The 111939-nt window shown below is 60.7% G+C and carries 106 protein-coding genes and 3 pseudogenes (1 of these 109 only partly in view); 56 read left to right on the top strand and 53 right to left on the bottom strand.

The window, feature by feature from the left end:
- The 5 genes from kdpB to RCCGE510_RS04425 all read left to right on the top strand — a co-directional run.
- A protein-coding gene (gene kdpB / locus RCCGE510_RS04445; RefSeq protein WP_007627537.1) for a potassium-transporting ATPase subunit KdpB crosses the window boundary here: on the top strand, window positions 1-1527 show its 3' portion. It extends 534 nt beyond the left edge of the window; only the last 1527 of its 2061 coding nucleotides appear in the window; the start codon falls outside the window, past its left edge; the stop codon is at window positions 1525-1527.
- Window positions 1528-1549: 22 nt separating this feature from the next.
- Window positions 1550-2119, top strand: coding sequence for a potassium-transporting ATPase subunit KdpC (kdpC, locus tag RCCGE510_RS04440; protein WP_007627534.1), 570 nt, complete (start codon window positions 1550-1552; stop codon window positions 2117-2119).
- Between the two features lie 237 nt (window positions 2120-2356).
- Window positions 2357-5062, top strand: a complete 2706-nt coding sequence (locus tag RCCGE510_RS04435; RefSeq protein ID WP_007627531.1) for a sensor histidine kinase KdpD — start codon at window positions 2357-2359, stop codon at window positions 5060-5062.
- Entirely contained in the window at window positions 5062-5754 is a 693-nt protein-coding gene (locus tag RCCGE510_RS04430) for a response regulator transcription factor (RefSeq protein ID WP_007627529.1), read from the top strand. Before RCCGE510_RS04435 ends, RCCGE510_RS04430 begins: the two co-directional genes overlap by 1 nt.
- Window positions 5755-5821: 67 nt before the next feature.
- Window positions 5822-6277, top strand: a complete 456-nt coding sequence (locus RCCGE510_RS04425; RefSeq protein WP_007627526.1) for a PTS sugar transporter subunit IIA — start codon at window positions 5822-5824, stop codon at window positions 6275-6277.
- Between the two features lie 49 nt (window positions 6278-6326).
- On the opposite strand, the gene RCCGE510_RS04420 is transcribed toward RCCGE510_RS04425, so the two are convergent.
- On the bottom strand, window positions 6327-7343 hold the full coding sequence (locus tag RCCGE510_RS04420; protein ID WP_007627525.1) for a porin: 1017 nt from the start codon (window positions 7341-7343) through the stop codon (window positions 6327-6329).
- Between the two features lie 359 nt (window positions 7344-7702).
- Between RCCGE510_RS04420 and RCCGE510_RS04415 the strand changes: the two genes are divergently transcribed.
- The 5 genes from RCCGE510_RS04415 to RCCGE510_RS04395 all read left to right on the top strand — a co-directional run bounded on the left by RCCGE510_RS04415 (window position 7703) and on the right by RCCGE510_RS04395 (window position 12532).
- Window positions 7703-8728, top strand: a complete 1026-nt coding sequence (locus RCCGE510_RS04415; protein WP_007627524.1) for a sulfate ABC transporter substrate-binding protein — start codon at window positions 7703-7705, stop codon at window positions 8726-8728.
- 8 nt (window positions 8729-8736) lie between these two features.
- A complete protein-coding gene (gene cysT / locus RCCGE510_RS04410) occupies window positions 8737-9594 on the top strand; it encodes a sulfate ABC transporter permease subunit CysT (RefSeq protein ID WP_007627523.1) in 858 nt (285 codons plus the stop codon).
- Window positions 9584-10456 (top strand): sulfate ABC transporter permease subunit CysW, encoded by an 873-nt coding sequence (gene cysW / locus RCCGE510_RS04405; protein ID WP_007627522.1) that lies wholly within the window; start codon window positions 9584-9586, stop codon window positions 10454-10456. Before cysT ends, cysW begins: the two co-directional genes overlap by 11 nt.
- Window positions 10457-10466: 10 nt before the next feature.
- Entirely contained in the window at window positions 10467-11507 is a 1041-nt protein-coding gene (locus tag RCCGE510_RS04400; RefSeq protein WP_007627521.1) for a sulfate/molybdate ABC transporter ATP-binding protein, read from the top strand.
- Between the two features lie 158 nt (window positions 11508-11665).
- Complete coding sequence (locus tag RCCGE510_RS04395; protein ID WP_007627520.1) at window positions 11666-12532, top strand: cell wall hydrolase; 867 nt, start codon at window positions 11666-11668, stop codon at window positions 12530-12532.
- 35 nt (window positions 12533-12567) lie between these two features.
- Here the strand turns inward: RCCGE510_RS04395 and pepT are convergent, their stop codons facing one another.
- The 7 genes from pepT to RCCGE510_RS04360 form a co-directional block, all read right to left on the bottom strand.
- On the bottom strand, window positions 12568-13800 hold the full coding sequence (pepT, locus tag RCCGE510_RS04390) for a peptidase T (protein ID WP_007627519.1): 1233 nt from the start codon (window positions 13798-13800) through the stop codon (window positions 12568-12570).
- A 91-nt stretch (window positions 13801-13891) separates the two neighbouring features.
- Entirely contained in the window at window positions 13892-14950 is a 1059-nt protein-coding gene (ugpC, locus tag RCCGE510_RS04385) for a sn-glycerol-3-phosphate ABC transporter ATP-binding protein UgpC (RefSeq protein ID WP_007627517.1), read from the bottom strand.
- Between the two features lie 4 nt (window positions 14951-14954).
- The gene (locus RCCGE510_RS04380) at window positions 14955-15785 is read right to left on the bottom strand and encodes a carbohydrate ABC transporter permease (protein WP_007627515.1); all 831 of its coding nucleotides are present in this window, start codon (window positions 15783-15785) and stop codon (window positions 14955-14957) included.
- Between the two features lie 4 nt (window positions 15786-15789).
- Window positions 15790-16725, bottom strand: a complete 936-nt coding sequence (locus tag RCCGE510_RS04375) for a sugar ABC transporter permease (protein ID WP_007627514.1) — start codon at window positions 16723-16725, stop codon at window positions 15790-15792.
- Between the two features lie 209 nt (window positions 16726-16934).
- Window positions 16935-18194, bottom strand: a complete 1260-nt coding sequence (locus tag RCCGE510_RS04370) for a sugar ABC transporter substrate-binding protein (protein WP_007627513.1) — start codon at window positions 18192-18194, stop codon at window positions 16935-16937.
- Window positions 18195-18224: 30 nt separating this feature from the next.
- The gene (locus tag RCCGE510_RS04365; RefSeq protein ID WP_007627512.1) at window positions 18225-19397 is read right to left on the bottom strand and encodes a PLP-dependent transferase; all 1173 of its coding nucleotides are present in this window, start codon (window positions 19395-19397) and stop codon (window positions 18225-18227) included.
- Window positions 19394-20116, bottom strand: coding sequence for a FadR/GntR family transcriptional regulator (locus tag RCCGE510_RS04360; RefSeq protein ID WP_007627511.1), 723 nt, complete (start codon window positions 20114-20116; stop codon window positions 19394-19396). Before RCCGE510_RS04360 ends, RCCGE510_RS04365 begins: the two co-directional genes overlap by 4 nt.
- A 225-nt stretch (window positions 20117-20341) precedes the next feature.
- Here RCCGE510_RS04360 and RCCGE510_RS04355 point away from each other — a divergent pair, with 225 nt between their 5' ends.
- Window positions 20342-20620 (top strand): hypothetical protein, encoded by a 279-nt coding sequence (locus tag RCCGE510_RS04355; protein WP_007627510.1) that lies wholly within the window; start codon window positions 20342-20344, stop codon window positions 20618-20620.
- Between the two features lie 167 nt (window positions 20621-20787).
- Here the strand turns inward: RCCGE510_RS04355 and RCCGE510_RS04350 are convergent, their stop codons facing one another.
- Window positions 20788-21603, bottom strand: a complete 816-nt coding sequence (locus RCCGE510_RS04350) for an endonuclease/exonuclease/phosphatase family protein (RefSeq protein ID WP_007627509.1) — start codon at window positions 21601-21603, stop codon at window positions 20788-20790.
- 188 nt (window positions 21604-21791) lie between these two features.
- Window positions 21792-23255 carry a phosphatidylserine/phosphatidylglycerophosphate/cardiolipin synthase family protein gene (locus RCCGE510_RS04345; RefSeq protein WP_007627508.1) on the bottom strand — a complete coding sequence of 488 codons (1464 nt, stop codon included), beginning with the start codon at window positions 23253-23255 and terminating at the stop codon, window positions 21792-21794.
- Window positions 23256-23468: 213 nt separating this feature from the next.
- Between RCCGE510_RS04345 and RCCGE510_RS04340 the strand changes: the two genes are divergently transcribed.
- The 4 genes from RCCGE510_RS04340 (at window position 23469) to RCCGE510_RS35090 (ending at window position 25004) form a co-directional block, all read left to right on the top strand.
- Window positions 23469-24110 (top strand): UdgX family uracil-DNA binding protein, encoded by a 642-nt coding sequence (locus RCCGE510_RS04340; protein WP_007627507.1) that lies wholly within the window; start codon window positions 23469-23471, stop codon window positions 24108-24110.
- Between the two features lie 142 nt (window positions 24111-24252).
- Entirely contained in the window at window positions 24253-24507 is a 255-nt protein-coding gene (locus RCCGE510_RS04335) for a DUF2934 domain-containing protein (RefSeq protein WP_007627506.1), read from the top strand.
- A gap of 138 nt (window positions 24508-24645) precedes the next feature.
- Complete coding sequence (locus RCCGE510_RS35475; protein WP_037077741.1) at window positions 24646-24828, top strand: hypothetical protein; 183 nt, start codon at window positions 24646-24648, stop codon at window positions 24826-24828.
- A gap of 2 nt (window positions 24829-24830) precedes the next feature.
- Entirely contained in the window at window positions 24831-25004 is a 174-nt protein-coding gene (locus RCCGE510_RS35090) for a hypothetical protein (RefSeq protein ID WP_007627505.1), read from the top strand.
- A gap of 14 nt (window positions 25005-25018) precedes the next feature.
- Here the strand turns inward: RCCGE510_RS35090 and RCCGE510_RS04325 are convergent, their stop codons facing one another.
- Window positions 25019-25372, bottom strand: coding sequence for a hypothetical protein (locus RCCGE510_RS04325; RefSeq protein WP_007627504.1), 354 nt, complete (start codon window positions 25370-25372; stop codon window positions 25019-25021).
- A 142-nt stretch (window positions 25373-25514) separates the two neighbouring features.
- Here RCCGE510_RS04325 and RCCGE510_RS04320 point away from each other — a divergent pair, with 142 nt between their 5' ends.
- From RCCGE510_RS04320 to RCCGE510_RS04310, 3 genes are read left to right on the top strand one after another with little or no spacing between them, the layout of a single operon-like run.
- The gene (locus RCCGE510_RS04320) at window positions 25515-25829 is read left to right on the top strand and encodes a hypothetical protein (protein WP_007627503.1); all 315 of its coding nucleotides are present in this window, start codon (window positions 25515-25517) and stop codon (window positions 25827-25829) included.
- A gap of 59 nt (window positions 25830-25888) precedes the next feature.
- A complete protein-coding gene (locus tag RCCGE510_RS04315) occupies window positions 25889-26179 on the top strand; it encodes a DUF3175 domain-containing protein (protein WP_007627502.1) in 291 nt (96 codons plus the stop codon).
- A gap of 6 nt (window positions 26180-26185) precedes the next feature.
- Window positions 26186-26911 (top strand): glutathione S-transferase, encoded by a 726-nt coding sequence (locus RCCGE510_RS04310; RefSeq protein WP_007627500.1) that lies wholly within the window; start codon window positions 26186-26188, stop codon window positions 26909-26911.
- Window position 26912: 1 nt separating this feature from the next.
- Here the strand turns inward: RCCGE510_RS04310 and ligD are convergent, their stop codons facing one another.
- From ligD to RCCGE510_RS04290, 4 genes are all read right to left on the bottom strand, one after another.
- Entirely contained in the window at window positions 26913-27809 is an 897-nt protein-coding gene (gene ligD / locus RCCGE510_RS04305) for a non-homologous end-joining DNA ligase (RefSeq protein WP_037077737.1), read from the bottom strand.
- Window positions 27806-28813, bottom strand: coding sequence for a DNA topoisomerase IB (locus RCCGE510_RS04300; protein ID WP_007627498.1), 1008 nt, complete (start codon window positions 28811-28813; stop codon window positions 27806-27808). The genes ligD and RCCGE510_RS04300 overlap by 4 nt, the downstream gene beginning before the upstream one ends.
- A gap of 15 nt (window positions 28814-28828) precedes the next feature.
- The gene (glgX, locus tag RCCGE510_RS04295) at window positions 28829-30985 is read right to left on the bottom strand and encodes a glycogen debranching protein GlgX (protein WP_007627497.1); all 2157 of its coding nucleotides are present in this window, start codon (window positions 30983-30985) and stop codon (window positions 28829-28831) included.
- A 103-nt stretch (window positions 30986-31088) separates the two neighbouring features.
- Complete coding sequence (locus tag RCCGE510_RS04290; protein ID WP_007627496.1) at window positions 31089-31883, bottom strand: SDR family NAD(P)-dependent oxidoreductase; 795 nt, start codon at window positions 31881-31883, stop codon at window positions 31089-31091.
- A gap of 399 nt (window positions 31884-32282) precedes the next feature.
- On the opposite strand from RCCGE510_RS04290, the gene RCCGE510_RS32870 reads away from it, so the two are divergent.
- Both RCCGE510_RS32870 and RCCGE510_RS35470 read left to right on the top strand, forming a co-directional pair.
- Window positions 32283-33140, top strand: coding sequence for an IS4 family transposase (locus RCCGE510_RS32870; RefSeq protein WP_240539627.1), 858 nt, complete (start codon window positions 32283-32285; stop codon window positions 33138-33140).
- Between the two features lie 9 nt (window positions 33141-33149).
- Entirely contained in the window at window positions 33150-33551 is a 402-nt protein-coding gene (locus RCCGE510_RS35470; protein WP_240539626.1) for a hypothetical protein, read from the top strand.
- A 140-nt stretch (window positions 33552-33691) separates the two neighbouring features.
- On the opposite strand, the gene RCCGE510_RS04280 is transcribed toward RCCGE510_RS35470, so the two are convergent.
- The 5 genes from RCCGE510_RS04280 to RCCGE510_RS04260 form a co-directional block, all read right to left on the bottom strand.
- Window positions 33692-34906: an MFS transporter gene (locus RCCGE510_RS04280; protein ID WP_007627495.1), complete on the bottom strand. Its 1215-nt coding sequence runs from the start codon at window positions 34904-34906 to the stop codon at window positions 33692-33694.
- A gap of 173 nt (window positions 34907-35079) precedes the next feature.
- The gene (locus RCCGE510_RS04275; RefSeq protein WP_007627494.1) at window positions 35080-36573 is read right to left on the bottom strand and encodes a sulfatase; all 1494 of its coding nucleotides are present in this window, start codon (window positions 36571-36573) and stop codon (window positions 35080-35082) included.
- Between the two features lie 38 nt (window positions 36574-36611).
- Window positions 36612-37457, bottom strand: a complete 846-nt coding sequence (locus RCCGE510_RS04270) for a carbohydrate ABC transporter permease (RefSeq protein ID WP_240539625.1) — start codon at window positions 37455-37457, stop codon at window positions 36612-36614.
- 8 nt (window positions 37458-37465) lie between these two features.
- Window positions 37466-38428 (bottom strand): sugar ABC transporter permease, encoded by a 963-nt coding sequence (locus RCCGE510_RS04265; protein ID WP_007627488.1) that lies wholly within the window; start codon window positions 38426-38428, stop codon window positions 37466-37468.
- 2 nt (window positions 38429-38430) lie between these two features.
- On the bottom strand, window positions 38431-39723 hold the full coding sequence (locus RCCGE510_RS04260; protein ID WP_007627486.1) for a sugar ABC transporter substrate-binding protein: 1293 nt from the start codon (window positions 39721-39723) through the stop codon (window positions 38431-38433).
- Window positions 39724-39966: 243 nt separating this feature from the next.
- Between RCCGE510_RS04260 and RCCGE510_RS04255 the strand changes: the two genes are divergently transcribed.
- Window positions 39967-40875: a LysR family transcriptional regulator gene (locus RCCGE510_RS04255; protein ID WP_007627484.1), complete on the top strand. Its 909-nt coding sequence runs from the start codon at window positions 39967-39969 to the stop codon at window positions 40873-40875.
- On the opposite strand, the gene RCCGE510_RS04250 is transcribed toward RCCGE510_RS04255, so the two are convergent.
- From RCCGE510_RS04250 to RCCGE510_RS04235, 4 genes are read right to left on the bottom strand one after another with little or no spacing between them, the layout of a single operon-like run.
- Entirely contained in the window at window positions 40876-41358 is a 483-nt protein-coding gene (locus tag RCCGE510_RS04250; protein WP_007627482.1) for a GNAT family N-acetyltransferase, read from the bottom strand.
- Window positions 41359-41407: 49 nt separating this feature from the next.
- Window positions 41408-42613: a 3-oxoadipyl-CoA thiolase gene (pcaF, locus tag RCCGE510_RS04245; RefSeq protein WP_007627480.1), complete on the bottom strand. Its 1206-nt coding sequence runs from the start codon at window positions 42611-42613 to the stop codon at window positions 41408-41410.
- 9 nt (window positions 42614-42622) lie between these two features.
- The gene (locus tag RCCGE510_RS04240) at window positions 42623-43312 is read right to left on the bottom strand and encodes a 3-oxoacid CoA-transferase subunit B (protein WP_007627478.1); all 690 of its coding nucleotides are present in this window, start codon (window positions 43310-43312) and stop codon (window positions 42623-42625) included.
- A complete protein-coding gene (locus tag RCCGE510_RS04235) occupies window positions 43309-44016 on the bottom strand; it encodes a 3-oxoacid CoA-transferase subunit A (RefSeq protein WP_007627476.1) in 708 nt (235 codons plus the stop codon). The genes RCCGE510_RS04240 and RCCGE510_RS04235 overlap by 4 nt, the downstream gene beginning before the upstream one ends.
- Before the next feature lie 268 nt (window positions 44017-44284).
- Between RCCGE510_RS04235 and RCCGE510_RS04230 the strand changes: the two genes are divergently transcribed.
- The 3 genes from RCCGE510_RS04230 (at window position 44285) to RCCGE510_RS04215 (ending at window position 47548) form a co-directional block, all read left to right on the top strand.
- Window positions 44285-44707: a DoxX family protein gene (locus tag RCCGE510_RS04230; protein WP_037077767.1), complete on the top strand. Its 423-nt coding sequence runs from the start codon at window positions 44285-44287 to the stop codon at window positions 44705-44707.
- Window positions 44708-45485: 778 nt separating this feature from the next.
- Complete coding sequence (locus tag RCCGE510_RS04220) at window positions 45486-46442, top strand: AraC family transcriptional regulator (protein WP_007627471.1); 957 nt, start codon at window positions 45486-45488, stop codon at window positions 46440-46442.
- 158 nt (window positions 46443-46600) lie between these two features.
- A complete protein-coding gene (locus tag RCCGE510_RS04215; protein WP_007627470.1) occupies window positions 46601-47548 on the top strand; it encodes a LysR family transcriptional regulator in 948 nt (315 codons plus the stop codon).
- 38 nt (window positions 47549-47586) lie between these two features.
- On the opposite strand, the gene RCCGE510_RS04210 is transcribed toward RCCGE510_RS04215, so the two are convergent.
- Window positions 47587-48087 (bottom strand): VOC family protein, encoded by a 501-nt coding sequence (locus RCCGE510_RS04210; RefSeq protein ID WP_007627469.1) that lies wholly within the window; start codon window positions 48085-48087, stop codon window positions 47587-47589.
- Between the two features lie 229 nt (window positions 48088-48316).
- Between RCCGE510_RS04210 and RCCGE510_RS04205 the strand changes: the two genes are divergently transcribed.
- The 8 genes from RCCGE510_RS04205 to RCCGE510_RS04170 all read left to right on the top strand — a co-directional run bounded on the left by RCCGE510_RS04205 (window position 48317) and on the right by RCCGE510_RS04170 (window position 57749).
- A complete protein-coding gene (locus RCCGE510_RS04205) occupies window positions 48317-49075 on the top strand; it encodes an IclR family transcriptional regulator C-terminal domain-containing protein (RefSeq protein WP_007627459.1) in 759 nt (252 codons plus the stop codon).
- A gap of 138 nt (window positions 49076-49213) precedes the next feature.
- Complete coding sequence (locus RCCGE510_RS04200) at window positions 49214-50137, top strand: ArsR family transcriptional regulator (protein ID WP_007627456.1); 924 nt, start codon at window positions 49214-49216, stop codon at window positions 50135-50137.
- Between the two features lie 208 nt (window positions 50138-50345).
- Window positions 50346-51854, top strand: coding sequence for an alpha-N-arabinofuranosidase (locus RCCGE510_RS04195; protein WP_007627455.1), 1509 nt, complete (start codon window positions 50346-50348; stop codon window positions 51852-51854).
- 201 nt (window positions 51855-52055) lie between these two features.
- Window positions 52056-53960, top strand: coding sequence for an ABC transporter substrate-binding protein (locus RCCGE510_RS04190; protein WP_007627454.1), 1905 nt, complete (start codon window positions 52056-52058; stop codon window positions 53958-53960).
- A 123-nt stretch (window positions 53961-54083) separates the two neighbouring features.
- Window positions 54084-55088 carry an ABC transporter permease gene (locus tag RCCGE510_RS04185; RefSeq protein ID WP_007627453.1) on the top strand — a complete coding sequence of 335 codons (1005 nt, stop codon included), beginning with the start codon at window positions 54084-54086 and terminating at the stop codon, window positions 55086-55088.
- A 3-nt stretch (window positions 55089-55091) separates the two neighbouring features.
- A complete protein-coding gene (locus RCCGE510_RS04180; protein WP_007627452.1) occupies window positions 55092-55949 on the top strand; it encodes an ABC transporter permease in 858 nt (285 codons plus the stop codon).
- Window position 55950: 1 nt separating this feature from the next.
- A complete protein-coding gene (locus tag RCCGE510_RS04175; protein ID WP_007627451.1) occupies window positions 55951-56940 on the top strand; it encodes an ABC transporter ATP-binding protein in 990 nt (329 codons plus the stop codon).
- Window positions 56937-57749: an ABC transporter ATP-binding protein gene (locus tag RCCGE510_RS04170; protein ID WP_007627450.1), complete on the top strand. Its 813-nt coding sequence runs from the start codon at window positions 56937-56939 to the stop codon at window positions 57747-57749. The genes RCCGE510_RS04175 and RCCGE510_RS04170 overlap by 4 nt, the downstream gene beginning before the upstream one ends.
- Window positions 57750-57902: 153 nt before the next feature.
- Here RCCGE510_RS04170 and RCCGE510_RS04165 read toward each other — a convergent pair whose 3' ends face one another.
- A complete protein-coding gene (locus RCCGE510_RS04165; protein WP_007627447.1) occupies window positions 57903-58268 on the bottom strand; it encodes a helix-turn-helix domain-containing protein in 366 nt (121 codons plus the stop codon).
- Between the two features lie 107 nt (window positions 58269-58375).
- Between RCCGE510_RS04165 and RCCGE510_RS04160 the strand changes: the two genes are divergently transcribed.
- Window positions 58376-59380 (top strand): NAD(P)-dependent alcohol dehydrogenase, encoded by a 1005-nt coding sequence (locus tag RCCGE510_RS04160; protein ID WP_007627445.1) that lies wholly within the window; start codon window positions 58376-58378, stop codon window positions 59378-59380.
- Window positions 59381-59645: 265 nt separating this feature from the next.
- Here RCCGE510_RS04160 and RCCGE510_RS04155 read toward each other — a convergent pair whose 3' ends face one another.
- Complete coding sequence (locus RCCGE510_RS04155; RefSeq protein WP_007627443.1) at window positions 59646-61742, bottom strand: carboxy terminal-processing peptidase; 2097 nt, start codon at window positions 61740-61742, stop codon at window positions 59646-59648.
- Window positions 61743-61920: 178 nt separating this feature from the next.
- Here RCCGE510_RS04155 and RCCGE510_RS35465 point away from each other — a divergent pair.
- From RCCGE510_RS35465 to RCCGE510_RS32865, 5 genes and pseudogenes are all read left to right on the top strand, one after another.
- A pseudogene (locus RCCGE510_RS35465) lies at window positions 61921-62274 on the top strand (ABC transporter ATP-binding protein); the annotation flags it as partial.
- A gap of 328 nt (window positions 62275-62602) precedes the next feature.
- Window positions 62603-64156 carry an HTH domain-containing protein gene (locus RCCGE510_RS04145; RefSeq protein ID WP_157179869.1) on the top strand — a complete coding sequence of 518 codons (1554 nt, stop codon included), beginning with the start codon at window positions 62603-62605 and terminating at the stop codon, window positions 64154-64156.
- Window positions 64146-64763: a class I SAM-dependent methyltransferase gene (locus tag RCCGE510_RS33080; protein ID WP_007627436.1), complete on the top strand. Its 618-nt coding sequence runs from the start codon at window positions 64146-64148 to the stop codon at window positions 64761-64763. The genes RCCGE510_RS04145 and RCCGE510_RS33080 overlap by 11 nt, the downstream gene beginning before the upstream one ends.
- Window positions 64760-65602 carry an SIR2 family protein gene (locus tag RCCGE510_RS04135; RefSeq protein WP_007627435.1) on the top strand — a complete coding sequence of 281 codons (843 nt, stop codon included), beginning with the start codon at window positions 64760-64762 and terminating at the stop codon, window positions 65600-65602. The genes RCCGE510_RS33080 and RCCGE510_RS04135 overlap by 4 nt, the downstream gene beginning before the upstream one ends.
- A complete protein-coding gene (locus RCCGE510_RS32865; protein WP_007627434.1) occupies window positions 65599-66243 on the top strand; it encodes a non-canonical purine NTP pyrophosphatase in 645 nt (214 codons plus the stop codon). Before RCCGE510_RS04135 ends, RCCGE510_RS32865 begins: the two co-directional genes overlap by 4 nt.
- A gap of 92 nt (window positions 66244-66335) precedes the next feature.
- Here the strand turns inward: RCCGE510_RS32865 and RCCGE510_RS04125 are convergent, their stop codons facing one another.
- From RCCGE510_RS04125 to RCCGE510_RS04085, 9 genes are all read right to left on the bottom strand, one after another.
- Window positions 66336-66941, bottom strand: a complete 606-nt coding sequence (locus RCCGE510_RS04125) for an AAA family ATPase (protein WP_007627433.1) — start codon at window positions 66939-66941, stop codon at window positions 66336-66338.
- A 2-nt stretch (window positions 66942-66943) separates the two neighbouring features.
- Window positions 66944-67894, bottom strand: a complete 951-nt coding sequence (locus RCCGE510_RS04120) for a beta-ribofuranosylaminobenzene 5'-phosphate synthase family protein (RefSeq protein ID WP_157179868.1) — start codon at window positions 67892-67894, stop codon at window positions 66944-66946.
- An 11-nt stretch (window positions 67895-67905) separates the two neighbouring features.
- On the bottom strand, window positions 67906-69312 hold the full coding sequence (locus RCCGE510_RS04115) for an SIR2 family protein (RefSeq protein ID WP_157179867.1): 1407 nt from the start codon (window positions 69310-69312) through the stop codon (window positions 67906-67908).
- Window positions 69313-70218: 906 nt separating this feature from the next.
- Window positions 70219-71589, bottom strand: coding sequence for an alpha-glucosidase/alpha-galactosidase (locus RCCGE510_RS04110; RefSeq protein ID WP_007627426.1), 1371 nt, complete (start codon window positions 71587-71589; stop codon window positions 70219-70221).
- Window positions 71590-71611: 22 nt separating this feature from the next.
- Window positions 71612-73279 carry an ABC transporter ATP-binding protein gene (locus RCCGE510_RS04105; protein ID WP_007627424.1) on the bottom strand — a complete coding sequence of 556 codons (1668 nt, stop codon included), beginning with the start codon at window positions 73277-73279 and terminating at the stop codon, window positions 71612-71614.
- A gap of 10 nt (window positions 73280-73289) precedes the next feature.
- The gene (locus RCCGE510_RS04100; protein WP_007627421.1) at window positions 73290-74429 is read right to left on the bottom strand and encodes an ABC transporter permease; all 1140 of its coding nucleotides are present in this window, start codon (window positions 74427-74429) and stop codon (window positions 73290-73292) included.
- Between the two features lies 1 nt (window position 74430).
- Window positions 74431-75438 (bottom strand): ABC transporter permease, encoded by a 1008-nt coding sequence (locus RCCGE510_RS04095; protein ID WP_007627419.1) that lies wholly within the window; start codon window positions 75436-75438, stop codon window positions 74431-74433.
- A 114-nt stretch (window positions 75439-75552) separates the two neighbouring features.
- A complete protein-coding gene (locus tag RCCGE510_RS04090) occupies window positions 75553-77640 on the bottom strand; it encodes an ABC transporter substrate-binding protein (protein WP_007627418.1) in 2088 nt (695 codons plus the stop codon).
- A 127-nt stretch (window positions 77641-77767) separates the two neighbouring features.
- Window positions 77768-79234, bottom strand: a complete 1467-nt coding sequence (locus RCCGE510_RS04085) for an alpha-glucosidase/alpha-galactosidase (protein ID WP_007627415.1) — start codon at window positions 79232-79234, stop codon at window positions 77768-77770.
- 245 nt (window positions 79235-79479) lie between these two features.
- Here RCCGE510_RS04085 and RCCGE510_RS04080 point away from each other — a divergent pair, with 245 nt between their 5' ends.
- Complete coding sequence (locus RCCGE510_RS04080) at window positions 79480-80322, top strand: AraC family transcriptional regulator (protein WP_037077752.1); 843 nt, start codon at window positions 79480-79482, stop codon at window positions 80320-80322.
- Window positions 80323-80346: 24 nt separating this feature from the next.
- Here the strand turns inward: RCCGE510_RS04080 and RCCGE510_RS04075 are convergent, their stop codons facing one another.
- Window positions 80347-81408 (bottom strand): class I SAM-dependent methyltransferase, encoded by a 1062-nt coding sequence (locus RCCGE510_RS04075; protein WP_037077721.1) that lies wholly within the window; start codon window positions 81406-81408, stop codon window positions 80347-80349.
- Between the two features lie 271 nt (window positions 81409-81679).
- On the opposite strand from RCCGE510_RS04075, the gene RCCGE510_RS04070 reads away from it, so the two are divergent.
- The 5 genes from RCCGE510_RS04070 to RCCGE510_RS04050 all read left to right on the top strand — a co-directional run bounded on the left by RCCGE510_RS04070 (window position 81680) and on the right by RCCGE510_RS04050 (window position 86934).
- Entirely contained in the window at window positions 81680-81997 is a 318-nt protein-coding gene (locus tag RCCGE510_RS04070) for a helix-turn-helix transcriptional regulator (RefSeq protein WP_037077719.1), read from the top strand.
- A 3-nt stretch (window positions 81998-82000) separates the two neighbouring features.
- Window positions 82001-82261, top strand: coding sequence for a hypothetical protein (locus tag RCCGE510_RS04065; RefSeq protein WP_007627406.1), 261 nt, complete (start codon window positions 82001-82003; stop codon window positions 82259-82261).
- A 9-nt stretch (window positions 82262-82270) separates the two neighbouring features.
- A complete protein-coding gene (locus RCCGE510_RS04060) occupies window positions 82271-82510 on the top strand; it encodes a hypothetical protein (protein WP_007627403.1) in 240 nt (79 codons plus the stop codon).
- 48 nt (window positions 82511-82558) lie between these two features.
- Window positions 82559-84079: a mechanosensitive ion channel family protein gene (locus RCCGE510_RS04055; RefSeq protein WP_007627402.1), complete on the top strand. Its 1521-nt coding sequence runs from the start codon at window positions 82559-82561 to the stop codon at window positions 84077-84079.
- Between the two features lie 293 nt (window positions 84080-84372).
- On the top strand, window positions 84373-86934 hold the full coding sequence (locus RCCGE510_RS04050; protein WP_007627400.1) for an FAD-dependent oxidoreductase: 2562 nt from the start codon (window positions 84373-84375) through the stop codon (window positions 86932-86934).
- Window positions 86935-87035: 101 nt separating this feature from the next.
- Here RCCGE510_RS04050 and RCCGE510_RS04045 read toward each other — a convergent pair whose 3' ends face one another.
- On the bottom strand, window positions 87036-87773 hold the full coding sequence (locus RCCGE510_RS04045) for a phosphatase PAP2 family protein (protein ID WP_037077717.1): 738 nt from the start codon (window positions 87771-87773) through the stop codon (window positions 87036-87038).
- Window positions 87774-87955: 182 nt separating this feature from the next.
- On the opposite strand from RCCGE510_RS04045, the gene RCCGE510_RS04040 reads away from it, so the two are divergent.
- Entirely contained in the window at window positions 87956-88498 is a 543-nt protein-coding gene (locus RCCGE510_RS04040; protein ID WP_007627397.1) for a hypothetical protein, read from the top strand.
- A gap of 13 nt (window positions 88499-88511) precedes the next feature.
- Here the strand turns inward: RCCGE510_RS04040 and hutH (RCCGE510_RS04035) are convergent, their stop codons facing one another.
- The 5 genes from hutH (RCCGE510_RS04035) to RCCGE510_RS04015 form a co-directional block, all read right to left on the bottom strand.
- Window positions 88512-90005: a histidine ammonia-lyase gene (hutH, locus tag RCCGE510_RS04035; protein ID WP_007627396.1), complete on the bottom strand. Its 1494-nt coding sequence runs from the start codon at window positions 90003-90005 to the stop codon at window positions 88512-88514.
- Window positions 90002-90778 (bottom strand): ATP-binding cassette domain-containing protein, encoded by a 777-nt coding sequence (locus RCCGE510_RS04030; RefSeq protein ID WP_007627395.1) that lies wholly within the window; start codon window positions 90776-90778, stop codon window positions 90002-90004. Before RCCGE510_RS04030 ends, hutH (RCCGE510_RS04035) begins: the two co-directional genes overlap by 4 nt.
- Before the next feature lie 27 nt (window positions 90779-90805).
- Complete coding sequence (locus RCCGE510_RS04025) at window positions 90806-91510, bottom strand: ABC transporter permease subunit (protein WP_007627394.1); 705 nt, start codon at window positions 91508-91510, stop codon at window positions 90806-90808.
- Window positions 91511-91519: 9 nt separating this feature from the next.
- Complete coding sequence (locus RCCGE510_RS04020; protein ID WP_007627387.1) at window positions 91520-92245, bottom strand: ABC transporter permease subunit; 726 nt, start codon at window positions 92243-92245, stop codon at window positions 91520-91522.
- A gap of 105 nt (window positions 92246-92350) precedes the next feature.
- On the bottom strand, window positions 92351-93193 hold the full coding sequence (locus RCCGE510_RS04015; RefSeq protein WP_007627386.1) for a transporter substrate-binding domain-containing protein: 843 nt from the start codon (window positions 93191-93193) through the stop codon (window positions 92351-92353).
- Window positions 93194-93387: 194 nt separating this feature from the next.
- Here RCCGE510_RS04015 and hutC (RCCGE510_RS04010) point away from each other — a divergent pair, with 194 nt between their 5' ends.
- The gene (gene hutC, locus RCCGE510_RS04010) at window positions 93388-94143 is read left to right on the top strand and encodes a histidine utilization repressor (protein ID WP_007627385.1); all 756 of its coding nucleotides are present in this window, start codon (window positions 93388-93390) and stop codon (window positions 94141-94143) included.
- Between the two features lie 33 nt (window positions 94144-94176).
- Here hutC (RCCGE510_RS04010) and hutC (RCCGE510_RS04005) read toward each other — a convergent pair whose 3' ends face one another.
- Together hutC (RCCGE510_RS04005) and RCCGE510_RS04000 are read right to left on the bottom strand one after the other, a co-directional pair.
- A complete protein-coding gene (hutC, locus tag RCCGE510_RS04005; RefSeq protein ID WP_007627384.1) occupies window positions 94177-94899 on the bottom strand; it encodes a histidine utilization repressor in 723 nt (240 codons plus the stop codon).
- A gap of 60 nt (window positions 94900-94959) precedes the next feature.
- Window positions 94960-96306: a formimidoylglutamate deiminase gene (locus RCCGE510_RS04000; RefSeq protein WP_007627383.1), complete on the bottom strand. Its 1347-nt coding sequence runs from the start codon at window positions 96304-96306 to the stop codon at window positions 94960-94962.
- 122 nt (window positions 96307-96428) lie between these two features.
- Here RCCGE510_RS04000 and hutI point away from each other — a divergent pair, with 122 nt between their 5' ends.
- The 6 genes from hutI (at window position 96429) to RCCGE510_RS03970 (ending at window position 103313) form a co-directional block, all read left to right on the top strand.
- Complete coding sequence (gene hutI / locus RCCGE510_RS03995; protein WP_037077714.1) at window positions 96429-97688, top strand: imidazolonepropionase; 1260 nt, start codon at window positions 96429-96431, stop codon at window positions 97686-97688.
- Window positions 97685-99220 (top strand): histidine ammonia-lyase, encoded by a 1536-nt coding sequence (gene hutH, locus RCCGE510_RS03990; RefSeq protein WP_007627381.1) that lies wholly within the window; start codon window positions 97685-97687, stop codon window positions 99218-99220. Before hutI ends, hutH (RCCGE510_RS03990) begins: the two co-directional genes overlap by 4 nt.
- A gap of 202 nt (window positions 99221-99422) precedes the next feature.
- Window positions 99423-100229 carry an N-formylglutamate deformylase gene (gene hutG / locus RCCGE510_RS03985; RefSeq protein ID WP_007627378.1) on the top strand — a complete coding sequence of 269 codons (807 nt, stop codon included), beginning with the start codon at window positions 99423-99425 and terminating at the stop codon, window positions 100227-100229.
- Between the two features lie 24 nt (window positions 100230-100253).
- The gene (hutU, locus tag RCCGE510_RS03980; protein ID WP_007627377.1) at window positions 100254-101927 is read left to right on the top strand and encodes a urocanate hydratase; all 1674 of its coding nucleotides are present in this window, start codon (window positions 100254-100256) and stop codon (window positions 101925-101927) included.
- Between the two features lie 5 nt (window positions 101928-101932).
- On the top strand, window positions 101933-102508 hold the full coding sequence (locus RCCGE510_RS03975) for a HutD family protein (RefSeq protein ID WP_007627371.1): 576 nt from the start codon (window positions 101933-101935) through the stop codon (window positions 102506-102508).
- A gap of 175 nt (window positions 102509-102683) precedes the next feature.
- Complete coding sequence (locus RCCGE510_RS03970; protein ID WP_007627370.1) at window positions 102684-103313, top strand: DnaJ domain-containing protein; 630 nt, start codon at window positions 102684-102686, stop codon at window positions 103311-103313.
- A gap of 30 nt (window positions 103314-103343) precedes the next feature.
- On the opposite strand, the gene RCCGE510_RS03965 is transcribed toward RCCGE510_RS03970, so the two are convergent.
- Window positions 103344-104114: a helix-turn-helix transcriptional regulator gene (locus RCCGE510_RS03965; protein ID WP_037077749.1), complete on the bottom strand. Its 771-nt coding sequence runs from the start codon at window positions 104112-104114 to the stop codon at window positions 103344-103346.
- A gap of 118 nt (window positions 104115-104232) precedes the next feature.
- Between RCCGE510_RS03965 and RCCGE510_RS03955 the strand changes: the two genes are divergently transcribed.
- A complete protein-coding gene (locus tag RCCGE510_RS03955) occupies window positions 104233-105435 on the top strand; it encodes an MFS transporter (protein ID WP_037077712.1) in 1203 nt (400 codons plus the stop codon).
- Window positions 105432-105992 (top strand): methylated-DNA--[protein]-cysteine S-methyltransferase, encoded by a 561-nt coding sequence (locus tag RCCGE510_RS03950; protein WP_007627366.1) that lies wholly within the window; start codon window positions 105432-105434, stop codon window positions 105990-105992. The genes RCCGE510_RS03955 and RCCGE510_RS03950 overlap by 4 nt, the downstream gene beginning before the upstream one ends.
- A 177-nt stretch (window positions 105993-106169) precedes the next feature.
- Here RCCGE510_RS03950 and RCCGE510_RS34645 read toward each other — a convergent pair.
- Window positions 106170-106259: pseudogene (locus RCCGE510_RS34645) on the bottom strand (DUF899 domain-containing protein); the annotation flags it as partial.
- Between RCCGE510_RS34645 and RCCGE510_RS03945 the strand changes: the two are divergent.
- A pseudogene (locus RCCGE510_RS03945) lies at window positions 106256-106720 on the top strand (J domain-containing protein); the annotation flags it as partial. The pseudogenes RCCGE510_RS34645 and RCCGE510_RS03945 sit on opposite strands and share 4 nt — an antisense overlap.
- Window positions 106721-106756: 36 nt before the next feature.
- On the opposite strand, the gene RCCGE510_RS03940 reads toward RCCGE510_RS03945, so the two are convergent.
- The 3 genes from RCCGE510_RS03940 to RCCGE510_RS03930 all read right to left on the bottom strand — a co-directional run bounded on the left by RCCGE510_RS03940 (window position 106757) and on the right by RCCGE510_RS03930 (window position 108717).
- Window positions 106757-107194 carry a VOC family protein gene (locus RCCGE510_RS03940; RefSeq protein WP_007627354.1) on the bottom strand — a complete coding sequence of 146 codons (438 nt, stop codon included), beginning with the start codon at window positions 107192-107194 and terminating at the stop codon, window positions 106757-106759.
- A 126-nt stretch (window positions 107195-107320) separates the two neighbouring features.
- Window positions 107321-108022, bottom strand: coding sequence for a DUF899 family protein (locus RCCGE510_RS03935; protein ID WP_007627352.1), 702 nt, complete (start codon window positions 108020-108022; stop codon window positions 107321-107323).
- 512 nt (window positions 108023-108534) lie between these two features.
- A complete protein-coding gene (locus RCCGE510_RS03930; RefSeq protein ID WP_007627349.1) occupies window positions 108535-108717 on the bottom strand; it encodes a hypothetical protein in 183 nt (60 codons plus the stop codon).
- 69 nt (window positions 108718-108786) lie between these two features.
- On the opposite strand from RCCGE510_RS03930, the gene RCCGE510_RS03925 reads away from it, so the two are divergent.
- Window positions 108787-109425 carry an alpha/beta fold hydrolase gene (locus RCCGE510_RS03925; protein ID WP_007627347.1) on the top strand — a complete coding sequence of 213 codons (639 nt, stop codon included), beginning with the start codon at window positions 108787-108789 and terminating at the stop codon, window positions 109423-109425.
- On the opposite strand, the gene RCCGE510_RS03920 is transcribed toward RCCGE510_RS03925, so the two are convergent.
- From RCCGE510_RS03920 to pcaQ, 3 genes are read right to left on the bottom strand one after another with little or no spacing between them, the layout of a single operon-like run.
- On the bottom strand, window positions 109422-110093 hold the full coding sequence (locus RCCGE510_RS03920; RefSeq protein ID WP_007627345.1) for an RES family NAD+ phosphorylase: 672 nt from the start codon (window positions 110091-110093) through the stop codon (window positions 109422-109424). The genes RCCGE510_RS03925 and RCCGE510_RS03920 overlap by 4 nt on opposite strands.
- Window positions 110090-110611 (bottom strand): MbcA/ParS/Xre antitoxin family protein, encoded by a 522-nt coding sequence (locus RCCGE510_RS03915; RefSeq protein ID WP_037077710.1) that lies wholly within the window; start codon window positions 110609-110611, stop codon window positions 110090-110092. The genes RCCGE510_RS03920 and RCCGE510_RS03915 overlap by 4 nt, the downstream gene beginning before the upstream one ends.
- A gap of 57 nt (window positions 110612-110668) precedes the next feature.
- Window positions 110669-111577 carry a pca operon transcription factor PcaQ gene (pcaQ, locus tag RCCGE510_RS03910; protein WP_007627341.1) on the bottom strand — a complete coding sequence of 303 codons (909 nt, stop codon included), beginning with the start codon at window positions 111575-111577 and terminating at the stop codon, window positions 110669-110671.
- Window positions 111578-111939: the final 362 nt, after the last annotated feature.

Here is a 111939-nt window from a genome sequence, read left to right as displayed (position 1 = left end):
ACTCAGGTGCTGTCCGACTGGATCCGCGTGCGCATTACCGCGGCGGCCGGCTCGACCTTCATCGACCGGATGATTGCGCTGGTCGAAGGCGCTGAACGCCAGAAGACCCCGAACGAGATCGCGCTCAACATCCTGCTCGCCGGCATGACGCTGATCTTCGTGCTCGCCACCGCGACGATCCCGAGTTTTGCCATCTATGCCGGCGGCTCGATCCCGATCATCGTGCTCGTCGCCCTCTTCGTCACCCTGATCCCGACGACCATAGGCGCGCTTCTGTCGGCGATCGGCATTGCCGGCATGGACCGCCTCGTCCGCTTCAACGTGCTCGCCATGTCCGGCCGCGCCGTCGAGGCGGCTGGCGACGTCGATACGCTGCTGCTCGACAAGACGGGCACGATCACCCTCGGCAACCGCCAGGCGACGAGTTTCCGCCCGGTTCGCGGCATTTCCGAACAGGATCTCGCCGATGCCGCCCAACTCGCCTCGCTGGCCGACGAAACGCCTGAGGGACGCTCCATCGTCGTGCTCGCCAAGGAGAAATATGCGATCCGCGGTCGCGACATGGCAAGCCTCAAGGCGACCTTCGTGCCCTTTACCGCCCAGACCCGCATGAGCGGCGTCGATCTCGAAGGCGCCTCGATCCGCAAGGGTGCGGTCGATGCCGTGCTGGCCTATGTCAATGGCGACGCACCGTCAAAGAACGGCAGCGAGGTCGTGCGCGAACTGCAGTCGATCGCCGACGAGGTCGCCAAATCGGGCGGCACGCCGCTGGCCGTTGCCCGCGACGGCAGGCTGCTCGGCGTCATCCAGCTGAAAGACATCGTCAAGGGCGGCATTCGCGAGCGCTTCACCGAGCTCCGCCGCATGGGCATCCGCACCGTGATGATCACCGGCGACAACCCGTTGACCGCAGCCGCCATCGCCGCCGAAGCCGGCGTCGACGATTTCCTCGCTCAGGCAACGCCGGAGATGAAGCTGGCGCTGATGCGCGAGGAACAGGCCAAGGGCAAGCTCGTCGCCATGTGCGGCGATGGCACCAACGACGCGCCGGCGCTTGCCCAGGCCGATGTCGGCGTCGCCATGAATACCGGCACGGTCGCCGCCCGCGAGGCCGGCAATATGGTCGATCTGGACAGCGACCCGACGAAGCTCATCGAGATCGTCGAAATCGGCAAGCAGCTGCTGATGACGCGCGGCGCACTGACGACGTTTTCGATCGCCAACGACATCGCCAAGTACTTCGCCATCATCCCGGCGATGTTCCTGACCTTCTACCCGCAACTCGGCGTCCTCAACGTCATGGGGCTTTCGACGCCGCAAAGCGCCATCCTCTCGGCGATCATCTTCAACGCACTGATCATCGTCGCGCTGATCCCGCTGTCGCTGAAAGGTGTGCGCTACCGTCCGATCGGCGCCGGCGCGCTGTTGTCGCGCAACCTGCTGATCTACGGCCTCGGCGGCATCATCGTCCCCTTCATCGGCATCAAGGCGATCGACATGGCCGTCGCAGCCCTCGGCCTCGCCTGAAACACTCCAAGGAGTAACAACAATGTTGAAAGAACTGCGTCCAGCCGTCGTCATGATCGTCGCCACCACCGCCATCACCGGCCTACTCTACCCCCTCGCCATGACGGGTGCCGCCCAGGCCCTCTTCCCCACCCAGGCGAATGGCAGCTTGATCGAGAAGAACGGTGAGGTGATCGGTTCGACGCTGATCGGCCAAGCCTTCACCTCAGACAAGTATTTCCACGGCCGTCCGTCGGCTGCCGGCGACGGCTATAATGCGGCGGCCTCCAGCGGCTCGAACCTTGGCCCGACCAGCAAGAAACTGATCGACCGCGTCAAAGGCGATTACGATTCCGCCAAGGCGACGAACCCAAATGCCGACGTTCCCGCCGACCTCGTCACCGCCTCCGGCAGCGGCCTTGATCCCGATATCTCGCCGGAGGCCGCCTACTTCCAGGTGGCCCGTGTCGCCAAGGCGCGAAGCCTTGAGGAGGCCAAGGTCAAGGCGCTGGTCGACGCCGCCGTGCAGGCCCGAGAACTCGGCATTCTCGGCGAACCCACCGTCAATGTTCTGGCGTTGAACCGGAGCCTTGATGCTTCTATGACTGAGTGAGTTTTGGCAGGCGGGGTGCCGCCGTGAGCCAGGGCGAGTTTGGCGAGAAGGCCAACCCGGCTCTCCGTCATCCTCGGGCTTGACCCGAGGATCTATGCCCGCTGCTGCTGGTGGATGCGGTGTGGATGCTCGGGTCAAGCCCGAGCATGACGGAGGGTGGGGCGGCTGAACTGACTTGATGAAAGTTACGGGAGACGCAATGCGTCCCCGGCAGTCATTTGCGGAAAGACCACACGCATGCCAGACGACAATCGCGACCAGGCCGGCAGGCCGTCGCCCGATGCGCTTCTCGAAAAGGCCCGGGCGGAAACGCGCGGCCGTCTGAAGATCTTTCTCGGCGCCGCCCCCGGCGTCGGCAAGACCTATGAGATGCTGCTCTCCGGCCGGGCCAAGATCGCCGACGGTCTCGATGTGGTCATCGGGGTCGTCGAGACTCACGGCCGCAAGGAGACCGAAGCGCTCGTCGCCGGTTTCGAGATCATCCCGCGCGTCGAAATCGACTATAAGGGCCGGGCGCTTGAGGAAATGGACCTCGACGGCATCCTCTCCCGCCGGCCCGACCTCGTGCTGGTCGACGAACTCGCCCATAGCAATGCCGAGGGCAGCCGCCATCCGAAACGTTATCTCGACGTCAAGGAATTGCTCGATCGCGGCATCGACGTCTATACGACGCTGAACATCCAGCATGTCGAAAGCCTGAACGACGTCGTCTCGCAGATCACCCGCATCCGCGTGCGCGAGACGGTGCCGGACTCGATCATCGATATTGCCGACGACGTCGAGATCATCGACCTGACCCCGGATGATCTGATCAAGCGCCTGCATGACGGCAAGGTCTACATGCCGCGCACCGCCGAGCGGGCGCTGACCCACTATTTTACCCCCGGCAACCTGACGGCGCTTAGGGAGCTGGCGCTGCGCAAGACCGCCCAGCGCGTCGACGACCAGCTTCTGACCCACATGCAGGCCCACGCCATTTCAGGCCCCTGGGCGGCGGGCGAACGTGTCCTCGTCTCGGTCGACCACCACCCGCGCTCCGCCTCGCTGGTGCGCTACGCCGCCCGCATGGCCTCGCGGCTGCGCGCCCCCTGGGCCGCCGTCTATATCGAGACCAACCGCTCGATCAATCTCTCCGAAGCCGAGCGCGATACCGTCGCCGCCACCCTACGCCTTGCCGAACAGCTCGGCGGCGAGGCGATCACCCTTCCCGGCCGCGAGGTGGCCGAAGAACTCGTCCGCCACGCCAGCGCCAACAACGTCACCCACATCGTCATCGGCGCCCCGAAGAAGCCGACCTGGCGCGACTGGTGGAACCGTTCGGTCACCGACGAACTGATCCGCAAGACCGGCGAGATCAGCGTCCACGTCATCTCGGGCACCGAGAAGGACGGCACCACCGCGCGTGGGGTCAAGGCGGCCGCGACCGCACCGCCACTGGATTTCAGAGCCTACCTGCTGGCAACCGTCTATGTCGCCATCGCGCTCGGCGTCGGCGTCGTGCTCGACCAGGTGCTGGACGTGCGCAACCTCGCCCTGGTCTTCCTGATGGCGGTGCTGACCTCCGCCGTCCTCCACGGCCTGCGGCCGGCACTTTACAGCTGCTTCCTCGGTGCGCTGTCGTTCAACTTCTTCTTCCTGCCGCCGCGCTACACGCTGACGATCAGCGATCCGGAAAGCGTGCTGGCCCTGTTCTTCTTCCTCGGCGTCGCCATCATCGCCAGCAATCTGACCGCGACCGTGCAGCGCCAGGCCGCTGCCGCGAGGCAGCGGGCGCGAACGACCGAAGATCTCTATCTCTTTTCGAAAAAGCTCGCCGGCACCGGCACGCTCGACGACGTGCTCTGGGCGACCGCCTTCCAGCTCGCTTCGATGCTGAAGGTCCGCGTCGTGCTGTTGATGCCGGAAGAGGGCAGCATCGCCGTCAAGGCCGGTTATCCGCCCGACGACACGCTCGACGATGCCGATATCGCCGCCGCCCGCTGGGCCTGGGAGCACAATCACGCGGCCGGCCGCGGCGCCGATACCCTGCCCGGCGCCAAACGGCTCTATGTGCCGCTCAGGACCGGGCGCACCGCCGTCGGCGTCATCGGCCTCGACAGCGACCGCCGCGACGGGCCGCTGCTGACACCCGAACAGCAGCGGCTGCTCGATGCATTGGCCGACCAGGCGGCCCTTGCCATCGAGCGTGTCCAGCTCGTCGCCGATGTCGACCGGGCAAGGCTCGCGGCCGAAGCCGACCGGCTGCGTTCGGCGTTGCTCACCTCGATCTCGCACGATTTGAAGACGCCGCTTGCCGCCATCCTCGGCGCCGCCGGCACGCTGCGCGACTATTTCGTCTCGATGGCGGAGGAGGATCGCAGCGACCTGCTTGCCACCGTCGTCGACGAATCCGAGCGCCTCAACCGCTTCATCGCCAACCTGCTCGACATGACCAAGATCGAATCCGGCGCGATGGAGCCGAACCATGCGCTGCATTATGCCGGCGATATCGCCGGCACCGCGCTGCGCCGCGCCGCAAAGATCCTAGAGCACCATAGAACCGAGATGCATATTCCCGCCGACCTGCCGATGGTGCGTGTCGATCCTGTGCTGTTCGAGCAGGTGATCTTCAACCTGCTCGACAATGCCGCGAAATACGCGCCCGAGGGCTCGGTGATCGACATTGGGGGCTGGGTCGACGCAGATTCCGTCGTTCTACAGGTCGTAGACGAAGGCCCGGGCATCCCGCCGGCCGATCTCAACCGTGTCTTCGACATCTTCTATCGCGTGCGCAAGGGCGATCAGGTGCGCGCCGGCACCGGGCTTGGCCTTTCCATCTGCCGCGGCTTCATCGAGGCGATGGGCGGCACGATCACCGCCGGCAACCGGACGGGCCGCCCGGGCGCCGTCTTCACCATCCGCCTGCCGAAACCCACCGACATTCCGAAACTGGATGAACTCTGATGACCGGTTCAACCGTCAAAATCCTCGTCGTCGACGATGAGCCGCCGATCCGCAAGCTGCTCCGCGTCGGCCTGACCGCGCAGGGCTACGAAGTGCAGGAAGCGGCCAACGCCGCCAGCGCCCGTCAGTCGGTTGCCGACGCCATGCCCGACCTCATCGTGCTCGACCTCGGCCTGCCCGATACATCGGGCCATGACCTACTGCAGGAGTGGCGCGAGGGAGGGCATTCCATGCCCATCGTCATCCTCTCCAGCCGCACCGACGAGGCCGGCATCGTCACGGCGCTGGAAAGCGGGGCCGACGATTACGTCACCAAACCCTTCGGCGTCAACGAACTCGGCGCCCGCATCCGCGTGGCGCTGCGTCATCGCCTGCAGGAACAGGGCGAAAAGGCGATTTTTCAGACCGGCGGGCTGTCGATCGATCTGGTCAAGCGCATCGTCAAGGTCGACGGCCAGGACATAAAACTATCGCCGAAAGAATACGACATCTTGCGGGTGCTCGCCCAGCATGCCGGCAAGGTGCTGACACACCAGTTTCTTCTGAAGCAGGTATGGGGACCGGCGGCCGATGTGCAGTATCTGCGCGTCTACATCAGGCAGCTGCGGCAAAAAGTCGAGCAGATTCCCGACCAGCCGCACTATATCACCACCGAGACCGGCGTCGGCTATCGGCTCAGGGAGCCGGACTGATCCCTTCCCTCTCCCGCTGCCCGAACGAACCAGAACAGCATCGAGCCCAGACAGCATTGAGAATGACATGAACCTTCCCAACATCATCCGGCCGGAACACACCTTCATCGGCGTGTCGGCGCCGACGAAATGGCGCGCGCTGCAGGGTATTGCGGATAAGGCGGCCAAGGCCTTCTCCGTCGACGGCCAGACCATCCTGAAGGCGCTTGAAGCGCGCGAGAAGCTCGGCTCCACGGGCATCGGCGGCGGTATCGCCATTCCGCATGCGGCGATCGACGGCATGAGCAGTCCGCGCGGCCTTCTCCTCCGCTTCGCCCAGCCGCTGGATTTCGAGGCGATCGACGATATCCCGACCGACATCGCCTTCGTGCTGCTCTTCGGGGAAAACAATCGCGGCGAATATCTCAACGTGTTGTCCGCCATCGCCCGACGGCTGCAATCGGACGGCGCGCTTGCCGCCATGCGCAAGGCAAGGACCGTCGACGAATTCTATTCCGATTTCATCGCCGACTCGCGGGTATGAAAAAGGCGCGGCCCGAAAGCCGCGCCTCCGCGTCTGCAATCAGGCTATCTTAGAAATCGCGCTGGAAGCGCAGGAAGCCGAACACTTCGTCGTCGCCTTCGTCCTCATCGTGATATTGCACGCTGAGCTTCGTCCTCAGGTCGTCGACGATACGGTAGTCGATCGTGACGCCGGTGGTGTAGGCGCTGCCGCCGCTGAAGCCGTTGCCGTCAGCGTCGAGAGCGATGTTTTCGAAGTACTGGAAGCCGGGGGTGACCGACCACTTGTCGTTGATCTTCAAAGCGTATTCTGCAGCGATCGTCCATTCGGACTCTTCGTAGTAGTAGTTTGCGCCGCTTGCCCATACGCCGGCAATGCCGAGCGTGCCCGGGCCGATGTCGGCATAAACGATGCCGCGGACCGCGACTTCGCTGGTATCGGTGTCATAACCGGCAAGCAGGTAAGCGCTGATGGCGCCGGCCTTGTAGGAGACCTGGCCTGCGACACCGAAGTTGTTCGGGCCATCGCCCGGCTTGGTGGCGTAGTCTTCTTCCAGTTCGTCGACCGAGAGGCCGGCCGTGAACGCGCCGGACTCGTACTGATAGCGGATCGAGTTGTGGGTCGTCTCGTTGCTGGCGAGCGTATCGGTCTCGCCGCTCATGTCGTCATCCCACCAGCTGTACAGCTTACCGGCGCGGAAGCCGGCAATGTCGATATAGCCTTCATCCAGCAGAGCTTCCTGATCGGAGGCGTTGTCGGCATTGTAACGCAGCGTGATGACGCCGGTGAGCGTGCCGTACTCGGTGTCGTTCTTGGCCTGGAAGGTAACCTGACCGCGAGTCCAGAAGTTTACGTCGGAATCGCCGGAGATTTGCTCACCGAAACGCACTTCGGTACGGATGTAGCCGCCGACCGAAAGGCATGTTTCCGTTCCCGGAATATAAAAATAGCCGGTCCCGTAGGCGTCGCAAACGCGAACATATTCCACGGGCTCGGGTTCCGCCGCCACGATGGCGTCGGCTGCGCGGGCTCCGGAAGCCGCGGCAAGGGCGGCAACGGAGGCAAAAAGGATAGTTCTGATATTCATTTTGAATGGCCCTAACAGGTTTGGAATGCGAGGCACATTTCAAGGATGCCCCCGCGTAGCGGTCGGAGAAGACGACCGCACGGGGGCCATATAGGAATCCGCAAGTGCCATCGCGGCAAAATCTGGGCAAAAATCAGCAGCACCATGGCGCTTTCGTGGAGGAACTGTGGCCGAAAAAACACGGTCCCGCGGCACGCGACCCTGGCGACGAATTGGCCGCGGCCAACTTCGGCACGTCTATTTCAAAATCGCCCCTCAAATGGAATGGCATTCTAACGGCAGGACCGGATCCGGAAGAACCTTTGTTTCATTATACGACTGACTTGATAGAGTTAGGACAGAAAACAGGAGGGTTCCCTATGCAGACACAACGGCTCACCCGGCTCCTCGCGGCCGCGGTCATGGCAGGCAGCTTCGCGATCGGGAGCATTGCTCCTGCTTTCGCGGATCAGACGCTGCTTAACGTTTCTTATGATCCGACGCGCGAATTGTATAAGGATTTCAATGCTGCCTTTGCCGCCAAGTGGCAAAAGGACAGCGGTGAAACCGTAACGATCCAAGCCTCGCATGGCGGTTCCGGCGCCCAGGCCCGCTCCGTCATCGACGGTCTCGACGCCGACGTGGTCACCCTGGCGCTCGAAGGCGACATCGATGCCATCGCCAAGGCCACCGGCAAGATCCCGGCTGACTGGAAGACCAAATTCCCCAATAATTCGACGCCTTATACGTCGACGATCGTCTTCCTGGTCCGCAAGGGCAACCCGAAGGGCATCAAGGATTGGGGCGACCTGGTCAAGGATGACGTGCAGGTCATCACGCCGAACCCGAAGACATCGGGCGGCGCCCGCTGGAACTTCCTCGCTGCCTGGGCATGGGCCAAGCAGGCGAATGGTGGCGACGAAGCCAAGGCGCAGGATTATGTCGGCAAACTGCTGCAGCACGTTCCGGTTCTCGATACCGGTGCGCGCGGCGCCACGACCACCTTCGTCCAGCGCGGCCTCGGTGACGTGCTGCTTGCCTGGGAAAACGAAGCCTATCTCTCGCTCGAAGAGCTCGGTCCCGACCAGTTCGAGATCGTCACGCCGAGCTTCTCGATCCGCGCCGACCCGCCGGTCGCCATCGTCGACGGCAATGTCGACAAGAAGGGCACGCGCAAGGTTGCCGAAGCCTATCTCAACTACCTCTATTCGGACGAAGGCCAGAAGATCGCCGCCAAGCACTACTATCGGCCGATCAAGCCGGAAGCCGCCGATCCGGCCGACATCGCCCGCTTCCCGAAGCTGACGCTCGCGACCATCGACGACTTCGGCGGCTGGAAGAGCGCACAGCCGAAATTCTTTGGCGACGGCGGGGTATTTGACCAAATCTACAAGCCGGCCCAATAATAGACTTCATGAAAGCATATAGCCCCACACGGTGGCGGTTCAAACGGCCGAGCGTCATTCCGGGTTTCGGAATGGCGCTCGGCCTTACCTTGACCTGGCTCACCCTTCTGATCCTCATCCCGCTCTCGGGCCTTGCCGCCCGGTCGAGTGCGCTCGGCTGGGAGAAATTCTGGTCGATCGCGTTCGATCAGCGCACGCTGAACGCGCTGCGCATCAGTTTCGGCACCGCCTTCATCGCCGCGATCGTCAATGCCGTCTTCGGCATTATCCTTGCCTGGGTGCTGGTGCGCTATCGCTTCCCCGGCAAGCGCATCATCGACGCTATGGTCGACCTGCCCTTCGCGCTGCCGACCGCCGTTGCCGGCATCGCGCTGGCAACGCTTTATGCGCCGAATGGCTGGATCGGCCAGTTCCTGACACCGCTCGGCATCAAGATCGCTTTCACGCCGGCCGGCATCGTCGTGGCGCTGATCTTCGTCGGCCTGCCCTTCGTGGTGCGCACTGTGCAGCCGATCATGGAGGAAATCGACAAGGAAGTGGAGGAGGCCGCCGCAACGCTCGGCGCCAACCGCCTCCAGACGATTTTCCGCGTGCTGCTGCCGGGGCTGGCGCCCGCCGTGCTCACCGGTTTTGCGCTCGCCTTTGCCCGCGGCGTCGGCGAATATGGCTCGGTCATCTTCATCGCCGGCAACCTGCCGTTCAAATCGGAGATCGCGCCGCTGCTGATCGTTATCAAACTCGAAGAGTATAATTACGCGGCGGCGACCGCCATTGCGGCGATCATGCTGATCCTCTCGTTCACCATGCTGCTCGTCATCAACCTCATCCAGAGCTGGAGCAGGCGGAGGTACGGGTATGGCGCTTGATACGACCGTTCAACCGGTGAAGCTGCGTTCGGTGATCACCGAACACAGGATCGCGCGCTACAGCCTGATCACCCTCTCGCTGGTGTTCCTGCTGCTCATCCTGCTGCTGCCGCTTGCCGCCGTCTTCGTCGAAGCCTTCCGTAAGGGGCCCGCCCCGTTCATCGCGGCGCTCGGGGATTTGGAAACCTTCTCGGCGATCCGCCTGACGCTGATCGTTGCCGGCGTCAGCGTGCCGCTCAACCTCGTCTTCGGGGTCGCCGCCGCCTGGGCGATCGCCAAGTTCGAGTTCAAGGGCAAAGCCTTCCTGACGACGCTGATCGACCTTCCCTTCTCGGTCTCCCCCGTCATATCGGGCCTGGTCTTCGTGCTGTTGTTCGGCGCCAATACCTGGCTCGGCCAGTGGCTCAGCGCCCACGACATCAAGATCCTGTTCGCGGTGCCGGGCTTGATCCTCGCCACCATGTTCGTCACCTTCCCTTTCGTCGCCCGCGAGTTGATCCCGCTGATGCAGGAACAGGGAACGGCCGACGAAGAGGCAGCCCTTTCGCTCGGCGCCAGCGGCTTGCAGACTTTCTGGTATGTGACTCTGCCGAACATAAAATGGGGCTTGCTCTACGGCGTGCTGCTCTGCAACGCCCGCGCCATGGGCGAATTCGGTGCCGTCTCGGTGGTGTCGGGCCACATCCGCGGCCAGACGAACACCATGCCGCTGCAGGTGGAGATTCTCTATAACGAGTATAATTTCACCGGCGCTTTTGCCGTCGCCACGCTGTTGGCCTTGCTCGCGCTCGTCACTCTTGTTTTGAAGACGCTGCTGGAAATGCGCTATAGCGCTGAAATCGCTGCCAGCCGGCGGCACTGAAGGATTTGGAATGGAAGTACGCGTTCAAAACATCCGCAAGGAATTCGATCGTTTCCCGGCGCTGCACGATGTCTCGCTCGACATCCGCTCCGGCGAACTGATCGCACTGCTCGGTCCTTCGGGCTCAGGCAAGACGACATTGCTGCGCCTGATCGCCGGCCTGGAAAGCCCGACCGAAGGACAGATCTTCTTCGGCGACGAGGATGCCTCGAAGAAAACCGTGCAGCAGCGCAATATCGGCTTCGTCTTCCAACATTATGCTCTGTTCCGCTACATGACGGTGCTCGACAACGTCTCCTTCGGCCTGAGGGTCAGAAACAGCGCGCGGCGGCCCGCCAAGGCCGATATCCGCAAGCGGGCGCTGGAACTGCTCGACCTCGTCCAGCTCTCCGGCCTTGAAAAACGATACCCGACCCAGCTTTCCGGCGGCCAGCGCCAGCGTGTGGCGCTCGCCCGCGCCATGGCCGTCGAGCCGAACGTGCTGTTGCTCGATGAACCCTTCGGGGCGCTCGACGCCCAGGTGCGCAAGGATCTGCGCAAATGGCTGCGCGAAATCCACGACCGCACCGGCCACACCACCGTCTTCGTCACCCACGACCAGGACGAGGCGCTCGAGCTTGCCGACCGCGTCGTCGTCATGAGCCAGGGCGCAATCGAACAGGTCGGCACGCCTGATGAAGTCTACGACAATCCGAATTCGCCCTTCGTCTTCGGCTTCATCGGCCAGTCGAACTGCCTGCAGGTCGAAATCTCAGATGGCGACATCCGCTTCGAAGGCCGCTCGCTCGGCCTCAATGCCGAAGGTGAACCGGACGGTATTGCTCAGCTCTATTTCCGCCCGCATGACGTTAGGCTCTGCGAATCGGCTGAAAACTGTATCGCCGGCCAGCCGGTCTCCAGCCGCCGCGTAGCCGGCACCCGCCATATCGAACTGGATATCGGCAATGGCCGCCCGCATATCGAGATCGAGCTGCCGCCGAGCGAGGCCGACAGGCTCGACCGCAACCGCGTGGCCTTCAAGCCGACGCGCTGGAAGCTGTTCCGCAGCTGATGGAGGTTGTCGCTGTGACCCGACTCCTTGCAGGACTCTCATGTGGCGAGAGTCCCTTTGGCTTTTTGTGACCCATGGTTGTTTGTATTTTTGTCACATGACGAGTAAAAGATTTTCACGATAAAAAGTACGACTAATCCCACAGGAGGCACCTGGCGTTGAGGGCGGAGATTTCCTTTGGAAAATCCCTGATCGGGATTTTGTTCGTAGGGCTGGCGGCCACAGGCTGCACAACGACATCGAAACCGGCATCGGCGAAGACGAAGCAGGTTCAAGCGGCGAAAGTCACCTTCAATTATACCACCAAGGATCGCGATTGCCTGCAGCGCGCGATGTATTTCGAATCGCAGCATTCGGATGAGGACGGCTATATGGCTGTCGGAACCGTCGTCATGAACCGGCTCACCTCCGGCGCCTATCCTCCCTCGATCTGCGGCGTCGTCGCCCAGGAAAAACAGTTTGCGCCCGGCGTGATGACGCGCGAAGTCAAGCCGCAGGCCGAAACCGAGCTTGCGACCGCCGCCGATGCGATCCTGATCAAGGGCGCACGCCATCCGGCGGTGAAGGATGCGATGTTCTTCCACACCGACGGGCTGAAATTCCCCTACAACAACATGCATTATGTGGCGGTCGCCGGCGGCAACGCCTTCTACGAGAAGCGCGGCTCCGATGGCATGCTCCAAACGCCGCCGCCGCTGCCCGCCTATGAGGTGGCGATGAATTATGTGCCGGGTGAAAGCATGCTGCCGCCGCAGTTCGAGGCGCTGATCCCCTCGGCCGTTCCTGTTCCTCTGCCGGCTCCCGACTCGATGGCGACAGCAAGCACGATGTCCGCGACAAATACATCGCCCACGGCACGTATGGCGCCTATCGCAAATCCGATGCCGATGCAGATCACGGCACCGGTGACCTTGCCGGAAACCTCGATCGAACCCGACCCGGGAATGCCGATCGCGATCCCCATCCCGCGCCCCGCTTATGACAGCGTCATGCTGCGCGGCGGCATTGCGGCGAACGGCGGCTAAACCAGTTTCGGTTTTGCATGAAATAAAAGCGCGCCTTAAACGCGCTCTTCCCAGACTTTAGCGAGTTCCACGATCGTTTGGACGGCCTTTTCCATATCCTGGCGGCTGACCCATTCGAGCGGCGAGTGGAAGGCATGGCCACCTGCGAAGATGTTCGGGCACGGCAAGCCCATGAAGGAGAGGCGTGAGCCATCGGTGCCGCCGCGGATGCTGCCGCGCACCGGCGTCATGCCGGCCCGGCGCACGGCTTCGATGGCGTTGTCGACGATCTCGGGGTGACGGTCGAGCACCACCTTCATGTTGCGATACTGCTCCTTGACCTGGAAATGATAGGTCGAGCCGGGATAGCCAACCATCACCTCCTTGACGATGGCTTCGAGCAGGACCTCCTTTTCCGTGAGCCCCTGATCGGTGAAGTCGCGGATGATGAGGCTGAGCGAGGCCTTCTCCATCGAGCCGGTCACCCCTGTCGGATGGATGAAGCCCTGCTTTCCCTCGGTGGTTTCGGGCGCCATATCCTTCGGCAGCCGGTCGACAATGGCGCCGGCGATCCTGATGGCGTTTTCCATCCGATCCTTCGCGAAACCCGGATGGATCGCCACGCCTGCGATGCTGATCTCCACACCATCGGCCGAAAAGGTCTCGTCCTCGATATGCCCGGCCGTCTCGCCGTCCATCGTATAGGCGAAGTCGGCGCCGAGCTTCCTCAGGTCGACCCTGTTGACGCCGCGCCCGACTTCTTCGTCGGGGGTGAACAGGATCTTGATCGTCCCGTGCCGGATCGTGGGATTGTCGACCAGGATTTGGGCCGCGGTCATGATTTCCGCCAATCCCGCCTTGTCGTCGGCGCCAAGCAGGGTCGTGCCATCAGTGGTGACGATATCGTTGCCGATCTGGTTGTTCAGCTCCGGATGCTCGGAAACGCGGATGACCCGGCTTGGATCGCCGGTGAGCCTGATGTCGCCGCCGGCATAGTTCCGGACGAGCTGCGGCCTGACGCCCGTGCCGCTGAAATCGGGCGCCGTATCCATATGCGAGCAGAAACAGATGACCGGCACCGTCTTGTCGCTATTTCCAGGAATGGTCGCATAGACATAGCCGTGTTCATCGAGATGCGCGTCGGCAAGGCCGATCTGCAGCATTTCCTCGACCAGCACCCGTCCGAGATCCTTTTGTTTTTCGGTGGTCGGCTGCGTCGACGAAGATGGATCGGATTGCGTGTCGATAACGACATAACGGAGAAAGCGGTCGAGAACGGTATCGGTCATGGCATCCAATCCAGAAAGAGCACCCGAGAGATATAATCCTCGTGGGTGATGCGGCAAATATTTTCCGCGCGCGACGCGGGAGAATTGCCGTTCAGTCGAGGCGCTTTCCCTCACCGTCGAACACGTGCAGATACTGGGCCGGAAAAGCCACGTTGACCTTCGGGCCTGCCTTCAGCGCTTCGCGATCGAGCGTGAAGATTTTGAACGGCAGGCCGTGCAGGGCAAGGTGCAGGATGATGCCGAAGCCGGTGGGTTCGACGAGTTCGACATCGGTGGCAAGTCCCGCCCCCCCATTTGTCATCAGCACATGTTCCGGCCGGATGCCGAGTGTCACCTTGGCGCCGTCTGCAAGCGGCAGCGGCTTTGCCAGCGGCACGATCGTACCGTCCTGCAGCTTGACGCCCCCTGCGACAGAGCTCGCCTCGAGGAAATTCATTCCCGGCGAGCCGATGAAGCCGGCAACAAACAGATTGGCGGGGTGGTCGTAAAGTTCCAGGGGACTGCCGACCTGCTGGACCACGCCGCCATGCATGGCGACGATCCGGTCCGCCAGTGTCATCGCCTCGATCTGGTCGTGGGTGACGTAGATCGAGGTCGCCTTCAGATCGCCATGCAGTTTCTTGATTTCGGCGCGCATCTGTTCGCGCAGCCGCGCGTCGAGATTGGAAAGCGGTTCGTCGAACAAAAAGGCCCTCGGCTGGCGCACGATGGCGCGGCCCATGGCGACGCGCTGGCGCTGGCCGCCGGACAGCGCCTTCGGCCGCCGTTCGAGCAGCGGATCGAGGCCCAGCTTGGCCGCGGCCGCAGCGACCGCGGTTGCGATCTTCTCCTTCGCCGTCTTCCGCAGCTTCAGGCTGTAACTCATATTGCCGGCGACGTTCATATGCGGATAGAGCGCATAGGACTGGAACACCATGGCGATGTCGCGGTCCTTGGGATGCAGCTCGTTCACCCTGCTGCCGGCAATGCGGATCTCGCCTGACGTGACCTCCTCCAATCCGGCGATCATGCGCAGCAGCGTGGACTTGCCGCAGCCCGACGGACCGACGAGCACGACGAACTCGCCGTCCTTGATTTCGAGGTCGACGCCGTGCAGCACTTGCACATGGCCATAGGCTTTGCGGATATTCTGGATATCGATCGATGCCATTTGTTTAACCCTTGACCGCGCCGGCCGTCAGGCCCTGGACGAGATAACGCTGGATGAGCAGGAAGAAGAGGCCGGCCGGAATGAGCGCCATGACGCCCGCCGCCATCATCTGCCCGAAATCCACCGAGAATTTCGAAACGAAGGTGAGAAGCCCGACCGGGAAAGTCGCCGCGTCGTTGCCGTTGATCAGCATCAGCGCAAACAACAACTCGCTCCAGGCGGCGGTGAAGACGAAGCCGAGTGTGGCGGCGATGCCGGGCAGCGTCAGCGGCAGGATGATCTGCCGGAAGGCGGTGAACTGCGTCGCCCCATCGATCATCGCCGCCTCTTCGAGATCCCTTGGGATGCCGTCGAAGAAGGACTGCATCAGGAAGGTGGCGAACGGCACGTTGAAGGCGGTGTAGACGATGACCAGCCCGGTCAGGCTGTTGGTCAGATGCAGCGGCGACAGGATCTTGAAGATCGGCGCCACCAGCATGACCAGCGGAAACATCTGGGTCAGCAGCATCAGGGCGACGATCCAGTATTTCGCCCGGAAATTGAACCGCGACAGCGCGTAGCCGGAGAGCGAGGCGCAGATCGTCACGGTCACCGCCGTCGAGGTCGAGACGATCAGGCTGTTCTTGAAGAAGGTCGGAAAGGCACTGTGCTGTAGCACGAAGGCATAGTGGTCCCATGTCGTGCGCGACGGCCACATGCGCACGCCTTCGCTATAGAGCAGGTCGTTCGGCGTCACCGAGACCTTCAGCAGCCAGAACAGCGGAAAGAGTGCGAAAGCGATATAGCAGAGGATCGCCAGGCGGTGTGCGATCACGGGAATGACGGATCGTCTCATCGGCTCAATCCTTGTTCAGCAGCGTCTGCCGCAGCAGGATGATCAGCATCGAATAGGCCAGCAGCAGTCCGAGCAGCACCAGCGCGATCGCCGAGGCGTAACCGAAATCGAGCCGCTTGAACGCCGTGGTGAAGATGTAGCTCGCAACGATCTGCGTGCGGTCCGCCGGCCCGCCATTGGTCATGACGACGATGAGATCGGCGAAATTGGAAATCCAGACGGTGCGCAGCAGCACGGTGATGGCGATCGTCGGCGCCAGAAACGGCAGGGTGATCGAGCCGAAGCGCTGGAACCAGCCGGCGCCGTCGATCGACGCCGCCTCGTAGAGATCGCGCGGGATTGCCTGCAAAGCGGCCAGCAGCGTGATCGCGAAGAAGGGAATGCCCCACCAGACATTGGCGACGATCGGCCCCCACATCGCGTAATTCGGATCGGAAAGGATATTGCCCGGCTCATGCATCAGCCCGAGGGCGAAGAGCCAGTGCGGGATCGGCCCGATGACCGGATTGAACAGCCAGGCCCAGTTGAGGCCGGCGAGAAAGGACGGCACCGCCCAGGGCAGGAAGACCAGCGCCTGGGCGATTGCCCGGCCCGGGAATGGTTTATCGAGCAGCAGCGCCAGGATGAGGCCGAAGGTAAACTGCAGCACGACCGAGGCGCCGGTCCACCACAGCGTGTTCCGCAGCGCGCCGTAAAAGGCGGCATCGCCAGCAAGCTCGCGGAAATGATCGAGCCCGATGAAGCCGCCGGAAAACGGATTGAGCAGCTGAATATCGCGAAAGGCGTAGGAAATGCCGACCGTCAGCGGCACCAGCATCACCGCGATGATCAGGATCAGCGACGGCGCGCTGTAAAGATAGGGCTCCGAAGCATCGGCAAGACGACGCAGCCATGGCCTGCGGTCGCGGCGCATGTCGAGCGTATCGGCGGAAATGGTCATCAGTGCGTAATTTCCGTTCTCTACCCGGTTTGGATTGTCGCGCGGGTAATGCTTCTGAAAACTGGGCGACCGCGGCCCCTCATCCGCCTACCGGCACCTTCTCCCCGCTGGGGAGAAGGGGGAATGAGGCGCCGCCACGAGTCCCTTCTCCCCTGGGGGAGAAGGTGCCGGCAGGCGGATGAGGGGGCTGCAGTCGCCCCCGTCAATCCTTATTTCTTCGTCAGGAACTTCTGCTGCGCCTTCGTGAGATATTCCGCCCACTGGTTGGCCAGATCCTTCGCCGAGATATCGCCGAGCATCGCCTGCTGCGAGGTTTTGATCGCCAGCGAATCCTTGAAGAAAGCAAATTCCTCGAGGTAGGTCGGCATCACCGTCGGCACCGTGTTCGGGTCCGCCAGTTCCTCGAACCAGCCCTTGAACTGGTCACCGGCATAGAAGGGATCCTTCTCGGCCGCCGTATAGGCCGGCAGGGCGCCGATGCGTTTGTTCCACTCGATATTGCCTTCCGGCCCTTCGAGGGTGGCGATCAGCTTCCAGGAGAGATCCTTGTTGCCGCTGGTCGAAAACATCGACCAGCCGCCATAACCGATGGTCGGGAAGGACTTGCCGTCCGGGCCCTTCGGCAGCGGCATGACGCCGAAATCTTCCTTTTTCATGCGCTCGGCAATGGCGATCAGCGCATCCGGATCCTGGTCGAGGAAGGCGCAAGTGCCGGAATAGAAGCCGGCGACGACTTCGTTGAAACCCCAGTTGACGCTGTCCTTCGGCGCATAACCCTTCTTGTAGAGATCGACCATCCATTCGATGCCCTTGGCCCAGCCGGGGCTGTTCATCGTCGAAGTGCCGTCGTCGTTGAAGTATTTATTCGACCCGGCCATCGAGGCGGCAAAGATCATCCAGCCGTTGAGGCCGCCGGCACCACCGCGCATGCAGTAGCCGTATTTGCCGGACAGCTTGGAGATCTTTTCCGACGCGGCGGTGAATTCCTCCAGCGTCTTCGGGGGTGCGGCGACACCGGCTTCCGACAGCAGCTTCTTGTTGTAGAACATCGCCCGGAGATAGAAGCCGTAGGGCAGCATATAGGCGGTGTTCTTGACGTCGCGGCCGAGTTCGAGCGCGCGCGGCGTCAGTTCCTTGGTGTGCTCCCACTTTGCGAGGTAGGGCTCGAGGCTTTCGAGCATGCCGTTATTGGCATAGAGCGACAGCCAGGTATCGGGCATTTCCATCACGTCAGGCACATCGCCGGCCGACACCATGGTCGCGAACTTCTGGAAGGCTTCGTTCCAGGGCAGCGAAATGATGTCGACCTTGGTGCCGGGATTGGCGGCTTCGAACTTGCCGACGATCGATTTCAGCGTTTCGGTGCGCTCCGGGCTAGTGATGACTTCGACGAGCTTGAGCGTCGTGTCGGCAAAGGCCGTGCCCGCCATCATCGAAGCAAAGAGCGTTGAGATTATTAGTTTTTTCATGCTCGGTTCCCCCTTTAAGGTTCTTAGGTTTCAGGATTGCGAGGCGGCGGCGAGCGCTTCCTCGATGTCTCTCCACAGGGCCTCGGTTCCTTCGAGGCCGACATGGAGGCGTACGGATCGCGCATGGATGCCGAAGGCATGTGCGGAATTCGGCTGTGCTTTCTGCTGAAGCACCACCTCGCCCGGTACGATCAGGCTTTCATGTCCACCCCAGCTTACACCCAATTTGAACAGCTTGAGGTGATCGGCAAAGGCGCGGATATCGACGCCTTCGCGGAAGATGAACGAAAACAGGCCCGACGTGCCGTTGAGCCCGGCGGGCAGACGGTTGGCGAGGCCGGGATGGCAGACCGTCTCGACGACCTCGAGCTTCTGCAAGCGTCTGGCGATTTCAAGCGCCGATGCCTCATGGGCCCGCATGCGCAGCGGCAGCGTGCGCAGGCCGCGGATCAGCAGCCAGGCATCGAACGGCGAAAGCTTGCCGCCGAGATAGGGATAGGCTTCGGCCTTGATACGGGCAATCATCGCCTTCGAGCCGGCGACGATCCCCGCCACCACATCGCTATGGCCGCCGAGATATTTCGAGGCCGAATGGATGACGAGGTCGACGCCGAGCATCAGCGGCTGCTGGAAGAAAGGGCTTGCCCAGCTGTTGTCGATCATCGAGACGAGGCCATGTTGCCTGGCGAGGGCGGCAAGCGCCCCGACGTCATGCGCCTCCATCACCCAGCTCGTCGGGCTTTCCAGATAGAGGAGCTTGGCGCCGGGCAGCGCCCTGGCGACCGCTTCCTCGTCGCGCCCGTCGACATAGGTCACCTCGATCTTCATCCGCTTCAGGATGGTGCCGAACAGGCGGAAGGCATCGGGATAGACATGCTTGACGGCGACGATGCGGTCGCCCGGCTCGACGAAGCTCAGCACTGCAGACGAGATCGCCGCCATGCCACTTGAAAAACCCAGCGCATCCTCCGCACCTTCGAGCTTTGCCAGCATCTCCTCGAAGGCGCGCACCGTCGGGTTCAGACCGCGCGTATACGTCGGCCGCACCTTCTCGCCGCGATAGACGGTGAGCATCTCGTCATAATCGGAAAAGGTGAAAAGCGAGGTCTGGAAGATCGGCGGCACGACGGCGTCGGCGAAATTGCCGTCGTCGTGGGCGGTGATGAGGGAAGCAAGATCGAACGGGTCTGCGCCGTTGCTCATTTGGACATTTCCTTGATGTCTTCCTCGACGATGTCGAGAATTTTCAATGTTTCCGCGCGCGCCGCCTCGGCATCGCCGGCGGCAATCGCGTTGAAAAGCGTGCGGTGAAATGGAAAGGACCGGCGGGCGAAATCCTGGCGGTCGAAAGGGTGTTCCCAGAAGCGCTCGAAGGTTTCGCGCATCTGCTCCAACAGCTGGCGAAACAGCGGATTGTGGGTGGCGTCATAGACGGCAAGATGGAAGGCCAGATCCTCCGGTCCTGAGGTGCCCTTCTCCAGATGCACACGCTCCATCGCGTTCAGTTTTTCCTCGATGACGACGAGATCGGTCGCCGTGCGCCGTCTAGCTGCGACCATGCCCGCCTCGCATTCGATGCCGCGGCGAACTTCCAGCGTCTGCAGCAGCGCGTCGCGCAGATGCACCGCATCGAACGACAGCGGCATATGGATTGTCGCCCTGGACACCGGCTTCAACAGATAGGTGCCGCTGCCCTTGCGCGTCTCGATCACCCCGAGCGCCTGAAAGTGACGGATCGCCTCGCGAATGGTCGAACGGCCGACGGCAAGTGCCGCCATCAGCTCACGCTCGGCCGGCAGCCGGTCCCCCGCCTGCAAGCGCGCTTCCTCGACATAATCCGCCAGCGCATCGGTCACCTGACGCGCGCGGTCCATGGCCGGAAGCGGCCGGATCACCGGCCTGTCGCTAAGCTTTGCCTTCATGGTTCCCCATCTTCTTATCAGGCAGTCAGCTCATCAAATTGGTCTGACATCTTAGCATTTCTCAAAGAGCAGAAGCCGTCAAGGGGTGTTTGATCGCAGGTTGGCCCACCGCTCCACGATTCCCTTTGCATCTCCTGAGGCGGCACCCGGTCGCGCTTACCGAATACACGCACTGGAACCGGCTCTCTCTTCAGGTGTTTCTTTCGATCAGCAGGGAGCTTTCAAATGACCTACGTCGCATCGCCGAGCTACGACCGTAACGACGCCAGCCGCGCTTCGAACCTCCGTCAGTGTCTCGAGACCGCCAGACGCCACCTCGATGAGACTGCCCACAGTTCGGAAACCGAGAAAATCGAGACTCTCGTCGCTTCCGCTATCGAGGCGGGTTGGGAAGAGGATGAAGTACGCGAGGCACTCCGCGCCGGCGACGAGCGAGGAAACAAGATGCCGGAGCAGGAACGACCCGTCCCAACTATCGGCGTAGTCCCTTCGTCATCTTTCTGACAAGCGCCGGAAGCTTGCCAGGGCGATCTGGTCCCTTCCCCCAACGTGTCGAGGGTAGACCGGCGAAGCTCGTGCTCCCCTCGACCCACATCATCGGGCGCTGGACGACTTCCATGTTTGTCGTCCGGATCAAAAACGATAGGCGCCCTCGCAACGTCCGTATGAAATCAGTCCCCTACAGTTGTCAGATCAATCAACGCCTTGATCGGCAGATGATCGGAAGCGATACGCGCCAGCGGTGTGTCATGCGCCTCGACCGTCGAGATGATGCCCTTGCGATTGGCGATGATGCGGTCGAGCGCCAGCAGCGGCAGGCCGGCGGGGAAGCTGGGCACGGCCGGCGGCAGTTCTCCGAAGGCGGATTGGAAAGTGTTGAGCGACGAGCGGTCGCCAAGCCGCCATTCGTTGAGGTCGCCGAGCAGGATGGTCGGCATTTCGTGCCTGTCGTTGATGAGCTCGACCAGCATGCGGGCCTGCTGGGCTCTGTTATGGCGCAGCAGCCCGAAATGCGCGGCGATGATGCGCAGCACGCCGCCCTCTTCGAGCTCGATCTCGGCAACCAGCGCGCCGCGCGGCTCCAGCCCCGGCAGCTTGATCTGATGCACATCATGCACCAGCCCTTTCTTGAAGAGCACGACATTGCCGTGCCAGCCATGCGCCTTGGCCATGCCGGCAATCGGCACCGGGATCAGCCCGGTTTCCCGCTCTAGCCGGCCAAGATCGAGAATGCCGGTGCGCTCGCCGAAGCGCGTGTCGGCCTCCTGCAGCGCGATGACGTCGGCGCCGATTTCATGGATCACCCGGCTGGTGCGCTCGGGATCGAAGCGGCGGTCGGTGCCGACGCATTTGTGCACGTTGTAAGAGGCGATCAGCGTTCCGGCGCTGCGCGGCCTGGTCTCCGTATAGGCCGGGTCGAGCCGCTTTTTCCGGCTCCTGATCGAAGCGAGAATGCTGGCGGGAAGATTGACTTTTCTAGCGTGCATCGGAAGGCGTAGCTGTTCCGTTGATCAAAATGGCTTCCTTCGGCAGTATAGGAGGGCAAACCGAACTTGCCATGTCCGATCGCAAAATAAAGGGCGCGTCGCATCGACTTGATACAGGCAACGCGCCAGATTTTTGTTTTATGCATGTCGTCCTCCCAAAACCGCTGCACAGGTTTGAGCGACATGCATTAGAGATAGGGCGAACCCAGCCACAACACCTTCTCGAGCAATCGCACCGGGAAGGGCCGCGCCCGTAAGCCGTCCAGCGTTACCGGCGTTGCCGATTTCAGCGTTTCCTCGATATGTTCGTCGATTTCGCCGGCAAAGCCTTCGTTCAGCACTTCAAGATCGACCTCGAAATTCAGCCGCAGCGACCGCGGGTCGAGATTGGAAGAGCCGACATAGGCCCAGGTGCCGTCGATCGTCAGCAGCTTCGAATGGCTGAAGCTGCCGGTCGAGCGCCAGATGCGGCAATAACCCTTGAGGATCTGGTCGAATTGCGCCGTCATCGCCCGGTCGACCAGTACGAGGTTATTGACCGCGGGAACGACGATATCGACTTCGACGCCGCGCCGCGCCGCTGTCACCAGCGCGCTGATCAATTCGCGGTCCGGCAGGAAATAGGGCGACATGATGCGGATCGATTGGCGCGCCACGGAAAAGGCGCCCATCAGCATCTTGTGGTTGGTCTCGACGCTGCGGTCCGGCCCGGAGGCGACGACGCGCATCAGGATCGGATCGCCGGGGCTGCGCTGCGGCGGCTCGATGCGCCAGGCCTCGCCGTTCAACAGTTCCTGCGTGGAGAAGCGCCAGTCTTCGGCGGCAAGATCGAAGAGGTCGGCGACGACAGGACCGGTGACGCTGAAATGCGTGTCGTGCGCAAAGCTCTCGCCCGTCGCCTCCTCACTGAAACCGGCCCGGATGTTCATGCCGCCGGTCAGCGCGATCTTGCCGTCGACGATCAGGATCTTGCGGTGGGTGCGCAGATTGGCATAGGGCAGCCGCAAGCCCATGATAACGTTGCCGTTGAAGACGGCGACGGTGACGCCTCCGTCTCTCAGATGGCCGAGAATGCTCGGCACCGAATAACGCGCCCCGACCGCATCAATCAGCACCCGGACCTCCACACCGCGCTTCACCGCCGCTATCAGCGCATCGGCGATGCGAAGGCCGATCACATCCCGGTCGAAAATATAGGTTTCGAGCAGGATGCTGCGCGCCGCCTCGTCGATGATCGTCTTCATCGTCGCATAGGCCTCGTCGCCGGTCTCCAGCACATCGATCGTGTTGCCCGAGGTCAACGGATTGCGCGTCACCCGGTCACCCAGCGTCTGCAGCGCCGCAAAGCGGCGGCCGAACTGGCTGATCACCGTCTCGGCCTCGGCATCGAAGGTCTCCAACTCGTCGAATTCGGCCGCCAGCAGCAGCGCGTCGCGTCGGATGCTCAGCGATTTGCGGCGGATGCGGTTGATGCCGGCAATCGCATAGAGCACCGCACCGATGATCGGCGACAGGATAATGACGCCGACCCAGCCGATCGCCGCACGCACCTCCTCCTTGGTCATGGCGGCATGGATTGCCGCCGCGGCCCCCATGGCGATCGAAACGACAAAGAGGATATGCGGCCAGTAGGTCGACAGGAGATAGAACATCGCTGGCAAATATAGCCGGGAAATGGCGGCGTTCAATCGCGCCGGCTCTCTCTCATGACGCGAAATTCTTCGCTGTGATCATTTTGCCGGCCTGCGGGGCCGATCGCGAAAGGTTGGGAATGGCCCACACATTTCGAAAGCGCGCTGCCCATTCCCGAACGGGAACAATCCCGGCACAGATCGATTGATCGTGACGAGATGAGGATCCCCATCATGAACGCAGCCGCAACCGTCGGTCCCGCCTTGGCGCTCGAAGTCGCGAGTGCGGAAAGCATCGCCGAACTGCGGCATCAGGCCGAAGGCTGTACCCGCTGTGATCTCTACAGGAATGCCACGCAGATCGTCTTCGGCGAAGGCTCAGGGAAAGCCGAGATCGTTCTTGTGGGTGAGCAGCCGGGTGACCGGGAGGACCTGACCGGCAGGCCTTTTGTGGGTCCGGCCGGCCAGTTGCTCGATCGCTGTCTGGAAGAGGCCGGTCTCGACCGCCAGCGCTGTTATGTCACCAATGCCGTCAAGCACTTCAAGTTTACGCCGCGGGGCAAACGGCGGCTGCATGCAAAACCCAATGCCGGCGAGATCCGGCGTTGCGCCTGGTGGCTGGGCGCCGAGCTCAAAATCGTCGAGCCGAAACTGGTTGTGGCGCTCGGCGCAAGCGCTGTTTATGCGCTGCTCGGGCCGAAAGTGAAGCTGACACCGACGCGCGGCCATATTCTGCAGCCGGCAAACCATCCGCCTGTTCTGGTCACCATCCACCCCTCCTATCTCCTGCGCATTCGCCACGAGGCAGAGCGGCACCGGCTGCGCCTGGAGTTCGTGTCAGATCTGCACAAGGCGGCAGAGTTTGCGGCGCGCTGAACGCCTCTTCTCAACCCTAATATGCTGCAACGCGAAATATTTGCGGTTGCAGCACGATTTCTCTTGAAACAGCCCCTCTCCTCTGGAACCATCAAACCAGTATCGCGTTCGAACGACGGCATCATATGACTGGAGATCAGCGATGGCAGAAACTCGAGACGAGTGGATCAAAAAACGTGCATACGCCCTCTGGGAAGAAGAGGGCTATCCGACCGGGCGAGAATCCATCCATTGGGAACAGGCACGACACGAGCGCGAGGCGCTCGAAGGCTCTGCTGCCTCTTCCGACGGTAAGGAAGTCAAGCCCAAAGCAAAGCGCAGCATCGCCGGCAGCAAGACCAACGGCGTGGTGACACCGGCGCCGAAACGGACGGCGAGCCGCAAAACGGCTCTTTGAGTTCCGAAGCCGAGCAACCGAATTTAAAAAGGGCGTCGTCGCGGCGCCCTTTGATGGTTTTTGTCATACGCTTGAATTAGTTGTGCATTATCGCATTTGCAGAGGACGGGCTTCCATGCGGGGGTGAACAGAGGCCGGATGACGCTGCACGCTTTGAGGCTTCCTGGAAAAATTGAGCCCTTGCCCGATCGTCGGGAACTAGACCGTACACTGGCTGTTTATGGCGAAACCGGGGAAGTTGCCATGAACGACGGCCATGCTGATATTCTCTCCGTCCCGCTCGTCGCAGCCAGCGCCTTCGGCCGCGATCTAGGGGGATAGAGATGTCGCTCCTCGTCATCGCCGCACTGCTCTACCTCGGTCTCGCGCTCGGCTTCATCCTTGTCGTCGACAATCTCGTCGGGCTGGTTTTCCACGATCCCCGCGCGCCAGTGCAGCCGCCGAAATTCGACATCGGCCGCGCCTTGGCTGCATCGCAAAAGCTCTATCGAAAATGACAGGTCGCCTTCGCCTAGCTCGCTTGTGCAATAGCGGCGCCATCGAATTCGGGATATTTGCGCGTCAGATCCACCTCACTGGTGCAGCTGTCGTCACGCGCCGTCAGTTCGATCGAGATCGTGTCGGCGGGGTCGAGGCGGCCGCTGTCGTGATAGACAGGAATACGCGCGCCGCTCTGGCTGACCAGAACGGCACCCCGCTCGAAACCCTTTTGCAGCAGCCAGTCCCGCGGCGCCATTAGGCGGATCTCGACCTCGTACGAGTGTCCATTCCCTTGCTTGACACTGACGGTATAGGTGATCGGTGACACCTGGCCGTTGACGTCGATTGCGCCATTTCCATCGGCTTTGGCGATGTGGTTTTCCATGTTCTCGGCTCCTTTTGTCGGGTTTCCCATCGAAAAGGGAGCGAAAGCGGCTTTTGTTCCGAAATCCGGGTGAGGTATCCTACGGCCGGAACTTTCGCCCTCAGCACCAGTTTGGTCCCTTGGCACACCAGAGGAGGCAACGATGCCGAGAGGTGACAAATCCGAATACACCGACAAGCAGAAGCGCAAGGCCGAGCACATCGAGGAGGGCTACGAAGATCGCGGCGTTTCCGAAAAAGAGGCTGAGCGGCGTGCTTGGGCAACGGTCAATAAGGAGAGCGGCGGCGGCAATAAATCCGGTTCCGGCCGCGGCAAGAAGGACACGCATGTCTCCTCCGAAAAGGGCGGCCGCATCGGCGGCGCTGCATCAGCCGCACGCTCGAAGGAGGAACGCTCCGCCTCCGCAAAGAAAGCGGCCGCGACGCGCAAGCGCCATGAACACCACAGCCACCATTAACCAGAGATGCGACTGGCGGTGATCTGCCGCCGGCCGTATCCGACAGAGGATTTTCAGAGATGGCCAAATCGAAGAAGAAATGGTCGCGAGATGTCACCGAACACAGCGATGCGATGGACCTGAAGCAAGGCGTATTCAAATCGGACGACCCGAAGAAGATCGCCCGCTCCGTCAAGCACTCGGCCGAGGAGAGCCACCGCCGCAAGTCCAACCCTTTCCGCGCGGCCATGTCGATGCTGACCTTCTACATCAACCGCGCCGGCGACCAGCTGACGAAAAAGCGGCGCGGCACGCTTGAAAAGGCCAAGGACGAATTGCGAAAAGATTTCGGTCGGCAACCGAAGGGATAAGCGCAGATGGCATACGAGCTTTATTATTGGGACGGCCTGCAAGGGCGCGGGGAATTCGTGCGGCTGGCGCTTGAGGAAGCCGGCGCCGACTATATCGACATCACCCGTGAGCCCAGTCGCGGGACGGAGGCCATGTTCGGTATCATGAAGAGCGACAGCGAACCCCATATTCCCTTCGCCCCGCCCTTCCTGAAGGACGGCGCCCTGATTATCCCGCATGTCGCCAACATTTTGTTTTATCTCGGCCCGAGGCTCGGCCTTGCGCCTGAAGACGAAGGCCTTCGCTATGTCGCAAATGGCCTGCAACTCACCATCACCGATTTCGTCGCCGAGGTGCATGACACGCATCACCCGATCGATACATCGCTCTATTACGAGGACCAGAAGCCGGAAGCGAAAGCCCGTTCTGCCGCCTTCATCCGCGATCGCATTCCGAAATTCCTTGGTTACTTCGAGCGTGTGCTGCGGCAGAACCCTGGCGATCCTGGCTATATGATCGACAATGCGCTCACCTATGTCGACCTGTCGCTCTTCCAGGTGATCGAGGGCCTGACCTATGCCTTTCCGAACGCCATGGCGAAGCGCAAGGCGGACTACCCCGCCCTGCTGGCCCTGCATGATCGCGTTGAAAAGCGTACGAACATCGCCCGCTATCTCGCCTCGTCTCGCCGGCTCGACTTCAACGAGGATGGGATTTTCCGGCATTATCCCGAGCTCGACAGCGAGGAGTGAGCTAACCGTTCAGCGGCACGGCCGCGTCGAAAAAGCCGGCCCATGGGTCACGCGACCGTCTCTCCAATTGCTGCGGCACATTGGCAAGCGTGAAGGCGGCCGGGCCACTGACCTCATTCAATTCGGACCAATCGAGCGGCATCGAAACCGGCGCACCCGGTCGCGCCCTGGTCGAATAGGCAGCGACCGCCGTACTGCCGCGGCCGTTGTGGAGATAATCGATGTAGATATGCCCGCCGCGCTTCGCCTTCGTCGCGGTCGCCAGATACTTTGCCGGGGCCTTAGTCGACATGATCTCGGCAAGGGAATGGGCAAAATCCTTCACCTCGGCCCAGCCGGCCTTCGGCGCGAGCGGCGACACCACATGCAGTCCCTTGCCGCCTGATGTCTTGACGAAGGCAGCCAACCCACGGGCCTCCAGCCGCGCCTTGACGTCAAGCGCTGCCGAAATCACCGCGCTCCACGCTACGTCCTCGCCGGGATCGAGGTCCATGGTGATCATATCCGGCCTCTCCCAATGATCGGTCGTTGCGCCCCAGGGATGAATTTCGAGCGCGGCCGATTGCACCAGCGCCGTGAGACCGTTGAAATCGACGATACGCAGCAACTTTTCGCCGTCGCTATCCTGCGGATCGGCGATCTCCTCGATATGAGGATTCATGCCCTTCCAGGCATGTTTCTGGAAAAACCGCTGGTGGCTCTTTACCCCGTCCGGCAGGCGCAGCAGCGCCAAGGGACGGTTGACGATAAAGGGCGCCATGAACGGCCAGACCGCCGCATAATAGTCCGCGAGCGCCTGCTTGCTCACGCCCTCGTCCGGCCAATAGAGCCGGTCGGGATGGGTCAATACGACGTCTGATGCGGGCGGACGACCTGCCGATGGATGTGTGGGGCTCATTCCTCGATCTCGCGCGCGAGGAAATCAAGTAACCTGTTTTCCTCGGCCCGCAAGCCCCGCAGCGGTTCGCTGCCGCTTTCGATCAGCGGATGATCGTTGCCGGCGAGCGCGATGATCGCCGGATGGATGTAGCTCGAGCGGGAAATTGCTGGTGTGTTGTGCAGGGCCTCTGCCGAGGCTTCCGACATCTGCTTCACCGTCGGCCGGCCGCCGCCGGCAATCGTCTCGCGCGCCGCTCCGAAGGCTGCAAGCGACCCTGCCCAGGTGCGGAAGGTCTTTGCTGAAATGGGAATGCCCGATATCTCGGCCAGATAGGCGTTCAGCCGGCCGGAATCGATCGGCTTCAGCGCTCCGCTTTCATCCTTCCAGACGAACAGCTGGCGGCCGGGCAGATCGGCGATCTCTTCCAGGATCTTCTGCAGCCGCGGATGTTTGAGACTGCGCTGTACCCGCTTGCCGCCCTTGGCGCGGAATTTCAGCTCGATCTGTCCTTCGACGATCTTCAGGTGCCGCTTGAGCAGCGTCGTTGCGCCATAAGTGCCGTTTTCCCGAACATAGGCCTGGTTGCCGACGCGCAAGTGCGCCTCGTCGAGCAGCGTCGTCAGGGCCGCCAGCACGCCGTTGACATCCTCCGTGCCGGTATCGAGATGGCGCAGCACGGTGCGGCGTATCTTCGGCAGCGCCCGGCCGAACTCGATCAGCTGATGGAATTTTCCGGCACTGCGGAAAGACTGCCATTCCTTGTGATAGCGATACTGCTTGCGCCCACGCGCATCGATGCCCGTCGCCTGCAGATGGCCATTGTCGTAGAGACAGATCCAGACATTCTCATAGGCTGGCGGCAGGCCGAGCGCGCTGATGCGCGCCCGCTGCAATTCATCGGCAAGCGTCTTGCCGTCGGGCATGACATAGCTGAAGCCCTTGCCCTTCCTTCGTCTGCGGATGCCTGGTTCGGTGTCGCTGACATAGACGAGACCAAGTTCGGTGATGGCTTCGGCATTCATCTTTTCCGCGACCCGCTACTTGCTCCGACGCCCGAACTGGAACCAGCGGCGGCGTTCGGCTTTTGTCGCGTCCTTCGGCGGCTCGGTCTGGCCCGTCGGCGCAAAGACCGCTACGCTCTGGGCATAGACCATGACCGGATTGTCCTCATGGTGCACCTCGAAGGCATCCGTCTCCTTCCCGGTGTCGAAAACCCGCGACCACTCTTCCAGCCCATTCACATCGGGCAGGTGGATCTGGCAATCGCCGCCAGCGTTGAAGACGAGGAAAAGGTCGTCCATCGTCTCGGTATCAGGTGCAAGCGCGCTCCTTGAGACATAGACGCCGACTACCTGCAATCCATCGTCGTTCCAGGCGCCGTCGTCCATGAAGCTGCCGTCCGGCTTGTACCAGGCGATCTCGATGCGCCCGTCCTCGCTGGTCTCGCCGGTCAGGAACCGCTCCTGCCGCAGCACCGGATGCGACTTGCGGAAGGCGACCGCCTGCCGGCAGAAATCGAGGAACGGATCGTCGAGCCCATCCCAGCCCGTCCAGCCGATTTCATTGTCCTGGCAATAGGCGTTGTTGTTGCCGCCCTGGCTGTTGCCAAGCTCGTCGCCCGCCAAGATCATCGGCACACCCTGGGAGAGCATCAGCGTCGCAATCATGTTGCGCCGGCGCCGGGCGCGGGCGGCATTGATGTCTGGATTATCGGTTGCGCCCTCGGCGCCCATATTGTCGGAATGATTGTCGGAATGGCCGTCGCGGCCATCCTCGCCATTCGCCTCATTGTGCTTGTCGTTGAAGGACACCGTATCCGTCAGCGTGAAGCCGTCATGGGCCGACAGGAGATTGACCGAGGAGGTGGCCGCCCGGTCGGAATGGTTGAACTGCGGCGCCGAGCCGGTGACGCGGGCCGCCACCTCCGACACCATGCCGCCATCGCCCTTCCAGAATCGGCGCACGTCGTCGCGGAACTTGTCGTTCCACTCGCGGAAGGGATGCGGGAAGCCCCCCACCTGATAGCCGCCCTCGCCGATATCCCAGGGTTCGGCGATCAGCTTGACGCCTGAGAGAATCGGATCCTGGCGAATGGCGCCGAAGAAGCCGCCTTGGCGGTCGAACTCCAAATCCTGCCTCCCGAGCGTGCTGGCAAGATCGAAGCGGAAGCCGTCGATATGCATGACGCCGACCCAGTAGCGCAGGCTGTCGAGCACCATGCGCATCACCATCGGATGGGCGACATTCAGCGTATTGCCGGTCCCGGTCGTATCGAAAGTGTGGCGCGGATCATCGGGCGATAGGATGTAATAGCTGGCATTGTCGAGCCCGCGGAAGGACAGGGTCGGGCCTTTCTCGCTGCCCTCGGCGGTGTGGTTGTAGACCACATCCATGATGACCTCGATGCCGGCGGCATGGAACTTCCGCACCATGGTCTTGATCTCGGTGATCTTGTCGCCGGACATGTAGCGCGATTGCGGCGCGAAGAAACCGAGCGTCTGGTAGCCCCAGTAATTCCTCAGGTTCTGATCCAGGAGATAACGATCGTCGAGAAAATATTGGATCGGCAGCAACTCGATCGCCGAGATGCCGAGCTTGACGAGATGATCGATGATCGGATCGCTGCACATGCCGAGAAAGGTGCCGCGCAGCCGGTCGGGCACCTTAGGATGGATCATCGTCAGGCCGCGCACATGTGCCTCGTAGATGATCGTGTCGGGCCAGGGCCGGCGGATCGCCTCTTCACCCGCCCAGTCGAAATCCGGATCCTGGACCACGCCCTTGACCATGAACGGCGCGCTGTCGCGCTCGTCGAAGGAAAGGTCGTCTTCGCCGATCTGATAACCGAACAGCGCGTCGTCCCATTGTAATTCGCCGGTCACCTGCTTGGCGTAGGGATCGAGCAGAAGTTTGTTGGCATTGAAGCGATGGCCGGCGCCAGGATCGTAAGGACCGTGGGCGCGATAGCCATAGACGGTGCCCGGCCCGACGCCGGCGACATAACCCGACCAGATGTCGCCCTCGCGCTTCGGCAGCGGCATCCGGGCAATCTCATCCTTTCCGTCCGGGGAGAAGAGGCAGAGCTCTATCTGTTCCGCATGTGCCGAGAAGACGGCGAAATGGGTACCGGAACCCGTATACTCCGCCCCCAGCTCCGGCTTGAGGAAGTCGAGTTCCGAAAATGAAAAGCTCATGATGCCCCGCTCAATGAAAAGACCAAGCGGGAAACGTCAGGGTGGTTCTAAAGTTCCCTCATGAATGGGAAAAGGCAACGATGTGGCCGGGCGGAGTAAGCGTTTACGGCATCAGCTGGCCGCCATTGACCTCGATGATCTGGCCGGTGATGTAGCCGGACAGCGTCGGCGAGGCGAGGAAGAGATAGGCGCCAACGCAATCCTCCGATGTGCCGACGAACCCCATCGGGATCGACTTGCGCTGCAGCTCCATCTGCTCGTCATTGGTATAGCGCTCGTGGAAGGGCGTGGCGATGACGCCAGGCGCCACCGCATTGACGCGGATCCTGTCGGCGACGAATTCCTTGGCGTGACCGCGGGTGATCGTCGAGACGAAGCCCTTCGATGCCGCATAGAGGATCGCCCCGTTGCCGCCGCCATTGCGGGCGGCGATCGAGGTGGTGTTGATGATGAAGCCACCCTGCTTTTTCAGCCACGGATGAGCCGCCCGCGTTGCCGCCAGCACCGAGCGGGCGTTGAGATCCATCACCGCGGCATAATGCGCGTCGGTATATTCCGAGGTTGGCTTGCGCCCGAGCATGCCGCCAGCATTGTTGATGAGCCCGTCGAGATGACCGAAGGTTTTCGCCGTCTCCTCGACGACACGCTCGGTCTCGCCCTCTCGCGATACGTCGCCCTGGATCAGATGCACGGTGCCGCCGGCAGCGCGGATCTCCTCCGCGAGCATCTCCGCCGGTTCGCGGCTGGCGTTGTAATGCACGCCGACCTTGGCGCCTTGAGCCGCAAAAGCGCGGGCGAGCGCCGCCCCGATCCCGGTCGAGGCGCCGGTGATCAGCACGGCCTTGCCGGAGAGATCCGGCAGTTTGATCGATGCCAGCGATTGCGCAAGTTCTACCATGGCTAAGACAGCCTCCCGAAAAACCAAAGACATAGGTGATGAAACAGATTGGGGAAGTCTATCAGTCGAAATCGGCGAAGGGCAATGCACGAAAGCGGGAGAATTGCGTCGTGGGGATGCCATGGCCGGTCTGTTCGGGCTAAAATTAGCCCCTCACCCTAACCCTCTCCCCGTAAAAACGCTAGGGCATATACACATCTCGGTGCGACGGATTGACTCGGTCAGTGGGGGTCGGATTCCTTTGGCTTCGTGTCTATGGTTCTTTTGGCGACGTTGTGATTTGGGAGCGTCGCGGATGGACTTGCGCCAGGATTTTTCGTTGGGTTGGTTTGGAGATCGTCGTCTCGAAAAAGGGGGGCGGCGCTGCTCCAAGCCATCGTGCTGCGCCAAACGGTCTGCTTGCGCCAGCTTGCGGAGGGCAAGCATTCGGAGGAGATCCGGTTCGGGCGCTTTCTCAACAATGGTGCGGTGAGGGTGGAAGAGATCATCGACGGCTGGAGCGATCAAACGCAGTCTGCCGTCGCCGGTCGACATGTGCTGGCGCTGCAGGACACCAGCGAGATCAAGTTTGCGACGACGCCGGACAACCGGCGTGATCTGGGCAAGATCAAGAAAGGCAATTGCTTCGGTCTGCTTCTGCATCCGATGCTGGCGCTCGATGCCGACACCGGCAGCTGCCTTGGCCTGGTGGGCGGCAAGGTGTGGACGCGCGGCACCGACGAGCTTACGCCGCATGCCGAGCGACCCTTGAACGAAAAGGAATCGCGGCGCTGGGTGGAGACGGCGGAGGCGGCCAAACCGCTGCTTTTGCGTGCGGCCCGGGTCACTGCCATCGCCGACCGCGAGGGCGACTTCTTTATCATGTGGGCGCGCCTGCCCGACCAACGCTTTGATCTTTTGTCGCGGGTCATGCATGACCACGCACTCATCGGCGGCTCTAAACTGCGTGATACCGTAGAGACGGTTCGGTTCTGCGACACCCAAACGATCGAACTGCGCGAGCGCGCCGACCATCCCGCGCGGCAGGCAACTTTGTGCCTGCGCTTCGGCCAGGCGACGATCAGGCGGCCGCAAAACCTGCGCGAAGAAGGTCTGCCCGACGGGGTTACGCTCAGTTGGGTCGAGGTCGTCGAACCGGACGCACCCGAAGGTGTCGAGCCCTTGCATTGGCTGCTCTTGACCACGCATGCGCTCTCCAGTGCGACTGACGCCTGGCAGATCATCGCCTGGTACAAGCAGCGCTGGATGATCGAGTAGTTCTTCCGGGTGATGAAGACGCAGGGCTTCAAGATCGAGGACAGCCAATTGCAGTTGGCGGCGCGGCTGGAAAAGCTCGTCGCCATCGCCGCCAAGGCCGCGGCAATCGTCCTCCAACTCGTGCAGGCCCGCAACGGCGGCGATCCTCAGCCGGCAAGCATGGCCTTCAGTCCCCACGAGATCAACACGCTCGCCGCCCTCGAAAGCCGCTTCAAGGGCAAGACCAAGCTGCAATCCAATCCCCATCCCGAAGCTTCGCTCGCCTGGGCTGCCTGGATCATCGCCAAACTCGGCGGCTGGAACGGCTATGCCTCCTCCAAGCCGCCTGGACCCATCACCTTCTTCAACGGGCTCAAATACTTCCGAGCCTGTGCAGACGGTTGGGCCTTGCGAGATGTGTATATGCCCTAGCGTAAAAACGGGGAGAGGGGACGTGCCCCTACGAGACGTCGGCGAGGAACGGAAAGGCTGCGGCTTGCCCCCCTTCGCCCCGCAAGCGGGGAGAAGGTGCCGGCGGCGGATGAGGGGCTAACCTCGCCGATCTCACCTCATCACGAAGCCACCCCGAAGACCGGCTCCGGCTTCTGGCGCGCAAGCGGCGGGAAAGCCAGCGCTATCGCCGCAGCCCCGAGCCCGACCATCGCCGAGCCGATGAACAGCCAGGAATAATTGGCGAACGTGTCGAAGATCCAGCCGCCGATCAGCGGGCCGAAGGCCATGCCGAGGCTGGACAGCATCGTCGCCGCGCCGAAGACGGTGCCGAGGATGCGCGGCCCGAAATATTCCCGCGCCAGCACCGCATAGAGCGGCATCACACCGCCATAGGCGCTGCCGAAGACGATGGCGAGCGCGTAGAATTCGGTGAGCTGGCTGACGAAAAGATAGGTCGCAAGCGCGCCTGCCTGCACCAGCAGCCCGGCGACCAGAACCGGCTTCACGCCGATCCGGTCGGCAAGACTGCCATAAAGCAGCCGACCGCCGAGGCCCGCCAGGCCCTCGACGCTGTAGATGCTGACGGCCGCCATCGGGGCGACGCCGCAGATCGTCGCGTAGTTCACCATGTGGAAGATCGGCCCGGAATGCGCCGCACAGCAGGCAAAGAAGGTCAGGCCGAGCACGATGAATTGCGGCGACCGGAAGACTTTCGACAGCTGTGGCTGGGCGTCGTCGACCACAAATTCGGCGCCGGTATCGGCGGCCTGGGCCGGTGGGCGCCTGACCAAGAGGGCGGCCGGCACGAGCAGCACCCAGGCTGCGACACCGATGATCAACATCGCCGGCCGCCATTCATAGGCCGAGATCAGCCAGCGCGCGAAAGGCGAAATGGTCATCGGCGCAACGCCCATGCCGGCGGAAACGAGCGACACCGCCAGGCCACGATTCTCATCGAACCAGCCGATGGTCGCCGCAATCATCGGCGCGAAGAAGGTGCTGGCGGCCAATCCGACGAGGATGCCGTAGGTCAGCTGGAACTGCAGCAGCGTCTCGGCGCGGCTGGCCAGCACAAGCGCCAGGCCGAGCAGCACCGAGCCGATCATCACGACGATGCGCGGGCCGAAGCGGTCGCTGGCTGCACCCCAGAGAAACCCGCCGAAACCCATGACGATGAAGTTCAGCGTCATCGCGCTGGCGATGCCGACATGCGACCAGCCAGTCGCGGTTGCGATCGGCTCCTGGAAAATTGCCAGCGAGAACATCGCGCCGATGGCCACGCACGACATCAAGGCGCCCAAGGCGACGATGACCCAACGATAGGAAACACTCATGGCTCATAACCTCCATGCCGACAGAGTGATCGCGACGCTTGCGGCCAGCCTACCGCACTTCGCGTCTGCGATCTCAAGACGTTTGAACCGCTGTGATTTCGACAGCGCGCTAACATCTTTTTTAAATGTCGAATCGGCAATGACCCTATCGGCAACCGCTCTGATCCTCGAAGCTAGTCCAATCCCAGTCTCTGAAACAGTTCGGCCGGTGCACCGTACCGTTCGATGCTTTGCCGCATAAGACGCAGCATTCGTTCCCGCTCTTCGGGCCGGTCTTGCCAGAGGTCGTGCTTTTGGCCTGGATCATTGCGTCGATTAAATAGCAGCGGCTGACTGTCCAGGTTCCGTCTGTCTCCAGGACCGTCGGGAGAGATGGGAATTTTCCATTGCGGCATGTCGATGCCGGGAATGTAGTAGCCATGATCGACCGGCTTGTCCGGCGGCTCGATGGTGGTCGGCACCATCGTCGAGTAGGCGTAAAGCGGTTTCTGGCGATCTGGCGGCTGGATCAGCGTCCATTCGCCATCGGTGCAGCAGATGCCTTGTCCGAATGTCCCGTAAATGACGGTGCTCCGCGCGTTGCGGTTATCTCCTTTGAGAAGCGGCAGAAATGAATGCGAATGCGTCTTTCGTGGTGGCTCGACGCTGGCGATCGCCAGGATCGACGCGAAGAGGTCGACGGTCGATGTCAGGTTTTGAATCGAGCCGCCATTGCCTTGGAAGCTGGGGTGCCAGACGAGCAGCGGAATGTTCGCATGGCTGTCGAAATGCGGGAATTGTTTGCCATAGCCGCCCCGTTCGCCGAGGTCGTGTCCGTGATCTGTAGTGACGATAACGGCCGTGTCATCCCATAGCTGCAGTTCGTCCAGGGTGGTGAACAGCTTGCCCAGCCACCGGTCCGTCATCGTCAGCTTGGCGCCATACTGGGAGCGAACGAAAGCCAGCTCCTCGGGGCTCGCCTGGCTCATGAATTCCGCCTGACGCGCCGCATTCTGATAGGGCGGCCACAGCGTGAAGCGGTCGCGCGCCGCACCGTCGCCGTACATCGATGCATAGGGCTCCGGGACATCGAAAGGCTCATGCACGTCGAAGGACTCGACCTGCAGGAAGAACGGCTTTCCGGTCTTCGGTTTGGCGAGCCATTCGCTCGCTGATGTTATCACCTTGGCAGGAAAGAAATCGGCCTCATCCCTGAAGTTTGCGACATTCGAGAAGTAGCGGTGACCATAGCCCGGGCGCCATTTTTCAATATTGTGCACCCATTGCGGCAGACCTGCCTCCGGCACAAGCGGCTCCCAGAAATCCAGTTCGTGCCCTCGAATGAATTCCGCACCCTGGAAGCTCTGGATGTAGCCGTTCGCCGACTCCTCCCAGTAGTGATAGTGATCGGTGACGATCGCGGTTGTGTACCCCGCATTTTCCAGGAGCTTCGGCAGGCGAAGATCGAAGGGTTCAAGTGGTCCCCAAGGACGCCATTGCATGCCGCTGAAGCCGGCAAAAATCTCACGCCGCGCCGGCATGCAGGGCAGGCTTCCGACGAAGTGATTGTCGAAACGCCACGCCTTGTTGGCGAAAGACTGAAGGTTCGGCGTCGCGAACTCGATTCCGCCATAGGCCGAGAGAGCATTGCGGTTAACGCTGTCGATAAGCACGAGGATGATGTTCATGGAAGGACCTTCGATGTTCGTTCGAGGCGTTCACACCGCTACAGCTTCACTGCACCGGCCGCGAGATCGGACACGAGCTTTCGCTGAAGCAGCATGAAAAGGACAAGTGTCGGCAGCGTCGAAATCACCGATGCCGTCATCACCAGATTCCATTGAGTGGTGTATTCGCCGAAAAAGCCGGCCAGTCCGACCGGCACGGTCTTGTTTTCGTCCGCTGTCATCAGTGTCAGGGCAAACAGAAATTCATCCCACGCCGACACGAAGGCGTTGACCGCGACCGTCACCACACCCGGCCAGGCGATCGGCAGAATGATCTTGAAGATGATCTGGATCGTGGAGGCGCCGTCGAGCTTGGCTGCCTCGTCGAGATCCTGGGGAATTGTGTCGAGATAACCGAGCAGCAGATAGATGGCGAATGGCAGGTTCATCGCTGTATAGGACAGAACCAGGCTCAGCGGATTGTTGATCAGCCCCACGGCGAAAAACATCGAATAAAGCGGCGTGATCAGGATCACGTAGGGAAACAGCTGCGTGCAGATCACCAGGATCAGCAACAGGCCGCGGCCGCGGAAATCGCCGTTCCGCGAAAAGCCATAGGCCGTGATCAGCGAGATGGTAACAGCCGCAACAGTCGAGATCGTGCAGACGACGAGACTGTTTCTGAGGTAGTTCGGAAAGGGTGAGTTTTGGAGGAGCGTGTAGTAGTTTTCCAGGGTGACGCTGGTGAACAGCTGAAACGTCCGGGTGAAGATTTCCTTGTCCGGGCGGAAGGAAATCAGCACGACCCAAATGAAGGGGAACGCCAAAATCAGCAGCAGGCCGATACCCAGAACGACGGTGATCAGGTCCTTGGCAAACCTGATATGCCGGGCTCGATGCGTCATCGAAACATTCATGACGACGCCCCTCGTTTCCTGCGGGAAAGAACCCCGAGGTAGATGAGCGCGAAGGCGAACATCATCAGGCTCATCAGAACGCCGATTGCGGCACCCTCGCCGACGCGATAGTCGACAAACGAAACCGTATACATCTTCGTTGCCAGAACCTGCGTGTAATCGCCTGGCCCTCCCCGCGTGGCGAGCCAGACGTAGACGAAATTGTTGAAGGTCCAGATCGTCGTCAGCAGCGCGACCACCGCGATCACTGGCTTCAGCATCGGCAGGATGATGCGCAGGTGTATCTGAAACTCGGACGCGCCGTCGATGCGGGCCGCTTCCCTGAGTTCCCTCGGAATCGACTGCAGCGCCGCGAGGAAAGTGATGATGACGAAAGGAAGCTCGCGCCAGATCAACATGGTTTCGACCGCGCCCCAGACCGTCGACGTCCTGGAAAGGAATGGAATTCCCCTGTCGATGAGCCCAGTCGACAGGAGAAACTGGTTGACCGCGCCGTAGCGGGGGTCGAGCAGCCACTTCCAGGCGGCGACGGCGACGACGGGCGGCGTTACGAACGGGATAAGGACCAGCGACCGGACGAGCCAGCCGATGCGCCATCTGGCAAAGACCTCGGCGTTGAGAAGGATCGCGAGCGCAAGCCCGAGTGCCAGTCGAATGACGACCGTCACGAATGTCAGCAGAAAAGCCGTGTTGAACAACGCGCCGGCAATTCCTTCATCTTTGAGGACGGTGGCAAAGTTGGCAAAACCGACCCACTGACCCTCTTTTCCCAGATCGAAAAGACTGAGTTCCTGAAAGCTGAGCGCAATATTGTAGAATGCCGGGCCGGCAAAAAAGATTGCCAGGATGAGCATCGCCGGCATGACCAGGCCATACGGCTCAAGATGCCAACTCCGGAATGATCCTCGTCTTTCGACGCGCTTGGCCAGCGCGCCGTCCGGGTTCGCGGAAACAGACATTGTCAGCCTTTGCCGCGGGCGAGCAAGTCGTTGAGCTCCTTGATGATGACATCCGCGGCCTCATCAGGATTGCGCTGCCCGGAGAATACGGCGCCGAATTCGCGATTGATGAGGGCTGTCATGCTCGACACCTTGATCGGGGAGGAGATGTATCGCTCGAAGGTCTGCGCCAATGGTAGCATCGTCACATAGCCCTGCTCGGCCGGCGGAAACTGTAGCTGTGAAAGCAGCGACTTCTGCGAGGGATATTGGTTGTAGGTTTTGAAGGTTTCGGGGCCGACGAGATATTTGACGAACTCCCAGGCCTCCTTCTGATGCTTGGTGTTGGGATTGATGCCCAGCGCACGTCCGCCAAGATGAGAGATGCGCTTCTCCGTCCCTTTCGGAATAGGTGCCGTCAGCAGGGGCTTGTCCGATTGTTTCTGGGCGGCTCTGAAGGTTTGCGGCGGAAAGAACGTGATCGCGCAGTCGCCTCGGCCAAGCCCGCCGATCAGCTCTGGATCGCCCCACGCATTCACGGTGATGAGGTTTTCGGGCGCTGTTGCGTCCACGAAAAACTGATTGAAATAGTTCATCGCCGCCGCCAGTTGCTCCGGCGTCACGGACACTTTCCATTTCCCCGGGCTTTCCTCCGTGACCAAGGTCGAGCCATTGCTCCAGAGGTAATAATTCACAAGCGTCCACATGCCGCTGTCGGGTGCGCTGCCTGCGGGGAAGCAGAAACCGTATTGTTCAGTTCCACCACCTTCGGTGGTCAATTTCTTGGCAGCTGCCGCAAGATCGTCCCAGCTATCCGGGAAATTTGAGACACCGGCTGCCTGCAGAAGATCCGGGCGATAGGCCATCGAGAATGTATCTGCCGTCCATGGCAGGCCGAAGATTTTGCCGTCGAGAGTGGCGAGGTCGAGAGCCAGAAAATCGCCGGCACCGGCTCCCGGCGCATTCGATTGGATGAGAGGACTGAGATCGAGAAGCAGTTTTGATCGCGCCAGATCACGCGTCCACACGAACGCCAGCTGCTGAACATCCGGTCCCGCACCGGCAGGAATTTCGCGCGCCAACTGCGCAAGCGTATCGCCGCCCGACATTGTCTCCAATTTGACCTGGACATCGGGATGACTGGAATTCCAGGCGTCGACGGCGGCAATCAGGCCTTGAATTTCCGTCGGGGGATCGAATTGACGAAACGTCAGTTGGACCTTGTCCTGCGCCGCCGATGGAGCGACCGCAAAGATTATCGACGCCGCCGTGGTCGCCGCGAAAATCAGCTGCCGGCCTATGCCATTTTTGAACATTGGTTCCTCCTCCCTTTATCCCCATGCCGCGCCCCGATTTCCTTGTCGAAGGCTTATTCTTCTGTGTAGAGCGTCTGTCGAGACCGTGCTCAGGGTACGAAATTCCATGCAATGAGGGGCTTTCGCAGCACTTGGCACGCCAGAATTAATCTACTATTGTTGTGTACAATTGGCGCAGATGGCGCCGAGGTCAAATGCAAACATGCTATATATTATGCATAATTCGTATAGGGAGAGAGATAGATGCGGGAGCTACGCCAATTCGTTGAAGTGGCAAACCAGCGATCGATCTCGCGTGCCGCCAAGAAGCTGAATATTTCGCAGCCGGCGCTTTCCCGGGCGATCCGGCAACTCGAAGACAGCTACGGCGTTCCGCTGTTCAACAGGACCGGAGCCGGCGTCGAATTGAGTGTTTACGGTTCAGCCCTTTATAGCCGGGCGGTGCGGATATTGCCGGCGCTGGATGAAGCGAAAGAAGAGATCGAACATCTTCAGGGCCGCGCCAAGGCCGTTATTCGCATCGCCACCGGCGATCTTTGGGGGCTCGTCATATTGCCGGGGATCATACAAGCCTTCAGCCGGACGCATCCGGGTGTCGTCGTCCACGTCGAGATAGCCGATGACGGCACGCGTTTCGAAGGGATGCGGCACGGCGTCTACGATCTCGTCTTCGGAACGCTCTCCTACAAATATGAAGCCGTCATGCAGGTCGAGTTCGAAACCCTGGCAAGACAGGCGACCTACATCTACTGCGACAAGGATCACCACCTGGCCAAAGCGGCGACTGTCACCCTCGATGATCTTCTGCGTCAGCGCTGGATCAGCCCCGGTTACGGAGATGATGAAGGGCCTGGTCAGCTCGAGCGTCAGACCCGAGATTTTGCCGTACGTGTGGACTCCATGCTGCAGGCTCTGTTGATCATGCAGGGTTCGCCACTGGTGATGGCCGCCTCCAGCGGCTTTGCGAAACTATTCGATGGATTCGGGATCAGACCCGTGATGTTCCAGGACCACGGCCGGGTACAGGAATCGGGCGCAATCTATTTTCCGCGTGCACTCGAAAAATCTCCGGTCCGCGACTTCCTGCGTTTGGTGCGTGGTTCGATGCCACTATTGGCGTTGCCTGAATTCTCGCTCGCTGAAACTGCGTGATCAAAGCGTGCGAAACATCACCAATGCGTCGACATAACCCTCTGTCGGATGAAGGAAGACGCTGGGAAGGCGGCCGACGATGTCGAAGCCGAGGGATTGCCAGAGCTGGACGGCGCGGCGGTTGCTGCTGACGACGAAATTGAACTGCATGGCGCGAAAGCCCCGGGCGCGGGCGTGCTGCAGGGAATGTTCATGCATGAGGCGGGCGACGCCGCGGCCGCTGGCGGCTGCATCGGTCATGTAGCCGCAATTGCAGACATGGCGTCCGCCACCGGCCTGATTGGCCTTGATGTAATAGGTGCCGAGGATGGCCCCGTCCTCTTCGGCAACGAAGGTCTCGCGGTCCGGCCCCATCCAGTAGGCGAGTGCATCGGCTTCGGGGAGATCGCGATCGAGCGCATAGGTCTCGCCGGCCCGGATCGTCGGGCCGATGATCCTCCAGATGGCGTCTCGGTCGTCGTGGTCTGCGGGTCGGATTAGCATGCCCGATTTCTACAGAAGCCGAGCAACGGGCGCAACGGCTCGAACGCGCTCAAACCCTTTCGAGCGCGATCGCAATCCCCTGCCCGACGCCGATGCACATGGTCGACAACGAATATTTTCCGCCGGTCTCGGCAAGCTCCAGCGCCGCCGTGCCGGTGATGCGGGCACCTGACATACCAAGGGGATGGCCGAGCGCAATCGCGCCGCCATTGCGGTTCACCCGCTGATCGTCATCGGCAATGCCGAGCGCCCGCAGCACGGCCAGCCCCTGGCTGGCAAAGGCTTCGTTGAGTTCGATGACGTCGAACTGTTGCTGGGTCATGCCAAGCCGGGTCATCAGCTTGCGCGAGGCCGGGATCGGCCCGACGCCCATCACGCGTGGCGGAACGGCGGCAGCCGCGCCGCCCAAGATGCGGGCGATCGGCGTCAGGCCATATTTTCGCGCCGCCGCTTCCGAAGCGACGATCAGCGCCGCCGCCCCATCATTGACCCCGGAAGCATTACCTGCCGTCACCGTGCCGCCCTCTTTTTTGAAAGGTGTCGAAAGTTTCGCCAGCGTCTCGATCGTCGTCGCCCGCGGATGCTCGTCCTTGTCGATGATAACGGGATCGCCCTTGCGCTGCGGGATGATGACCGGGACGATCTCTTTCGCCAGCCGTCCGTTCGCCTGGGCGGCCGCCGCCTTCGCCTGGCTGCGCACCGCAAAGGCATCCTGGTCCTCGCGGCTGACATGATAATCCTCGGCGACGTTCTCGCCGGTTTCCGGCATCGAATCGACGCCATATTGCTTCTTCATCAGCGGGTTGACGAAGCGCCAGCCGATGGTGGTGTCGTGGATTTCGGCGGTCCGCGAAAAGGCCGTCTCGGCCTTTGGCATGACGAAGGGCGCGCGAGACATGCTTTCGACCCCGCCTGCAATCATCAGCTCGGCCTCGCCGGCGCGGATGGCGCGCGCCGCCGTGATCACCGCATCCATGCCGGAGCCGCACAGCCGGTTGATCGTGGTGCCAGGGACGGCGATCGGCAGGCCGGCGAGTAGCGCCGACATGCGCGCGACATTGCGGTTGTCCTCGCCTGCCTGGTTGGCGCAGCCGAAAATCACGTCGTCGACAGCCTCCCAATCGACGCCGCCGTTGCGCTGCATCAGCGCCTTCAGCGGGATGGCGCCGAGATCGTCGGCGCGCACCTGCGACAGCGAGCCGGCGAAGCGGCCGATCGGCGTCCTGATATAGTCGCAGATAAAGGCTTCGGTCATGGCTTTTCCTCAGAGTTCCGGGACGACGAGATCGGCAACCGCCCCGTCGACATGGAGCGGCGCGCCGGTCATCGCCTGCAATTGCTCTTGCGACATTGCGGCCAGCTTTTCGCGCAGGACGAACCGTCCCTTGACGATGTCGATTACGGCATGGCTGGTATAGACACGGGTGATGCAGGCCACACCGGTCAGCGGGAAGGTGCATTTTTCCACCAGCTTCGGCTCGCCTGTCTTGGTGACATGCTCGGTGATGACGCAAACCTGCTTGGCGCCGTGCACCAGGTCCATCGCACCGCCGACCGCCGGCACGCCCTTGTTGCCCACCCGCCAATTGGCGAGATCGCCGCTCTGCGCGACCTGATAGGCGCCGAGGATGGCAACGTCGAGATGACCGCCGCGCACCATGGCGAAGCTGTCTGCGTGGTGGAAGAAGGCCGCGCCCGGCTTCAGCGTCACCGCCTTCTTGCCGGCATTGATCAGGTCCCAGTCCTCTTCACCAGCGGCCGGCGGCTCGCCGAAATTCAAGATGCCGTTTTCGGTGTGGAAGATTGCCTGGCGGCCGGGCGGCTGATAGCGGGCAACCATTTCGGGAAAGCCGATGCCGAGGTTCACATAGGCGCCGTCGGCGATATCCTGGGCGGCGCGCCAGGCGATCTGCGCATTGGAAAGTTTGATGTCATCTCTGATATCGACGGTCATGCGTAGGCCACTCCGGCTCGAATGAGTTCTTCTTCCTGCTGGGGATTGGCAACGGCGACGACGCGGTCGACGAAGATGCCGGGGGTCACCACATGCTCCGGGTCGATGCCGCCGGCCGGCACGATCGACGAGACCTGGACGATGGTCTTGGCCGCCGCCATGCACATCAACGGATTGAAGTTGCGGCCGGCCTTGTTGTAGGTGAGGTTGCCCTGGATGTCGCCGATCTCGGCCTTGACGATGGCGAAATCGGCCTTCAGCCAGCGTTCCTGCACGTAAAGGCGGCCATCGAATTCGGCGATGACCTTGCCGTCGGCCAGTTCGGTGCCATAGCCCGTTGGCGTGTAGAAAGCCGGAATGCCGGCCCCGCCGGCGCGGATCCGCTCGGCAAGCGTTCCCTGCGGTACCAGCTCGAGCTCGATTTCGCCGGCGAGATATTTGTCGGTGAAGGCGCGCGGATCCGACGAACGCGGAAACGAGCAGATCATTTTCCGGACCATGCCGGCATCGATCATCGCGGCAATGCCGATGCGCCCGTTGCCGGCATTGTTATTGATGACGGTGAGGCCCTTGGAGCCCTTGTCGATCAACGCATGAATGAGTTCGATCGGCGCGCCCGAGCCACCGAAACCACCGATCATGACGGTCGCGCCGTCACCGATCTCAGCGACGGCCGCCGCCGTGCTCCCGACTGTCTTGTCCATGCGGGATTTCTCCTTGGCTAGATCAGGTTCTCCAGCGTCAGCCATAAAGCCCGACGCGGCGGCCGGCAAGAAATTTGTGCGTTATTTGATTTTTGTTCGCATATCGCACGATCGCGAGCCAAGCCTGATCAATCGACCGAGACGGTGACGACGGGTGAAGAGCCAACCCTATCGGAATTTCCGAACGGGTTCTTCGCCACAATCCCTCTGTGTTCACCGGCCAGTTCCGACATTAATGGCTGAAGATCGACCCACGAAAGCACTTATGATGATTGACGTTAGAACCGCCCCATACGCAGCTCTTGCCTTGAGGCTCTCTATGGGCCTCATGTTCGTCGCTCATGCGGCGCAGAAAATTTTCGTATATACGCCTGCGGGCACTGCGCAGTTCTTTGTCTCGGCAGGCCTGCCTGGTTGGTTGGCCTATGTCGTTATCGCCTGGGAATTGATCGGCGGTCTGGCCCTGATCTTCGGTGTCTATTCGCGTCTTGTTGCCCTGTCATTCATACCGCTTTTGCTGGGAACCATCGTTTCGGTGCATGCTGCCGTTGGCTTCTTCTTCGACAACCCTAAAGGTGGCTGGGAGTTTCCCGCATTCTGGATTGCCGGCCTTGTCGGCTTAGCATTTGTTGGTGACGGGATATTTGCGGCCGTTCCCACTCCTGGCAGGCGCGGAAAAGCCAACACATAATGTCATGTGCCGTATATGGCCGGTCTTTCCAGGGGCACTGAGCAAGCGCGTTCTAAGGCCATGATCAGAATAATCTTTGACACCGACTGTGTAGCTTGTAGCCGGTTCGCCCATTTTATTGTGGAGCACGAGAAGCGACCGCAGTGCCAATTCATCAGCGCGTGGTCGCAGCTCGCCGCGGAGTTGGCAAGAACGCATGGGTATGACCCGTTAGTGTTCGAAAGCAGTTTCATGGTACTCGATGGCAGGCGAGTATTGGTCCGGTCAGACGCCGTCCTCGAAATTCTAGCATGCTTAAGAGCTCCTTGGCGGTGGCTTACGATCTTTAAGTTCGTGCCGAAGCGTCTTCGGGACAAGGTCTATACGATACTGGCCAAGCGGCGCTATGCCTGGTTCGGTCGCAGGGACAGATGCTTTATCGCCGCTCCTGCTTTGCAGGATAGATTTGTTGAGCCGGACAGATCGGCGCCCTAAATCGATCCGCAGGTCCTGCCGAGCGAGGCCGATCTCTTCACAACAGCACAAGGGAGCTAGGCGGGTCCGGCAGCGCTTACGAATAACTTTGGCAAGGAGCGCCTGGATCTGATTTCAGCCGCTGTAGTGGAATTGCCTCCCTTCGCGCAAACTGAGTTTTCCTTGGCACGCCTAATACAACTTACCGTTGAGGAACCTAAACCGTATTAAGGTGCGTTATCTTTCGGGGTTTTGAATGCCAAATTATCGTCTGCAGGCCAGCAGCAGTTCTACCCACATTCGAAGGAAGCTTGGAAAGGCGGAAATGTCCGCGCCAACGCAGACGATGGCCAGCGGATCCGATCCAGACCAACTCTCGGAGATATTGTCCGCGCCAAGATCGCCGATCAAGGTTGTCGCGCTGAACAAGAGTCCGGTTGCATTCCGCTGCAATTTTCTCGCCACAGAAGCGGTCAGCGTTGCCGATTGCGTCTATGAAGGCAGGCTCCTCTTCAAGCGGGAGGCGCCGAGCGATAAGATGATGATCTTCTTTCCGACACGGGGAAAAGTTGTTTTCAAACACCCGCAGACATCCATAGAGTCAGTTCCTGGACATTGCACCATTCTCGAAGGTCAATCCAGCACCGATACTCTGCTATTCGGCACGCGTCGCCATATGGTCCTGTTCATCGATAGGGCGAAAATCATGGGTCACCTCAGTCATATGCTTGGCAGGACCGTCAGCGGTAATATCGGTATTTATCCGCATCTCGATCTTGCGTCGAATCCAGGGCTCGCGCTGCTGCGTCTCGTCGAGCAGTTTTACAGCGGTCTTTGCGAGGATGGACCGCTGTCGAAATCGCCATTGGCTCTGGCCTCTCTTTGCGACACGATGACCTATCTTATCCTTGAAAACTGTTTGCATCGCTATACGAACGCACTGGCCCAACCTGCCCCCGGTCCAGCGCCGCGCCACGTAAAGTGGGCTATCGATTTCATGCAGGAGCATCTTGCCGAGCCGATATCGCTGAATGACATTGCGGTCGCCGCTAAGGTGAGCGCTCGAACTTTGCAACAGGGCTTTAGACAATTCAGGAATACCAGTCCAATAGCTCACCTGCGGGAGATGCGCATGGTCGCCGCTCATCAGGATCTGCTCCACTCCGGTCCGAAACGTACCGTAGCGGATGTCGCGGCAAAGTGGGGATTTATGCATCCTGGCCGATTTGCAGCGGAATACCAGAAGCGCTTTGGCCGCCTGCCATCACGAACGTTGGAATGATATCCCTGGGACGTGGGGGTCTTCGAATGACACCGGCGTCAATCAGCCAGCCGTCTTTTGCAAATTTACGACACCAGTCCAACGGTGGACCTCTAAACTTGAGATGCTCCGTTGAACGTGTTTCTAATTGCCGACCATCATCACCGAGATTGCAAGACATGACAGACGCCCTGACGCTCGATCAGTTCGTGGTTTTTATAACGGTTGTCGAGAAGGGTAGCTTCGCGGCGGCGGCGCGTCACCTCAACCGAGCCCAGTCCGTCATCACCTATGCCATTCAGAAGCTCGAAGAACAGAGCGGACTGCTGCTATTTGACCGCAGTCATTACCGCCCCGTGTTGACGGACGCCGGCAGAGCTCTTTTTCCGAGGGCACGGCGCATTGTCAATGACGTCTCGGATTGGCGTATTCAGGTCAAGGGCATCACTCACGGCGTAGAGGCACAGCTGACTTTGGTGCTCGATTCCTATGTTCCGGCAAATCTGCTGTCGCAGGTGCTTTCCGAATTTGAAGCAGCCTTTCCGCTTGTCGAGTTGCGCCTTGTCGTGAAGACATCGGACACGGCGGCCGAGGCTCTGCGAAATGGTAGCGCAGATGTGGGGATCATGATCCAATACAGGCCGAGCCTGGAAGACTTCGAGCGACGTGTCTGTGGTCATGTCGAACTCGTGGCGGTTGCCGCTCCCTCCCATCCTCTAGCCAACACGACCACCCATTTTCCCGCGTCGTATCTGAGGGATCACATCCAGCTTGTCCTTGATGCCATGGAGGAGATCGGCGATCAGGACCATGGCGTTCACGCCATCAATCGATGGCGAATGACGCATATGGAGACAAAACACGATCTACTGCGCGCCGGTATCGGTTGGGGCAGTATGCCGCGATTCAGGGTGGAGGATGACCTCCATAAGGGAACCCTGGTCGAGTTGACCCCGGATCGCTGGGAAGGCTCCGACCAAATGCCCAACTTTCCATTGATTGTGGCCCACCCGAAGAGGAAGGCGATCGGCCCTGCGGCTAGCTGGCTGATGGATAAATTTGTTGAGCATGGTCTTCAATTGCAGGCCTCCAACCGGTTCAGGACCCTCACCTCTCCGATCCGTTAACAAAATAGTGGGGCCGAAAAATCCGGATCAGAAACTCGTTATTCAGTGGCAAGCTTGAGAAGAGCTTGGAGATCTACCGGCGTATTCAGCGTGCGGACCTTATCCATCGTCAGCGTCGGTCCCCATGCCTCCCAGAATTCCGATCCGCGGTCCCAAGCGAGCTCGATTCCATTGCCGTCCGGGTCTTGAAGGTAGATAGCGAGATGACTGACGTGGTCGGCAGCGCCTTCGATCGGATACCGGTGATCGACAACGCTTTTTAAGGCACGACCTAAATCCTTTTCGGTCGGGTAGTTGAGAGCAAAATGGTAAAGCCCTGTACTCTCCACCGGCGCCGGTTTGCCATTGCTGCTTTCCCACGTATTCAGTCCGATATGGTGATGATAACCGCCCACCGACAGGAAGGCGAATGTTGGCAGCTGAAAGCGGAGTTCGAAGCCTAAAATCTCCCTATAGAAGGTAATGGAGCGGTGTAGATCTGATACTTTCAGGTGAACGTGACCGATACGAAGATCGTGAGGCGCGAGATAGTCGGGCATTCTTTCTCCGGTGTTGATAAGGATCTTGTGCGGCGCGCGCGCTGGCCACCAAAATTTATGCGGCGCGACTCGATCGAAAAAGCCGGAGAGTTTGGAAGCACATGTTCGAAAATTTCGATGATGCTTCTGCTGAACCACCCCTGCTTGTTTTCGGTGCGGGCTATGGAGTATCGACGTGGCGTTATTGAGCGTAGTCTGCCGCCAGTCAGGCTTCCAACGACAGGAACACATGCGCGAAACCGATTTTGTCAGCGGCTTTGCCCGCGGCCTGAAAGTCATCGAAGCCTTCGGCGAGACGCGACAGCGGCTGTCGATCGCCGAGGCCGCCAAGCTGACGGATCTCGACCGTGCCACCGTGCGCCGCTCGCTGCTGACGCTGGCCGAGCTCGGTTATGCCGATTATGACGGCAAGTTCTTCACCCTGACGCCGAAGATCCTCCGGCTCGGCCACGCCTATCTCGCCGCCACGCCGCTGCCGGCGCTGTTGCAGCCGCATCTCGATCAGCTCTCTGAAAGAGCCGGCCAGAGCGCCTCGGCCTCGGTGCTCGACGGCAGCGAAATCGTCTATATCGCCCGCGCCTCGCAGCGTCGCGTCATGTCGATCAATCTCACCCCCGGCAGCCGCCTGCCCGCCTATTGCGCCTCGATGGGCCGCGTATTGCTGGCAGCCCTTGGCGAAAACGAGGCGCGCGCCATTCTTGCCCGCAGCGAGCTGAAACAGAACACTGCGAATACCAGGACCGATCCGGACGAGCTGATCGCCGAATTCCGCCGCATCCGCACCGAGGGATATGCGATCATCGATCAGGAACTGGAGATCGGCCTCTGCTCGATCGCCGTGCCTGTGGAAAACGACCGCGGCGAAACCGTTGCGGCGATCAATATCGGCGCCCCGGCCGCCCTCGTCCCGGCCGCCGAGATGAAGCAGCTCTATCTGCCCCTGCTGAAGGAAACCCAGGCCGCATTGCGACCGCTGCTGCGCCGGTGAACGCCGGTCATTTGGAATGAAATGCCCGTTCCAAGACTCGAACGACCCCGCCTCAATCCTAAAATTGTTTAAATACCCCCACTTGATGTATCACAATTCTCGATATACATCATTTCTCCGGGAATTCTTGGGGGAATGATGGAACGTTCGTTTTTGACGATTGCTGCCGGTGAGAATAATACGGCGATACGGGCGCTTTCGGCGCCGGCGCGGGTCGAGATGCTGAAGCTGCTCTGCGCCAAAGGGCCGACGAATATCAACGATATCGCCCAGGCGCTTTCCCTGCCGCAGTCGACCGTCGCCACCGGTATCCAGATTTTGGAAGAGGCCGGACTGGTCGAGTCGCGGCTGGCCAAGGCCCGCAAGGGTAACCAGAAGATCTGCTCGGCGGTCTATAGCGAAATCCTGATCAGCTTCGAGGAAAGTGCCGCGCAACGGGCCAACAATATCATCGAAGTCGAGATGCCTGTCGGGTTGTACACCAGCTGCGACGTGCATGCGCCATGCGGCCTTTGCTCCAGCGAGAGCGTCATCGGCCCGCTTGATGTTCCCGACTATTTCCTTGATCCGCAGCGCATGCAGGCGGGGCTCGTCTGGTTCGGCCGGGGCTATGTCGAGTATAAATTCCCCAACAATGCCAAGGTGTTGAACAAGGACATCCGGGCCATCGAGTTCTCGATGGAGCTGTCGTCCGAGGTGCCCGGCACCAATGCGGACTGGCCTTCCGACATCACCCTCTGGGTCAACGGCATGGCGATCGGAACCTGGACCTCGCCCGGCGACTACGGTGACAAACGCGGCGCCTTCACGCCGCCATGGTGGAAGCTCGAGGGCTCGCAATATGGTATGATGAAGACTTGGCGCATCTCGACGCGTGGAACCTTCATCGACGGTGTCGCCGCCTCGAATGTCACGCTCGGCGACCTTGCGCTCGGCCAGCACTCGTCCATCCGCCTGCGCGTCGGCATCGCCGAGAATGCCGGCCATACCGGCGGCGTCAATATTTTCGGTCGCGGCTTTGGAAATCACGGCCGCGATATCATCATGCGGCTGCATGTCTGAAAATCGATATCATAAATCGTGATTTCGATTTTCACTTCTTTTTCAAATTAGCAACCGTTGAAATATAGACAACCTATTGTAATAAAAGTATTTTCCAGAAAATTACATTAGTATGATTAAAAACGCCGGTCGGTTGACAGAACGACATTCCTGATATCAAGTTGGAGGCAAGAAAACAAAATATCTGATACATAAACGGGAGGATCCGTTGAAAACCAATGTCGTTGCCCACCGCGATTTCCGCATCGCGACCATTGACTCCAGGCTCTACAGTTCATTTCTCGAGCATCTCGGCAGAGCGATCTACGGCGGCATTTACGAGCCCGGACATCCCACAGCCGATGAGGACGGTTTCCGCCGCGATGTCCTCGATCTGGTGCGTGACCTCGACACGCCCTACTGCCGTTATCCCGGCGGCAATTTCGTCTCGGCCTATAATTGGGAAGATGGCGTCGGCCCGCGCTCGGAGCGCCCGGTTCGTCTCGACCTTGCCTGGCGCACCCGCGAAGCCAATCAGATCGGCGTCAACGAATTCGTCGACTGGTGCAAGAAGGCGAACACCAAGCCGATGCTCGCCGTCAATCTCGGCTCACGCGGCCTGGATGCGGCCCGCAATTTCCTCGAATATTGCAATCATCCCGGCGGCACCTATTATTCCGATCTGCGCCGCAAACACGGCTGGGCCAATCCGCACGACGTCAAATTGTGGTGCCTCGGCAATGAGATGGATGGCCCCTGGCAGGTCGGCCACAAGTCGGCCTATGAATATGGCCGGCTGGCGGATGAGACGGCCAAGGCCATGCGCGGCTTCGACAAGTCGCTCGAACTGGTGGTCTGCGGCTCGTCCAACTCCGATATGGCGACCTATCCGGATTGGGAGGCTCAAGTTCTCGAACAGTGCTATGACAGCGCCGACCATATCTCGCTGCATATGTATTTTGCCAACCGCGAGAAGAACACCCTCAACTATCTCGCCCGGGCGACCAAGCTCGACCGTTACATCACCACGATCGGCGGCGTGATCGACTATATCAAGGCGAAAAAACGCTCGAAAAAGACGATCGGCATCTCCTTCGACGAATGGAACGTCTGGTATCATTCCAACCAGCAGGACAAGGAAATCCTGGCGCGCGACGAGTGGCCGGATGCACCGCATCTGCTCGAAGACGTCTATAATTTCGAGGATGTGCTGCAGGTCGGCGGTATCCTGAACACCTTCATCCGCCGCTCCGACCGGGTGCGCATCGCCTGCATCGCCCAGCTCGTCAACGTCATCGCCCCGATCATGACCGACGACGGCGGGGCCGCCTGGCGCCAGACGATCTATTACCCCTTCTACTATGCCTCCCGGTATGGCCGTGGATCGGCACTGCAGCTGGTCGTCGATGGCCCGACCTATGACAGCGACGAGGAAAACGACGTCCCCTATCTCGATGTCTCCGCGGTCCATTCCGAGGATGGCAAGACGCTGACCTTCTTTGCCGTCAACCGTCATCCGAACACGGCGCTCGATCTCGATGTGCGGCTGGAAGGTTTTGGCACCGCGAGCGTCGTCGAGCAGGTGGAGATGACCAATAGTGATCTGCAAGCCGTCAACACGGCTCAGCGGCAAGACACGGTCGCGCCGGTCAATGTCCAGAGCGCCAAGATCGAGGACGGCAGGTTGCGGGCGGCGCTGAAGCCGCTGTCCTACAACGTCATTCGGCTGTCGGTGTGACAGCCGCCGCCGGGTAAGGCCGATTGGCCCCGGCTGAAGAGGTTCGGCTCGACTGCGAGGAGGCAGGCGGGCCGGAGGGATGGTTGGCTGAAGCCTCGGACCTTGAGTGTCTCAAGTCCTGATGCTTTCGCGAACCGACAACCGCGACGTGCCCATGCGTGCCTTATGGCCGCCGCATCGTCGCTTTCTAGGGAGGAGTTCATGCAACAGTGGAAGAGGCTCGCATTTGGCGTCGCGCTGGCCGCACTCGGCCTGACAGCGGCGGCCAAGGCCGATGACTACACCTCCTTGCCGCGCAAGGAGACGCTCATCGTCGAAAATCCGGAAGGGACGATCAAGAATCCGGGCTGGTTCAATATCTGGGTCAATGGCGGCGGCGGTGTTTCCACCGGCCTGCAGCAGCTGACCATGGATACGCTCTGGTATATCGACCCCGAACAAGGGCTTGGCGGCTCGACCTGGGACAGTTCGCTGGCCGCCGACAAGCCGCAATACAATGCCGACTTCACCGAGATGACCGTGAAACTGCGCAAGGGGCTCTTCTGGAGCGACGGCGTCGAGTTCACGGCAGACGATGTGGTCTATACCGTCAAAACGCAGATGGATCATCCCGGCATGGTCTGGAGTGCTGCCTTCTCGGTGCAGGTGGCAAGCGTCGAGGCGACCGATCCCCAGACGGTGGTGTTCAAGCTGAAGAAGCCCAATTCGCGCTTCCACGCCCTTTTCACCGTTCGCTGGAACGGCGCCTGGATCATGCCCAAGCATGTGTTCGAGAAAGTGGCCGACCCGATCCGCTATGATTTCGCCAATCCCGTCTCGCTCGGCGCCTACAAGCTCAAGGCTTATGATCCCCAGGGCAAATGGTATACTTGGGAAAAGCGTGAAGACTGGCAGAAAACATCGCTGGCCCGCTTCGGCGAACCGGCCCCTAAATATGTGACCTACACCGATCCCGGCCCGCCGGATAAACGCACCATCGCTCAGCTCGAGCACAATCTCGATATCATCCACGACAACACGCCTGAGGGCATGTTCACCCTCAAGGAAAAATCCAAGTCGATTGCGACCTGGTTCCCGGGCTTCCCCTTCGCCCATCCGGATCCGACACTTCCGGCTGTGATCTTCAACACCCAGGATCCGACCTTTGCCAATCCCGACGTGCGCTGGGCGCTGGCCCTGCTGATCGACATCAAGGCCGTCGACATGGCGAGCTATCGCGGCACGGCGACGCTGTCGGCGCTCGGCGTACCGCCGACGGCCATTGCCATGAAAGACTATCAGGCGCCGATGCAGGATTGGCTGAAGGACTTCGAGGTCGACACCGGCAAGCAGAAGATCAAACCCTATGATCCGACAATCGGACAACAGGTTGCCGATCTGCTGCGCAAGCAGCCGAAGTTCAAGGACCAGATCCCGACCGACCCTGAGGCGATCAGCACGGCATTCGGCTATGGCTGGTGGAAACCGAACCCGCAGGCAGCCGGCGAACTGCTGGAGAAGGCAGGCTTCAAGAAGACCGGCGGCAAATGGATGACCCCGGATGGCAAGCCGTTCAGGATCCGGATGACCGTCGAGGGCGATTCGCGCTCGGTCTTCACCCGGGCAGGCACGCTGATCGCGCAGCAATGGGCCGCCTTCGGCATCGACGCCAAGGCGGTGCCCACCGAGAAACTGTGGCAGGTGGCGCTGCAGCCCGGCGATTTCCAGGTGGCGATCGCCTGGAGCGTCGAGACCTGGGGCGGCGATCCCGACCTGTCGTTCTTCCTCGACAGCTGGCACTCGCAGTTCGTCGCCAAGAAGGGTGATAATCAGCCGCCGCGCAACTGGCAGCGCTGGTCCAATCCGGAGCTCGACAAGATCATCGAGACCATCCGCGGCATCAGCGCCGACGACCCCAAGGGCATCGAGCTCGGCAAGGATTATCTGAAGCTCGTCGCCCGCGAAATGCCGACGATCCCGCTGATGTCCTATAACGTCTTCACCTCGATGGACACGACCTATTGGACCGGCTACCCGACGATCGATGACCCTTACACAGACCCGGTGCCGAATTGGGCGAACTCCAGGCTGATGATGGTCAAACTGAAGCCGGCTCAACCGAAATAATCCTCCCAACGCCGGCGCGCAGCCATCGCGCCGGCCCCCTTATCGACGGGCACCAGCCCGTCGATCCTTTCCCATCGGTGCTTTCCAGGCGATGAGAGGGAACCAGAGAGGAACCACTGCCCTATGACGTCCTATCTGATCTTTGTGCTGAAGCGGTTCGGTCAGTTTCTGCTCGTCGTCTTTCTTGGCGTCAGCATCACATTCTTTATCACCCACCTGACCCCGATCGATCCGGTCGAAGAAAGCATCGGCGCCATCACCCAGATGGGACAGTCCGATCCGAATGCGATCGAACTGATGCGTCAGTCGCTTCGCGAGCTTTACGGCATGGAGGGCTCGATCTGGCAGCAATATCTGCATTTCTGGCTGCGGCTTGCGACCGGTGATCTCGGCCCCTCGCTTTCGGCTTTTCCGACGCCTGTTTCCACCATCATTCTGCGGTCCCTGCCCTGGACCATCGGGCTGATGACGGTGTCCACGGTGATCACCTTCGTGCTCGGCAATGCGATCGGCGCGCTCGCCGGCTATTACCGGAAGAACATGGTGCTGAAGGCCGTCAGCCTCGTCTGCATCGCCCTGCTTCCCATTCCCTATTATATTCTGGCCTTCGTGCTGCTCATCCTGTTCGGCTATCTCTGGCCGGTGCTGCCGATCAATGGCGCCTACGAGATGAACGCCAATCTGGACCTTTCCTTCGCGCTGGTGCTCGATGTCCTCGAACACTCGATCCTGCCGGCCCTGTCGCTGATCCTTGTCGGAACCGGCAGCTGGCTGATCGGCATGCGCGCGCTGGTGTCCAACATCATCACCGATGATTACGTCGTCTTCGCCGAGCTCGGCGGCGTGCCGAAGCGGAAAATCCTCCGCTCCTATATCGCCCGCAATGCCATGGTGCCGCAGTTCACCGGGCTTGCCATGTCGCTCGGGGCGATCTTCAACGGCACCGTCATCACCGAAATCGTCTTCGGCTATCCGGGCATCGGCAACCTGCTGATTTCAGCGGTGCATGCCGGCGATTACAGCCTGGTGCTCGGCCTCAGCGCCTTGTCGATCGTCGGCGTCGCCGCCGCGGTGTTCATCATCGACATTCTGAGCCCGCTGATCGACCCGCGTATCAAGGTGGAATAGACCATGTTTACCATCGTCCGTGACCTCGCCCGCCAGAATATGGAATTCCTCTGCGGCCTGCTGCTCTTTGCCGTCATCGTCGGTCTGATCGTCCTGTCCTATTTCTCGCCCTACGCCCCGACGGACATCTATCTGCTGCCGCCCGACATGCCGCCCGATGGCGATTATTGGCTCGGCACGACATCGCGCGGCCAGGACGTTTTCTGGCAGCTGACGACGGCGCTGCGCAACACTTTGTATTTCGGCATCGGCGTCGCCTTTATCTCGCGCATCATATCGCTGGTCGTCGGCCTGGTTGCCGGTTATGCCGGCGGCGCCGTCGACCGGGTGCTGATGGCGATCAACGATAGCGTCATGGTCATCCCGCAATTTCCGCTGCTGATCCTTTTCTATTTCGTGCTGAAGGACAGCATGACCTGGACCGCGCTGATCGTCATCATGGCCTCGCTCGGCTGGTCCTACGATGCCCGCCTGATCCGTTCGGTGGCGATCGGCCTGAAGAGCAGATCCTTCACCACCCAGAGCGTCTATTCCGGCATGAGCATGCGCAAGATCCTGGTCGAGGAGCACCTGCCCTATGTTCTGCCGATCGTCTTTGCCACCACGATGAACAACATGATCTGGTCGATCGGCATGGAAATCACCCTCTCGGTGCTCGGCTTCACCGATATCGAGACGCCGACCATGGGCATGATGATCTACTGGGCCAATGCCCATTCGGCGCTGATATCAGGCATATGGTGGTGGGTGGCGGCACCCGTCGCCGCGATCGTCGTTCTGTTCCTGGCGCTCTTCCTGCTGTCGATGTCGATGAACGAATACAATGATCCGCGCAGCCGGCTGAACCGGATGGGAAGTTAGCATGGAGCCTTTGGTCGAAATCGAGAATCTGAAAGCCTACTACCGCGCCTTCCTCTACGGCGTCGATCGCGAAGTGCGCGCCGTCGACGATATTACCCTGACGATCGGCCGCGGCGAGGTCTATGGCGTCGCCGGTGAATCGAGCAGCGGCAAGACCACGCTGATCAAGACCATCGCCGGCGCCATCCGGCCGCCGCTCCGGGTGGTATCGGGAAGCGTCAAATTCCATTTCGCCGGCGGCACCCAGGATATTTATGCGATGAAGCCGGATGAGCGCATGGCGCTGCGCTGGCGGCATCTGTCCTATATCATGCAGGGCTCGATGAATGTGCTCAATCCGGTGCGCCGGATCCGCCATTCCTTCACCGATTTCGCCTTCCGCCACATGCCCGTGGGCAAGGATATGTTCTTCGAAAAAGTCGCCACCCATCTGCAGCGGCTGAAGCTCGATCCGCATCTGCTCGACGCCTATCCGCACGAACTCTCCGGCGGCATGCGCCAGCGCATGACCATTGCGCTGGCCACCATCCTGACGCCGGAATTCATCATCGCCGACGAACCGACGACGGCGCTCGACGTCATCGTTCAGCGTGACGTGCTGTCGATGATCCGCGAAATCCAGCGCGAGATGGGTTCGTCCTTCCTGTTCGTCACCCATGATATGGGGGTTCACGCGACGGTCTCCGACCGCATCGGCATCGTCTATGCCGGGCGTCTCGTCGAGGAGGCGCCAACCGCCAAACTCTTCAGCATGCCGCTCCACCCCTATACCCAGCATCTGGTCGGCAGCCTGCCGCGGATCGGCGATCCCACGACGCGGCCCTCGCTCGAGGGTCGTCCGCCGAACCTTGCCATGCCGCCGGAAGGCTGCCGGTTTCACCCGCGCTGTCCGAAGCGGATGGAGATCTGCTCGCAGAAGGTGCCGCCGCTCGTCACCGTCGAGCCGGGGCGCCGCGTCGCCTGTTTTGCAGTTACGGGAGATCAGGTTTGAGCCCTCTGCTTCACCTCTCGCATGTCACGAAAGTCTATCGCCAGGGCGGCATGCTCGGCCGGCGCCTGGTCACGGCGGTCAAGGATGTCAGCTTCGAACTCGGCGAGGAGCCGGAGATTCTGTCGATCGTCGGCGAATCCGGCTCGGGCAAATCGACGATCGCCGCGATGATCCTCGGGCAGACCACACCGACGGAAGGGCAGCTCGAATTCTCCGGCAAAACCGTCTCCATCCATAGCCGATCCGAACGCAAGGCCTTCATGAAGGAGGTCCAGCCGGTTCTGCAGAACCCGTTCGAAGCCTTCAATCCGCTGAAGCGGGTCGACCGCTACCTGTTCGAGACCGCCCGCAACCTATCGGGCCCGGGAAAACGGATCGACCGCAAAGAAGCCGAGCACATGGCCGATGCCGCCCTCGTGCATGTCGGCCTGACCCTCGAAGAAGTCAAAGGCCGCTTCCCCCACGAACTGTCCGGCGGCCAGCTTCAACGCGTCGCCATTGCCCGCGCGCTGATCCCGCAACCCCGCCTGCTGGTCGCCGACGAGCCGGTCTCGATGGTCGACGCCTCGCTGCGCATGGCGATCGTCAACCTCTTCGGCCGCCTGAAAAACGAACTCGGGCTGTCGATCATCTACATCACCCACGATCTGGCCACCGCCTATTACGTGAGCGACAACATCATCATCATGCGCAAGGGCGAGATCGTCGAGCGGGGACCGGCCCGCCCCGTACTGGATAATCCGCAGCATCCCTATTCGCGCGCGCTCAAGGAGGCGGTGCTGGCGGCGGATTTCAGCCCGGTGGCGTGAGTGCTAATGCATGTCGCCGGGAAGTGTGCAGCGGTTCCCGGATAACGACATGCGCAAAAACAAAGAGCTAAAGCGCGTCGCATGAATCAAGTTAGGTGCGACGCTTTAGCCGCGGGTCAAGATATCCGGCAATGTAGCGAAGAAGCAGATCGTTTAGCTTGCTTCAACCGCAAAGGGCGTGGTCCGAGCTCTTTTGATCGACGCGATCTCGTCCATGTTTCGGTTTCCCCAGTCGCATATGGCCTTCATCGAACTGGCGAGGTCCAAACCCAAAGTCGTCAGCTCGTACTCTACATGCGGAGGGACGGTCTTGAAGTCGATCCGTTGTACGAGACCATCGATTGTCAGCTCCTTTAGCTGCTGGCTCAACATCTTTTCGCTCACGTTCCCAAGAATCCGCCGCAGCTCGCTGAAGCGAAGCGTCGCGCCGTGAAGATGATGTAGGATCAACAGCTTCCACTTGCCGCCAACTAGGTCGACTACGGCTTCCATGCCGCAGCGGAATGGGGATTCTGACATTACGATCACCTCCGATTTACACTTACCAAAAGGTACGTACTAGCGTTCCAGTTTGCTTAGACTATCTTATTCCCATGGAGCGACAAGCTAAAACCTAAGGAATGACTATGCGTGCATATTACTTAAACGGGACGAACGGAATCGACAGCGTCCAGCAGTGCGAGCGGCCAGACCCGACGCCGGGTCGCGGCCAGGTTCTCATCCGGATGCACGCCGTGTCGCTGAACTATCGTGATCTCATGGTAGCGCAGGGACAATACGGCGCACCTGCGGGTGGCGGTATCATCCCGCTGTCGGATGGCGCGGGCGAGGTCATTGCAGTCGGCACAGATGTAACTCGTTTTGTCGTCGGTGATCGTGTCTCCCCGACATTCATGACCAAATGGATCGGTGGTGCGATGTCAGCCCCGGTCATGTCATCAGCGCTCGGAGGCGATATCGACGGTGTGCTGGCTGAACTGGTGGTGTGCGACGAACACGCAGCGGTGCGCCTACCCAATCACTTGTCATACGAGCAGGCAGCCTGCTTGCCGTGCGCGGCGCTCACAGCCTGGTCTGCATTGCACGGACCACGCCCGGTGGCCGCTGGCGACGTGGTGCTGACGCTAGGTACGGGCGGGGTCTCGGTTTTTGCCGTGCAGTTTGCTCATGCAGCCGGGGCACGGATCATTGCAACGTCCTCAAGCGACAAGAAGCTTGAAGCGCTTCGCGGTGTCGGTGCCAGCGACTTGATCAATTACAGCCAGCATCCTGAGTGGGAACATGAAGTATTGCGCCTGACAAACGGACGCGGTGTCGACCATGTGGTCGAAACGGTCGGTGGCGGGACATTACCTCAGTCGATCACTGCGACGGCGGTAAGCGGTCACGTTCACCTTATCGGAGTTCTGTCCGGGGGGCAGCTTGATCCTCTATCGCTGATGACCCGGAAAACGCTGCGCGGCATCATGGTGGGTTCGACCGAGGAATTCGAAGCGATGAACCGTGTGATCGACCTGCATCGGATCGAGCCGATAATCGATCGGGTCTACGCATTCGACGAAGCTCCCAAAGCGTACGAGCACCTCGCCTCTTCTTCCCATGTCGGCAAAATCGTCGTTCGCATCGACTGAAACGAACAAGGCCAATTCCCTTATCGCGCTTGGTCAATGTGCGAGGGACACACCGCTTACCTCCAACCGGTCGCGGCGTCCGATCGCCGGATTGAGATCTCGCAACCCGACCATCAGCATCATGGGTGGGATGGCGAGGGCGGGAAGCCGATCGCCCCATAGAAGGCTCGCGCGTCATCGGAAACCGCATGCACCAGCACGCCGCGGGCTCCTGTCTGCGAACGCGCGGCGCTATGGTCGCTATGACGACTTCCCTTCGTCTTCCCTATTGTTTTGTGACTGCCCTTACCCCGCCTTGCTGCAGATCCACCGCGTCGGCAAGAATGTCGGCGGTCTCGTTGAGCAACACGTCTTTTGCGTTCTTGCGGGCGTTTTCGATGGCAATATCGGCGCTCAGGCTGCGCTCGCCTGACTCCAGGCCATCATCGTCACCGGGATCATCGCCACCGCTTTCCTGCGCCCGAGCCTTGAACCGCTCGGCTCGCGCCGTCGCTTCCTTGCGACGTTCGGCTTCGTTCAGGGAAACAATCCCTTTCTCGCGCTGCGCCTTCAGGTCGGCAATGTCTTTCAACAGGCGTTGGAAATCCGGATCGCCCTTGACCCGCGCATCATGGCGGCTTTGCAGTGTCGGCAGCAGTTTCGCAACCGTATCGTCGGGCGAATATTTCGCAGGCTTGATCTCAGCCCATGGCAGGGCATTGTCATAGCTGGTCTCGCCGAAGCTGGTCGGATCAGACAGTCCCGGCAAGCTGATATCCGGCGTGACGCCGCGCAGCTGCGTCGTGCCGCCATTAACCCGGAAAAACTGGGCAATCGTCACCTTCAGCTCGCCGTATTCCGGTTTGCTGTTGTGAACCACCTGGTCGAGATCGACGACCGTCTGAACCGTGCCCTTGCCGAAACTCGGTTCGCCGACAATCACGCCTCGGCCGTAATCCTGGATGGCCGCGGCAAAAATCTCCGAAGCCGAGGCCGAGCCGCGATTGATCAGCACACCCATCGGGCCTGCCCAGACAGGCTCTGGCAAATCCGAATCCTTGACCTCGATCTTGCCGTTGCCGGCGCGCTGCTGAACGACCGGGCCATTGCCGATGAAGAGGCCAGTCAGATCGATCGCCTCGTCCAATGAACCGCCGCCATTGTTGCGCAGGTCGATGAGAACGCTGTCGACGTTCTCCTCTTTCAGCTCGCCGAGCAGCTTGGCGACATCGCGGCTTGCACTTTTATAATCCTTGTCGCCTTTGCCCTTGGCTTCGAAATCCTCATAGAAAACCGGCAGCGTAATGATGCCGATTTTCCGCGTGGCGTCGCCAGCCTTGACCGACAGCACCGTCTTCCTGGCAGCCTGCTTATCGAGACTGATTTTATCGCGCACCAGGTTGACGACGCGATGCGTGGCATCGGCGCCGGCATCTGCCGGCAGGATATCCAACCGCACGACGGAGCCTTTTTTGCCGCGGATCATCTGCACGACTTCATCAAGACGCGTGCCCACCACCTCCTTGATCGGCCCATCCTTGCCCTGGCCGACACCGGTGATGCGGTCTCCGACGGCAAGCTTGCCGGACAGCTGCGCCGGCCCGCCGGGCACCAGCTCACGGATCGTCGTGTAGTCGTCGCGTTCCTGCAGCACCGCACCGATGCCAAACAGCGACAGCTTCATCGACACATTGAAATCGGCCGAAGCGGCCGCACCGAAATAATCGGTGTGCGGATCGACCGCGTTTGAATAGGCGTCCATGAACGACTGGAAAACGTCGTCGCTCTTAAATTTGTAAACGCGCTCGAGCGTGTTGTCATACCGTTTGTCCAGCGTGTCGCGAATAGCCGCATCGGTTTTGCCGCCGAGCTTCAGCCGCAGCCAGTCGCTCTTGACGCGCTTGCGCCACAGCTCATCGCTCTCGGCTTGCGACTGCGGCCACGGCGCCTTTTCGCGCAGCACCGAATAATCTTCCTTCGCACTGAAATCGAAACCCTGCTTCAGCAGGCCGCGCGCATAGGTCATCCGGTCGACGACGCGCTGTTCATAGGCGTTGAAGATCGCAAACGGGATCTTCAAATCCTTCCGTTCGATTGCATCGTCGATCTCGCTGCGGTCAGCCATGAACTTGTCGATATCAGCCTGCTGGAACAGCATGCGGTCCGGATCAAGCGACTTGACGAACGCATCCATGACCCTCGCGGACAAGGCATCGTCGAGCGGAACCGGCTTGTAGCTATAACGCGAGAGAAATTGCGCGCTCAACTGCGCGGCTTCCGCCTGCCGCGTCAGCGGCGCCAAAACCGGCGGCGATGCGACTTCAGCCGAGGCGGACTGTACGATTGCAAGAAATGCACCGAGAAAAACGTAAGCTATGCGCATGCAGCGTTGATCCAATTCTTCATGCCGAGGGTGGATGTGTGAACTAAGTGAGGCAATTGTGGTTTTTTGGCAAGCAGGGGGGAAAAAGGGGTGGTTTGCGAAGTCGCGGAAAGTATCCGGCATGATGAGCGGGGAGACGAAGCGTATCAATCGGTTGAAGCGGTTCTACGTTACCTCTGAGACGGCCTGCAATTTTTCGGCTCGAGGAAGCCGTCCGGACCGGCGGCAAGTCTAGCGAATGGTGAATCTGCACCGGTGCATGTCCGCCAGAAGGAGGGGCCGGTTTCCCCACGAATTGTCGGGCGGCCAGCTTCAGCGCGTCGCGATCGCCCGCGCGCTGATCCCGCAACCCCCTTCGTCTTGGTGGCCGATTAACGGTATCCATTGTCGACGCACTGCTGCGCATGGCTATCATCAACCACTTTGCCCGCTTGAAAACGAGGTTTGGCTTTTGCTCAAATATATCAAGCACGACCTCACCAAGCTCGTTTCTGTCAGCGACAATATTATCATCATGCGCAAAGGCGAAATTTCTTGTCGCCGATTTCAGCCCGGCGACGTAAGCTCCGCGGGGAGAGGCGGCGATTACCTGCATCTCTCGGCGGCGCGATCTCTTCAGGATTGCCATCCCAATGAGCAAAGGTGGCTTAGGGGATTGCTGCGACAACTCCTGTCGGTCGGTCTGGCCAACAATTGCATCGTGGCTAATAACACATACTGCAACGTCTCGCTTGACTGAGTTACTGACGCGCAAAGTAGCTATGGTTGGAAAATATTGGTGGATTTCCAGGCCTTTGCGTTCCATTCACCCGATTTGGCCGTCATACTACTCGATAAGGTAGTATCAAACGGTGCAGCTTGTGGAAGATGTCACATATCTCTGGGTCGCAGAGACCGTTCTTCGGAAACATAAGCGACCCTTAACGGCACGCGCCCTTGTTGACTACGGCCTTGAGGACGAATTGTTTCCGGCCGTGGGCCTGAGCCACACGCCCCAGAAGTCAATGCAAGCCCGTCTCAGTATCGATATCTTGAATAACGAAAACTCTCCGTTCGTCCGTACGGGCCGTGGCCGATTTTTCCTTCGAGAGTTCTTGCAGCCTCAAGGGCGCGACGACCCAAAAGCGCTAAAGATCTATCAGGCCGAGCGGCGAGCACCAACGCCATCTGCCGAGATGGTTTTGTGTGTTCCTAGAGAGGTGTACAAACGGTTTCTCAACTACCAAGGTGTAGGAAATATCGGACAGTCTAGCCCGCTCGACGCCCTGGCAAGCCACGAGCTGGTTTACATGCCTCGCTCTGAGGCTGAAACGAACGACGCCTATAAGCAGGTCATTACCTACACCGTCATCCAATATCAATCTAAGATACTCTCCTTTCGGAGAGGGCTTTACAACCGTGCTGCCAAATTTCTACGCGGGGCTCAATGCGTCGGCTTCGGCGGGCACGTGACGGATGATGACAGAGATCTGTTCTCCTTCTCGGATCTCGGCATAAGGCAAAATGCAGCCCGTGAAATATCGGAAGAGTTGATGCTGCCCCATTCTCGACGTCCCGCAATCGACCTTGGATCACTTGAGTTCCTGGGGGTGTTGAACGACGACTCCTCAGACGTGGGCATTCGGCACATGGCAATTGTGCTGCGATATTGGGTTGAGGATTGGTCGCAGTGGAAATCCGTCGGCAGAGGTGAGGCATCTATTAATCGAATCCGGTGGCTGGATACATCAAACGAGACAATCAACCTTTCCGAGTTCGAGTATTGGTCTCAGTTGGTGATGAGATCATTCTTCAAGAGTTCGATGAAGATGGTGCCGAGCTATAAAGTTCAGAGGAAGTCGGTTTTTAAGCAGCCACACATCCTCTGCGTTGTTGGATCGATAGGCTCCGGGAAATCGAAAACTAGCGATTTGTTTCGCGAACGCTTCGGTTACCAGTCGGTTAACTCTGGGCAGGTATTAGCGAATTTGATGGATATGCCACCTATTCCATCCACCCCGAGATCGGTGTTTCAAGCGGCGGCTGAAGAGTTCATCACGAGTCCGGGGGGCCCAGATAGACTTGGCGCAGCACTGGCGTTGGCTGCGTCCTCAGCTTGTTACGATCGCATTTTGATTGACGGGATAAGACATCCGGAGACCCTTGAGAGGCTCAGACAGAATGCCACGCTGCCAGTTGCTCTGCTTTACGTCTACACGCCGCCAGACGTGGCTTTCGAAATGTATCGCGACCGTGAGGGCCACCATGAGGGCGCTATCACTTTTCCGGACTTCGTGCAGCTCTACACTGCTCCCGTTGAAAGCAAGATTCGCTACATGACCGGGGAAGCAGACATCATAACGTTCAATTGGCTGGGCCTTGAGGACTACGCGCGAGCGCTCGCTGGGCTCATGGAGGAATTGCATGCTTACTGAAACCAACGGCGGTTACGAAGACGGTTATAAAGCCGTTCAAGGATTCTGGGGAACAACACCAGGGTCGCTTGTTTCAGAATTTCTGAAGCACCGCCCAGTCGAGCGAATCCGGGTACTGGATGTTGGCGCTGGAGAAGGCAAGAATGCAGTGGCACTCGCTCGTGCGGGTGCTTCTGTAGACGCTGTGGAATGCTCAGGTTCCGCCATTCGAAATGGGCGTGAACTGTTCTCAGATGTTTCGGTAAACTGGATACATGAGGACGCTCTTGAGGTGCGCTACGAAAAGGCCGCGTACGATCTCGTCGTCTGCTATGGCCTTGTGCACTGCCTTCCAAGTGAGCCTTCGGCTCAGCACCTTCTTCAGCGCTTGCAGGCGGCTTTGAAACCTGGCGGCACCTTCATTGTGGTCTCGTTCAACAATGGCAGCCACGATCTGTCAGCCCATCCCGGCTTTAAACCCCTTCTCCTGAAACATGATTGGTTTTTGGAACAGTTTCATGGGTGGCATATCGAACACGCCACAGATTCTATCCTTTTTGAAACCCACCCCCATAACAAGATCCCGCACCATCATTCGCTTACGAGGTTGACGGCGGTAAAACGATGAAGCTGACAGTTCCTTCAGAACTCAAGCGATTGTACCGGCAGGGACGGGTCGTCCCTTTCGTCGGGGCGGGGGCCTCAATGTCGCTCCAGTGGCGGCAGCCAGGTGGAACAGATCTCGTTCAGGGTCCATCTTGGTCTGAGATGGTCAACGAAGCTTGCCGCCAGATGGGCTACACCGATCCAGAACTCCTGCGGTATCGGGGTACAGATCTTCAAATCTTGGAATTCTTCGGGCAGAAAATGGGAGATTTTGCACCACTTATCAACTGGATGGTTCGAAGGTTTGATGTGCCCCAAGAGGCAATTCTGGCTTCGAGGGTCCATAAAGCACTCGCCGGATTGGAAAAATCGAAAACATTCTACACGACCAATTACGACGAACTGCTGGAGCGGTGTCTGATCTTACGCGGCCGATCAGTGAAGGTGGTTGCTCGTGAACGCGACATGGGCGGAGGCGAAAACAGCACGGAGGTCGTGAAATTCCATGGCGACTTCAACAATCCCCGCCTTATGGTGTTTTCTGAGGCGCACTATTACAGACGCCTGCGTTTCGATGACCCCCTGGACTTCAAGCTTCGCTCGGACCTGCTTAACCGTGTGGCCCTATTCGTTGGATACAGTTTCCGCGACCTTAATGTTGGGGTTTTGTTGGACCACTTGAACGAACTTCTGAAGCTGCTGCCAGACAGTGACACCGGCAAGCGAGCTTATATAGTCGTCAACAATCCGTCAGACTTCGAATATACGCTTTTCAAGAAGCGAAATATGGAGATCATACCAACATATGGCGACGACCGTACCGAAACCCTGGCCGAGGTATTGGAAGAGATAGTCTCATGAACCGCCGCACCGTCTACTACGCTACGCGGAGCCCTTTTAAGGAGGAGGAACTCGAAATAATCGCCAACGACACCTTCGATAATGGTGGTACGAGCTACCGCATCGGGGACTTGGTCGATTTTCGAGTTTCCGCCACCCCTACTGAGGAGCCTCTTGAGATTGATCTTGAGGCGATGGTTAGACATAAGGCGCGATCGGCATACAAGAAAATTCTAGCCCCGTGCATCGTAGAACATGCAGGGCTCATCCTTGACAAAAATGCTGACGCGGGCTTCCCAGGTGGCTTAACGCAACCAATGTGGGATCATCTTCAACCTCAGGGCTTCCTGGACCGAATTGGCTGCGGCGGAGAACGCGCCACGGCCCGCGCCGTCGTGGGGTTTTGTGATGGTAAGCAAACCTACACTTTCGTTGGTGAAGCGGTAGGGACTCTGACAAAGGCACCGACAGATGGGCGCGGCTTTTATTGGGACGTTGTCTTCTGCCCGGATGAGGACCCTTCTGGAAAAACATACGCACAGATTGCCGATGAACGGGATGGCCTACGTCGTAAGTTGCTAATTTCGCAGTCAACCAAGGCCATCAAGAAGTTCGCGGCGTTCCTTTTCAACCACAACGGCAATCTGTTTGATCTAAGTTGAGGGTCCTCATTGGTGGGGGGACGAACGCACGCCTGACCGAAACCGACCCGAGGGAAACCAGCTACCGCGAGTAGCCCAAGTTCCTGAGAAGGTCAGCCAGTCCCAATGGTGCGAAGGCCTGAAACGCTTCGAGATTTGCCTGCGCGTTCGGTGTTGTTCACCGACGTAAAAAAATGCTTAGCGTGCGCTTCCAAACGGTGGTGGAATGCGGCTCGAGATTGATCGTTGTCGATAAGGTCGTCGCACTCGCTAACCAACTCGCCCATACCCATGTCGACATGAGCTTGGTCCAATTCCGCAAGCTCTCTCAAATCAATAGGGTCGCCCTTTCTCGCTCTGGCCAACAATCGGTTGAGACGGAAAGTTGGATCAGATGTTAGCAATAGTAGCGATGTCTGTTGCACCGCGCCACGTACTGCCGAAACTTCGCTTGGTGATCGAAAGCCGGTGATCACAACGCTGTCGATGCCCATTCGGTGAGAGTCATGAAGGATCCTATCAGCGACAAGAGTTGGATTGCTGATCAAGGACGAGCTTGCGAAGGATTGTAAAGTACCAATCTCACCTCTCTCTGACCAAATTTGACGCATGTACTTACTGGCTTCGAGGTGAATAGCCGCCGTATGAGCGTTGAGATATTCCCCAGCGGACGTTTTTCCGACGCCGGACAAACCGACAATCATCATAGCTTTCATCATACCTACCCTCGTCCGCCCTTTAGGCTGCGTCCCAGGTTTGCTGGCCGCGTTATAAAAGTAGCTTCGAAAATCTTAGGCGGTAATTTTGTCGGCTCCAAATGAGTAGCATCAAAATATAGTGACGGGCCCATGCTCGACATTCCGACGCCCCTTGCGCCCGCAGTTCGAAGCTCCGCAGCCACCTCCTTCAGCTGCTCGCCATGCCACGACCATTCCGCTGTCTTCCATACCGTCCGTTGGATCGCTTCGATGGATTCTGTGAAGGTTTCGAGGTCATTCTCCGCGACGGCGGCCAGCGTGCCGTAGACCATATGGTAAAGAACCTCTTTGACGTCAGAATGCGGTATCGGCAACACGGTTGAGAAAAGCGCCTTTTCCTCTGCGTGTGAAATAGACGGAAGCCAAGATGGCACGCACACTCCCATCTTCCAGGAAGGCATTTCAAGCCTTAACAAATTGAGTGGCTGACGAGGTGTATCCCACGTGTGTGACGGCTTAGGACGCTCACCCGATTTATGGCCAACGTCGAAGACAAAGCCGCCATCGAAATAGGTGCGCACACCGATTCCAGAGGTTCCACCACGCATTGAAGCTTTGACCAGTTCGGAGCGAGTAATATCAACATTGTTAAGATAATATAGGCTTTCCAAAGCCGCCAACCGAAGAGCGGTTCCCCCCCCTTGACCTCGATGAGGGCAAAGATCCCCGCCAATCTCAAACTTTGCCGCAATCTCAAATGAGGCCCATTCTCTTACCCGGGTTAGCAATCGCATCAAACTCGTTAACTCGGTTTCTCCGAGTGGCATCAAACGTCGATCAACGATGCTAAAGTCTGCCGACGCATCCGCTCGCAGGACAAGACTAGGTTTCTCCAGCGCCCATCCTACGCCGCCGTTAATTCTGTAGCCGCCCTCCGAAAGGCCAACTAAGCTGACCGCTACCCTGGATGGCACCCTAATCTCGATCACGAGGCGACTGGGCCGAAGCTGCGCCCGGCTTTCCACGCGGAGACTTCGTTGTCAGACACGTCCGCGATATCCCGGGTCTCGGCATCATTCCACACTGCATCGAAATGGCGTTTATAGACGTTGAACATCGTGTCGCCCATAGATGTCCGACCTGGCGCCTCCGAACGAAGCAGGAAGGTTGGCGTGTCTCGGTCCTCGACGTTTAGAAGATAAGGTCCAACAAAAAGGCTTTGATCGACTGCAAAGAGGTTGACGGTCGGCAGGATGTTATACAGCCGGATGTCGAGGCCATTTTCCTGCCCCTCCGTAATTTCTCCTGCCGCTACCTTCTGACGGTATCGTGCAAAAAGGTCTACCCATTCAGCAACGTCTCGACGGATTGCTCCCTCTTGTGCCTTTTCTTCCTTCTCTCGAATTGAGGCCAAATTGCCTTGACCGTCAGGGAGAGGAAATCTTGGATCTAAAAGCGCAATTCTAATTTTCGCATGAGTTGCTGCCTGAATCAGCGTCCCCTCATGTTCTCTTCGGAACCTTCCCAGTTTCAGCGAAAAAATATCCAGCTGCCTGTCGATCGCCCTAAGCGCGTCATCATATAGTTTAAAAAAAGCGTCGCCCCGTCCGCCAAAGAGATATAGGCCTTCTCTCTTGTCGACGATGTAGCGACTTACCGGGACATTCACCGGTGGCGATCGCAGAGCTTCGACTGCTAAGCTGGAAAGCAGATCGGGCAAATCAGAATGATCATCGTAGTGCAAAGCCTGGATACCAGAGTCATCCAAATTTGCTGAATCTGCGTCGCGGGGTGGCAAGAAGGCATAGTGCTGGGCAGCAGCGCCTTTATATGTTTTGTTTACAGCGACTACCTGTCTGAGGAATACTTCGTCCTTGAGGCTAAAACCAAGGAATAGGAACTTGTGCGACTTCAACAGCGTTTTTAAGCTGTCAATGGCGGCCTTGTATTTCGAGGGCGTTTTGCCGGGATTGCCATACAGTCCTGCGTAATCAGAACTGGTTAGTACCAAATTAGAAACGTTATCGATCTGTCCGTGCAAATGCCAAACGGTTGGGCGTGACACGCGACCGTTTCGAATTGCACTCAGTTGCTCGGCCTGCGCCTCTATATCCCAAACACGAAAATCCGCCTGATCGGGACACGCCCATTGCAGCGAGCGATCATAGTTGGTCGTCATCACCAAGTTACTGCCAAGCGTCCAGACTTGGTAGAGCAGGCCAAGGGTAGCTGGATCGGCATGATCACAGGTCCGGTCGAACGTTTCTTTGAGAAACTCGAGCCACTGTACCCTACCTAAATATTGGTCGGCATTGGTTGCCGCCTCCACCAACTTATTTTTCCTGACCAGCGATGTTACCAGGTTGGCGTCATCGCTCTTCCCTTCACCCACCAATCGCTCCGCAGATGAATTGAGCAATTCCGGCCAAGATGGGAAAATCCTAGCGCCTTCTCGGTCCTTGATGGAACTCGAGAGTCCCGCGCCTATGAAAGGTATAACCTTTTGCTCTCGGATTGCCTTCAGTAGACTGTTGGGGATTTGCATTTCGATAACCTGAGTTAGACTGAGCCAGATGGTATCGTGAATCGATCAACTGGTCGATTTACAACTATGCGGCAACTCAAATCACGCGGCGTGACGCCGGTCAACTAACGCGAGAAGAAAGAAATTGTCCGGCTGAAAAGACGCTTGCAAACGCTCGTCCAACCTGCCCGGCGGGAGACACGGCGTTATCAGAGCTTCGCCGAGGTTGGACAAATGATCGGCTCAGTGCGTGGTATGCGGCTAAGCAAGGATCGAGGCTAATGCCATTTTCCTGTTTCACGGCATTGGACCGGCTCACAGTACCACCAGGGCAAACGAGCGTTGGGTGGCTTGACCGGTAGGCAGCTGAAGTTTGGCGTCGGTTATGCAACGAGGAGCGTTCATAACGCAATTGGATGAAACATTCCGATAGCCCTGAACAATCCCGCTAGTGCGACAGCCTCGTGTTCAGAGCCAGAAAACCCTAATCTCCGGCTCACCAAATTTTGGTCTGAGTGCGGGTGATCGGCCGTCGGATCAGTGGGCAAACACGCCTACGAGCCTCACTGGCGGGCGAGCCATTACGGTCGCGACCATTCTGACTCGATTTTGATGCGCCTTGGGCTGATGCACTTGTGTTCAAGGGGAAGGCAATAGAATGTCGACACGCGCTCATCCTCGCCACGCCTTACTCGCAAAGCGCCCCATCCCCAAACAAATACCCCGCGGTGTGTTGCCACCGCGGGGTATTTGACGCCGACCCGGGAGAGGGGATCAGGCGGCTTTAACCTTGCTGGATGTGCGCGCCCATTCGGGCAGCCAGTTGCCGTGGGTGGCGAGCAGGTCGTCGACCAGCGACCAGATCTGGTCGAGGTCGAGTTCGGCTGCCGTGTGCGGGTCCATCATCGCGGCGTGGTAGATGTGCTCGCGATTTTCCGTCATCAGCGCCTGCACCGTCAGTTCCTGCACGTTGATATTGGTGCGGATCAGCGCGGTCAGCTGCGGCGGCAGGTCGCCGATGAAGGTCGGCTGGATGCCGGAGGCGTCGACCAGGCAGGGCACTTCGGCGGCGCAATTGGATGGCAGCGAGGTGATGCAGCCATTGTTGCGGACATTGCCGTAGATCACCGAGGGTTCGCCGGTCCAGACCGAATTGATGATCGAGGAGGCATATTCCTTCGACGGCGTCACCTCGATCTTATCGGCGCTGCGATAGGCTTCCGCCTGGCCCTTCCAGCGCTCGATCTGCTCGATGCAGCGTTTGGGATATTCGTCGAGCGGAATGCCGAATTTCTCGATCAGGTCGTCGCGGCCCTCCTTGATGAAATAGGGCGTGTATTCGGCGAAATGCTCCGAGCTTTCGGTGACGAAATAGCCGAGACGCGTCAGCATCTCGTAGCGCACCTTGTTCGGGCAGCGCGGGTTCCAGCCGGGCTTCGGCGCCCTGCCCTCGCGGTAGGCGCGCAGCAGATCGGGATAGAGGTTGCGGTAGGACCCATCGGCCTGGCGATGCTCGAATTTGAGATAGAAGGCCATGTGGTTGATGCCGGCGGCACGGTAGCGGATTTCCTCGTAGGGAATGTCGAGGTCATCGGCCAGTTCCATCGCCGTGCCCTGCACCGAATGGCAGAGGCCGACCTGGCGGATGGTCGGATATTTCTCGGCGATTGCCCAGGTGTTGATCGCCATCGGGTTGACATATTGCAGCATGATCGCCTCGGGGCAGACGGCGAGCATGTCCTCGCAGATCTTCCAGAGATGCGGCACGGTGCGCAGGCCGCGCATGATGCCGCCGACGCCGAGCGTATCGGCGATCGTCTGGCGCAGCCCGTATTTCTTCGGCACCTCGAAATCGGTGACGGTGCAGGGTTCATAACCGCCGATCTGGAAGGCGACGACGACGAAATCGGCGCCGGCAAGCGCCTTGCGCTGGTCGGAATAGGTCTCGGCCTTGGCCTTGACGCCGAGCGTCGAGATCAGCTTGTTGACGACGACGGCGCTTTCCTCGAGCCGCTGCGGGTTGAGGTCCATCAGGGCGATCGTCGCACCCGACAGCGCCGGGCGCTGCAAGACGTCGCCGACGATGTTCTTCATGAAAACGGTGGAGCCTGCTCCGATGAATGTGATCTTGGGATTTGCTGCCATTATAACCTCCGGCATTCGGCAATCATGCTACCTCGAAAGCGGCTTTGACGAGCCGTTCGGTGTAGGCGGTCTTGGGATTGGATAGGACTTCGTTGACGGGACCCTCTTCGACGATCTTGCCATGCTGCATGACGATGACCCGATGGCAGAGGGCTCTGACGACCTTGAGGTCGTGGGAGATAAAGAGGTAGCTCAGACCCCGCTCGTCCTGCAGCTTGCGCAGCAGTTCGATGATCTGCGCCTGGACGGAAAGGTCGAGTGCGGATGTCGGCTCGTCGAGCAGGATGAACTCCGGCTCGAGCGCGATGGCGCGGGCAATGGCGATACGCTGGCGCTGGCCGCCGGAAAATTCATGCGGGAAACGCGACAGGATATTGCCGGGCATGCCGGCTGAGATCAGCGCCTCGCGCACCCGGTCCTGCCGTTCGCTCCTGGTGGCGCCCAGCCGGTTGACGACGAGGCCTTCCTCGATGATCTGGCCGATCGTCATGCGCGGGTTGAGCGAGGAGAAAGGATCCTGGAATACCACCTGCATGCGGGCCCGCAACGGCCGCATCTCGGCCCTGGTAAGCCCGTGGATCGGCTGATGGTCGAAGTGGATTTCGCCGCCATCCGGCGTATTCAGCCGCAAGATCGCCTGGCCGAAGGTCGTCTTGCCGGAGCCGGATTCGCCGACGAGACCGAGCGTCTCGTGCCGGCGCAGCGTCAGATCAAGGCTGTCGACGGCGACAAGCTCACGCATCGCCGGCTTCAAGAAGGTGCCGTGGCGCATCATGAAGGAGACGCGCACGCCCTTGGCATCGAGGATGACATCCGATCCCTCCGGCAGCGGATTGGCCTGGCCGCGCGGCTCGGAGGCAAGCAGATGCCGGGTATAGGCGTGCAGCGGATTGGCAAACAGCGCTTCGGTGGTGTTGTGCTCGCGCACTTCGCCATGCTGCATCACATAGACGTAATCGGAAAACTGCCGCACGACCGTCAGGTCGTGGGTGATGAGGATGACGGCCATCCCCATTTCCTTCTGCAGGTTGCGGATCAGGTTGAGGATCTGCGCCTGCACGGTGACATCAAGCGCCGTCGTCGGCTCGTCGGCGATCAAGACATCCGGATCGTTGGCGAGCGCCATGGCGATCATCACCCGCTGGCGCTGACCGCCGGAAAGCTGATGCGGATATTGCATCAGCCGCGCCGCCGGATCGGGGATCTGCACATGTTCGAGCAGTTCGAGCGCCCGCTTCTGCGCATCCCGCTTGCTGATCCGGCGATGGACGCGGATCGCTTCGACGATCTGGCTGCCGATCGTGTAGATCGGGTTCAGCGAGCTCATCGGCTCCTGGAAGATCATCGAGATGCGGTCGCCGCGCAGCTTGCGGCGCTCCCGCTCGGAAAATTTCAGGATATTGCTGCCGTCATAGGCGACCGTCGATTTGTCCGAAACGACGGCGCGCTTCGACAGCAGCCCCATCACCGTTCTTGCGGTCACCGATTTGCCGGAGCCGGATTCGCCGACGATGGCGATGGTCTCGCCGCGATAGAGCTGGAAGGAGACGTCCTTGACGGCTTCGACCATGCCGTCCTCGACCTTGAAATTCACCGCCACATTGCGGGCGTCGATAACAGGCGTGTCCGAGCGGCCATCATGGTCGTGGCGGACGGGCGGGGCGAAGGAATTGACCAGTGCAAGAGCCATATCAATCACCTCAATAAGGATCGACCGCGTCGCGCAGTCCATCGCCCAGCGCATTGAAGGCGAAGACGGTGACGAGCACGAAGCCGACGGGAGAGAGAATCCAGGGATAGGAGCCGATCACCGAATAGGTCGCGGTATCCTGCAGCATCAGCCCCCAGGAGATCAGCGGCGGCTTGACGGCAAAGCCTAGGAAACCGAGGAAGGATTCCAGCAGCACCACGCTCGGTATGGCGAGCGTCACCGCGACGATGACGTGGCTCATCACATTCGGGAAGATATGCTGCAGGATGATGCGCCGGTCGGTGGCGCCGACCGCCATTGCGGCCCGGACATAATCGATGCGGGCAAGCGCCAGGGTCTTGCCACGCACCTCGCGCGACATCTGCGCCCAGCCGAGCGCCGACATCACCACGATGACGAAGCCGAGGAAGACATTGGTCGGCGCCGTCACCGGGATCAGCGAGGTCAGCGCCAGATAGAGCGGCAATTGCGGAAAGGCGAGCACCAGCTCGACGAAACGCTGCAGCCAGACATCGAAGGTGCCGCCGAAATAGCCCGACACCATGCCGACGGTGGTGCCGATGACGGTGACGATGAAGACGACGGTCAGCGCGATCGTCAGCGAGATGCGCGAGCCGATGATGGCGCGCGACAGCACGTCGCGGCCGAACTTGTCGGTGCCGAGGAAATGCACCGGCTCGCCATCGGTCGAGCCGAAGAAGTGCCGCTCAGCCGGGATCAGGCCGAAAAGCTTATATTCGGCGCCCTTGACGAAGAAGCCGAGCAGCCGCGGATTGTCATAATCGACGCCGACGATCGGCTGGAAAGTGACCGGGTCGAGCGCATCGGAATCGGCCAGGCCATAGACCCGCGGCTGGAAGACGAAAGCGCCGTCCTTGTCGTGGAAGCTCATCATTTGCGGCGGCGCGAAGCCGACATCGGTCGCCTTCGGGTCCATCGGCGCGACGAAATCTGCAAAGATCGCCATCAACAGCAGCAACCCGACGAGGATGAGCCCGGCCATGCCGGTCCAGGAGCGCCGCAGGCGGCGCCAGACCAGGGCGATATAGCTCTCATGCCCACGCGATGGCTTGCCGACCGAAGGTTCGGTCGTTGTCGGCGGTGGCGGCGAGGAGTCGAAAGCCAGCATCTCAGGCTCCTTCAAATTGGCGGACACGCGGGTCGAGCAGCGCCAGCAGCATGTCGGCGATAATGTTGCCGACGATCAGCGTCGCCGACAGCACCATCATGAAGGTGGCGGTGACATAGACGTCACCGATCGCCATCGAGCCGACGATCGCCGGGCCGACAGTCGGCAGCGCGAAGATGATGGCGGTTTCGATCTCGCCGGTCAGCATGTAGGGCAGCACGACGCCCTGGTACATCACCAATGGATGAAGTGCGTTCGGCACCGCATGGCGCATCACCACGGCTGCGCCGGTAAGCCCCTTGGCCTTGGCCGTCTCGACATATTGGGCATTCAGCGTATCGAGCAGATTGCCGCGCATCACCCGCATATTATAGGCGAGCCCGCCGAAGGTGGCGATCGCCACGACCGGCCAAACATGGTGGACGAGATCGACGAATTTTGCCCACGACCATGGCGCTCCGCCATATTGCGGCGAGAAGAAACTGCCGATTTCGGACACGTTGAATTGGAAGACCAGCAGATAGACGATGATCAGCGCCATCAGGAAGCGCGGCACCGTCATGCCGAGGAAGGAAATCGCCGACAGCGTGCTGTCGATCCAGCTATATTGCCGCGTCGCCGCCCAGATGCCGAAGCCGATGCCGAGCACCGAGGCGAGGATGTGGCAGACGAGCGCCAGAAGCAGGGTCCGCGGCAACCGCTCGGCGACGACGTCGGCGACCGGCTTGTTGTAGAACATGCTGTAGCCGAAATCGCCGCGGGTGACGATGCCGCCGATCCAGTTGACGTACTGGACGACCATCGGCTTGTCGAGACCGTGTTCGACCCGGTAGGCCTGGGCCTGCTCTTCGGCCTGGGCATAGGAAGCGCCGCCCTGATTGATCAGCTGCGATCTTATATAATCGGCATAATCGCCGGGCGGGGCCTGGATGATCGCGAAAGTCACCACGCTCAGGATGAACAGGACGGGGATCGCGGAAGCTATGCGCACGAGCAGGAATCGTAACATCGGACGGTCCGCTTCTCCTTGCCGCCAGTCGCTCCTTGTCAGCGCGGCCGGCGTGTTGGTCATATCAGGCCGCGCGCCACGCGCGGCCTGAATCTCGCTTCAGCTGGGAGGGAGCTAGTTGTTAACAGGGCCCTTGTCGCCAGGCTTGCCGGGCAGCTGTTCGGGGAACAGCTCATATTTGCCCTGCTTGTCGGCGGCCACCCACAGGCGTTCGCGGATCACCGAATCTTCAGCCCAGTTGAACATGAAGATCGGGGTGCCCTGCGGCACATTCGAGAACCGCTTGTTGATGATCAGGGCGCCAGGATATTCGGTCAGACCCACGGTGTTGACGTGCTCTGTCGAGATCTTCTGGTACTGCTTCATCAGCGCAACGCGGGCATCATTGTCCGGGCTGGTGGTGAACTTGGCGACAATATCGTTCAGTTCCTTTTCGAACGGCATCAGATCGAGCTGATCGTCCTTGCCGGCGCGATGGTGCCAGCTGGTGCGTGGGCCGATCGGCGCAAGCTGCTCGGTATTCTGCACCACCGACGACAGTTCCGTCGTGTTGCGCTGGATCAGCCAGTCGAACCGGCCGGCATAATGGGCGTCGTCACGCTTCGGGCCGTCGAGCGCATTGATGACGATCTTCAGGCCGAGCTTCTCCATCTGCGCGACGACACCTTCGGCAAGGCTCTTGTCGGTCGTGTACTGATTGTTGATCAGCATGACGATTTCGACATCCTTGCCGCCCGCCGTGCCGGCCGGGAAGTTCACGATGCCGTTGCCATCGGTGTCCTTGAGGCCGGCCTTGGCGAGTTCCGCCTTGGCGCCCTTGAGATCAAAGGGATAGTAGACGGTGGAGTTGCGGTCGTAGAAGCTGGTGCCGGAGGAAAGCCCACCCGGATAGATCGCGGTGAACGGTCCCTTGACCAGCGAGTCGCCGATCGCCTTGCGATCGAGCGCCATGGTGACGGCCTTGCGGAAGTCCTCGTTGCGGTTCAAGTCGCGGATCGCCTGGCCGCGTTCGTCCGGGCTGCCCCAGCCGTTGGCGGAGAAGTTCATGCGCAAGTTATAGCCGATGAGGCGCGGCCCGAACGCCAGGCGGGCCGGCGCGGTCTTTTCTGCGGCGCGCTTCAGCGACGCAACGAAGTTTTCCGGCTGCTCGAGGTTGGAGATGTCGGCGGATCCGGCCACGGCCTGAACGTCGCGGTCGGCCCAGGTCGACAGCTTGTAGTGCAGCTCGTTCAGATAGGGCAGCTGATTGCCCTTCTCGTCGACCTTCCAGTAGTAAGGGTTGCGGCGCATGACGATGATGTCGTCGGAACGATATTCCACCGGCACCCAGGCGCCCATGACCGGCATGTTCATGAACTCAGGCGGGAAGGCGTTCTTGAACTGGTCGTAGGTGTTCTTCGAATATTTCGGATGCTGCGGTTTGAGGATATGCGATGGGCCCGGGCAGAAGTTCGGGTAGGACATCGTGTAGAGATATTGTTTCGGGAAGGCTTCCTTGAAGGTCCATTCGACGGTGTAATCGTCGATCTTCTTCAGCGTCGTGCCGACGCCGAAAGCCTCCGGCGAGGCGCCGCCGCCGAGCGGCGAGACGTTCGGATCGACGACTTCGTCATCCCAGTAGAACATGATGTCGTCGGCATTGAACGGCGCACCATCAGACCATTTGGCGCCTTCGACCAGGTGCATGGTCAGCTTGTGACCGTCTTGAGACCAATCCCAGCTCTTGGCAAGGTTCGGCAACGGCTCGGTGTCCTTGGCTTCCACCTGGAACAGCGGCGCGGTGCGCGTCAGGCATTCGGAGAGACCGATATCGATGCCGCCCCAGCCCTGGGTCTGGCCGGCGCCGTAGTTCCAGCCTTCCGGCCGGCCGCCGATGACGTGGCGCATCGTATCGCCGTAGACACCGATACCGTCAGGCATATTGCCGGTCTTGAAGACCATCGGCTCCTTCGGCAGGCGGTCCTTGACCGGCGGCAGCTTGCCGGCGGCAACGAAATTCTTCGTGATCCAGTCGGGCTCGTGATATTCGGGCAGCGCCTTGAACTCGAGGATCGAGTCGCGCGCCACATATTTGATCTTGCCTTCGGCCGGGAAGTCCGCCGGCGCCGGCGGAATGGTGGCCTCGGAGGCGTATGCATTCAGCGCCAGGACTGAGACGCCAAGCGCCAGTCCGGCCAGAATGCCTGCTTTACGGAAATTCATCGTCGTTTCTCCCTCTTGTTCCGGAGCGCGGGGCACGCGGCTCCTTTTCCTCAAACGGCGTGAAAGCGGGCCGGCGGTCCATGGATTTCCCTCCCGGAAATCCATGGCGACCCGTCTTTCACGAAAATCAGACGGCCTGTTTCAGCGCCGACTTTTCCGCGCGCAGCTCTTCGATCGAGCGAACGTTGCGGCGTGCGGCGCCCGCCCAGTCGCGGGTCGGCACCTTGGATTTCGACAGCCGCTCCTTGGCGGCCGGCACGGCATCGGCATATTGCGGCAACCAGCGCGCCTGGGCAACGACCATCTCGTCGACCATCTGCCAGACTTCCTCGGGCGTCGCCACGGCGCCGACCAGCGGATCGTGCAGCACGGCAAGTTTCAAGAGGTCGATGTCGCCCGATATCGCGGCATGCACCGACATGCGCTGGACGTTGATCGAGGCGATACAGGTGGCCGCACAGGCTTCCGGCAGGGTGACGCCAGAGACCATGTTGATGCCGAAGCGGTCGACGAAGCCGGGCGATTCAATGATCGCGTCGGATGGCAGGTTGGTGATGATGCCGTTGTTCTTGACGTTGAAATGGCCGCGATAGACCCGGTTCGTCTCCAGTCCCTCGAGGATGTGGCTGGCATGTTCGTTCGAGCGCTTGGTGGTGTCGAGCGGCTTTGCGGCGGATTCCAGGAATTGCGGGAATTCGGTCTCGAACCAGTTGCGGGTCTCCGTCGAGTGGCGGAGATAACCGCCGGTCTCGCCGTGGATCCAGTCGGACATGTCGATCCAGCGGGTGATTTCCTCCGGCCGCTTGCGGTACCAGGGCAGGTATTCCGAAAGATGGCCGTTGCTCTCGGTGGAATAGACGCCGAAACGCTTCAGCACGTCGATGCGCAACTTCTCCTGCTGCGAAAAGACCGGATGTGCCTCGAAGGCGGCAACCAGCTCATCCTTGCCGATCTTGCGGCCGTTGAGGCGCAGATCGACGAACCAGGTCTGATGGTTGATGCCGGAGCAGACATAGTCGAGTTCACCAAGCGACTTGGCGCCGAGCACCTCGGCGATCTGTTCGGCGCCGTGCTGGACGCCGTGGCAGAGGCCGACGGTATCGACCTTGCCGTATTCGATCGCCGCCCAGGTATTCATCGCCATCGGGTTGGCATAGTTGAGGAACTTCGCGCCGGGCTCGGCGACCTCCCTGATATCCTTGCAGAAGTCGAGAATGACCGGGATGTTGCGCTGGCCATAAAGGATGCCGCCGGCGCAGATCGTATCGCCGACGCATTGGTCGATGCCGTATTTCAGCGGAATGCGGATATCGTCGGCATAGGCCTCGAGCCCGCCGACCCGGACACAACTGATGATGTAACGGGCGCCGGAAAGCGCCTGGCGCCGGTCGGGCGTCGCCGTCACCTTGGTCGGCAATCCGTTGGCTTCGACGATCCGGTCGAGGATCGCCTTGATCATCTCGAGATTATGCTCGCTGAGATCGGTCAGCGCGAATTCGACGTCGCGAAACTCGGGAACGCACAAAATATCGGTGAACAGCTTCTTGGTGAAACCGACGCTGCCCGCACCGATGATAGCGATTTTGAAACTCATGATCTTCACCTCGACCCAATCAAATGCTACAGAAAAGATGGCTATGGAGGATCAGCCCGCATGCCGGAACATGGGGTTGAAAAAGCCGTAAAACTGCCTGTTTTCCTCCCGGCCGCTCTATCGGCCGTGGTCTCTTCCCTGTTTGTCGAGCGGGATTATGCCCGAATTCAGCAGAGCCACCAGAGAAGGATTATGCTTTCAGGGGTAATTTTGTGCTGCAGAATTTGATTGCCAACGGACAGTCGATGAGAACGGTTTCGCTGCCCCGCGGCCGGGAGCGATTGCATGCGATGCCGACCAGCTCCGGCTATGAAGTGCGCGAGAACGAGCCCTATGACTGGGATGGCCGAAGGCGCGGCCAGACCCCCTTCACCGTCCTGCAGCACACGATCAGCGGCAGCGGCCGGCTGCGCTACCAGAACCGCAATTACCGTCTTCAGGGTGGCGACACGCTGCTGGTGCTCGTGCCGCACAATCATCGCTACTGGCTGGAGAAGGGCGACCGCTGGGAATATTTCTGGATTTCGATGAATGGCGAGGAAACCCTGCGCATCCACCAAATGGTGCTGTCCACCGCCGGGCCGGTGCTGAAGCTGCAGCCTTCGACCATCGATCATCTTGCCGATTGCAGCCTGCGCCTCGTCACCGGCGCGACCTCGCCGGGCGCTGCCTCGGCGATTGCCTATGAAGCGGCGATGGCGCTCTATGACGACGTCTTCGGCTCGCCGGCCTTTGCCGCCGAACTCAGCCTGATGCAGCCGGTGATCGACCATATCAACGCCAATCTCGAAAAGCCGCTGCCGGTCAGCGAACTCGCCGGCATCGTCGGTCTCAGCCGCGCGCATTTCTCGCGCAGCTTCGCCGGGAGCGAAGGCATGCCGCCGGCCGAATTCGTGCTGCAGCAACGGCTGCAGCGCGCCGTCAAGCTGCTGACCAAGGCGGACTTTCTGCCGGTCAAGGAAGTCGCCATCATGTGCGGCTTCGACGATCCGAACTATTTCTCCAAAGTTTTCCGCCGGGTCTACGGCACCAACCCGACGGAATTCCGCACCACCGGCATGTATGCCAGCATCGGCAAGCTGCGATAGCCGCCGCCAGCTACCCCGGTTCCGTCAGGCCCGCACCTCGAACACCATGTTGAACGGGGTTTCCGTCGCCCGACGGAAATGCTTGAACCCGGCGTCGAGCGCCACCTTTCGCAGCTTCATTTCGCCCGCCTGGGCGCCGAGCCCGAGCCCCACCTCCTGCGACAGCGACGCCGGCGTGCAGATCATCGTCGAGGCGCCGTAGTAGACGCGGCCGACGGGATTGAGATTGTCCTTGAGATGGTCATGGGCAAAGGGCTCGACGATCAGCCAGGTGCCGTTCGGCCCAAGCGTTTCCCTGACATGCTGGCCGGCGCCGACCGGATCGCCCATGTCGTGCAGGCAGTCGAACATCGCGACCATATCATAACCGCGGCCTGGAAATTCCGCTGCCCGGCTCTGCTCGAACGTCACACGGTCGGCAACGCCGGCATCCTTGGCGGCGGCCTTGGCCTTTTCGATCGACGGGCCGTGATAGTCGAAGCCGGTAAAGCGGGAGGCCGGATAGGCCTGCGCCATCAGGATGGTCGATGCCCCATGACCGCAGCCGACATCGGCGACGCTGGCGCCGGCCTTGAGCTTTTCTTCGACGCCGGCAAGGGCTGGAATCCATTCGGCGACGAGATGGCTGTTATAGCCCGGGCGAAAGAACCGCTCGGTTCCCCGGAAGAGACAGGTGCTGTGCTCATGCCAGCCGAGACCCTCGCCGGTGCGGAAGGCGTCAGTGACCTTCGGCTCGTCCATCCACATCGATTGCACGACCTCGAAGGCGCCGACGAAGAAGGCCGGGCTGTTTTCCTCGGCAAACACCATCGCCTGCTCCGGCGTCAGGCTGAAACGATCGGTCTTCTCGTCGTAGACGATATAGTCCGCCGCTGCCTGGGCGCTCAGCCACTCCCTGAGGTAACGCTCCTTCACTCCGGTTTTCGCAGAGAGTTGCTGGACGTTCATCGGCGTTCCATCGGCCATCGCCTTGAAAATTCCGACCTTGTCGCCAAGCACGACCAGGGCGCCGGACATGGCGGCGCCGACATCACCGACAAGCCGGCCGACGAGTGCATCGAGTTTCTGCATATCTGGCTCACGCATGGTTTCCTCCCGGGCGCGTGATTAAGGGGCTTCAAAATTAGGCTTTAATAATATTCCGTCAATCAACCTTCCCTTTCAGCAGATGAGCAGCAGTATTAAAGGTCGAAAGATTCCAGGGGATTTCACCGGAGACCACGTGCCGACTGGATACTGCAACTTATACGAGAAATGGAACTCGGGTGGCCGCAACCCGCCTGCCCGCGTTTGCATCCTCGCCTGGTCCGGAAATCTCCCTGAGGCAGAATCACACGTTTGATGTAGGGTTATCATTATGTGCTTATCTCCCGCCCAATGCCGCGCCGCCCGCGCCCTCTTGGCCTGGTCGCAGGACGATCTGTCGTCAGCCGCCAACGTCGCCAAGGCGACGATCGCCAATTTCGAGGCCGGCAAACGCGCTCCCGATGAGCGAACCCTTCAGGACCTGAAGCAGGCCCTGGAAGGCGGCGGCGTGATTTTCATCCCGGAAAACGGTGGAGGAGCCGGCGTACGTCTTGCAAAACGTGCCAATTCGATCGACACCAACGAGACCGAAACGGTTCAATATGAAGAATACCTCGAAAACGACGCACCGCCTGGTGCGGGTGGCTGACTGATGGCAAAGAAAGAGAAGCTCGAACATTCGGAACTGGCGGGGGAATTTACCGACGACGGGATCACCGTGCTCGTCGATATCTTTCGCACTGCCGGCAGCAATGAAGACTGGACGATGGAAGTCGTCACCCAAGGCGAGGATCTGATCCGTTGGGACGAACCCTTTGCCACCGACCGGGAAGCGTTTGACGAATTCCTGGCCACCGTTGCCCGGGACGGCCTTCGATCGTTTCTCGAAGATGACGAGCCGTCCGTCCACTGAGGAAGATTCGTGAAAAGCATCAATGATCTCGTCGCCTCGGCAAAAACCGTCAGCGACCGATACCGGGCCGGACGGATGGAGCGCGAAACGGTGCGCGAATGGGTGCTTGGGCTTGGCGCCTATCCATCACCTCACGGAGACCGCGTGCGCGAAGCGGTGGAATGGTTCCGCCTGCACAATCGCGAGCCTGTTTCCGAAGACATCGTGCTCGTCGACATCGACCGGCTGAAGGCGATTTCAGCGCCGTGATCCTCTCCGCTGCAGCTACAAGCAGGAACCCCTCGCGAGTTGACGTCGATGATCGATAATCTCACATGGTCCGGGGTACTTGCCGATCCTGTCGTACAGGCCGGAACGCTGGCCGTCGTCGGCGCCATCGTCACCCGAGTAGCGCTTCGCCCCTTCCCAAGCTGGAAGCTCGCGGGCCAGGTGTTCTTCTTCGCGGCGCTGACCGTCCTGCTGCTCTATCACGACATCGTGCCTTACGAAGTCGGGCCGGCGCCGAATTCGACCTTTGAACGGGTCTTCATCGCCCTTGCCAAAGTGGTCTGGTGGATCAACGCCGCCTGGGCGCTGATCGCCTTCGTCCGCGTCTTCCTGATCTTCGAGCGCCAGCCGAGAGAGGGGCGCCTCGTCCAGGATCTGGTGATCGGCCTCATCTATCTCGGCGCCATCCTCTCGGTGGTCGCCTATGTTTTCAGCTTTCCCGTCGGCACACTGATTGCCACATCCGGCGTGTTTGCCATCATCCTCGGCCTTGCGTTGCAAAGCACGTTGAGCGACGTCTTTTCCGGCATCGCCCTCAATCTCGGCCGGCCTTATACGATCGGCGACTGGATCGTGCTGAACGACGGCGTCGAAGGCCGCGTCCTCGAAACCAATTGGCGCTCCACCCATCTCCTGAACGGCTCGAACGACCTGGTGGTGCTGCCCAACAGCTTCCTCGCCAAAGTCGGGCTGACCAATCTCAGCAGTCCCGACCGCAGCCACGGGGTGTCGCTGACGGTGCGGGTCGTTCCGACGACCGGACCGTCTCTTATCGCCGAGGTCATGCGCACCGTGCTGCTGAGCAGCGGTTCGATCCTGACCGAACCGAAACCCGGCGTGCAAATCAAATCGCTGAATGCCGATGCGGTGGAGGTGGAGCTTTCCTTCCGCGTCAGAGATATCGGCCAGGCGGGGCCGGCGAAGAACGAGATCTTCGACCTCATCTACCGCCATATCAAGGCCGCCGGCCTCACTTTGGCGCGGCCGATCGATGCGGCCGGCCCGCCGCCCGGCCAGGTGCAGTCGGAGGAGATGGCAAAACCGCACCGGCCGACGCCGCTCAAGCTCCTCGATGCCATCCCGCTGTTTTCCTCGCTAACCGAGGACGAGAAGGAGACGCTCTCAGCCACGATGACGCGGCGCACCTACAAGAAGGATTCCATCCTCATTGAACAGGGCGATACCGTTGCATCGCTGATGATCGTGCGCAGCGGCGCACTCGTCGCGACACGACAGGAAGGCGGCAAGGAAATCGAACTCGGCCGGCTGGCGCCGGGCGATTACTTCGGAGAAAGCGGACTGCTGATCGGGATCGGCGAGGCGGCGAGCCTGCGCGCGCTCACCTTCGTCGTGGTCTACGAAATCGCTCAAGCAAGCCTGACGCCGCTCCTGCATGATCGGCCCGGCATCGCCGAGGAGCTTGCCGGCACCTTGTCACGCCGCATCGAGACCGGCCAGCACTCCCTGGCGACCGAAGGCGCCACGCTGAACGGCGGCTCGATGACTTCGCTGGTGACGCGAATCCGTCATCTGTTCCAGGTGCCGCAGTAGGTTGCCCGCCAATTGCAAGGGCCTGCCATATAAGATCGTCGCCAGTCATTGCCTGACCGTTCGATCCGGGCTGACGCAATCACGCCGATACTCGGCGGCGTAGGAGCAATGACGATCGTGAGCCTCAGGCATAATACCCTCGTTGCAGCTTCCATGCGAAGAGGTCTGGGGTTCCGCAGCTTGGGTAAATGTGACACGTTTACGAGGCTGACATGGCTCCTGCATTTCACGCGCGAAGCGTAAGTCAAGCGCGGCTAAATTTTAATTCGTCCGATAAGTAGAAGGAACAGCACGTGGCAGCATTTCCGGAAAAGGCAAAGGTCGTCATCATCGGCCTCGGCGGTATCGTCGGCGCCTCGATCGCGCATCATCTCGTCGAGCGCGGATGGGACGATATCGTTGGCATCGATAAGTCGGGCATACCGACCGATATCGGCTCGACAGCCCATGCCTCGGACTTCTGTTACACCACGAGCCACGACTATCTGTCGGTCTGGACCACGCAATATTCGATCGATTTCTACGAGAAGATGGGCCATTACGCCCGCATCGGCGGCCTCGAAGTGGCGCGCACCGGCGACGATGCCTGGATGGAGGAAATCAAGCGCAAGCTTTCCTCGGCACGGGCTTTCGGCACGCGCGCCCATTATGTCAGCCCTTCCGAGATCAAGGAGAAGTTCCCGCTGATCGAGGAAGATCAGGTGATGGGCGGTCTTTACGATCCGGATGCCGGCCTCGTCATTCCGCGCTCGCAGACTGTTGCCGGCAAGCTGGTCGATGCCGCCGAAAAGGCCGGCAAGCTGCAGGTGTTCGGCAACACGCCGGCCAAGTCGCTGATCGTCGAAGGCGGCCGCATCAAGGGCGTCGTCACCCATCGCGGCACCATCATGGCCGACCACGTCATCGTCTGTGCCGGCCTTTGGGGGCGCCTGATCGCCGAGATGGTCGGCGAAGACCTGCCGGTCATGCCTGTTGATCACCCGCTCACCTTCTTCGGGCCCTATAACGAGTTCGAAGGCACCGGCAAGGAAATCGGCTTCCCGCTGCTGCGCGACCAGGGCAACTCCGCCTACATGCGCGATACCGGCGACCCGGCGACGACCGAGGGCGGCCAGATCGAGTGGGGCTATTACGAAGCCACCAATCCGCGCATGTGCCATCCGCGCGATATTCTCGAAAAACACGAAGCGCGCCTTTCGCCCTCGCAGCGTGACCTCGAGATGGAACAGATCATCGAGCCGCTCGAACGCGCCATGGAACTGACGCCGATCCTCGGCGAACTCGGCTATAACGAAGGTCACTCCTTCAACGGCCTGTTGCAGGTTTCCGCCGGCGGCGGCGCGTCCTGCGGCGAGAGCCAGAAGGTGCGCGGTCTCTGGTACTGCGTTGCCATCTGGGTCAAGGACGGCCCGGGCTATGGCAAGCTGATTGCCGACTGGATGACCGATGGCCGGACTGAAATCGATCACAACAGCATCGACTACGCCCGCTTCTATCCGCATCAGTTGACCGAAGAGTTCATCGAAGGCCGCTGCTACGAAGCCGCCCAGAAGATCTACTTCCCGGCCGTTCACACCCGCGAGCCCTATCTATCCAGCCGCAACGCCAAGCGCTCGCCCTTCTACGAGCGTGAAAAGGAACTTGGCGGCTACTTCATGGAGCTTGGCGGCTGGGAGCGTGCCCACGGCTATGCCGCCAACGAACACCTGCTGGAGAAATACGCCGACCGCGTGCCGGTTCGCGAAAACGAATGGGACAGCCGCCATTTCTGGCGGGTGTCGAATGCCGAACATCTGGCGATGAGCGAGGATTGCGGCATCGTCAATCTCAGCCACTTCCACATGGTCGATATCGAGGGACCTGACCATGTCGAACTGATGGAATGGCTGTGCGCCGCCAAGGTCGGCGGCGATGCCAACATCGGCAAGGGCGTTTACACCCACTTCCTCGACGATGAAGGCATGGTCCGCGCCGACTTCACCGTCTTCCGCATGGCCGACCGCTGCCGTCTCGTCAACGGTGCCGATGCCGGCCCACGCGACCTGCACTATATGAAGCGCGTCGCCGAAGACCGTGGCCTTGACGTCACCATCACCGACGTCGCGGAAAAATTCGTGACGATCGGCATCTGGGGTCCGAATGCGCGCGACACGCTGAAGAAGGTCGTGGCTGATCCGGCCGGGCTCGATCAGGAAAACTTCGCCTTTGCGGCGATCAAGCCGATCGAAATCGCCGGTAAGTCCGTCACCGCCTTCCGCATCTCCTATGTCGGCGAGCAGGGCTGGGAACTGCACATGAAATACGAAGACGGCCTCGCCGTCTGGGATGCGCTGCGCTCGACCGGTGTGATGGCCTTCGGCGTAGAAACCTATGCAAACTCGCGCCGCATGGAAAAGAGCCTGCGCCTGCAGAACGCCGACCTGCTGACCCAGTACAACCTGATCGAGGCCGATCTCGCCCGTCCGAAGGTCAAGGAAGCCGATTTCCGCGGCAAGGCAAAACATCTGGAATACAAGGCGCGCGAGCACCAGCCGGCCATGCTCTGCACGCTTGTGATGACCGAGAATACCGACAAATCGGGCGTGAAGCGTTATCCCCTCGGCAACCTGCCGGTTATCGATCCCACCACGGGCGAGGTTCTGGTCGACGCGCTTGGCCGCCGCTCCTACACGACTTCGATCGCCTACGGCCCGACTGTCGGCAAGAACATCGCTTTGGCCTATTTGCCCTGGTCGCATTGCCAGGTCGGACGCAAGCTGAATGTCGAATACTTTGCCGAGAGCTATCCGGTGGAGGTCGTCGGCGTCGGCTACAAGCCGATCTACGACCCGGAAAATCTGAAGCCGCGCACCTAAAGCATCGGCCCGAAAATCGGATCGATTTTCGCAAAGCACGATGCGAGGATTGAAAGTGCTTCAGCGCCGCGCGTCTTACAAGATGCGCGGCGCTGTAAGCTTTATCTGCCGTCGCCATTTCCCGCTTCAGCGGCAGCGTCAAGGGCGCGGCTCGGGACGAACCTCTTCGAGATCAGCCAGCAGCCAAGCGCCCAGAGGGCACCGGCGCACCATCCGGCGAGGACATCCGTCGGGTAATGGACGCCGAGATAGATCCGGCTCAGACCGATGATGACGGCCAGGAAGACGCCGGCGAACATGACGAAGATCCGCGTTGAGGGATAACGCTGCGTCCGCGCCAGCAGTGCCCCGAGCGTCAGATAGGTCACCGCCGAGACCATCGCGTGTCCGGAGGGAAAGCTGAGATCGCTGACCTCGACCAGATGCGGGACGATGTCTGGGCGCGGACGCGCAACAAGGATCTTCAAGATCGTGCTCGCCAGCCAGCCGGTCAGCACCGAAGAAAGGACGAAGATCGCGATCGGCCAGCGCCGGTCGAGCAGCAGATAGACGGTGACGAGGATCGTCATCAGCGAGAGAACAGTGACGCCGCCGAGGCTGGTGATATCGCCGACGGCATGGGTCAGCCAGCCGGGGCCGATCGGCACGCCAAGCTCACCCGGCCGTCGCAGCGCCAGCAGGATCGTTTCGTCGAAACGGAACGTCTCACCTTCGAGAACCTCGCTCGTCAGTCGCTGCAGCACGAACAGTCCGCCCGCAACCGATGCCAGCATGATCAGCGTCAGCGGCTCATATGCTGTGAGCCGTGCCATAAATCTGCGTCGTTGAACCTCACTCATGCCTGCCGTCGAGCTCCCTTCGCTTCATGTCCATCCCCGGCAGATCGGCAAGGCCGGCCGCAAATTCAAGACCATGCGGCATTCGGAGACATTCCTAACGGCGCCACCACCCCTCTCGGTAGCAAAAGCTCAACCTTCTTTTGCTATCGCTGGAGCCTATTGTCCTGGAGGTGGTTTCGGCGATGAAAATTCTGACCGCGATGGTTCTGATGGCGGTAGCCCTGCAGCCGGTCGCCGCCTTGGGCGAGACCGAATGGATGGGCGGCGCAAGACAATGGTCGGTCGGCTTTGCCGGCGAGCGCCCTGCCTATTGCCGGCTGCTGTGGAATAGCGAACTCGGCAAGACCGTGGAATTCCGCCAGAGCGCCACCGAGACCTTCTGGCTGGTCACCAAGGACACCTGGGATATTCCGGCCGGCACCACGACCGAGGTGACGCTGACCGATCGTGCGATGACGAAAGTTGTCGCCGCCGAATTCTTCGACAAGACCACGCTTCGCCTCTGGCCACCGGCCAGCAAAGGAAGCGTCGGACTGAAGAAGATCATCAAGAATTCCTTTGCCGGAACGCCTGACGTGCAACTGACCTTTGCCGGCGACGAAGGCGACTGGACGCTGCCGCTGTCGCGGGTGGATCAGCTCTACCCGACTTATCGCCAATGCCTCAAGCGCCTCGAGGCCGGCGAAAAACCCAAGCAGGATTCGGCAACCAGCAAGCCGTTCTGACAACCTTCCCGGTTCAGCCCATCGGCGGCGGCACCGTCTCGCGGATCAGGCTGCGCACGGCCTCGATATCGCCGTTCAGCGGCCGCTCGTCGCCATAATGGAAGACCCGCTGCCGCACGGCTTGGTAGACAAGATCCGTACCCGGCGCCCGCGGCGCCGTCACTGCCAGAAAATCATGCGCCTGGGCGGCGGCCATCAGCTCGATCGCCAGGATATATTCGGCATTGTCGATGATCGCGAGCAGTTTGCCGGCGGCAGCCGTCGGATGGGCGAGGAAATCCTCCTGCAGGCCGGAGGTGAGGCCGCCGTCCAGGGCCGCGGGTGCTGCAAGCCGGCGGTTCTCGTTGCTGAGTGCGGCGGCAGTATATTGGGCGATCATGAAGCCGGAATGGCTGCCGGCGTCACTCGCCAGAAAAGGCGGCAGGCCGCTGACCAGCGGATTGACCAGCCGGTCCATGCGCCGTTCGCTGATCGCGCCGATCTGCGCCAGCGCAATGGCGAGGCTATCGGCCGCCTGGCCGAGCGCCGGGGCGACCGCATGCGCCTCGGAGGAGACGATCGGGTGTTCCGGCGTGCCGGAGACGGCGGGATTATCCGTCACCGAGGCGAGTTCCTGATCGACGATACGGGCGGAATTGTCGAAAACGTCGCGGGCGGCGCCATGCGCGTGCGGCACCGAACGAAGGCTGAGCGCATCCTGGGTGCGCCGGCCGAAGGCGACGGCGACAAGGCCGCTGGCGTGAAGCCGGGCGCGCAGCGTCGCGCCGACCTTTTCGATCCCGGCCGACGGGCGCAGCGCCAGCACGGCTTCGTCGAAGGCGGTGATCTGGCAGCCTGCCGCTTCGAGCGTCAGTGCGGCGATCGCATCGGCCCAGTCGAGCAGCCATTCGGCGCGGGAAAGTGCTGTGGCGGTGAGACCGGTGGCGCAGGCGGTGCCGTTGACAAGGCTCAGCCCCTCCTTGGCGCCGAGCACCAGCGGCTGAAGGCCGATCGCCGCCAGCGCCTCGCGGCCGCTCATGCGCCGGCCGGCAAGCGTGGCGCTGCCTTCGCCGATCAGAACAAGCGCAATATGGGCATTGTGGACGAGATAACCGGCGGAACCCTTGGACGGCACGTCGGGAATGCAGTCATGCTCCAGCATGGCTGTGAGATGCTCGACGATCGCACGCCGTACGCCGGAATGGCCGTGGGCGAAATTGGCAATCTGAGCGGCGATGATGGCGCGCACTTCGCGACCGCCCAGCAACGGCCCGACGCCGCAGGCATGACTGAACACGATGCTGCGCGACAAAAGGCTCTGCGAGGCGCGATCGACGACCGTATCGGCCAGCGCCCCGACGCCGGTGTTGACGCCATAGGCGCGCACGCCGGTCTCGACGATGCTGGCGACGATGCGGCTTGCCTGCTCGATACGCGCCCAGGCGGCGGCCGATAGCGCCAGCGCCTCCCCTGCCCCGACACGGGCGACATCGCGCCAGGTCAGCAGGGTCTCGATGGTTTTGGTCATTGACCGCTTCCGAAATGGCCGATGAACTGGCGGAAGGCGGGTGTGGCGCTGCCGGTAAACATGTCGTCGGGCTTGCCGCTGCTTTCGATCAGCCCTTCGCGCATGAAGACGACGCGGTTCGAGACGTTGCGGGCAAAGCTCATCTCATGGGTGACGACGAGCATGGTCATACCTTCCTCGGCCAGCGCGCGCATGACGCGCAGCACCTCGCCGACGAGTTCCGGATCCAATGCAGAGGTCGGCTCGTCGAAGAGCATCACCTTCGGTTTCATCGCCAATGCACGGGCGATTGCGGCGCGCTGCTGCTGGCCGCCGGAGAGATGGGCGGGATAGGCGTGGCGCTTATCGGCGATGCCCACCTTTTCGAGCAGCGCTTCGGCCTCGGCGATGCAGTCGGCACGCGGCCGCTTCAGCACATGGATCGGGCCCTCGATGACGTTCTGCAGGATCGTCATATGGGACCAGAGATTGAAGGACTGGAACACCATGCCGAGTTCGGATCTTATATGGTCGACCTGCTTCTGGCTCGCCGGTTTGCTGCGCCCGTTTTTGTGCACCATCTCGATGTGCTCGCCATCGACCCAGATCTCACCATCGCTTGCGGTCTCGAGCATGTTGATGCAGCGCAGAAAGGTCGATTTGCCGGAGCCCGAGGCGCCGAGCAGCGAAATCACGTCGCCGTCCTCAGCATCAAGCGAAATGCCGCGCAGCACTTCGTGCGTACCGAAGCTCTTGCGGATATTGCGGACCGAAAGTCGGGTTACGCCTGGCATGGTTGCTCCAATCGGTTGAAGTTCGGCCTAGGCCTTCAGCGCCTGCGGCGCGGCGCGGCGGTGTCGGGACAGCGAATATTCGAGCAGGGCCATGCCCTGCAGGATGATGAAGTTGAGGACGAGGTAGATGATCGCCGAGCAGAGGAAGACTTCCATCGTCCGGTAGGTCTGCGAGATCAGCCGCTGGGCGACACCGGTGACCTCCCAGACGGTGACGAGGCTTGCGAGCGCTGTCGACTTCATCATCAGCACGATCTCGGTGGAATAGGCCGGCAGCGCATGGCGGAAGGCGATCGGCGCCAGAATGCGGCGCACCAGCAGAAAGCCGGACATGCCGATCGAGCGGGCCGCCTCGATCTCCTTCGGCGAAATAGCGCGGATGCCGCCGCGAAAAATCTCCGCCGTGTAGCCGGCGGTGCAGAGCGCCAGCGACAGCACGGCGCAGACCATCGGCTCGCGCAGGAACGGCCAGAGGAAGGAATAGCGGATGACGCCGAACTGGCCGAGGCCGTAAAACACCAGGAACATCTGGATCAGCAGCGGAGAGCCGCGGAAGATGAAGATGTAGCCCTTGGCGAAACCCGAAAGCGCGCGGTTGCCGCTGACCCGCATCGAGACGATGACGAGCGCCAGCAGGCCGCCGAAGACGATCGACAGCGAAAACAGGATCAGCGTCGTCGGCACCGCCTTGAGCAGCGTGACCATGGTCGAAGCAAGAAAGGTGAAATCCATCATCGCTCCTTACGCCTGGCCCATGGCGGCGGCCGGCATGCTGCGGTTGGCGCGACGTTCCGCACCGTTGAAAATCCGGTCGGAAAGACTGGTCAGGATCAGATAGAGGCAGCCACCGGCGATGAAGAACAGGAAATATTGCCGGGTCGAGCCCGCCGCCACCTGGCTGGTGCGCATCAACTCGGCAAGGCCGGTGACGGAAATCAGTGCGGAATCCTTGAGGCTCAGCTGCCAGACATTGCCGAGGCCGGGAATGGCCAGCCGCAGCACCTGCGGCATAATGATCCGGCGCAGCCGCATGCCGCGATGCATGCCGATCGCCGAGGCCGCCTCCAGTTCACCCTTGGAGATGGCGAGGAAGGCGCCGCGAAACACCTCGGCCTGATAGGAGCCGGAGATGATGCCGACGGCAAGCGCGCCGGCGGCAAAAGAGGGCAGGCCGAGGAAACCCTCGTAACCCATCGCCTTGCCGATCGAGGTGATGGCCGACGAGCCGCCGAAATAGATGAGATAGATGATCAGCAGTTCAGGCACGCCGCGAAACACCGTCGTATAGATGTTGCCGAGCGTGACGAGGGCAAGATTGCCGGAGAGTTTCGCCGCCGCGACGATTGCGCCGAGCACCGCGCCGATCGCCAGCGCCGTTGCCGTGACCGCCAGCGTCATCAACGTAGCGGCAATGAGCAGCGCTCCCCATCCGGTCGAGCCGAAGCCGAGCAGTTCCAAGCTTGCCATAGCGTCCGTTCCCCGTCCGTGGCAGTGTTTTGCGGGCTAACAATAGCATGCCGTCTCCGGCGATAAAGCCGGAGACAGGTGTTTGCGGCCGGAAGGCCGAAACGCTTATTGCTGCGGGCTGACGTCGACCTTGAACCACTTCATCGAGAGGTTCTTGACGGTGCCGTCGGCGAGCGTGGACTTGATCGCTTCGCTGAACTTGTCACGCAGATCCGTGTCGGCCTTGCGGACGCCGAGGCCTTCGCCCTCGCCCCAGATCGAACCGACGATCTCCGGACCGGTGAAGTCGAGTGCGCCGTTCGCACTTTGGAAGGCGTTGGCGAAATAGACGGCGTCGTCGAAGCCGAGGTCGATGCGGCCGTTCTGCAGGTCGAGGTCACGGTCGGCGCCGGTCTTATATTCGCGGATCTCGGCAATATCGCCGAAATTGTCATAGACGAACTTGGCGTAGACGGTCGCCGCCTGAATGCCGATCGTCTTGCCCTTGAAAGCGGCCTTCAGCGCATCGATCTCCTTCACGCCGGTCTGGCCGGGCGTCATCTTGATCGTGGCGCCGGTGCCGGCGGCCTTGGCGAGCGGGCTGTCCTTGGCGGTGGCGAAGGCGGCAGGGGTGGCGGCATAGGGAATGGTGAAGTCGATGACCTGCTTGCGCTCCTCGGTGATCGACAGCGCATCCATGATGACATCGAATTTGCCGGCGTTGAGCGCCGGGATCATGCCGTCCCAGTCGGAAGCGACCAGCGTGCATTCGATCTTGGCGCGTTCGCACAGCACCTTGGCAAGCTCCGGCTCGAAGCCGCCGAGCGTTCCGTCGGCATTGGTGAGGTTCCACGGCGCGTAGGCGCCTTCAAGCGTGATGGTCGCCTTCGTCCAGTCCTTGGAAAAGGCCGGTGCTGCAAAGGCGGAAAAAGCCGCCACGCCGCAAAATAGGATTGCGCTGAATTTCATTGATGAATTCTCCTCTGGAGTTGAAACAGACCTTGCGGCACCACGGCCGATCTTCGCCGGCTTGCCCTTTCCTGTCCTTTTTATCATTCGGACCGATTGGGAGGTTGTATATGGTACCATATGAGATATTTTGTGATATGCAAGAGGAAAGTCGATTTATGTGGCGAATTCCATTCGTGCAAAAGGAATAGGCAATGAAGCGTTCCGGCGAGATGAAGCGCGAGTTGGCGGAAAATGATAGCACGCCGCTTTATGCCGGCGTCAAGCAGGTGATCCTCGACCGCATCCACAGCGGCGAATGGCCGCCGAAATACCGCGTGCCGTCGGAAAACGAACTGGTCGTCGAGCTCGGCGTCAGCAAGATGACCGCCAACCGGGCGCTGCGCGAACTTGCCAATGAAGGCGAACTCGTCCGCATCCAGGGTGTCGGCTCTTTCGTCGCCGAGCGCAAGGGTTATTCGGCGCTGTTCGAGGTGCGCAACATCGCCGAGGAAATCGCCGAGCGCGGCCATGTCCACGAGGCCTCGGTCATCGTCCTCGCCCAGGAAACAGCCTCTCCGGAGATCGCCGACGCTTTGGAGCTTGCGATCGGCGCGGCGGTCTTCCACTCGCTGATCGTCCACAGCGAAAACGGCGTTCCGGTGCAGATCGAGGACCGTTTCGTCCATCCGGAGGCTGCTCCCGAATATCTCGGCCAGGATTTCACGACGCTGACGCCGAATGCCTATCTGACGGCCGCCGCCCCGCTCAGCGGCTCCGAGCATGTCGTCGAGGCGGCGATGCCGCAGACCTGGGAATGCAAGCTCCTGACCATCCTGAACACCGAGCCGTGCCTGACGATCCGCCGGCGCACATGGTCGGCAAAACAGGTGGTCTCGACCGCCCGCCTCGTCTATCCCGGCTATCGCTACCGGCTCGAAGCGCGCAGCGGCAAGATGTTCGAGGACTGAAAGTCCTCGCCATGTTGTATATGGAACATGGCGTTATTGTGATGCCGGGGTGAAACGCGCCACCAGCGCGTGACGATCGCCGGGATAGGTAAAGCGCACATGCGTTACCGGGCCGGCGCCGCTCCAGGTGCGGCGTTCGACGACGAGGCAGGCGGCGTTGCGGGCGATGTCGAGAACTGCTGCCACTTCGGCATTGGCCGAGACGGCGTGGATCCGGTGTTCGGCCGTGCTCCACGGCACCTGGTTGAGCAGCCAGGGACCCGGCGCCATCGTCAGGAAATCGGCATCGGCGGCTTCCGGGACAGTCGCCAGGCTGATCAGCCGCTCCTCCAGGCAGAAGGGCCGCGCGCCGGCATTGTGGATGCAGACCACCTCGACGACCGAGGACGCCACCGGCAGTTCCAGCCGGCGGCTGTCGTCCGCCTTGGCCTTACGGCTGGTCTTCTTCGAAACAGCATAGGAATAGGGCAGGTTCAGCGACTGCACCTCGGCCTTGATGTCGTGGATTTCGAGGACGGCCGATTGCGCCTGCGGCTGGGTGACGAAGCTGCCGGATTTCTTGCGGCGCTCGATGAGGCCAGCCTTGGCGAGCTGGGTCAGCACCTTGTTCACCGTCATGCGCGAGACGTCGTACTGGGTGGCGAGATCGACCTCGAAGGGGATGCGATGCCCCGGCGGCCATTCGCCCGAGACGATACGGCCCTCGATGTCGCCGAGGATGCGCTGATGCAAGGTGGGATCCCTGCGTTGATTCATCGCCACGTTCCGATTGTTCTCCCGCTCTAGTTCGAATGCTTGCTCATGAAAAGCGCTTTTTCAGACAGCCAGCAATTCGCCCATCGCGGCGAGGAAACGCCGGTCGATGGCGTCACGTTTGAGATGGCGACCACCCTCCACCTGCTTGCGGCCGCGCGCCCAGACGCAATCGACGGAAATGCCGCCGGCAAACAGCCAGTGATCGAGGATCTGGTCGTCGGAGAGATAGGGAACGGCTGATGTATCGAGCGAAACGATATCGGCGTGATGGCCTTCGACGAGACCCGCCGGCGCCTTCAAAGCGGCACCGCCGCCGGCAAGCGCCTGGGTGAACAGGCAAAGCGCCGTCGAACCACCGGGTGCTGCAACGACATTGCGGGCGCGCAGCGGCAGGCGCTGCGAATATTCGAGCTGGCGCAGTTCTTCCGATACCGAGATCAGCACGTTGGAATCCGAGCCGATGCCGTAACGCCCGCCCTCTTCGAGGAAGAGCGGCGCGGCAAAGGCGCCGTCACCGAGATTGGCTTCGGTGATCGGGCAGAGGCCGGCAATCGCCCCGCTTTTCGCCATCCGCCGCGTTTCGTCGTCGGTCATGTGCGTCGCGTGGATCAAGCACCAGCGCTCATCCACCGGCGCATGATCGAGCAGCCATTCCACCGGCCGCGCGCCGGACCAGGCGATGCAGTCTTCGACCTCCTTGAGCTGCTCGGCGACATGGATGTGGATCGGGCCGTCGCCGGCCATCGACACCAGCCTTGCCAACTCGTCGGGGGTTGCGGCACGCAGGCTGTGCGGCGCCAGGCCGAGTTCGGCGCCGTCGAGCCGGCTGGTTACCGCCCGGCATCCCTCCATCAGCCTTTCGAAGCTTTCGAGCGAATTGATGAAACGCCGCTGGCCATCGATCGGCGCAGCACCGCCAAAGCCGGAATGGGCATAGAACACCGGCAGCAGCGTCAGGCCGAGGCCGGTCTCTTCGCTCGCCGCACCGATGCGTTCGGCAAGCTCGGCAATATTGGCGTAAGCGCCGCCATCCCTATCGTGATGGAGATAGTGGAATTCGCCGACGCGGGAAAATCCGGCCTCCAGCATTTCGGCATAGAGCTTGGCGGCAACGGCTTCGACGTGATCCGGCGTCATCGCCAGGGCGAACTTGTACATGACCGTGCGCCAGCTCCAGAAGCTGTCATTGGCCGGGCCGCGCACTTCGGCAAGGCCGGCCATCGCCCGCTGGAAGGCATGGCTGTGCAAGTTTCCCATGGCCGCAACGACAAAAGCATGGCGTTCGTCGCCGGGCTGAGGCGAGACGCCGGCCTCGACCCTGGCGATGCGTCCGGCTTCGAGCGTCAGCCGCACGTCCTTCTGCCAGCCTTGCGGCGTCAGCGCCGTGCCTGCGTGAAGTATGGTCATGACCGTCCCTCTCCTCTTACCGCGCCGTTGCTCTTTCTTTTCCAGAAAAGCGCGCAAAATTTCTCTTGTCACCTGCTTATTATGTATATACATGTTTCGACATAAGGAAAGGCGCAAAGCTGATGACCGGGAACAATTTTTCTGAAGGTACCTCATCCCCAGACGTTCGGCCGGTGCTGTGGCGCAATGCGCGCCTGGCCACGCTTGCGTCTGAGGACGGGCTCGGTATCGTCGAAAAGGGCGCAGTGCTCACCGAAAACGGCCGCATCACCTTTGCCGGCGCCGAAAGCGAGCTGCCGGCTTCCGCCATTGAACGCTCCGACATCGTCGATCTCGAAGGCCGCTGGGTCACGCCCGGCCTCGTCGACTGCCACACCCATATCGTCCACGGCGGCAACCGCGCCCGCGAGTTCGAGATGCGCCTTCAAGGTGCAACCTATGAGGAGATTGCGCGTGCCGGCGGCGGCATCGTCTCCTCGGTGACGGCAACCAATGCGCTCTCGGTCGAAGAACTCGTCAGCGGAGCCCTGCCGCGGCTCGATACGCTGCTTGCCGAAGGCGTGACGACGATCGAGATCAAATCCGGCTATGGGCTGAACCGATCCGGCGAAGTGAAGATGCTGCAAAGTGCCCGCCTGCTCGGTCATGTCAGGCCGGTCCGCGTCGCCACCAGCTACCTCGGCGCCCATGCGACGCCGGTGGAATACAAGGGTCGCAACGGCGATTATCTCGATGATGTCGTGCTGCCCGGCCTCGACGACATGTTCAACCTCGGCCTTGCCGATGCAGTCGACGGCTTCTGCGAAGGCATTGCCTTCTCGACGGCCGAGATCGCCCGGGTTTTCGACAAGGCGAAGGCACTTGGCCTGCCGGTCAAGCTGCATGCCGAGCAGCTCTCCAATCTCGGTGGCGCCAAGCTCGCCGCGTCTTACGGCGCGCTTTCGGCCGATCACCTCGAATATCTCGACGATGATGGCATTGCCGCGATGGCCGCTGCCGGCACCGTCGCCGTGCTGCTGCCCGGCGCCTTCTACGCCATCCACGAGAAGCAGAAGCCGCCGGTGGAGGCGTTGCGCCGGGCCGGCGTGCCGATCGCGATCGCCACCGATTGCAATCCCGGCACCTCGCCGCTGACCTCGATGCTGCTGACCATGAATATGTCGGCGACGCTGTTCGGCCTCACCGTCGAAGAATGCATCGCCGGCGCCACCCGCGAAGGTGCCCGCGCGCTCGGCCTGATCGGCGAGACCGGAACGCTCGAGCCCGGCAAATCCGCCGACCTTGCCGTCTGGAATATCGAAAGCCTGGCCGAGCTCGTCTACCGCATCGGCTTCAATCCGCTTCACGCACGCGTCTTCAAGGGCGAAAGGAACGGTCGATGACCATTACGCTCCACCCAGGTTCCGTCTCCCTCAGGGATTTGGAAATCATCTATTGGACCGGCGAGCCGGCAAGGCTCGATCCCGGCTTCGATGCCGGCATCGCCAAGGCCGCCGCTCGGATCGCCGAGATCGCCGCCGGCAATGCGCCTGTCTACGGCATCAATACCGGCTTCGGCAAACTCGCCTCGATCAAGATCGACAGCGCCGATGTCGCGACGCTGCAGCGTAATCTGATCCTGTCGCATTGCTGCGGCGTCGGCGCGCCGCTGCCTGACAATATCGTCCGGCTGATCATGGCGTTGAAGCTGGTCTCGCTCGGGCGCGGCGCCTCCGGCGTGCGGCTGGAGCTGGTGCGGCTGATCGAGGGCATGCTTGATACGGGCGTTATCCCGCTGATCCCAGAAAAGGGTAGTGTCGGCGCCTCCGGCGACCTTGCACCGCTCGCTCATATGGCGGCGGTGATGATGGGCGAGGCCGAAGCCTTTTTCGCCGGCGAACGCCTCTCGGGTCGGGAAGCCCTGGAACGGGCTGGACTGAAACCGGTGGTGCTCGCCGCCAAGGAAGGCCTGGCGCTGATCAATGGCACCCAGACCTCGACGGCGCTGGCACTGGCCGGCCTCTTCCGCGCCCATCGCGCCGCGCAGACGGCGCTGATCACCGGCGCCATGTCCACCGACGCCGCCATGGGCTCTTCGGCACCCTTCCATCCGGATATCCACACATTGCGCGGCCACAAGGGCCAGATCGACACGGCATCGTCGCTTCGCGCCCTGCTCGAAAACTCCGTCATTCGCCAGAGCCATATCGAGGGCGACGAGCGCGTGCAGGATCCCTATTGCATCCGCTGCCAGCCGCAGGTCGACGGCGCCTGCCTCGATCTGCTGCGCTCGGTCGCCCGCACCTTGGAAATCGAAGCCAACGCAGTCACCGACAACCCGCTGGTCCTGTCCGACAATTCTATCGTCTCTGGCGGCAATTTCCACGCCGAACCCGTCGCCTTCGCCGCCGACCAGATCGCGCTGGCCGTCTGCGAGATCGGCGCGATTTCGCAGCGCCGCATCGCGCTGCTGGTCGACCCCACCCTCTCCTACGGTCTGCCGGCCTTCCTCGCCAAGAAGCCTGGCCTGAACTCCGGGCTGATGATTGCCGAGGTTACCTCGGCGGCGCTGATGTCGGAGAACAAGCAGATGTCGCACCCGGCCTCGGTCGATTCGACCCCGACCTCGGCCAACCAGGAAGACCATGTCTCGATGGCCTGCCACGGCGCCCGCCGTCTGCTCGGCATGACCGAAAATCTGTTCGCCATCATCGGCATCGAAGCGCTGACCGCCGCGCAAGGCGTCGAACTGCGAGCACCGCTGGCGACCAGCCCCGAGCTTTTGAAAGCGATCGCCGCGATCCGCGCTAAAGTTCCAAGCCTCGATAGTGACCGCTACATGGCCAATGACCTCGCTGCCGCCGCCGAACTGGTGGCGACGGGTGCGCTGAACGGCGCTGTTTCATCGGGCATTCTGCCGGTTCTGGAGGGTTGATCGTGATGGATGTGCGCTTGGCACCCCCCTCTGCCCTGCCGGGCATCTCCCCCACAAGGGGGGAGATCGACTCGCGGGTAGAATCTCGCCAAACAATTCGTGTTGGAATGAGCGGGTTCCCCCAGCTGATCTCCCCCCTTGTGGGGGAGATGTCCGGCAGGACAGAGGGGGGTAACGCCCCCAACGCCGGAGCGCTTTGCCCATGAGCGCCCCTGTCTTCGAAATCCATCGGGGCACCTCCCCCGTCATCCTCGCCTTCCCCCACACCGGCACCGACGTGCCGGCGGAGATTGCAGATCGCCTCAACGACAACGGTCGGATCCTCGCCGATACCGACTGGCACATCCACCAGCTCTATGACGGGCTGCTCTACGATGTGACGGTGGTGCGCGCCACCTTCCACCGCTACGTCATCGACGCCAACCGCGATCCTGCCGGCGTCAGCCTCTACCCCGGCCAGAACACCACCGGCCTCATTCCCGAGACGGACTTCGACGGCAAGGCGATCTGGAAGGACGGTCAGGCGCCCGATGCAGCCGACATCGCCGCGCGGCTGCGGGATTTTCATGCGCCCTATCACGCCGCCCTTGCCGCCGAGATCGAGCGCGTCAGGGCAATCCATGGCGTGGCGATCCTTTACGACTGCCACTCGATCCGCTCTCACATTCCCTTCCTGTTCGAAGGCAAGCTACCGGATTTCAACATCGGCACCGATATGGGCAGGACCTGCGACAGCGCCATCGAGCAGGCGACGCTGACAGTCGTCGAAGCCGCCGAAGGCTACGATAGCGTGCTCAACGGCCGCTTCAAAGGCGGCTGGACGACCCGCCATTATGGCCGGCCGGAGGCCGACGTGCATGCGATCCAGATGGAGCTTGCGCAGTCGACGCATCTGCAGACCGAGACGCCGCCCTTCTTCTACGACACCGCCAAGGCGGACAGACTTCGCGTCCATCTCAAAAATATTCTGGTGCGCATCGAGCAAATTGCGCCAGACCTGAAACGATAACGATCACTCGACAGGGGAACCGCTATGACCAATCCACGTCACAATATCCGCGAAATCCGCGCGCCCCGCGGCAATGAACTCAATGCCAAGAGCTGGATGACCGAAGCGCCGCTGCGCATGCTGATGAACAATCTCGATCCCGACGTTGCGGAAAATCCGAATGAGCTCGTCGTTTACGGCGGCATCGGCCGCGCCGCCCGCACCTGGGAAGATTTCGACCGCATCGTCGCGACGCTGAAGACGCTGACGGAAGAGGAAACGCTGCTCGTTCAATCCGGCAAGCCGGTCGGCGTCTTCCGCACCCACAAAGACGCGCCGCGGGTGCTGATCGCCAATTCCAACCTGGTGCCGCATTGGGCGACCTGGGATCATTTCAACGAGCTGGATAAAAAGGGCCTTGCCATGTACGGCCAGATGACGGCCGGCTCGTGGATCTATATCGGCACGCAGGGCATCGTCCAGGGCACCTACGAGACCTTCGTCGAGGCCGGTCGTCAGCATTATGGCGGCAATCTCAAGGGCAAATGGATCCTGACCGGCGGCCTTGGCGGCATGGGCGGCGCCCAGCCGCTGGCCGCCGTCATGGCCGGCGCCTGCTGCCTGGCCGTCGAATGCAATCCCGACTCGATCGATTTCCGTCTGCGCACCCGCTATGTCGACGCCAAGGCCGAGACGCTCGACGAAGCGCTCGAGATGATCGACCGCTGGACCAAATCAGGCGAAGCCAAATCCGTCGGCCTGCTCGGCAATGCCGCCGAAATCCTGCCGGAAATGGTCCGCCGCGGCATCCGCCCCGACATGGTCACCGACCAGACCTCCGCCCATGACCCGATCAACGGTTACCTGCCGAAAGGCTGGACGATGGCCGAGTGGAAGGCAAAGCGCGAGAGCGATCCGAAGGCCGTGGAAAAAGCTGCACGCGCCTCGATGCGTGAACATGTCGAAGCGATGATCGCTTTCTGGGACGCCGGTATTCCGACACTCGACTATGGCAACAATATCCGCCAGGTCGCCAAGGAAGAAGGCTTGGAAAACGCCTTCGCTTTCCCGGGCTTCGTGCCGGCCTATATCCGCCCGCTGTTTTGCCGCGGCATCGGCCCCTTCCGCTGGGCCGCCCTTTCCGGCGATCCGGAGGATATCTACAAGACCGATGCCAAGGTGAGGGAACTGACCCCCGGCAATACCCACCTGCACAACTGGCTCGACATGGCCAGGGAGCGCATCGCCTTCCAGGGCCTGCCGGCGCGCATCTGCTGGGTCGGCCTCGGCGACCGTCACCGCCTGGCTCTCGCCTTCAATGAAATGGTCAGAAGCGGCGAGCTTTCCGCTCCGATCGTCATCGGCCGCGATCACCTCGATTCCGGCTCCGTCGCCTCGCCGAACCGCGAAACGGAAGCGATGAAGGACGGCTCCGACGCTGTCTCCGATTGGCCGCTGCTGAATGCCCTGCTCAACACGGCGTCGGGCGCCACCTGGGTGTCGCTGCATCATGGCGGCGGCGTCGGTATGGGCTTCTCGCAGCACTCGGGCGTCGTCATTTGCGCCGACGGCACCGACGACGCGGCAAAGCGTCTCGAGCGGGTGCTCTGGAACGACCCGGCAACCGGCGTCATGCGCCACGCCGACGCGGGCTATGACATCGCCCTCGACTGCGCCAAGGAAAAGGGCCTGCGCCTGCCCGGCATTCTCGGGAACTGAGCTCGATGAAAATCCTGCGCGCCGGCGATCACAAGCGCATGCCGTGGAAGAACGGCAAGGGAGAGACGGTGGAGATCGCCGTCTTTCCGCCTGACGCTTCGGTCAATGATTTCGACTGGCGCATCAGTATGGCAACGGTCGCAGCGGACGGCCCGTTTTCGATCTTTGCCGGCGTCGACCGGACGCTGGCAATCCTTGACGGCAACGGCATGGTGCTCGATATCGAAGGCAGCCAGCCGGTGCTGCTGACGAGCGCGAGCGATCCGCTGGCTTTTGCGGCGGATATCCCTGTCGATGCCAGGCTCGAGAACGGAGCGATCACCGACCTCAACGTCATGACGCGCCGAAACGGGCTTGCCCACACGCTGATCAGGATCGACCTCGCGGGCGCCAGGACCGTGCCGCTGGCGTCGTCGACATGCCTGTTTCTCTGCCACCGCGGGGCACTATCGTTCCGGTGGCATGGCGAGACCGGCGCGCTTGCGGCCGGCGACGCGCTGCTGATTGAGGATGCGGCCGGAACCGCGCTGGAAATCGACGGCGAAGCAAGATCTTATCTCGCCTCGGTCACCATACGCTGATTTTTGCGCAACACGCTGAAAAGTTTAAACAATCTGGCCGAAAACAAAGCATCCGCATCGACGATCTGCATCTCAGGCCATGGACGTCATTCCTGGTTTCGGTCTAAACTTTGCCCTTCTGATGCAGAAGAAGACCTAGACCGCCCACGACGTGCTGGGTGGCAAGGGAGCAGGCGTGACGGATCCATACGATATTCTCGGCGTTAAACGCGATGCGGACGAGGCGCAGCTGAAGGCCGCCTATCGGCGTCATGCAAAAATTGCCCATCCTGATTCAGGCGGTGATTCGGAAGCCTTTGCCCATCTGCAGAAAGCCTATGAGCTGCTTCTCGATCCGGTCCGGCGCAAAGTCTACGACGATACCGGCTACGACGTCGAATTCGCCGATGCCGCCGAGCTGCAGGCGCTTGTCATGATCGAGAAGCTCGTCACCGATGCGGTGCTCGACGAGCGCGTGCCCGGAAGTTTCGATCCCGTCGCCGTCATGCAGGACAGCCTTTCCGAGGAACTGCGCAAGGCGCGGTTCAGCAAGAGCGAGCTGGAACGCCACGCCTCGCGCATCGGCCTGCATCTGGAGCGGCTCGAAAAACAATCCGGCCGAGATGTGCTCGCGCACATGTTCCGCGCCCGCATCGAAGCGATCGGCAAGGCGGTCGCGGAAACCGAGGCGAAGATCAAGGCAGCCGAACGCGCCGCCGACATGCTCGCCGGCTATATCTACGACATCGACCCGCCGCCGCTGCCGGATGCCGCGGTCGCCAACATCGAATGGGCCGAGACATCGAGAAGCCGCTCCACCGGCTGAAGGAGCAATCTGGCCGGGGGTGACCGGAAATCAGCGCAGCCCAAGGTATGCCAATGGCGGTTTGCCGAACGCACGTTTAAACATGATCGTAAACGCGGCCGGGTTCTCGTATCCCAATTCCATCGCCACTGAGGTCACGGATTGACCGGCGGAGAGTTGTGGCAAAGCTGAAAGAAGACAGGCCTGTTGCCGCCACCCGACAAAACTCAACCCGGTCTGCTGTCGGAAAATGCGTGTGAAGGCACGCCGGCTCATCCCAAGGTCCCTGCTCCAGTCATCGGTCGTCTGATGAATGTTTGGCTGTCCCACGAACTCCCGGCACTTTTTGGCCAAGCGTTCGTCCGATGGAAACGGCAGTGACAAAGGCAGACTCGGCAGCCGTTCCATCTCGTATAGCGTTAGATCCATCAGTGCCTGACTGCGACCGTCGGCTTCCATATCGAGAGAAAGCCCCGTCACTTCGCCTATCAGACTCCGCATGAAAGAAGTGATCTCAAGAACCTGGCAGTGTACTGGCATAGCGTCTGCGCGGTCGGTTTCGACATAAAGGCTCTGCATTCGGACCAGACCCACCGCGCGAACGCTATGCCGCACGCCCGCTGGGATCCACATACCACGATGCGGCGGCATCACCCATTTTCCTTCCGGTGTGGTCAGGACAATGAGGCCTGAGGTCGCGTTCATAAGCTGGCCGCGTCGATGTTCGTGGGGCTCTATCAAAAACCCGTCGGCGTAATCGTGGCCCAGCCCGATTACCGGCCGGGGAAGGTGATCAACCTTATCGATGCGAGGACTGCGCATGCCATGGCCCACTTTCGTAACATTGAGGCCCAACATCGGTGGATGGGTATCGAACCGAGCCTTAAACTGGACTGCACGATGGGGCAACCGCTCCACTCTTCGCTATCGAGGTTGTTGAATGTCGATTGCTACGTCACCGCCCATTAAAACCGAAGCGGCAGTCTTCTCGGTTCTGGGTGCAGCCAGCTTATGTCATTTTCTAAATGACATGATGCAGGCTCTGCTTCCTGCCGTTTACCCGATCTTGCAAAGCAATTTTACGCTTTCGTTCGCGCAAATCGGAATGCTGACTCTCGTCTACAACCTGACGGCGTCAATTCTGCAGCCGTTCATTGGGGCATATACAGATCGGCGGCCTATGCCGTATTCACTCCCAGTCGGCATGGCATCTTCCATGTTAGGCCTCATCACCCTTGCCTATGCCCCAAGTTACGAGGTGCTGCTTGCGGGCGGGGTATTGCTGGGGCTTGGCTCATCGATCTTTCATCCGGAAACCTCCCGGATAGCTCGTCTGGCTTCAGGTGGTTCGCACGGCCTGGCACAATCCCTGTTTCAGGTCGGCGGCAATTTCGGGTCAGCTGTGGGCCCGCTCGCTGCGGCGTTCATAATCCTTCCGCGGGGGCAAGACGGCCTTGCATGGTTCGCTCTGGCTGCGTTGGCAGGCATGATTATCCTGACGGCTCTGGGTCGCTGGTACAAACAGAATGGCCACGCGGAACGCCCGAAAGCTGGCGCTGTGGTTCGACACTCGACCGTTTCCCGAAAAAAAGTGTTGGCCGTCATGGCGGTGCTGATTGCTCTGCTGTTTTCGAAATACATCTACCTCGCCGCCTTCACGAGCTATTACATCTTCTACCTGATGGAAAAGTTCGGCTTGAGCACTCGGGATGCACAGCTTTACCAGTTTGTGTTCTTCGGGGCGGTTGCGGCCGGCACGATCGCTGGCGGGCCGATCGGCGACAGGCTCGGCCGGAAACTGGTGATTTGGGTTTCCATTCTAGGGGTTCTTCCCTTCACTCTGGTTCTTCCACACGTCGGTCTTGTCCCGACAGTTGCCTTGAGCGCTATCATAGGTTTCGTCCTCGCTTCCGCGTTTCCGGCGATCGTTGTCTATGGGCAGGAGCTGATGCCAGGCCGGGTTGGAATGGTTTCCGGGCTGTTCTTCGGATTCATTTTCGGGATTGGTGGTATCGGCGCGGCGATGCTTGGCGCATTGGCTGACTGGAAGGGCATAGTTTTCGTATTCGATATCTGCGCCTTCCTTCCGGCGATCGGCATCCTCACCATTTTCCTCCCGAATGTGCGGGAAATCAAAGCATGATGCCGGCGAACTCTCATGGCGGCACTGTGAAAAAGGTAACACTTCTCACCGAGCATCTGAGCACACCTATCGGAACCCTCATCCTTTTCAGTGAGGAAGACGGGACACTTCGTCTGGCGGATTGGGAAGATCTGTCGGAGCGGATGAACAAGCTTTTGATCCGCCATTTCGGCATCAATGGCTTGATAAACCGAGCCATCAACCAGCGAAGCCCGTCCCACGAAGCCCTGGAGGCCTATTTTGATGGTGACCTCAACGCCCTTGCAAACGTACGCGTGAAAACCAGCGGAACCCCATTTCAGATCAAGGTGTGGGAGCAACTTTGTCTGATTCCGCCTGGTTCAACGATCAGCTACGCAGAGCTTGCCCTCCGCGTCGGGAATCCGGCCGGTACCCGGGCAGTGGGCGCGGCGAATGGAGCGAACTTCATAAACATCGTCGTCCCGTGCCATAGGGTGATCGGATCCGATGCCTCATTGACGGGGTATGGGAGCGGCCTTTCGCGCAAAAGATGGCTCCTCGATCATGAAAACGGAGCAAAGCTTCTCTTCGTTTGAACAGACCGGTTTAGCGACATGTGCCTAACAGCCTCTTTGATCCCGGGGAGGCACTCCATTCTCCCCCAACTGGGGAGCGCCACCGGTGCTCCCCTTTTTTGCTTAAAATGAAAATATCGCCTTGTTGGCAAGACACAGGTGTCCCTCACCAGTTCCTGTCCATGGGTCCGTCGGAACTCAGGAAGACAGTTTCGGATACCAGTCCGGCGCCCGGCCCTCTGGAGTGCAATCGAGCACCGTCCAGAGCGGCATCAGGTCAGGCGCGCCGCAAAGTCTACGACGATACCGGCTACGACGTCGAATTCGCCGATGCCGCCGAGCTGCAGGCGCTTGTCATGATCGAGAAGCTCGTCACCGATGCGGTGCTCGGCGAGCGCGCACCTGGAAGTTTCGATCCCGTCGCCGTCATGCAGGACAGCCTCTCCGAGGAACTGCGTAAGGCGCGGTTCAGCAAGAGCGAACTGGAGCGCCATGCCTCGCGCATCGGGCTGCATCTGGAACGGCTCGGCAAACACTCCGGCCGCGATGTCCTCGCCCATATGTTCCGCGCCCGCGTCGAGGCGATTTCGAAGGCAGTCGCGGAAACCGAGGCGAAGATCAAGGCAGCCGAATGCGCCGCCGACATGCTCGCCGGCTATATCTACGACATCGATCCGCCACCGCTGCCGGATGCCGCGGTCGCCAACATCGAATGGGCAGAGACATCGAGAAACCGCTCCACCGGCTGACGGCGGCCGGCGCCTGGAGATGTCGGCCTATTGCGCTCAGCTGAGTTCTTGGGCAAGGCCGATGAGAATCCCTTCCGGCCCACGAATATAGCAGAGCCGGTACGCGTCCTTATACTGGACGAGTTCGCCGACAAGCTGCGCGCCGCACGCGCGGAGCCTGTCAAGCGTCTCGTCGATATCATCGACGGTGAACATGACGCGAAGGTAGCCTAAGGCGTTGACCGGCGCGTTCCGATGATCTGCGATGACATCAGGAGCGAGGAAGCGGGAGAGTTCGACCCGGCTGTGTCCATCCGGTGTGCGCATCATGGCAATCTCGACATGCTGATCGCCCAGTCCGGTGATACGTCCGGCCCATTCTCCTTCGATCTCGGCCCGCCCTTCGAGCTCGAGGCCGAGTACGCGAAAGAAATCAACCGCCGCTGTGAGGTCTTCGACGACGATTCCGACGTTGTCCATTCGCTTGAGCGCCATGTTTCCAATCTCCAATGTGTCGACTACTCTTCTTCCTGACGGCGGCCATCCGGGCCGTCTCATGTCCGCATCGGAAGCTCGAATCATGGGCTGCCTCGAACAGCCAGCCCGTTTTCAAACGGTCCCTTAGTAAGACAGTTTCGGATACCAATCCGGCGCCCGGCCCTCTGGCGTGCAATCGAGCACCGTCCAGAGCGGCATCAGGTCAGGCGCGCCGCGCGGATCCTCGCCGGGATCGGCGGTCACTCCGCCCATTTCCCCGCTCCAGAAATGGCGAATAGTGCCATCGCGCCGCGTGAAAACGTTGAAGGCAGCGTCATCGCCGCCGCCCCTGCCGATGGCGTGATAGTCGCGGCTGTAATCCCTCGTCATGTCGGAATAAAGCGGCAGGTGGTGCCAGCCGCGTTCCTTCTTGAAGGCAAGCAGCCTGCCGATCGGCGAAAGCGCGACAACCGCCAGTGCAGCGCGCTGCTGGATATCAGGCACCTCGCCATCCCAGGCCGACAGCAGCGAGGTGCACATCGGGCATGGGCGCTCACGCTCCGGGCCGAACATGTAGCTGTAGATGATCAGCGTGTCCTTGTCGGCGAAGAGTTCGGCAAAGGATATCGGTCCGTCGGCACCCTCGAAGTGGTATTCCTTCGTCACCTCGCCGCCTGGCGGCAGTGCCCGGCGCTGTACCGCCACCCGCTCGATATGACGGCGCAATTCGATCTCTTCGGTGAGCAGCGCGTCGCGGGCGCTGCGATAGGCCTCGCTCTCATTGGGGAACCGAACACCGTTCCTCGCCGCAAGCACGGCGGCGGATACCAGATACTGACTATCCATGACCTTCCTCCTTGTTGGCCGCGCGTCTTTTCTGACGCGCAAATAATGTGCTGAGCCGCAAAGGAAATGGCAGCACATCGTTGGAATGACGAACGGCAGATGCGAAAATCGACAGCGCCACCTAAAAAAACGCGGAATAAAAATCCCACTTCGGAATCCCGAAATTCCGCCGCTTCGGGATTCCGAAATCCGCCGCGTTTTCGCGCGGTGTGGTCGCCAGGAATGTGTAATGATTTCAATCCCGCAACCAATTTCGGGATTCCGAAGTGCTATATAGATTATGGTGGGAGTTCCCGATCGTCTCCGTCACGACGAAAGCGGAACCCCAATCTGCCTTGTGTCTGAAAGCAAAAAGGGCGCTCGACCCTTGCGGGGAGCGCCCTTATCCTGTCGGACAGCGAACGGTTCGACGACGTCGATACCACGCGCATCCATTTTTCAGGCAGGAGCGGTATATGGACCCTTCCGGCTGGGGTTTCAAGGGACGGCCTGTACGGTAATCGAAGCAATCGCTAAAACGCCACTCCGGTGACTGGGTTGACCACCGGCCGTTCGCTTTTGTCGCTCGCTCCGGCCGGCTGCACCGTCGGTGGCGCCATCGATTCAGCGTCGGCGGGCTCCGGCTTCTCGGGAACGGCGCTGACATCCTTGGGTCGACGCTGCTCGGGCTTTACGTTTTCGTCATTCGTCGACATTGTCTGTCTCCTTTCAGGTAAGAAGTCACGGCCGTCGACATGGTTCCGATGACGGATGGAGGATTGCCGATGCTGGACAGGTTTCTGCTGCAGGGGCCGCAGGATGCGCGCTTCACCATCCTGCTGGCGCATGGCGCCGGCGCCCCGATGGATTCGGCATCAATGACGGCGGCGGCGATAGCGCTCGCTGCAGTCGGCTTCCGTGTCGTCAGGTTCGAATTCGCCTACATGGCCGCGCGCCGCACCGGGGGCCGCAAGCCGCCGCCGCGCGCCGAAACGCTCAATCCCGAATATCATGCGGCCATTACCGAGCTCGGCGCCAGCGGCCCTCTTATCATCGGCGGCAAGTCGATGGGCGGCCGGGTCGCCAGCATGGTTGCAGACGACCTCTACCGTCAGCAAAAGATCGCCGGGCTGCTCTGCCTCGGCTATCCCTTTCATCCACCCGGCCAGCCGGAGAAGCTGCGCACCGCCCATCTCAAGGGGCTGACGACGCCTGCTTTAATCTGCCAGGGAACGCGCGACGAATTCGGTACGCGAGACGAGGTGCCGGGCTACGACCTATCCGACAGGATCGAGATGCTGTGGCTCGAGGACGGCGATCACGACCTCAAGCCGCGCAAGACGATCTCCGGTTTTTCCAGCGCCGATCACCTTGCCACGATGGCCAAGGCGGTAAAGGCATGGGCCGAACGCCTCGTCATCTAGGGTGCAAGCTTCCTGACATCGATGCGCCGGTCCGTGGCGGAAACGGTGATCTCGAAGTGATCGGCCTGTACCACATCGCGAATATTGCGCGGCCGGTGCGCGGCAACGTTGACGCCGCCTCTCAGCCGAACGCTGTCATAGAGGATGCCGACGCCGCCACTCGCACGCACCCCTTCGCCCAAGACCTGCGACGCTGCATAACTCGTGCCGTCATAGACATCGGGCCGCAGCGTCTGTTCGCCGCGAATGTCGAGATAGTCGCCAATCAGGGTGGCGGCGTAGCTTCGATAGGTGCGCGCCATCGTCGCCACACCGCGCGCGACAGCTTCACGCCGGAGATGATGGCCGACCTCGGCGGCGGCCGTGTGGAGATGGTCGGCGGCGTACCAGGCACCGAGATCCGGGCCGTTGAACCGCATTCCTCCCGGCGCGACATGCAGGAATGCCGCCATGACGATGCTGGCGTTCGGCATGCCATAAACCCATTCATCTTCGGGAAGCCTGTGGATGCGGTCGGCAACGAGACGATCGTTGGTCCAGCCGGCCAGATCCATCACGGCTTCGAGATCGGCCGCCCGTGTCACCGTCTCGAAAAGCCCGATCGGCGGAAATTGCGACGGGATCAGCCGGTATGACGGACGCGGCGCCTCTGCAAAACGATCGCTCACCGGAAGACGATGTCCGTATCTTCGTAGGGCGTGAAGGCTTCGTCGAGCATATTCGGCTGCATGTAGAGACCACCGCGGGCGCCGTCGAGAAACCGCCGGACGGTCATCAACCCGTCCTGGGTCCCGCTGGTCACGATCTCAAGCGGCGGATGGCCGCCGAAAACCGGCGCCTGGTGCGGCGTGCGTAGCCAGGCGACGCCGGCGTGTTCATCGGAAAAAAGCACGCCGAGCGCCTGATGGATGCCGAGCACGGCTGAGATGCGGGTCAGCGTATCGACATCGAGCGTGAAAGCGCCATGCTCGCGCGCCTGTTTGGCCCAATTGTGGTAGGTCGACCGGGAGGGATAACCGAGCATGAGCAGACGCTGCTCCTCGCTCAGCCCCCAGAGATCGGCGATCGCCAGAAAGGTTCGCAGGGCCGGGGCGCTCAACCTCTTGCGGTTTGCCGGAGCAAACCGCTCCATTTCCAGCCGCTGTGGCCCCTGGTCTTCCCGTTGCTCCCGTCGCGCCTGCTGCATGAAAGCCTCCTGTCTTGAATTAGACATAGTTCAAATTTGGGCATTCATCAAGCGAATTTAAAGAGCCGCCTCGCGGATCGTCTGCATCAGGATCGATTGCGGCAGCGACGGCACGGCATCGGCGCGCATCGTCAACCCGACCGGCCCTTTGGTCTCGCCGGTATCGACCGGCAGAAGCGCCAGCCGCCCGTCGGCGACATCGCCGGCCACGACGCCGTTGGATATGATCCAGATCGCGTCGCTCGAGCGAAGGAAAGCGCGGCCGAAGGCATCCGACACCGTCTCAATCTGGTTCGGCAGGCTGGAGACGCCGTTGGCGATGAGGAAGTTTTCGACCACCGGCCGGATGATCGAACCCCGGGTCGGCATCAGTACCGTGTAGTCGCCGAGACCTGAAAACAAAGATTGCCTGCCGTCGAGCAGCGGGTGGCCGCCGCGCACGGCAAACACCACCTGCTCGGAATAGAGATGCTCGAAGGAAAAGCCCGCCATCTTCTCCGCCCCGGCCAAGCGTCCGACGACAACATCGAGATCGCCGACGCGAAGCTGCTCCAGCAGCACCGCATTCTCGCCGGTGACGATCTTCACCCGGCTCCAGGTCCTCTCTTTGAGGAAGAGTTCCATCGCCCGCGGCATGATGCGCGACGACACCGTCGGCAGCGCCCCGATCCGGATCGGCGGCGCATCGGAAAACTGCTCCTGCGAGACGGAATCGAGACCCTGGCGCAGCGCCGTCAGCGCCGCTCCGGCATGGCGCAGAAAGACTTCGCCGTAGCGGGTGATCTTGATACCGCGGCCATCGCGCTCGAACACGTCGACACCCAGCGCCTGTTCCAGTTCGCGGATCGTCTTGGTGACCGCCGGCTGGCTGACATGCAGCAATTCGGCTGCCTTCATGACGCTCTTTTGCCGCGCCACCTCGACAAAGGTCTGCAGATGGCGAAACTTGACGCGGCTGTCGATCATCGCTCACATAACTCCAGGGTTATCGAAAGGCCGAAAAATATCATTTTACTTAACCGGATCAACCGGTCAGTTTTGCTGTCGGAGTATTGCTGGTTGGATGGGCGAGTTTGGCGAGAAGCTTACCTCACTCTCCGTTATCCTCGGGCTTGACCCGAGGATCCATGCCACGGCTGCAGGTGAGTGCCGCGTGGATGCTCGGCTCAAGGCCGAGCATGACGGAGGGTGCCAATGCCCCTCACCCTAACCCTCTCCCCGCAAGCGGGGCGAGGGGACGAGCCAAACGTAGCGTTGAGGTTGACGGAGACGGTGCGGCATATCTCCTTCTCCCCGCTGGCGGGGAGAAGGTTGCGGCAGCCGGATGA

The sequence above is a fragment of the Rhizobium sp. CCGE 510 genome (genome assembly GCF_000292525.1).
Lineage (GTDB): Bacteria > Pseudomonadota > Alphaproteobacteria > Rhizobiales > Rhizobiaceae > Rhizobium.
Note: the sequence above shows the minus strand (reverse complement) of the source record. Positions and strands in the feature narration are given on the sequence as shown.

What these genes read in the sequence shown, in the direction of transcription:
- RCCGE510_RS04030 (WP_007627395.1), bottom strand. Translation starts at nt 90,778, where the DNA reads ATGCCAGGCGTAACCCGACTTTCGGTCCGCAATATCCGCAAGAGCTTC.
- RCCGE510_RS04230 (WP_037077767.1), top strand. Translation starts at nt 44,285, where the DNA reads ATGATTGACGTTAGAACCGCCCCATACGCAGCTCTTGCCTTGAGGCTC.
- RCCGE510_RS04310 (WP_007627500.1), top strand. Translation starts at nt 26,186, where the DNA reads ATGGCATACGAGCTTTATTATTGGGACGGCCTGCAAGGGCGCGGGGAA.
- RCCGE510_RS04095 (WP_007627419.1), bottom strand. Translation starts at nt 75,438, where the DNA reads ATGTTACGATTCCTGCTCGTGCGCATAGCTTCCGCGATCCCCGTCCTG.
- RCCGE510_RS04040 (WP_007627397.1), top strand. Translation starts at nt 87,956, where the DNA reads ATGAAAATTCTGACCGCGATGGTTCTGATGGCGGTAGCCCTGCAGCCG.
- RCCGE510_RS04220 (WP_007627471.1), top strand. Translation starts at nt 45,486, where the DNA reads ATGTCCGCGCCAACGCAGACGATGGCCAGCGGATCCGATCCAGACCAA.
- RCCGE510_RS04290 (WP_007627496.1), bottom strand. Translation starts at nt 31,883, where the DNA reads ATGGTAGAACTTGCGCAATCGCTGGCATCGATCAAACTGCCGGATCTC.
- RCCGE510_RS35475 (WP_037077741.1), top strand. Translation starts at nt 24,646, where the DNA reads ATGACGCTGCACGCTTTGAGGCTTCCTGGAAAAATTGAGCCCTTGCCC.
- RCCGE510_RS04090 (WP_007627418.1), bottom strand. Translation starts at nt 77,640, where the DNA reads ATGAATTTCCGTAAAGCAGGCATTCTGGCCGGACTGGCGCTTGGCGTC.
- RCCGE510_RS04255 (WP_007627484.1), top strand. Translation starts at nt 39,967, where the DNA reads ATGCGGGAGCTACGCCAATTCGTTGAAGTGGCAAACCAGCGATCGATC.
- RCCGE510_RS04175 (WP_007627451.1), top strand. Translation starts at nt 55,951, where the DNA reads ATGGAGCCTTTGGTCGAAATCGAGAATCTGAAAGCCTACTACCGCGCC.
- RCCGE510_RS03930 (WP_007627349.1), bottom strand. Translation starts at nt 108,717, where the DNA reads ATGTCGACGAATGACGAAAACGTAAAGCCCGAGCAGCGTCGACCCAAG.
- RCCGE510_RS04375 (WP_007627514.1), bottom strand. Translation starts at nt 16,725, where the DNA reads ATGACCATTTCCGCCGATACGCTCGACATGCGCCGCGACCGCAGGCCA.
- RCCGE510_RS04250 (WP_007627482.1), bottom strand. Translation starts at nt 41,358, where the DNA reads ATGCTAATCCGACCCGCAGACCACGACGACCGAGACGCCATCTGGAGG.
- RCCGE510_RS04275 (WP_007627494.1), bottom strand. Translation starts at nt 36,573, where the DNA reads ATGAACATCATCCTCGTGCTTATCGACAGCGTTAACCGCAATGCTCTC.
- RCCGE510_RS04435 (WP_007627531.1), top strand. Translation starts at nt 2,357, where the DNA reads ATGCCAGACGACAATCGCGACCAGGCCGGCAGGCCGTCGCCCGATGCG.
- RCCGE510_RS04155 (WP_007627443.1), bottom strand. Translation starts at nt 61,742, where the DNA reads ATGCGCATAGCTTACGTTTTTCTCGGTGCATTTCTTGCAATCGTACAG.
- RCCGE510_RS04025 (WP_007627394.1), bottom strand. Translation starts at nt 91,510, where the DNA reads ATGGATTTCACCTTTCTTGCTTCGACCATGGTCACGCTGCTCAAGGCG.
- cysW (WP_007627522.1), top strand. Translation starts at nt 9,584, where the DNA reads ATGGCGCTTGATACGACCGTTCAACCGGTGAAGCTGCGTTCGGTGATC.
- RCCGE510_RS04300 (WP_007627498.1), bottom strand. Translation starts at nt 28,813, where the DNA reads ATGAATGCCGAAGCCATCACCGAACTTGGTCTCGTCTATGTCAGCGAC.
- hutU (WP_007627377.1), top strand. Translation starts at nt 100,254, where the DNA reads ATGACCAATCCACGTCACAATATCCGCGAAATCCGCGCGCCCCGCGGC.
- RCCGE510_RS04180 (WP_007627452.1), top strand. Translation starts at nt 55,092, where the DNA reads ATGTTTACCATCGTCCGTGACCTCGCCCGCCAGAATATGGAATTCCTC.
- RCCGE510_RS32865 (WP_007627434.1), top strand. Translation starts at nt 65,599, where the DNA reads ATGAACCGCCGCACCGTCTACTACGCTACGCGGAGCCCTTTTAAGGAG.
- RCCGE510_RS04080 (WP_037077752.1), top strand. Translation starts at nt 79,480, where the DNA reads ATGAGAACGGTTTCGCTGCCCCGCGGCCGGGAGCGATTGCATGCGATG.
- RCCGE510_RS03925 (WP_007627347.1), top strand. Translation starts at nt 108,787, where the DNA reads ATGCTGGACAGGTTTCTGCTGCAGGGGCCGCAGGATGCGCGCTTCACC.
- RCCGE510_RS04430 (WP_007627529.1), top strand. Translation starts at nt 5,062, where the DNA reads ATGACCGGTTCAACCGTCAAAATCCTCGTCGTCGACGATGAGCCGCCG.
- RCCGE510_RS04110 (WP_007627426.1), bottom strand. Translation starts at nt 71,589, where the DNA reads ATGGCAGCAAATCCCAAGATCACATTCATCGGAGCAGGCTCCACCGTT.
- hutI (WP_037077714.1), top strand. Translation starts at nt 96,429, where the DNA reads ATGACCGGGAACAATTTTTCTGAAGGTACCTCATCCCCAGACGTTCGG.
- ligD (WP_037077737.1), bottom strand. Translation starts at nt 27,809, where the DNA reads ATGAGCCCCACACATCCATCGGCAGGTCGTCCGCCCGCATCAGACGTC.
- RCCGE510_RS04240 (WP_007627478.1), bottom strand. Translation starts at nt 43,312, where the DNA reads ATGACCGTCGATATCAGAGATGACATCAAACTTTCCAATGCGCAGATC.
- RCCGE510_RS04260 (WP_007627486.1), bottom strand. Translation starts at nt 39,723, where the DNA reads ATGTTCAAAAATGGCATAGGCCGGCAGCTGATTTTCGCGGCGACCACG.
- RCCGE510_RS04085 (WP_007627415.1), bottom strand. Translation starts at nt 79,234, where the DNA reads ATGAGTTTCAAAATCGCTATCATCGGTGCGGGCAGCGTCGGTTTCACC.
- RCCGE510_RS33080 (WP_007627436.1), top strand. Translation starts at nt 64,146, where the DNA reads ATGCTTACTGAAACCAACGGCGGTTACGAAGACGGTTATAAAGCCGTT.
- hutG (WP_007627378.1), top strand. Translation starts at nt 99,423, where the DNA reads ATGAGCGCCCCTGTCTTCGAAATCCATCGGGGCACCTCCCCCGTCATC.
- RCCGE510_RS04315 (WP_007627502.1), top strand. Translation starts at nt 25,889, where the DNA reads ATGGCCAAATCGAAGAAGAAATGGTCGCGAGATGTCACCGAACACAGC.
- RCCGE510_RS04420 (WP_007627525.1), bottom strand. Translation starts at nt 7,343, where the DNA reads ATGAATATCAGAACTATCCTTTTTGCCTCCGTTGCCGCCCTTGCCGCG.
- RCCGE510_RS04320 (WP_007627503.1), top strand. Translation starts at nt 25,515, where the DNA reads ATGCCGAGAGGTGACAAATCCGAATACACCGACAAGCAGAAGCGCAAG.
- RCCGE510_RS04185 (WP_007627453.1), top strand. Translation starts at nt 54,084, where the DNA reads ATGACGTCCTATCTGATCTTTGTGCTGAAGCGGTTCGGTCAGTTTCTG.
- RCCGE510_RS04325 (WP_007627504.1), bottom strand. Translation starts at nt 25,372, where the DNA reads ATGGAAAACCACATCGCCAAAGCCGATGGAAATGGCGCAATCGACGTC.
- RCCGE510_RS04415 (WP_007627524.1), top strand. Translation starts at nt 7,703, where the DNA reads ATGCAGACACAACGGCTCACCCGGCTCCTCGCGGCCGCGGTCATGGCA.
- ugpC (WP_007627517.1), bottom strand. Translation starts at nt 14,950, where the DNA reads ATGGCATCGATCGATATCCAGAATATCCGCAAAGCCTATGGCCATGTG.
- hutC (WP_007627385.1), top strand. Translation starts at nt 93,388, where the DNA reads ATGAAGCGTTCCGGCGAGATGAAGCGCGAGTTGGCGGAAAATGATAGC.
- RCCGE510_RS35090 (WP_007627505.1), top strand. Translation starts at nt 24,831, where the DNA reads ATGTCGCTCCTCGTCATCGCCGCACTGCTCTACCTCGGTCTCGCGCTC.
- RCCGE510_RS04360 (WP_007627511.1), bottom strand. Translation starts at nt 20,116, where the DNA reads ATGAAGGCAAAGCTTAGCGACAGGCCGGTGATCCGGCCGCTTCCGGCC.
- pcaQ (WP_007627341.1), bottom strand. Translation starts at nt 111,577, where the DNA reads ATGATCGACAGCCGCGTCAAGTTTCGCCATCTGCAGACCTTTGTCGAG.
- RCCGE510_RS04210 (WP_007627469.1), bottom strand. Translation starts at nt 48,087, where the DNA reads ATGCCCGACTATCTCGCGCCTCACGATCTTCGTATCGGTCACGTTCAC.
- hutH (WP_007627381.1), top strand. Translation starts at nt 97,685, where the DNA reads ATGACCATTACGCTCCACCCAGGTTCCGTCTCCCTCAGGGATTTGGAA.
- kdpC (WP_007627534.1), top strand. Translation starts at nt 1,550, where the DNA reads ATGTTGAAAGAACTGCGTCCAGCCGTCGTCATGATCGTCGCCACCACC.
- glgX (WP_007627497.1), bottom strand. Translation starts at nt 30,985, where the DNA reads ATGAGCTTTTCATTTTCGGAACTCGACTTCCTCAAGCCGGAGCTGGGG.
- RCCGE510_RS03915 (WP_037077710.1), bottom strand. Translation starts at nt 110,611, where the DNA reads ATGCAGCAGGCGCGACGGGAGCAACGGGAAGACCAGGGGCCACAGCGG.
- RCCGE510_RS03975 (WP_007627371.1), top strand. Translation starts at nt 101,933, where the DNA reads ATGAAAATCCTGCGCGCCGGCGATCACAAGCGCATGCCGTGGAAGAAC.
- cysT (WP_007627523.1), top strand. Translation starts at nt 8,737, where the DNA reads ATGAAAGCATATAGCCCCACACGGTGGCGGTTCAAACGGCCGAGCGTC.
- RCCGE510_RS04000 (WP_007627383.1), bottom strand. Translation starts at nt 96,306, where the DNA reads ATGACCATACTTCACGCAGGCACGGCGCTGACGCCGCAAGGCTGGCAG.
- RCCGE510_RS04235 (WP_007627476.1), bottom strand. Translation starts at nt 44,016, where the DNA reads ATGGACAAGACAGTCGGGAGCACGGCGGCGGCCGTCGCTGAGATCGGT.
- RCCGE510_RS04125 (WP_007627433.1), bottom strand. Translation starts at nt 66,941, where the DNA reads ATGATGAAAGCTATGATGATTGTCGGTTTGTCCGGCGTCGGAAAAACG.
- RCCGE510_RS04370 (WP_007627513.1), bottom strand. Translation starts at nt 18,194, where the DNA reads ATGAAAAAACTAATAATCTCAACGCTCTTTGCTTCGATGATGGCGGGC.
- RCCGE510_RS04380 (WP_007627515.1), bottom strand. Translation starts at nt 15,785, where the DNA reads ATGAGACGATCCGTCATTCCCGTGATCGCACACCGCCTGGCGATCCTC.
- RCCGE510_RS04020 (WP_007627387.1), bottom strand. Translation starts at nt 92,245, where the DNA reads ATGGCAAGCTTGGAACTGCTCGGCTTCGGCTCGACCGGATGGGGAGCG.
- RCCGE510_RS04335 (WP_007627506.1), top strand. Translation starts at nt 24,253, where the DNA reads ATGGCAGAAACTCGAGACGAGTGGATCAAAAAACGTGCATACGCCCTC.
- RCCGE510_RS04265 (WP_007627488.1), bottom strand. Translation starts at nt 38,428, where the DNA reads ATGTCTGTTTCCGCGAACCCGGACGGCGCGCTGGCCAAGCGCGTCGAA.
- RCCGE510_RS04055 (WP_007627402.1), top strand. Translation starts at nt 82,559, where the DNA reads ATGATCGATAATCTCACATGGTCCGGGGTACTTGCCGATCCTGTCGTA.
- RCCGE510_RS04350 (WP_007627509.1), bottom strand. Translation starts at nt 21,603, where the DNA reads ATGCACGCTAGAAAAGTCAATCTTCCCGCCAGCATTCTCGCTTCGATC.
- RCCGE510_RS04135 (WP_007627435.1), top strand. Translation starts at nt 64,760, where the DNA reads ATGAAGCTGACAGTTCCTTCAGAACTCAAGCGATTGTACCGGCAGGGA.
- RCCGE510_RS04075 (WP_037077721.1), bottom strand. Translation starts at nt 81,408, where the DNA reads ATGCGTGAGCCAGATATGCAGAAACTCGATGCACTCGTCGGCCGGCTT.
- RCCGE510_RS04270 (WP_240539625.1), bottom strand. Translation starts at nt 37,457, where the DNA reads ATGACGCATCGAGCCCGGCATATCAGGTTTGCCAAGGACCTGATCACC.
- RCCGE510_RS04425 (WP_007627526.1), top strand. Translation starts at nt 5,822, where the DNA reads ATGAACCTTCCCAACATCATCCGGCCGGAACACACCTTCATCGGCGTG.
- RCCGE510_RS04200 (WP_007627456.1), top strand. Translation starts at nt 49,214, where the DNA reads ATGGAACGTTCGTTTTTGACGATTGCTGCCGGTGAGAATAATACGGCG.
- RCCGE510_RS04355 (WP_007627510.1), top strand. Translation starts at nt 20,342, where the DNA reads ATGACCTACGTCGCATCGCCGAGCTACGACCGTAACGACGCCAGCCGC.
- RCCGE510_RS04340 (WP_007627507.1), top strand. Translation starts at nt 23,469, where the DNA reads ATGAACGCAGCCGCAACCGTCGGTCCCGCCTTGGCGCTCGAAGTCGCG.
- RCCGE510_RS03935 (WP_007627352.1), bottom strand. Translation starts at nt 108,022, where the DNA reads ATGGATAGTCAGTATCTGGTATCCGCCGCCGTGCTTGCGGCGAGGAAC.
- RCCGE510_RS04345 (WP_007627508.1), bottom strand. Translation starts at nt 23,255, where the DNA reads ATGTTCTATCTCCTGTCGACCTACTGGCCGCATATCCTCTTTGTCGTT.
- RCCGE510_RS04070 (WP_037077719.1), top strand. Translation starts at nt 81,680, where the DNA reads ATGTGCTTATCTCCCGCCCAATGCCGCGCCGCCCGCGCCCTCTTGGCC.
- RCCGE510_RS04065 (WP_007627406.1), top strand. Translation starts at nt 82,001, where the DNA reads ATGGCAAAGAAAGAGAAGCTCGAACATTCGGAACTGGCGGGGGAATTT.
- RCCGE510_RS03950 (WP_007627366.1), top strand. Translation starts at nt 105,432, where the DNA reads ATGATGCCGGCGAACTCTCATGGCGGCACTGTGAAAAAGGTAACACTT.
- RCCGE510_RS04280 (WP_007627495.1), bottom strand. Translation starts at nt 34,906, where the DNA reads ATGAGTGTTTCCTATCGTTGGGTCATCGTCGCCTTGGGCGCCTTGATG.
- hutC (WP_007627384.1), bottom strand. Translation starts at nt 94,899, where the DNA reads ATGAATCAACGCAGGGATCCCACCTTGCATCAGCGCATCCTCGGCGAC.
- RCCGE510_RS04160 (WP_007627445.1), top strand. Translation starts at nt 58,376, where the DNA reads ATGCGTGCATATTACTTAAACGGGACGAACGGAATCGACAGCGTCCAG.
- pepT (WP_007627519.1), bottom strand. Translation starts at nt 13,800, where the DNA reads ATGACCGATACCGTTCTCGACCGCTTTCTCCGTTATGTCGTTATCGAC.
- RCCGE510_RS04365 (WP_007627512.1), bottom strand. Translation starts at nt 19,397, where the DNA reads ATGAGCAACGGCGCAGACCCGTTCGATCTTGCTTCCCTCATCACCGCC.
- RCCGE510_RS04100 (WP_007627421.1), bottom strand. Translation starts at nt 74,429, where the DNA reads ATGCTGGCTTTCGACTCCTCGCCGCCACCGCCGACAACGACCGAACCT.
- RCCGE510_RS04400 (WP_007627521.1), top strand. Translation starts at nt 10,467, where the DNA reads ATGGAAGTACGCGTTCAAAACATCCGCAAGGAATTCGATCGTTTCCCG.
- pcaF (WP_007627480.1), bottom strand. Translation starts at nt 42,613, where the DNA reads ATGACCGAAGCCTTTATCTGCGACTATATCAGGACGCCGATCGGCCGC.
- RCCGE510_RS04205 (WP_007627459.1), top strand. Translation starts at nt 48,317, where the DNA reads ATGCGCGAAACCGATTTTGTCAGCGGCTTTGCCCGCGGCCTGAAAGTC.
- RCCGE510_RS03940 (WP_007627354.1), bottom strand. Translation starts at nt 107,194, where the DNA reads ATGGCGCTCAAGCGAATGGACAACGTCGGAATCGTCGTCGAAGACCTC.
- hutH (WP_007627396.1), bottom strand. Translation starts at nt 90,005, where the DNA reads ATGACCAAAACCATCGAGACCCTGCTGACCTGGCGCGATGTCGCCCGT.
- RCCGE510_RS04015 (WP_007627386.1), bottom strand. Translation starts at nt 93,193, where the DNA reads ATGAAATTCAGCGCAATCCTATTTTGCGGCGTGGCGGCTTTTTCCGCC.
- RCCGE510_RS03955 (WP_037077712.1), top strand. Translation starts at nt 104,233, where the DNA reads ATGTCGATTGCTACGTCACCGCCCATTAAAACCGAAGCGGCAGTCTTC.
- RCCGE510_RS04190 (WP_007627454.1), top strand. Translation starts at nt 52,056, where the DNA reads ATGCAACAGTGGAAGAGGCTCGCATTTGGCGTCGCGCTGGCCGCACTC.
- RCCGE510_RS04045 (WP_037077717.1), bottom strand. Translation starts at nt 87,773, where the DNA reads ATGAGTGAGGTTCAACGACGCAGATTTATGGCACGGCTCACAGCATAT.
- RCCGE510_RS04165 (WP_007627447.1), bottom strand. Translation starts at nt 58,268, where the DNA reads ATGTCAGAATCCCCATTCCGCTGCGGCATGGAAGCCGTAGTCGACCTA.
- RCCGE510_RS03965 (WP_037077749.1), bottom strand. Translation starts at nt 104,114, where the DNA reads ATGCGCAGTCCTCGCATCGATAAGGTTGATCACCTTCCCCGGCCGGTA.
- RCCGE510_RS04105 (WP_007627424.1), bottom strand. Translation starts at nt 73,279, where the DNA reads ATGGCTCTTGCACTGGTCAATTCCTTCGCCCCGCCCGTCCGCCACGAC.
- RCCGE510_RS04215 (WP_007627470.1), top strand. Translation starts at nt 46,601, where the DNA reads ATGACAGACGCCCTGACGCTCGATCAGTTCGTGGTTTTTATAACGGTT.